The 115,343-nt window shown below is 66.7% G+C and carries 103 protein-coding genes and 1 riboswitch (1 of these 104 running past the window's edge); of the genes, 48 read left to right on the top strand and 55 right to left on the bottom strand.

What is annotated here, in order from left to right:
• Positions 1 to 133: 133 nt before the first annotated feature.
• The gene (locus ACZY08_RS22975; RefSeq protein WP_463747220.1) at positions 134 to 571 is read right to left on the bottom strand and encodes a rhodanese-like domain-containing protein; all 438 of its coding nucleotides are present in this window, start codon (positions 569 to 571) and stop codon (positions 134 to 136) included.
• Positions 572 to 676: 105 nt separating this feature from the next.
• Between ACZY08_RS22975 and ACZY08_RS22980 the strand changes: the two genes are divergently transcribed.
• On the top strand, positions 677 to 1,390 hold the full coding sequence (locus ACZY08_RS22980) for a DUF1326 domain-containing protein (RefSeq protein ID WP_463747219.1): 714 nt from the start codon (positions 677 to 679) through the stop codon (positions 1,388 to 1,390).
• A 64-nt stretch (positions 1,391 to 1,454) separates the two neighbouring features.
• Here the strand turns inward: ACZY08_RS22980 and ACZY08_RS22985 are convergent, their stop codons facing one another.
• Positions 1,455 to 2,273 carry a mycofactocin-coupled SDR family oxidoreductase gene (locus tag ACZY08_RS22985; RefSeq protein ID WP_463747218.1) on the bottom strand — a complete coding sequence of 273 codons (819 nt, stop codon included), beginning with the start codon at positions 2,271 to 2,273 and terminating at the stop codon, positions 1,455 to 1,457.
• A gap of 312 nt (positions 2,274 to 2,585) precedes the next feature.
• Here ACZY08_RS22985 and ACZY08_RS22990 point away from each other — a divergent pair, with 312 nt between their 5' ends.
• The 4 genes from ACZY08_RS22990 to ACZY08_RS23005 all read left to right on the top strand — a co-directional run bounded on the left by ACZY08_RS22990 (position 2,586) and on the right by ACZY08_RS23005 (position 6,505).
• Positions 2,586 to 2,819, top strand: a complete 234-nt coding sequence (locus ACZY08_RS22990; protein WP_463747217.1) for a hypothetical protein — start codon at positions 2,586 to 2,588, stop codon at positions 2,817 to 2,819.
• Between the two features lie 113 nt (positions 2,820 to 2,932).
• Positions 2,933 to 4,147: an acetyl-CoA acetyltransferase gene (locus ACZY08_RS22995; protein WP_463747216.1), complete on the top strand. Its 1,215-nt coding sequence runs from the start codon at positions 2,933 to 2,935 to the stop codon at positions 4,145 to 4,147.
• A complete protein-coding gene (locus tag ACZY08_RS23000) occupies positions 4,144 to 5,595 on the top strand; it encodes a carotenoid oxygenase family protein (protein ID WP_463747215.1) in 1,452 nt (483 codons plus the stop codon). The genes ACZY08_RS22995 and ACZY08_RS23000 overlap by 4 nt, the downstream gene beginning before the upstream one ends.
• A 40-nt stretch (positions 5,596 to 5,635) precedes the next feature.
• Positions 5,636 to 6,505, top strand: a complete 870-nt coding sequence (locus ACZY08_RS23005; protein WP_463747245.1) for a winged helix-turn-helix transcriptional regulator — start codon at positions 5,636 to 5,638, stop codon at positions 6,503 to 6,505.
• Here ACZY08_RS23005 and ACZY08_RS23010 read toward each other — a convergent pair.
• Positions 6,471 to 7,640: a Cmx/CmrA family chloramphenicol efflux MFS transporter gene (locus tag ACZY08_RS23010; protein WP_463747214.1), complete on the bottom strand. Its 1,170-nt coding sequence runs from the start codon at positions 7,638 to 7,640 to the stop codon at positions 6,471 to 6,473. The genes ACZY08_RS23005 and ACZY08_RS23010 overlap by 35 nt on opposite strands.
• Positions 7,641 to 8,178: 538 nt before the next feature.
• Here ACZY08_RS23010 and ACZY08_RS23015 point away from each other — a divergent pair.
• On the top strand, positions 8,179 to 8,628 hold the full coding sequence (locus ACZY08_RS23015; RefSeq protein WP_463747213.1) for an Hsp20/alpha crystallin family protein: 450 nt from the start codon (positions 8,179 to 8,181) through the stop codon (positions 8,626 to 8,628).
• On the opposite strand, the gene ACZY08_RS23020 is transcribed toward ACZY08_RS23015, so the two are convergent.
• Together ACZY08_RS23020 and ACZY08_RS23025 are read right to left on the bottom strand one after the other, a co-directional pair.
• Positions 8,625 to 9,230, bottom strand: a complete 606-nt coding sequence (locus ACZY08_RS23020) for a GNAT family N-acetyltransferase (RefSeq protein WP_463747212.1) — start codon at positions 9,228 to 9,230, stop codon at positions 8,625 to 8,627. The genes ACZY08_RS23015 and ACZY08_RS23020 overlap by 4 nt on opposite strands.
• Before the next feature lie 30 nt (positions 9,231 to 9,260).
• A complete protein-coding gene (locus ACZY08_RS23025) occupies positions 9,261 to 9,698 on the bottom strand; it encodes a hypothetical protein (RefSeq protein WP_463747211.1) in 438 nt (145 codons plus the stop codon).
• 19 nt (positions 9,699 to 9,717) lie between these two features.
• On the opposite strand from ACZY08_RS23025, the gene ACZY08_RS23030 reads away from it, so the two are divergent.
• On the top strand, positions 9,718 to 10,170 hold the full coding sequence (locus ACZY08_RS23030) for a cupin domain-containing protein (RefSeq protein WP_463747210.1): 453 nt from the start codon (positions 9,718 to 9,720) through the stop codon (positions 10,168 to 10,170).
• On the opposite strand, the gene ACZY08_RS23035 is transcribed toward ACZY08_RS23030, so the two are convergent.
• The 12 genes from ACZY08_RS23035 to ACZY08_RS23090 all read right to left on the bottom strand — a co-directional run bounded on the left by ACZY08_RS23035 (position 10,145) and on the right by ACZY08_RS23090 (position 23,485).
• Complete coding sequence (locus ACZY08_RS23035; RefSeq protein WP_463747209.1) at positions 10,145 to 10,918, bottom strand: VOC family protein; 774 nt, start codon at positions 10,916 to 10,918, stop codon at positions 10,145 to 10,147. The two genes, ACZY08_RS23030 and ACZY08_RS23035, sit on opposite strands and share 26 nt — an antisense overlap.
• Before the next feature lie 60 nt (positions 10,919 to 10,978).
• Complete coding sequence (locus ACZY08_RS23040; protein WP_463747208.1) at positions 10,979 to 12,016, bottom strand: acyl-CoA dehydrogenase family protein; 1,038 nt, start codon at positions 12,014 to 12,016, stop codon at positions 10,979 to 10,981.
• Positions 12,016 to 13,179: an acyl-CoA dehydrogenase family protein gene (locus ACZY08_RS23045; RefSeq protein ID WP_463747207.1), complete on the bottom strand. Its 1,164-nt coding sequence runs from the start codon at positions 13,177 to 13,179 to the stop codon at positions 12,016 to 12,018. Before ACZY08_RS23045 ends, ACZY08_RS23040 begins: the two co-directional genes overlap by 1 nt.
• Positions 13,176 to 14,099, bottom strand: a complete 924-nt coding sequence (locus ACZY08_RS23050; RefSeq protein ID WP_463747206.1) for an acyl-CoA dehydrogenase family protein — start codon at positions 14,097 to 14,099, stop codon at positions 13,176 to 13,178. The genes ACZY08_RS23045 and ACZY08_RS23050 overlap by 4 nt, the downstream gene beginning before the upstream one ends.
• Before the next feature lie 5 nt (positions 14,100 to 14,104).
• On the bottom strand, positions 14,105 to 15,283 hold the full coding sequence (locus ACZY08_RS23055) for an acyl-CoA dehydrogenase family protein (RefSeq protein ID WP_463747205.1): 1,179 nt from the start codon (positions 15,281 to 15,283) through the stop codon (positions 14,105 to 14,107).
• A 23-nt stretch (positions 15,284 to 15,306) separates the two neighbouring features.
• Entirely contained in the window at positions 15,307 to 16,458 is a 1,152-nt protein-coding gene (locus ACZY08_RS23060) for a CaiB/BaiF CoA transferase family protein (RefSeq protein WP_463747204.1), read from the bottom strand.
• Positions 16,455 to 17,375, bottom strand: a complete 921-nt coding sequence (locus ACZY08_RS23065) for an SDR family NAD(P)-dependent oxidoreductase (protein WP_463747203.1) — start codon at positions 17,373 to 17,375, stop codon at positions 16,455 to 16,457. The genes ACZY08_RS23060 and ACZY08_RS23065 overlap by 4 nt, the downstream gene beginning before the upstream one ends.
• Positions 17,372 to 18,214: a TauD/TfdA dioxygenase family protein gene (locus ACZY08_RS23070; protein WP_463747202.1), complete on the bottom strand. Its 843-nt coding sequence runs from the start codon at positions 18,212 to 18,214 to the stop codon at positions 17,372 to 17,374. Before ACZY08_RS23070 ends, ACZY08_RS23065 begins: the two co-directional genes overlap by 4 nt.
• Positions 18,211 to 20,061: a flavin-containing monooxygenase gene (locus tag ACZY08_RS23075; protein WP_463747201.1), complete on the bottom strand. Its 1,851-nt coding sequence runs from the start codon at positions 20,059 to 20,061 to the stop codon at positions 18,211 to 18,213. The genes ACZY08_RS23070 and ACZY08_RS23075 overlap by 4 nt, the downstream gene beginning before the upstream one ends.
• Complete coding sequence (locus ACZY08_RS23080; protein WP_463747200.1) at positions 20,058 to 21,230, bottom strand: LLM class flavin-dependent oxidoreductase; 1,173 nt, start codon at positions 21,228 to 21,230, stop codon at positions 20,058 to 20,060. The genes ACZY08_RS23075 and ACZY08_RS23080 overlap by 4 nt, the downstream gene beginning before the upstream one ends.
• 66 nt (positions 21,231 to 21,296) lie before the next feature.
• Positions 21,297 to 22,640, bottom strand: coding sequence for an aromatic ring-hydroxylating oxygenase subunit alpha (locus tag ACZY08_RS23085; RefSeq protein WP_463747199.1), 1,344 nt, complete (start codon positions 22,638 to 22,640; stop codon positions 21,297 to 21,299).
• Positions 22,640 to 23,485: an SDR family NAD(P)-dependent oxidoreductase gene (locus ACZY08_RS23090; RefSeq protein WP_463747198.1), complete on the bottom strand. Its 846-nt coding sequence runs from the start codon at positions 23,483 to 23,485 to the stop codon at positions 22,640 to 22,642. The genes ACZY08_RS23085 and ACZY08_RS23090 overlap by 1 nt, the downstream gene beginning before the upstream one ends.
• A 153-nt stretch (positions 23,486 to 23,638) precedes the next feature.
• Here ACZY08_RS23090 and ACZY08_RS23095 point away from each other — a divergent pair, with 153 nt between their 5' ends.
• The 5 genes from ACZY08_RS23095 to ACZY08_RS23115 are packed head-to-tail and all read left to right on the top strand — an operon-like array spanning position 23,639 to position 29,827.
• Complete coding sequence (locus ACZY08_RS23095) at positions 23,639 to 25,237, top strand: SMP-30/gluconolactonase/LRE family protein (protein WP_463747197.1); 1,599 nt, start codon at positions 23,639 to 23,641, stop codon at positions 25,235 to 25,237.
• A gap of 8 nt (positions 25,238 to 25,245) precedes the next feature.
• Entirely contained in the window at positions 25,246 to 25,983 is a 738-nt protein-coding gene (locus ACZY08_RS23100) for a GntR family transcriptional regulator (protein ID WP_463747196.1), read from the top strand.
• Between the two features lie 21 nt (positions 25,984 to 26,004).
• Positions 26,005 to 27,558 (top strand): AMP-binding protein, encoded by a 1,554-nt coding sequence (locus ACZY08_RS23105; RefSeq protein ID WP_463747195.1) that lies wholly within the window; start codon positions 26,005 to 26,007, stop codon positions 27,556 to 27,558.
• A gap of 5 nt (positions 27,559 to 27,563) precedes the next feature.
• Positions 27,564 to 28,337 carry an SDR family NAD(P)-dependent oxidoreductase gene (locus tag ACZY08_RS23110; RefSeq protein WP_463747194.1) on the top strand — a complete coding sequence of 258 codons (774 nt, stop codon included), beginning with the start codon at positions 27,564 to 27,566 and terminating at the stop codon, positions 28,335 to 28,337.
• On the top strand, positions 28,334 to 29,827 hold the full coding sequence (locus ACZY08_RS23115; protein WP_463747193.1) for an acyl-CoA synthetase: 1,494 nt from the start codon (positions 28,334 to 28,336) through the stop codon (positions 29,825 to 29,827). Before ACZY08_RS23110 ends, ACZY08_RS23115 begins: the two co-directional genes overlap by 4 nt.
• A gap of 21 nt (positions 29,828 to 29,848) precedes the next feature.
• Here the strand turns inward: ACZY08_RS23115 and ACZY08_RS23120 are convergent, their stop codons facing one another.
• Positions 29,849 to 30,922, bottom strand: coding sequence for an NAD(P)H-dependent amine dehydrogenase family protein (locus ACZY08_RS23120; RefSeq protein ID WP_463747192.1), 1,074 nt, complete (start codon positions 30,920 to 30,922; stop codon positions 29,849 to 29,851).
• A gap of 17 nt (positions 30,923 to 30,939) precedes the next feature.
• Positions 30,940 to 31,728, bottom strand: coding sequence for an SDR family NAD(P)-dependent oxidoreductase (locus tag ACZY08_RS23125; protein WP_463747191.1), 789 nt, complete (start codon positions 31,726 to 31,728; stop codon positions 30,940 to 30,942).
• 82 nt (positions 31,729 to 31,810) lie between these two features.
• Here ACZY08_RS23125 and ACZY08_RS23130 point away from each other — a divergent pair, with 82 nt between their 5' ends.
• From ACZY08_RS23130 to ACZY08_RS23185, 12 genes are all read left to right on the top strand, one after another.
• Positions 31,811 to 32,542 carry a hypothetical protein gene (locus ACZY08_RS23130; protein ID WP_463747190.1) on the top strand — a complete coding sequence of 244 codons (732 nt, stop codon included), beginning with the start codon at positions 31,811 to 31,813 and terminating at the stop codon, positions 32,540 to 32,542.
• A 54-nt stretch (positions 32,543 to 32,596) separates the two neighbouring features.
• Complete coding sequence (locus tag ACZY08_RS23135) at positions 32,597 to 33,199, top strand: TetR/AcrR family transcriptional regulator (protein WP_029110234.1); 603 nt, start codon at positions 32,597 to 32,599, stop codon at positions 33,197 to 33,199.
• Between the two features lie 151 nt (positions 33,200 to 33,350).
• On the top strand, positions 33,351 to 34,880 hold the full coding sequence (locus ACZY08_RS23140; protein WP_463747244.1) for a nitric oxide reductase activation protein NorD: 1,530 nt from the start codon (positions 33,351 to 33,353) through the stop codon (positions 34,878 to 34,880).
• Positions 34,877 to 35,671, top strand: a complete 795-nt coding sequence (locus ACZY08_RS23145) for an AAA family ATPase (RefSeq protein WP_463747189.1) — start codon at positions 34,877 to 34,879, stop codon at positions 35,669 to 35,671. Before ACZY08_RS23140 ends, ACZY08_RS23145 begins: the two co-directional genes overlap by 4 nt.
• Before the next feature lie 15 nt (positions 35,672 to 35,686).
• Complete coding sequence (locus tag ACZY08_RS23150; protein WP_463747188.1) at positions 35,687 to 35,818, top strand: hypothetical protein; 132 nt, start codon at positions 35,687 to 35,689, stop codon at positions 35,816 to 35,818.
• Positions 35,815 to 36,549: a hypothetical protein gene (locus ACZY08_RS23155; protein WP_463747187.1), complete on the top strand. Its 735-nt coding sequence runs from the start codon at positions 35,815 to 35,817 to the stop codon at positions 36,547 to 36,549. Before ACZY08_RS23150 ends, ACZY08_RS23155 begins: the two co-directional genes overlap by 4 nt.
• A gap of 9 nt (positions 36,550 to 36,558) precedes the next feature.
• Complete coding sequence (locus ACZY08_RS23160; RefSeq protein ID WP_463747186.1) at positions 36,559 to 36,981, top strand: hypothetical protein; 423 nt, start codon at positions 36,559 to 36,561, stop codon at positions 36,979 to 36,981.
• A gap of 10 nt (positions 36,982 to 36,991) precedes the next feature.
• Complete coding sequence (locus ACZY08_RS23165; RefSeq protein ID WP_463747185.1) at positions 36,992 to 38,212, top strand: cytochrome P450; 1,221 nt, start codon at positions 36,992 to 36,994, stop codon at positions 38,210 to 38,212.
• Complete coding sequence (locus tag ACZY08_RS23170) at positions 38,209 to 39,258, top strand: NAD(P)H-dependent amine dehydrogenase family protein (protein WP_463747184.1); 1,050 nt, start codon at positions 38,209 to 38,211, stop codon at positions 39,256 to 39,258. Before ACZY08_RS23165 ends, ACZY08_RS23170 begins: the two co-directional genes overlap by 4 nt.
• Entirely contained in the window at positions 39,251 to 40,309 is a 1,059-nt protein-coding gene (locus ACZY08_RS23175) for an NAD(P)H-dependent amine dehydrogenase family protein (protein WP_463747183.1), read from the top strand. Before ACZY08_RS23170 ends, ACZY08_RS23175 begins: the two co-directional genes overlap by 8 nt.
• Positions 40,306 to 40,719 (top strand): hypothetical protein, encoded by a 414-nt coding sequence (locus ACZY08_RS23180; protein ID WP_463747182.1) that lies wholly within the window; start codon positions 40,306 to 40,308, stop codon positions 40,717 to 40,719. The genes ACZY08_RS23175 and ACZY08_RS23180 overlap by 4 nt, the downstream gene beginning before the upstream one ends.
• A 19-nt stretch (positions 40,720 to 40,738) precedes the next feature.
• Positions 40,739 to 41,971 carry a cytochrome P450 gene (locus ACZY08_RS23185; protein WP_463747181.1) on the top strand — a complete coding sequence of 411 codons (1,233 nt, stop codon included), beginning with the start codon at positions 40,739 to 40,741 and terminating at the stop codon, positions 41,969 to 41,971.
• Positions 41,972 to 42,042: 71 nt separating this feature from the next.
• Here ACZY08_RS23185 and ACZY08_RS23190 read toward each other — a convergent pair whose 3' ends face one another.
• From ACZY08_RS23190 to ACZY08_RS23210, 5 genes are all read right to left on the bottom strand, one after another.
• Complete coding sequence (locus ACZY08_RS23190; protein ID WP_463747180.1) at positions 42,043 to 42,492, bottom strand: type II toxin-antitoxin system Rv0910 family toxin; 450 nt, start codon at positions 42,490 to 42,492, stop codon at positions 42,043 to 42,045.
• A 3-nt stretch (positions 42,493 to 42,495) separates the two neighbouring features.
• Positions 42,496 to 42,675 (bottom strand): antitoxin, encoded by a 180-nt coding sequence (locus ACZY08_RS23195; protein ID WP_029110248.1) that lies wholly within the window; start codon positions 42,673 to 42,675, stop codon positions 42,496 to 42,498.
• 69 nt (positions 42,676 to 42,744) lie between these two features.
• On the bottom strand, positions 42,745 to 45,129 hold the full coding sequence (locus ACZY08_RS23200) for a cation-translocating P-type ATPase (protein ID WP_463747179.1): 2,385 nt from the start codon (positions 45,127 to 45,129) through the stop codon (positions 42,745 to 42,747).
• Between the two features lie 65 nt (positions 45,130 to 45,194).
• Complete coding sequence (locus ACZY08_RS23205; RefSeq protein ID WP_463747178.1) at positions 45,195 to 46,301, bottom strand: MBL fold metallo-hydrolase; 1,107 nt, start codon at positions 46,299 to 46,301, stop codon at positions 45,195 to 45,197.
• Position 46,302: 1 nt separating this feature from the next.
• Entirely contained in the window at positions 46,303 to 47,037 is a 735-nt protein-coding gene (locus ACZY08_RS23210; RefSeq protein WP_463747177.1) for an enoyl-CoA hydratase, read from the bottom strand.
• A 27-nt stretch (positions 47,038 to 47,064) separates the two neighbouring features.
• On the opposite strand from ACZY08_RS23210, the gene ACZY08_RS23215 reads away from it, so the two are divergent.
• Positions 47,065 to 48,534, top strand: coding sequence for a carboxyl transferase domain-containing protein (locus ACZY08_RS23215; RefSeq protein ID WP_463747176.1), 1,470 nt, complete (start codon positions 47,065 to 47,067; stop codon positions 48,532 to 48,534).
• A 62-nt stretch (positions 48,535 to 48,596) separates the two neighbouring features.
• Here the strand turns inward: ACZY08_RS23215 and ACZY08_RS23220 are convergent, their stop codons facing one another.
• Together ACZY08_RS23220 and ACZY08_RS23225 are read right to left on the bottom strand one after the other, a co-directional pair.
• Positions 48,597 to 50,591, bottom strand: a complete 1,995-nt coding sequence (locus ACZY08_RS23220; RefSeq protein WP_463747243.1) for a YhgE/Pip family protein — start codon at positions 50,589 to 50,591, stop codon at positions 48,597 to 48,599.
• 14 nt (positions 50,592 to 50,605) lie between these two features.
• Positions 50,606 to 51,346, bottom strand: a complete 741-nt coding sequence (locus tag ACZY08_RS23225) for an ATP-binding cassette domain-containing protein (RefSeq protein ID WP_463747175.1) — start codon at positions 51,344 to 51,346, stop codon at positions 50,606 to 50,608.
• 223 nt (positions 51,347 to 51,569) lie between these two features.
• Positions 51,570 to 51,741, top strand: a riboswitch (M-box (ykoK) riboswitch).
• Positions 51,742 to 52,022: 281 nt separating this feature from the next.
• Here ACZY08_RS23225 and ACZY08_RS23230 point away from each other — a divergent pair.
• The 3 genes from ACZY08_RS23230 (at position 52,023) to ACZY08_RS23240 (ending at position 55,853) form a co-directional block, all read left to right on the top strand.
• Positions 52,023 to 52,196 (top strand): hypothetical protein, encoded by a 174-nt coding sequence (locus tag ACZY08_RS23230; RefSeq protein ID WP_463747174.1) that lies wholly within the window; start codon positions 52,023 to 52,025, stop codon positions 52,194 to 52,196.
• 164 nt (positions 52,197 to 52,360) lie between these two features.
• Complete coding sequence (gene mgtA, locus ACZY08_RS23235; RefSeq protein WP_463747173.1) at positions 52,361 to 54,994, top strand: magnesium-translocating P-type ATPase; 2,634 nt, start codon at positions 52,361 to 52,363, stop codon at positions 54,992 to 54,994.
• Positions 54,995 to 55,016: 22 nt separating this feature from the next.
• Positions 55,017 to 55,853, top strand: coding sequence for a VOC family protein (locus ACZY08_RS23240; RefSeq protein ID WP_463747172.1), 837 nt, complete (start codon positions 55,017 to 55,019; stop codon positions 55,851 to 55,853).
• Here the strand turns inward: ACZY08_RS23240 and ACZY08_RS23245 are convergent.
• Positions 55,834 to 56,175, bottom strand: coding sequence for a hypothetical protein (locus ACZY08_RS23245; protein WP_463747171.1), 342 nt, complete (start codon positions 56,173 to 56,175; stop codon positions 55,834 to 55,836). The genes ACZY08_RS23240 and ACZY08_RS23245 overlap by 20 nt on opposite strands.
• A 157-nt stretch (positions 56,176 to 56,332) precedes the next feature.
• Here ACZY08_RS23245 and ACZY08_RS23250 point away from each other — a divergent pair, with 157 nt between their 5' ends.
• On the top strand, positions 56,333 to 57,412 hold the full coding sequence (locus ACZY08_RS23250) for an asparaginase (protein ID WP_463747170.1): 1,080 nt from the start codon (positions 56,333 to 56,335) through the stop codon (positions 57,410 to 57,412).
• 1 nt (position 57,413) lies between these two features.
• On the opposite strand, the gene ACZY08_RS23255 is transcribed toward ACZY08_RS23250, so the two are convergent.
• Complete coding sequence (locus ACZY08_RS23255) at positions 57,414 to 59,030, bottom strand: AMP-binding protein (protein WP_463747169.1); 1,617 nt, start codon at positions 59,028 to 59,030, stop codon at positions 57,414 to 57,416.
• A complete protein-coding gene (locus ACZY08_RS23260; RefSeq protein ID WP_463747242.1) occupies positions 59,027 to 60,715 on the bottom strand; it encodes an AMP-binding protein in 1,689 nt (562 codons plus the stop codon). Before ACZY08_RS23260 ends, ACZY08_RS23255 begins: the two co-directional genes overlap by 4 nt.
• Before the next feature lie 61 nt (positions 60,716 to 60,776).
• Between ACZY08_RS23260 and ACZY08_RS23265 the strand changes: the two genes are divergently transcribed.
• From ACZY08_RS23265 to ACZY08_RS23275, 3 genes are all read left to right on the top strand, one after another.
• Positions 60,777 to 61,616, top strand: a complete 840-nt coding sequence (locus tag ACZY08_RS23265) for a LuxR C-terminal-related transcriptional regulator (RefSeq protein WP_463747168.1) — start codon at positions 60,777 to 60,779, stop codon at positions 61,614 to 61,616.
• A gap of 109 nt (positions 61,617 to 61,725) precedes the next feature.
• Positions 61,726 to 62,844 (top strand): epoxide hydrolase family protein, encoded by a 1,119-nt coding sequence (locus ACZY08_RS23270; RefSeq protein ID WP_463747167.1) that lies wholly within the window; start codon positions 61,726 to 61,728, stop codon positions 62,842 to 62,844.
• 17 nt (positions 62,845 to 62,861) lie between these two features.
• Positions 62,862 to 64,169, top strand: coding sequence for a DUF1254 domain-containing protein (locus ACZY08_RS23275; protein WP_463747166.1), 1,308 nt, complete (start codon positions 62,862 to 62,864; stop codon positions 64,167 to 64,169).
• A gap of 102 nt (positions 64,170 to 64,271) precedes the next feature.
• Here ACZY08_RS23275 and ACZY08_RS23280 read toward each other — a convergent pair whose 3' ends face one another.
• Genes ACZY08_RS23280 through ACZY08_RS23290 form a run of 3 tightly spaced genes read right to left on the bottom strand, consistent with a single transcriptional unit; the run spans position 64,272 to position 70,006 of the window.
• Complete coding sequence (locus ACZY08_RS23280; RefSeq protein ID WP_463747165.1) at positions 64,272 to 66,134, bottom strand: ABC transporter ATP-binding protein; 1,863 nt, start codon at positions 66,132 to 66,134, stop codon at positions 64,272 to 64,274.
• Positions 66,131 to 68,080 carry an ABC transporter ATP-binding protein gene (locus ACZY08_RS23285; RefSeq protein WP_463747164.1) on the bottom strand — a complete coding sequence of 650 codons (1,950 nt, stop codon included), beginning with the start codon at positions 68,078 to 68,080 and terminating at the stop codon, positions 66,131 to 66,133. The genes ACZY08_RS23280 and ACZY08_RS23285 overlap by 4 nt, the downstream gene beginning before the upstream one ends.
• Positions 68,081 to 68,116: 36 nt before the next feature.
• On the bottom strand, positions 68,117 to 70,006 hold the full coding sequence (locus ACZY08_RS23290; RefSeq protein ID WP_463747163.1) for an ABC transporter ATP-binding protein: 1,890 nt from the start codon (positions 70,004 to 70,006) through the stop codon (positions 68,117 to 68,119).
• A gap of 106 nt (positions 70,007 to 70,112) precedes the next feature.
• On the opposite strand from ACZY08_RS23290, the gene prrA reads away from it, so the two are divergent.
• Together prrA and ACZY08_RS23300 are read left to right on the top strand one after the other, a co-directional pair.
• A complete protein-coding gene (gene prrA, locus ACZY08_RS23295) occupies positions 70,113 to 70,823 on the top strand; it encodes a two-component system response regulator PrrA (protein WP_003884623.1) in 711 nt (236 codons plus the stop codon).
• A 4-nt stretch (positions 70,824 to 70,827) separates the two neighbouring features.
• Complete coding sequence (locus tag ACZY08_RS23300; protein WP_463747162.1) at positions 70,828 to 72,168, top strand: sensor histidine kinase; 1,341 nt, start codon at positions 70,828 to 70,830, stop codon at positions 72,166 to 72,168.
• Positions 72,169 to 72,248: 80 nt separating this feature from the next.
• Here the strand turns inward: ACZY08_RS23300 and arfC are convergent, their stop codons facing one another.
• From arfC to ACZY08_RS23320, 4 genes are all read right to left on the bottom strand, one after another.
• Positions 72,249 to 72,863 (bottom strand): channel accessory protein ArfC, sunset domain variant, encoded by a 615-nt coding sequence (gene arfC / locus ACZY08_RS23305; protein ID WP_463747161.1) that lies wholly within the window; start codon positions 72,861 to 72,863, stop codon positions 72,249 to 72,251.
• Positions 72,860 to 73,015, bottom strand: a complete 156-nt coding sequence (gene arfB / locus ACZY08_RS23310; RefSeq protein WP_029110268.1) for a channel accessory protein ArfB — start codon at positions 73,013 to 73,015, stop codon at positions 72,860 to 72,862. The genes arfC and arfB overlap by 4 nt, the downstream gene beginning before the upstream one ends.
• Before the next feature lie 11 nt (positions 73,016 to 73,026).
• Positions 73,027 to 74,070, bottom strand: a complete 1,044-nt coding sequence (arfA, locus tag ACZY08_RS23315) for a channel-forming protein ArfA/OmpATb (RefSeq protein WP_463747160.1) — start codon at positions 74,068 to 74,070, stop codon at positions 73,027 to 73,029.
• Positions 74,071 to 74,187: 117 nt separating this feature from the next.
• Positions 74,188 to 74,550, bottom strand: a complete 363-nt coding sequence (locus tag ACZY08_RS23320; RefSeq protein WP_463747159.1) for an FKBP-type peptidyl-prolyl cis-trans isomerase — start codon at positions 74,548 to 74,550, stop codon at positions 74,188 to 74,190.
• Positions 74,551 to 74,581: 31 nt separating this feature from the next.
• On the opposite strand from ACZY08_RS23320, the gene ACZY08_RS23325 reads away from it, so the two are divergent.
• A complete protein-coding gene (locus ACZY08_RS23325) occupies positions 74,582 to 74,830 on the top strand; it encodes a DUF2630 family protein (protein ID WP_463747158.1) in 249 nt (82 codons plus the stop codon).
• Between the two features lie 15 nt (positions 74,831 to 74,845).
• Complete coding sequence (locus ACZY08_RS23330) at positions 74,846 to 76,402, top strand: phytoene desaturase family protein (RefSeq protein WP_463747157.1); 1,557 nt, start codon at positions 74,846 to 74,848, stop codon at positions 76,400 to 76,402.
• A gap of 6 nt (positions 76,403 to 76,408) precedes the next feature.
• Here the strand turns inward: ACZY08_RS23330 and ACZY08_RS23335 are convergent, their stop codons facing one another.
• The gene (locus ACZY08_RS23335) at positions 76,409 to 76,846 is read right to left on the bottom strand and encodes a MarR family winged helix-turn-helix transcriptional regulator (RefSeq protein WP_463747156.1); all 438 of its coding nucleotides are present in this window, start codon (positions 76,844 to 76,846) and stop codon (positions 76,409 to 76,411) included.
• Positions 76,836 to 78,290: an MFS transporter gene (locus ACZY08_RS23340; RefSeq protein ID WP_463747155.1), complete on the bottom strand. Its 1,455-nt coding sequence runs from the start codon at positions 78,288 to 78,290 to the stop codon at positions 76,836 to 76,838. The genes ACZY08_RS23335 and ACZY08_RS23340 overlap by 11 nt, the downstream gene beginning before the upstream one ends.
• 83 nt (positions 78,291 to 78,373) lie before the next feature.
• On the opposite strand from ACZY08_RS23340, the gene ACZY08_RS23345 reads away from it, so the two are divergent.
• Positions 78,374 to 78,838 carry a YbaK/EbsC family protein gene (locus ACZY08_RS23345; protein ID WP_463747154.1) on the top strand — a complete coding sequence of 155 codons (465 nt, stop codon included), beginning with the start codon at positions 78,374 to 78,376 and terminating at the stop codon, positions 78,836 to 78,838.
• A gap of 79 nt (positions 78,839 to 78,917) precedes the next feature.
• Here ACZY08_RS23345 and ACZY08_RS23350 read toward each other — a convergent pair whose 3' ends face one another.
• On the bottom strand, positions 78,918 to 80,222 hold the full coding sequence (locus ACZY08_RS23350) for a citrate synthase (RefSeq protein WP_463747153.1): 1,305 nt from the start codon (positions 80,220 to 80,222) through the stop codon (positions 78,918 to 78,920).
• A 287-nt stretch (positions 80,223 to 80,509) separates the two neighbouring features.
• On the opposite strand from ACZY08_RS23350, the gene ACZY08_RS23355 reads away from it, so the two are divergent.
• Together ACZY08_RS23355 and ACZY08_RS23360 are read left to right on the top strand one after the other, a co-directional pair.
• Positions 80,510 to 81,628 carry a nuclear transport factor 2 family protein gene (locus tag ACZY08_RS23355; protein WP_463747152.1) on the top strand — a complete coding sequence of 373 codons (1,119 nt, stop codon included), beginning with the start codon at positions 80,510 to 80,512 and terminating at the stop codon, positions 81,626 to 81,628.
• Positions 81,629 to 81,654: 26 nt separating this feature from the next.
• Positions 81,655 to 82,641, top strand: coding sequence for a DUF8017 domain-containing protein (locus ACZY08_RS23360; RefSeq protein ID WP_463747151.1), 987 nt, complete (start codon positions 81,655 to 81,657; stop codon positions 82,639 to 82,641).
• A gap of 245 nt (positions 82,642 to 82,886) precedes the next feature.
• Here the strand turns inward: ACZY08_RS23360 and ACZY08_RS23365 are convergent, their stop codons facing one another.
• From ACZY08_RS23365 to pdxH, 14 genes are all read right to left on the bottom strand, one after another.
• Positions 82,887 to 83,855, bottom strand: a complete 969-nt coding sequence (locus tag ACZY08_RS23365; RefSeq protein ID WP_463747150.1) for a sensor domain-containing protein — start codon at positions 83,853 to 83,855, stop codon at positions 82,887 to 82,889.
• A 100-nt stretch (positions 83,856 to 83,955) separates the two neighbouring features.
• Entirely contained in the window at positions 83,956 to 84,861 is a 906-nt protein-coding gene (locus ACZY08_RS23370; RefSeq protein ID WP_463747149.1) for a sensor domain-containing protein, read from the bottom strand.
• Positions 84,862 to 84,973: 112 nt separating this feature from the next.
• Positions 84,974 to 85,948: a sensor domain-containing protein gene (locus ACZY08_RS23375; protein ID WP_463747148.1), complete on the bottom strand. Its 975-nt coding sequence runs from the start codon at positions 85,946 to 85,948 to the stop codon at positions 84,974 to 84,976.
• Entirely contained in the window at positions 85,949 to 87,106 is a 1,158-nt protein-coding gene (locus ACZY08_RS23380; protein ID WP_463747147.1) for a TRAFAC clade GTPase domain-containing protein, read from the bottom strand.
• On the bottom strand, positions 87,103 to 88,029 hold the full coding sequence (locus ACZY08_RS23385; protein WP_463747146.1) for a hypothetical protein: 927 nt from the start codon (positions 88,027 to 88,029) through the stop codon (positions 87,103 to 87,105). Before ACZY08_RS23385 ends, ACZY08_RS23380 begins: the two co-directional genes overlap by 4 nt.
• On the bottom strand, positions 88,029 to 90,515 hold the full coding sequence (locus tag ACZY08_RS23390; RefSeq protein ID WP_463747145.1) for a GAP1-N2 domain-containing protein: 2,487 nt from the start codon (positions 90,513 to 90,515) through the stop codon (positions 88,029 to 88,031). The genes ACZY08_RS23385 and ACZY08_RS23390 overlap by 1 nt, the downstream gene beginning before the upstream one ends.
• Positions 90,512 to 92,578, bottom strand: a complete 2,067-nt coding sequence (locus ACZY08_RS23395; protein ID WP_463747144.1) for a hypothetical protein — start codon at positions 92,576 to 92,578, stop codon at positions 90,512 to 90,514. Before ACZY08_RS23395 ends, ACZY08_RS23390 begins: the two co-directional genes overlap by 4 nt.
• 2 nt (positions 92,579 to 92,580) lie before the next feature.
• Positions 92,581 to 95,247 (bottom strand): hypothetical protein, encoded by a 2,667-nt coding sequence (locus ACZY08_RS23400; RefSeq protein WP_463747143.1) that lies wholly within the window; start codon positions 95,245 to 95,247, stop codon positions 92,581 to 92,583.
• Positions 95,248 to 95,249: 2 nt separating this feature from the next.
• A complete protein-coding gene (locus ACZY08_RS23405; protein WP_064958971.1) occupies positions 95,250 to 98,798 on the bottom strand; it encodes a tubulin-like doman-containing protein in 3,549 nt (1,182 codons plus the stop codon).
• Positions 98,798 to 101,623, bottom strand: coding sequence for a VWA domain-containing protein (locus ACZY08_RS23410; protein WP_463747142.1), 2,826 nt, complete (start codon positions 101,621 to 101,623; stop codon positions 98,798 to 98,800). The genes ACZY08_RS23405 and ACZY08_RS23410 overlap by 1 nt, the downstream gene beginning before the upstream one ends.
• 4 nt (positions 101,624 to 101,627) lie before the next feature.
• On the bottom strand, positions 101,628 to 102,206 hold the full coding sequence (locus tag ACZY08_RS23415; RefSeq protein WP_463747141.1) for a hypothetical protein: 579 nt from the start codon (positions 102,204 to 102,206) through the stop codon (positions 101,628 to 101,630).
• Between the two features lie 491 nt (positions 102,207 to 102,697).
• Complete coding sequence (locus ACZY08_RS23420) at positions 102,698 to 103,348, bottom strand: TetR family transcriptional regulator (RefSeq protein WP_463747140.1); 651 nt, start codon at positions 103,346 to 103,348, stop codon at positions 102,698 to 102,700.
• 81 nt (positions 103,349 to 103,429) lie between these two features.
• Positions 103,430 to 104,746, bottom strand: coding sequence for an MFS transporter (locus ACZY08_RS23425; RefSeq protein WP_463747139.1), 1,317 nt, complete (start codon positions 104,744 to 104,746; stop codon positions 103,430 to 103,432).
• Positions 104,746 to 105,381, bottom strand: coding sequence for a pyridoxamine 5'-phosphate oxidase (gene pdxH / locus ACZY08_RS23430; RefSeq protein ID WP_463747241.1), 636 nt, complete (start codon positions 105,379 to 105,381; stop codon positions 104,746 to 104,748). Before pdxH ends, ACZY08_RS23425 begins: the two co-directional genes overlap by 1 nt.
• A 92-nt stretch (positions 105,382 to 105,473) precedes the next feature.
• Here pdxH and ACZY08_RS23435 point away from each other — a divergent pair, with 92 nt between their 5' ends.
• The 9 genes from ACZY08_RS23435 (at position 105,474) to ACZY08_RS23475 (ending at position 113,021) form a co-directional block, all read left to right on the top strand.
• Entirely contained in the window at positions 105,474 to 106,592 is a 1,119-nt protein-coding gene (locus ACZY08_RS23435) for a citrate synthase 2 (RefSeq protein ID WP_463747138.1), read from the top strand.
• A complete protein-coding gene (locus tag ACZY08_RS23440; protein WP_463747137.1) occupies positions 106,589 to 107,203 on the top strand; it encodes a maleylpyruvate isomerase N-terminal domain-containing protein in 615 nt (204 codons plus the stop codon). Before ACZY08_RS23435 ends, ACZY08_RS23440 begins: the two co-directional genes overlap by 4 nt.
• Positions 107,204 to 107,379: 176 nt before the next feature.
• A complete protein-coding gene (locus ACZY08_RS23445) occupies positions 107,380 to 107,835 on the top strand; it encodes a VOC family protein (protein ID WP_463747136.1) in 456 nt (151 codons plus the stop codon).
• A gap of 57 nt (positions 107,836 to 107,892) precedes the next feature.
• Positions 107,893 to 108,510 (top strand): ECF transporter S component, encoded by a 618-nt coding sequence (locus tag ACZY08_RS23450; RefSeq protein ID WP_463747135.1) that lies wholly within the window; start codon positions 107,893 to 107,895, stop codon positions 108,508 to 108,510.
• Positions 108,507 to 109,991, top strand: coding sequence for an ABC transporter ATP-binding protein (locus tag ACZY08_RS23455; protein WP_463747134.1), 1,485 nt, complete (start codon positions 108,507 to 108,509; stop codon positions 109,989 to 109,991). Before ACZY08_RS23450 ends, ACZY08_RS23455 begins: the two co-directional genes overlap by 4 nt.
• Entirely contained in the window at positions 109,988 to 110,743 is a 756-nt protein-coding gene (locus ACZY08_RS23460; protein WP_463747133.1) for an energy-coupling factor transporter transmembrane component T family protein, read from the top strand. The genes ACZY08_RS23455 and ACZY08_RS23460 overlap by 4 nt, the downstream gene beginning before the upstream one ends.
• Positions 110,730 to 111,281: an AAA family ATPase gene (locus ACZY08_RS23465; protein WP_463747132.1), complete on the top strand. Its 552-nt coding sequence runs from the start codon at positions 110,730 to 110,732 to the stop codon at positions 111,279 to 111,281. Before ACZY08_RS23460 ends, ACZY08_RS23465 begins: the two co-directional genes overlap by 14 nt.
• 31 nt (positions 111,282 to 111,312) lie before the next feature.
• Positions 111,313 to 111,936 carry a nicotinamide riboside transporter PnuC gene (gene pnuC, locus ACZY08_RS23470; RefSeq protein WP_463747131.1) on the top strand — a complete coding sequence of 208 codons (624 nt, stop codon included), beginning with the start codon at positions 111,313 to 111,315 and terminating at the stop codon, positions 111,934 to 111,936.
• Positions 111,933 to 113,021, top strand: a complete 1,089-nt coding sequence (locus tag ACZY08_RS23475) for an AAA family ATPase (protein ID WP_463747130.1) — start codon at positions 111,933 to 111,935, stop codon at positions 113,019 to 113,021. Before pnuC ends, ACZY08_RS23475 begins: the two co-directional genes overlap by 4 nt.
• Positions 113,022 to 113,040: 19 nt before the next feature.
• Here the strand turns inward: ACZY08_RS23475 and ACZY08_RS23480 are convergent, their stop codons facing one another.
• Positions 113,041 to 114,705, bottom strand: coding sequence for a 4Fe-4S binding protein (locus ACZY08_RS23480; protein ID WP_463747129.1), 1,665 nt, complete (start codon positions 114,703 to 114,705; stop codon positions 113,041 to 113,043).
• Between the two features lie 40 nt (positions 114,706 to 114,745).
• Positions 114,746 to 115,343, bottom strand: partial view of an AurF N-oxygenase family protein gene (locus tag ACZY08_RS23485; protein WP_463747128.1) — the 3' portion only. Its footprint extends 419 nt past the window's final position; only the last 598 of its 1,017 coding nucleotides appear in the window; its start codon lies beyond the right edge, outside the window; the stop codon is at positions 114,746 to 114,748.

Below are 115,343 nucleotides of genomic sequence, written 5' to 3' on the forward strand. Positions count from 1 at the left end.
ACAGGCCTAAACCACAACACAAGAGTGTCAAGGATCAACCGACACAGATCCATCAAGCATCAGCCGAAGCCCGACAGGGGCACTCACGTTTTTGCAGGCCAAGAACCATTTCCGGGCGACCGCCAAACCAAGCTCAGTTTCCGACCAGTGGCCGACCGCTGGCCTGCCAGGCCTTCATCCCGCCCTTGAGTTCGACCACATCGGTGTAGCCCAGCGATTTCAACGCTTCGGCGGCCGTCGCGCTCATGGGGCCGGTTCGGCAGTAGATCGCAATCGGGGCACCGCGATCGGTGGGCAACCGATCCGCCTGTTCGGCCATCCGGCCGAACGGAATCGACAGGTCCGTACCGGAGATATCGCCTTCGAACGGTACGTGGACGTTGATCGTCATCCGGTCGGATTCCCCTATGGCAGAAGCGAATTCATCAGGATCGACCAGTCTATGGGGCACAACGCTCGCCACTGAGGCTCCAGCGGAGGCGGCCGGTGGCGCCTCGGCGGGTGAGCCACACGATGCCAGCGACACCGAGGCAACGACCGCCAGAGCACCGATGCACGTCCTTGTGAACATGCCCAGATGATACCCCTAGGGGGTACTTGCGCTCCAGTCTTCGGCGGTGCTACGTTCGCGGTGTCAGATACCCCTAGGGGGTATTAAACGGAAGGAGCGGAATCGATGACCACTTCGTCGACCCAGGTCGATTGGCATTTGCGCGGAGAATGGTTCGACGTGTGCAGCTGCAAGTTGCCTTGCCCATGCAGCTTCGCCCAGGAGCCCACGCACGGCGATTGCCTGTTCACCTTGGTGTGGCACGTCCGCGAAGGGCATTACGGTGACACCGATTTGGCGGGTCTCAGCGTGATCGCGCTCGGCGAGTTCGCCGGCAACATGTGGATCGGCGATCCGAACGCGACGATGAAGTTGATGTTCTACATCGACGAGAAGGGCGACGCCGCCCAGCGTGACGCGCTCGAGCGGATCTTCACCGGCACGGAGGGCGGTTGGCCGGCCGAGTTCGGCAGCCTGATCGAGGAGCTGCGCGGCATCGAATACGCCCCGATCAGTTTCGAGGCCGCCGACGACCTTGCTTACTGGCGCGCCGAGATTCCCGGCAAGGTCGATCTGTTGGTGGAGGCTCTCACCGGCCCGACGGCCGACCCGAACCGACGGGTGACCACGACCAATGCGCCGGGTGCCGAGGTCGGCCCGGGCCAGGTCGCAACCTGGGGCGTGGTCAAGCAAGACCACGCCGTGGGCTTCGAGTGGTCGCACGAGCACACCGGCGCCTCGAGCAAGCACTTCCCGTTCGACTGGCGTCCCGGATCTGAAGACGTGGACGCGGGTGAGGCCAACGCGGAAGCACAGGCCTCCTGCAGCTGCGGCTGCTGAGACTGGCATTGACGCCGGCGGGGCTCCGCAGCCCCGCCGGCGTCAGATCACCGCGTACCGCGCGCTAGTTCAATCCGTTCGACAGAATCATCGACTCGCCGGTCTGCAGCCGCCCTCGATCCGACACCAGGTACAGCACGGCATCGGCGACATCCTGCGGCTCCAGCAGGCCCGGCCGGGGCCGCCCCTGGCCAAACACTTCTTCGACGTCTTCGAGGCCCGGGTTCTCCAGGTCGGGCCGAATCATCTTGTAGGTCGCCAGGTTGTGGATCATCGGCGTGTTCACCCCGGACGGCAGCACGGCGTTGACCGTGATGCCGTATTCGGCGACCTCGAATGCCACCGATTTCACCAGCGCCACCACTCCGGCCTTCGCCGCGGCATAGTGCCCCGAGTTGGTGGCTCCGCTATTCGCCACGATCGACGACGTCGCGACGATCCGCCCGGCCCGGCGCTCGATCAGATGTGGCAGCACCGCGCGGAAGGTGTTGAACACCCCGGTGAGGTTGATGTCGATCATGGTCTGCCACCGCTGCTGCGACATGGTCGCGATCGGCCCACTACTGGCGATCCCGGCATTGGCCAGCACCACGTCGATACCGCCGAACCGAGAGACCGCGGCGTCCACGACCGATTGCATTGCCGCCAGGTCTCGGACATCGGCTGTCACCGCCAGGCAGCGCCGGCCGAGCGCGGACACCTCCTCGACTGTCCGTTCCAGGTCGGCCTGAGTCGGCAGCGGATAGTCGACAGATTCGACCTGTGCGGCGACGTCGCAGACCACGATGTCAGCGCCTTCACGCGCCAGAGTGAGGGCATGCGCGCGCCCCTGCCCGCGCGCTCCCCCGGTCACCAGAGCCGTCTTGCCGTCCAGCGCTCCCACGAATACCCCTCCTGTAGTTCGGCCTACAGATGGAGACCACGAGCGCCGGCAAAACTCGTCGCCTTCCCCGCTCACACCACCGGACTCACGTGTCACACCCGTCGGCTGGCAACACCCCGAGAAGCCATTCGCGAGCCTTATTTGATCTGGCAAATGAATTCAATGGCCTGACCGGGAAGAGCTGCCTGAGAGCAAATCCGCTGCACCACGCGGTGCCAGGCAGTTTTCAGGAATATCGTGAGATGCACTAATGTTATCTACAGACGGGGGTCTTGGGCTCACACACAGCTAACAACTCCGGAGGCGAGAAAGATGCGTTCGAAACTGATCAAAGCCGCTGCAGTCGGGCTGGGCACGTTGGCCGTGCCGGTCGGCGTGGCAGTCGCGGGTGCGGCCCCGGCATCGGCCGGTCCCGAGATCTGCGCGAGCGGACCGTACGGCTACGTACAGGCTTGCGTCGAAGGACCCGGCTGGGGCCGTTGGAACGGGTGGGACAACGGTTGGCATGGTCGCGGCCACGGCCACGGCCACGGTCACGACGACTGATTCGGCTTTAACCACGGGTAACGCCGTGGCGGGAATCCATCATGGATTTCTGCCACGGCGTTATTTGTTTCGACGTCTCGAGTCACTCTCTTAGTTGTAGTAGCGTCACCGCCATGGAGGACGTGTGGATTCTCGGCGGCTACCAGAGCGATTTCGCCCGCCATCTGACCCGTGAGCAGGTCGACTTCGCCGGGCTCACCCGCGAGGTCGTCGACCACACCCTGAACAGCGCCAGGATCGATGCGACCGGCATCGGCGTCGTGCACGTCGCAAACGCCTTCGGCGACCTGTTCGCCGGCCAGGCCCACCTCGGCGCCATGCCGGCCACCGTGCATCCCGACTTGTGGGAAACCCCGGCATCACGGCACGAGGCGGCGTGCGCGTCGGGCAGCGTTGCGACGCTCGCCGCAATCGCCGACCTGCGCTCCGGTGCCTACGACAGCGCCTTGGTCATCGGGGTGGAATTGGAGAAGACGGTGCCCGGCGATACCGCCGCCGCGCACCTGGGCGCCGCGGCCTGGACCGGTCACGAAGCCGACGATGCCCGGTTCGTGTGGCCATCTATGTTCTCCGACGTGGCCGACGCGTACGACCGGCGCTACGGACTGGACGCCGAGCACCTGCGCGCCATCGCGGCGCTGAACTTCCGCAATGCCAAGACCAATCCCAATGCCCAGACCCGCGACTGGATGGTGCCCGACCCGATCGGAGGCGACGACGTCACCAATCCGGTGGTGGAGGGGCGACTGCGCCGGTTCGACTGCAGCCAGATGACCGACGGCGGTGCCGGCCTGGTTCTCGTCAGCGACACGTATCTGCGCACTCACCCACACGCCCGGCCGATCGCCCGTATCGACGGCTGGGGCCACCGCACGGTCGGTCTGGGGCTGCGCCAAAAACTTGACCGCAGTGCGAAAGATCCGTACCTGCTGCCGCACGTGCGCAACGCTGTGCTGGACGCTTTCGGCCGGGCCGGCGTGACGCTCGACGATCTCGACGGGTTCGAGGTCCACGACTGCTTCACCCCCAGCGAGTACCTGGCCATCGATCACATCGGCCTCACCGGGCCCGGCGAGTCCTGGAAGGCCATCGAGAACGGCGAGATCGAGATCGGCGGGCGGCTTCCGATCAATCCCAGCGGCGGACTGATCGGCGGCGGTCACCCCGTCGGCGCGTCGGGGGTACGGATGCTGCTCGACGCCGCCAAGCAGGTCAGCGCCACTGCGGGGCCATACCAGGTCGACGGTGCAAAGACCTTCGGCACCTTGAACTTCGGCGGCAGCACCGCCACCACCGTCAGCTTCGTCGTGGGAGGAGCCCAGCAATGAACACCGAGGTTGTGGCCAAGTACCTGTCCACCCTGCCCGAGGACGACGACCATCCCTACCGCACCGGGGCGTGGCGTCCGCAGACCACCGAATGGGATTCCGACGATCTGCAGGTCATCGACGGCGAGATCCCAACCGACCTCGACGGTATCTACCTGCGCAACACCGAGAACCCACTGCATCCGGCGTTGCAGACCTACCACCCGTTCGACGGTGACGGAATGCTGCACATCGTCGGCTTCCGCGACGGAAAAGCGTTCTACCGCAACAGGTTCATCCGCACCGACGGCCTCCTGGCCGAAATCGAGGCCGGTGGACCGCTGTGGCCGGGTATCGCCGAACCGATCGAACTGGCCAAACGCGACTACGGCTGGGGCGCGCGGACTCTGATGAAGGACGCCTCCAGCACAGACGTGACCGTGCACCGCGGCGTCGCACTCACCAGCTTCTACCAGTGCGGCGACCTGTACCGCATCGACCCGTACACCGGCGATGCCCTGGGCAAGGAGGACTGGGGCGGAGCGCTTCCCGCCGAATGGGGTGTCTCGGCGCATCCCAAGGCCGACGACGCCACCGGTGAACTGCTGTTCTTCAATTACGGCAAGCAGACGCCGTACATGCACTACGGGGTGGTGGACGCCGACAACCGGCTGGTCCACTACGTCGATGTGGAACTGCCGGGGCCCCGGATGCCGCACGACATGGCATTCACCGAAAACTATGTGATACTCAACGACTTTCCGTTGTTCTGGGATGCGAAATTCCTCAAGAGCAACGTGCATCTGCCCAAGCTGCACCGCGACCTTCCCTCCCGATTCGCGGTGCTCCCCCGGCGCGGCGCGGCCGGCGACGTCAAGTGGTTCGAAGCCGACACCACCTACGTCCTGCACTTCACCAACGCCTACGAAGACGGCGACGAGATCGTGCTCGACGGGTTCTTCCAGGGGAACGCGACACCGGCCCTGGCACTCGACAAGATGCAGACCCGGCTGCACCGCTGGCGGTTCAACCTGGTCACCGGAGCGACCCGCGAAGAGCAATTGTCCGACAGCATCACCGAATTCGGCATGATCAACCCCGGTCACGCCGGGCGCAACTACCGCTACGCCTATGCCGCCACCGGGAAGCCGGGCTGGTTCCTGTTCGACGGATTGGTCCGCCACGACCTGCACACCGGATCCGAACAACGCTATGCCTTCGAGGACGGCGTGTACGGCAGCGAGACCGCGATGGCGCCGAGGGTCGGCAGCCTGAGCGAGGATGACGGCTATCTGGTCACCATCACCACCGACATGAATGACGACGCCTCCTACTGCCTGGTATTCGACGCGGCCCGCGTTTCCGACGGACCGGTGTGCAAACTTGCTCTGCCGGAACGGGTTTCCAGCGGAACCCACTCCACTTGGGCGCCCGGTGACGAGCTTCGCCGATGGCTGGTGCGTGACTGACACGGAGACGCCGACCGGCGGGACCAACGCTGTCGGGCAGATGTTGGCTCTGGTCGGAGATGAATGGACGCTGCTGGTGATGCAGCAGGCCCTGCTGGGCGCCACCCGTTACGGAGAGTTCCGGACCCGGCTGCCGATCTCCAACTCGGTGCTGACCCGCCGTCTCGGCTCTCTGACCGAAGACAGGTTGCTGCAACGCCATCGCTATCAGGAGCGGCCTCCGCGTGACGAATACCTGATCACGGAGCGAGGCTGGACGTTGTGGCCGGTGCTGGTGTCCATCTGGGAGTGGGAACGGCACTGGGTGACCGAGCACCGCGAGCCACTGCCGGCCATGCGACACGTGCCCTGCGGTGCCGACTTCACCCCGATACTGACGTGTGGGAGCTGCAGTGCCCCAACCCCTTCCGGCGAATTGACGGCCACGTGGGGGCCGAGCGGAGGCTGGCCGCGGTCCCTTCCCGTGGTGGCGACGCGGCGCCGCTCCGAGGACGATCGGCGCGATTCCCCGTCGGGCCTGTTCCCCCAGACCATGAGCGTGCTCGGGAACCGCTGGGCATTTGCGATCCTGGTCGCCGCCTTTACGGGAACCAGCAGGTTCTCCGAGTTTCAACGGGCGTTGGTCGCTCCGCCCGCATCACTGGCCGACCGCTTACAGACGTTCCGGGGCAACGGGATTCTCACCACCACCGACGAGGACCCGCAGTACCGGCTGACCCCGAAGGGCGCCGCATTCCTTCCTGTGCTCGTCACGGCGCTGGCCTGGGCGCAACGGTCGTTCCCGGCACCCGAAGGCCCGGCCGTGATCCTCACCCATAGCGGCTGCGGCCACACGTTTTCCCCGGTGCTGACGTGCGATCAGTGCGATGATCGGCTCACCGGAGCGTCGGTGTCCGCCGTCGAATTGTGATGGCCAGCGCCACCATCAGGGCGATACCGGTGAGCGCAACAGCGACCCACACCGGCCCGAGGTTTCCCGCTGGGCCTGCGAGCGAGGCAGCAGCCAGTGCCGGGCCGCAGGTGGCTCCGACATTCAGCGCCGCCGTCGCGTACGAGCCGCCCATTGTCGGAGCCCCGGATGTCTCGTAGAGGACGCGCGCAATGAAGGTGCTGCCCACGGCGAAAGCCGCGATTCCCTGGACGAAGACCAGAACCAGCAGCGTCACCGGATGAGCGGCCCAGGCCGCCAACGCAATCCAACCGAGCAGCAACAGCGGGCCCCCAGCCCAGATCACCAAGCGTGGATGACGGTCGGACAACCGGCCCGCCACGGTGACACCGATGAAAGACCCGAATCCGAAGAGCACCAACACCACGGGCAACCACAGCGGACGGAGACCGGCGGTGTCGGTCACGATGGGCGCCAAGAATGTGAACGCGGCGAACGTGCCGGCATTGACGAGGGCCGCGAGAAGCATCGCCAATCCCACCGCAGGCGATTTGAGTTGGGCGAGCTCATCACGCAGTGGCGTTCCATCGGCGGGGACCGAATTGCCTTCAGCCCGAGCGGGAATCCCCTTCAGAATGCCGAGCGCGGCGGGCAAGCACAACAAGGAAATCGCCCAGAACGCGGATCGCCACCCCAACAGCGCACCGAGCATCGCGCCTCCCGGCACGCCCGCGATGGTGGCCATCGTCGTCCCGCCGAGCAGGACCGACAACGCGCGTCCCTTCCGGTCGGCCGCTACCAGCGTGGCGGCCGTGCTGAGCGCCACCGCCAAGAATCCGGCGTTGGCCAGGGCGGCGATCACGCGGGTGCCGAGGAGGACCGGGAAGTTCGGTGTCAGCGCGCCGACAACATGGCAGAGCGCAAACACGACCACACATCCGAGCAGGCTGGTCCGGGCCGGCCACCGACGCGCGAGCGCGGCCATGACCGGGGCGCCGATGACCATTCCGATGGCAAATGCGGAGGTCAGTAGGCCGGCAGCGCCGACCGTGACGCCGAGACCGGCGGCGATATCCGGAACAAGCCCGGCGAGCATGAATTCCGAAGTGCCCATGGCGAAAACCGCCAGGGCCAGAAGATAGAGAGCAAAAGGCATCGAGAACTCCGGGGCAAGAGAATGAACAGGAGACGTCTCGTCACCACGGCCAGCACCCGATCGGTGCGGAAAACTGAAGAGTCAGTGATTCAGGGGGCTGACGGCGTGACCGAAAGCCCCCATCTTGTGTGCTTCCGGGCTCGACATCCCGCCACCCTACTAAACACCCGGCGCAGGAACGCAACCGATTTCGTCCGCACCTGGGCCGGCCGACCTCCGACGAGACGGTTGCTGTTGGTTGCGCCGGGCCTCCCCAGGTCGGTGAGGCAGACGCTGGGACCGTCGTCCTGTTGGCCCTCCCCAACACGCGGCCGCATCCCGGTCGAGCCCACGCCGACGCCATCACGATTTCGCCCCAGCCCCCACCGCACGGGAACCTTCACACCCCGGCAAACGTCTCTGACATGCAGGAACCATCGGAAAATCGCACTGAAAATTTCTGGCACTCTCCGGTGTCGAGTGCTAATATCGGCGGTGCACAGTGATTGGCTGTCCGCCAGGGTGGCGGGCTCTGAGATCGCACGGGAGGTGAATTACTGTGCTTCGTTTTGATCCGTTCAGCGACCTTGATGTGTTGACCAGAAGTTTGCTGTCAAATGATTCAGGGTCAACACGTACGCCCCGGTTCATGCCGATGGACCTCTGCAAGATTGGCGACCACTACGTCCTGACCGCCGACCTTCCCGGTGTCGATCCGGGCTCGGTCGACGTGAACGTCGACAACGGCACACTCACCGTCTCGGCACATCGAACCGCCCGCTCGGAAGAATCTGCGCAGTGGCTCACCAATGAGCGGTTCTTCGGTAACTTCCGACGCCAGTTGTCGCTCGGCGACGGGATCGATACGTCGGCGATCTCCGCCACGTACGAGAACGGTGTCCTCACCGTCACCATCCCGATGGCCGAACGTGCCAGGCCCCGCAAGATCGAAGTGGCCCACGGCGCCGACCGCAAGTCGATCGAGACCACCACTGTCGATGCGGACTAGTTGATCCCGCCGCGGCGGTCCAGCCTGAACTTCAGGTTGGACCGCACCGCGGGCCATTCGATGTCCAGGATCGAGTACACGACGGTGTCACGGCGGGAGCCGTCGGACAGCAGCTGGTGGCTGCGCAGCACTCCGTCCAGCTTGGCGCCGAGCCGCTCGATGGCCGCACGGCTGGCGAAGTTGAAGAAGTGTGTGCGGAATTCCACTGCCACACAGTTCAACTCATCGAAGGCATGGCCGAGCATCAACAGCTTGGTCTCGGCGTTGATGCCGGTACGCCGCGCTGCGGCGGTGTACCAGGTGTGCCCGATCTCCAGCCGGCGGTTCGGGCCGTCGACATGCAAATAGCTCGACGATCCCACCAGGCTGCCGTCGAGATCGCGCACCACGAAGGTCACGCCGTGATCGGCCGCGCGCAGTTCGAAAATGCGCTGCACCCACTCGGCGGCACCGCCCGGCCGCGGCGTCATCGTGTACCAGAGGGAGCCCAACTCTCCGTCCGCGGCCACCGCGTCGATCTCGGGGATGTGCTCGGCCGTCAACGGTTCCAGCGTCACCCAACGCTGCCCAGCCAACTCCACGGGCGTCACGAATTCGCTCATCGCTTCACCTCTTGCTCTTCGCGCAAGCGCTCATCGGGACCCAAACGTCGACAGGAAGGACCACACCGAACACAACCCGGCCAGCACCGCCATGGCGCCGCCCACATACATCCCGTAACCCGCGTCCACGGGTCCTTTGACATTGAGCGTGTAGTACCACACCGTCAACGCCACGAGGGCCAGCGAAATCAGCAGGCCCACAGCCGAAGCCCACCGCTGCGACAGCCCGCGCCCTGCCATCGCACCGGCCACGATCAATCCGGCGCCCAGCAGGACGATCAGCTGCCCGGCGCCGAAACCACGCGGCAGCACGATGCTTCCCACGGCCCCGCCGATCGCATTGGCCCGGCCGCCCCCCTCGGCGCTGGTGGTCAGCCACGGCAGCCAGGCGACCACCACCAGGACTGCAGCGCACAGGGCTATCAACCACCCCGAGGCCACGCGCCACCCTGGACGCAGACTAACCATGACGACGAGACTATCGGTTGTGACCGAACTTCCCGACTGGGCCAGACGGCTCGACCTCACCCCGCATCCCGAGGGCGTGTGGTACAGAGAAACGTGGCGCAGCGACCTGACAGTGAGCCAGTCTTCGCTGCCGCCGGGCTACTCCGGACCGCGCAGCGCAGGCACGGCGATCCTGTTCCTGCTGATGCCCGGCCAACAGTCGGCCTGGCACACCGTCCGCAGTGCCGAACTGTGGTTCCACCATCGGGGTAGCCCGCTGGTCCTGGAGATCGGGGCGGACCGGAACACGGCGGACACGCAGCTGCTGGGCCCGGACATCGAAGCCGGGCAGCACCCGCAACTGCTGGTGCCGCCCGGCCATTGGCAGCGCGCCAAGCCGCGCGACGACGAACCCACCCTGGTCAGTTGTGTGGTGGTGCCCGGCTTCGATTTCGCCGACTTCGCGCTCAGCCCTGCAGCGACGTCAGATTGAACCCGGCACCGGTCGGATCCGTCACCGCGGCCAACCGGCCGTAGGGCGTGTCCTCGGCCGGCCGCACCACCGAACCGCCGTTGGCCACGATCACCTCGATCGTCTTGTCCACATCCTCGGCACCGAAGAACGTGGTCCATGCTCCTGGCGCACCCTCGGGGATGAAGGCCGAACCGTCCATCACACCGACCAGCGCCTCCCCGTCGAAACTCGCCGTGCTGTAACGGAACTCATCGGTATCCGACACGACCTCGGTGCTCCAGCCGAACACCTTGCGGTAGAAGTCCAACGCCCCGGCGTAGTCGCGCGTGGTCAGCTGGTGGTACGCCGGTGCGCCGGCCTCATTGAACAACGCGAAGCCCTCATGTCCGGCAGGCTGCCAGATGCCATAGAAGTCGCCGGCCGGATCGGTCATCATCGCCATCCGCCCCTTCGCCGGGATATCCATCACCCCACCGCAATTACCGCCACCGGCAGCCGTGGCCGCCGCCACCGTGGCTTCGGCGTCCGCGGTGTGCAGATAGGTGGTCCAGGCGTCGGGGGCGTTCCACTGCGGGTCGTTGCGCATCAGCCCCGCCACCACATTGCCGTCGACGGCTGCGGTTACGTAGCCGCCGTACTCGGGGCCGCCGGTTTCGAATGTCCAGCCGAATACCGCGCCGTAAAACTGCTGGGCACGCTCCGGGTCGGAGGTGGTCAGGTCGATCCAATTGGGAGCGCCCAGCGGCAAGCTCTGACGGGTAACCACGATATGTCTCCTTCACGGGATGGGTCGGTCGCTAAGTTTGACCATCGCCGCGCGGAAAACTCATCGGTAGCGGGCAGAAATCCTCGCGCGGTGTTCGGTCGGTGAGCCGTACAGCGATCGATTGAGCGCGGCCCGCTTGAGGTAGACGTGCACGCCGCTCTCCCAGGTGTAGCCGATACCGCCGTGCAACTGCATGGCCTTGCCGGCCACGTCCACCGCGGCCTCGGTGGCGTAGGCCTTCGCCATTGAAATTGACACCGCGTCGCTGTCGGCCGCGAGGGCGGCATTCACCAGTTGCCGGGCCACCGAGATCGCGACGAGCATGTCGGCACACGCGTGCTTGACGGCCTGGAACGAGCCGATCGGCCGGCCGAACTGCTGACGGACCCCGGTGTAGGACACTGTGGCGTCGAGCATGGCCTGCGCAACGCCCAGGCTGTCGCAGGCCACCGCGAGCGCGGCACGCTCGGTGAGTGCGCGCAAGCCGGCCTCGGCATCACCGTCGAAGCGCCACACCGCGTCCTCGTCGACCTCGACGCCCTCGGCCGTCACGATTGCCAGGCGGCGGGTTTCGTCGAGCACCGGTTGCTCGGTGATCGTCAGCCCTGGGGCGTCGGCGGCCACCTCCACCAGAACTGCCACCCGGTCGGCGTCACGTGCGGGCAGCAGCAGTCGCTGGGCTCCCGCCGCGTCGGACACGAAAGCTGCCCGGCCGTGAACGCGCCAGCCCAGACGAGTGGTGGCCAATTCGAAGGGTGCCGATTCGCCTGTCCCCGGTAGGGCGAGAGCGGCCCGAGAGCTTCCGGCGACGATGTCCTGCAGCAGCGCGTCGCGTGAGGCGTTGGGCTGCATCGCATTCAGAGCACCGATGGCCAGCACGGCACCGCCCAGGTAGCCGGTGGCCGCAACCGCCCGGCCCAACTCCTCACAGATCACGGCGACCTCGGCGAAGGTGGCGCCGGCACCACCGGCCGCTTCGGGGGCATCCAGCCCCACCCAGCCGGCCGAGACCAGCAGTGGCCAGTCGACGGCGTCCTTGGCCAGCAGATCAGCGGCTACCGAACGTAGTTCGTCGTGGATCTCTGAGAATTCGCTCATCACACCGCACTCGGTTCTCTCGGCAGGCCCAGACCGCGCTCACCGATGATCGTGCGCTGGATCTCGCTGGCGCCACCGGGAATGGTCCATTCCCACGATCCGATGAAATCGAGCATCCAGGCGCCCGACTCCCAGCCGCTGGATGCCGGTTTGGCCAGCACAGTATGGGCATTCAGCCCGCCGATCTCCGCGCCGAAACCCGTCATCCGCTGCAGTAATTCGCTGTAGTAGAGCTTGACGATCGACGCGTCGGCCGGCCCGGCCTCGCCCGCCTCGGTGCGCTCCACCAGATCCCGGCAGAGCCCGCGCAGGCCGGTCAGCTCGATCTCGAACTGCGCCAGCCGGTCTGCCGTCACCGGATCGTCTGTGGGGGCCGCGTCCAGCAACCACTTGAAGCCCGCGTTGCCCAGCCGTTCGGACAACTCCAGCATGGTCATGCCACGCTCGGCGCCGAGCGTGGCCTGTGCGACCTGCCATCCCTTGTTCAACGGACCGACCAGATTGGCCGCCGGTACGGCGACGTCGTTGAGGAAGATCTCACAGAAATGCGAATCCCCCACCGCGTTCCGGATGGGCCGCACGTCGATACCGGGCGTGGCCATGTCCATCAAGAAGTACGAAATACCGTGCCGCTTGGGCGCTTCCGGATCCGTACGGGCCAACAGCAGACACCAGTCGGCATGCATCGCACCGCTGGCCCACAGCTTCTGACCGTTGACGATGAAGTTGTCACCCTCAGCGCGGGCTGTCGTGCGCAGAGCAGCCAGATCGGAACCGGCCTCCGGCTCGGAGAACCCCTGCACCCAGATCTCGCCGTCGAGTATGGCCGGTAGATGCCTTCTGCGTTGCTCGTCGGTGCCCGCGGCGATCAGGGTGGAGGCGGCGTGATGGATGCCGACGAAAGCGAGCACCAGCCTGGGCGCATCGTGCGCGGCCAGTTCCTGGTACAGCACGATCTGTTCGGGCACGCCCATGCCGCCGCCCCATTCGGCCGGCCAGTGTGGCACCGCGTATCCGGCAGTGTGCAGCTCGGCGAACCAGGCCTTCTGGAAGGACGCGAACTCATCGTCGCTGACACCGGTCTGGTTGGAACGCCAGTCTTTCGGGACATGAGCTGCGCACCAGTCCCGCACAGTGACGCGGAACTCGTCTAGGTCGGTCATGACGAAAACAATCCGGTCAGCCCACGCCGGCCGAGCCGGTCCGTCAGAGTCTCACGGGTCTGCGACACACCGAAGGGCAAGCGACGCAACGGCTGACTGTAGCGCGAGAGCCACGAGAGCACGGTCTCGTCGCAGAATCCCACAGCCCCGTGCAGCTGGTGGCAGACCCGGAACACCACCTCGGCGGCCTCGATCGCGGCCAGGCGCAGTGCCAGCGCATCGTTGATCGCCTCGTCGGCCGGGTTCGTGCCCACACTCCACAGCGTGTACTTGGCCAGCATGTCGACGCCGCTGCGCTCCACCTCCGCATCGGTCAGCTGGAACTGCACCCCCTGGAACGACGACAACGTCTGCCCGAACTGCTTACGCAGGCTCACGTGCGCGGTGGTCAGATCGATGGCCCTGTCCAGCATTCCGAGCAGGGTCCAGGACGGCAGGGTCAGGGCCAGAGCCACATCATTGTGGCCGGCGCCGTCGACCGCCGAAAGTTCGAGGGCGGTGGCGAACGACGGTCCAGTGGCGACTGTCTTGGTCACGGTGAGGCGGCGGCCGTCCAAAGTGACGGTGGCCCAACGGTTGTCCAGCCCCTGCAACGCAGCCTCGGGCACGGCCGCGTCGACGACCATCAAGCCGTCGACATCAAGGTCTTGCGGGCGCGACAATCGCTCGGCGACCGGATAGGGCAACGCCCAATAGCCGGCGCTGCGGCACACCGCGGCCGCCGCCTCCAATGAATCGGCATCGGAGCGGGGTTCGAGTTCGAAGGCACCGAGGCTCTCCAGCACGGGCGTCACCAGCGCGGCCCGGGTGTCGGGCTTCGCGTCGGCCTGGACCAACAGTTGATCGCCGCCGGCAGCCTCGAACGCCTTCACCGCCTGGCGACCGAACTCTTTGGCGTCGTCGCTGAGATCGAGAATCATCGCCGTCACGCCTTTCCGGCCAGCATGGTCCGCGACAACAGGATGCGCTGCATCTCAATGCTGCCCGAGGACACAGTCGACGCCTGCGAGTACCGCCAGTGGTCTTCGACCTCCGCCCGGAAGTACTCGGCTTGGCTGTCACCACCGCGCGGCACCGCCGCGGGGTTGATGCGCGGCACCGCCGCGGCGATCTCCATGAGCACCTCCGCGCTCTCCTGATCCAGGCGCGTCACCGCGATCCGATATGCCGCCGAGTCACCGGGATTCACCCGGCCGGTCGCCTGCATCGACACCACCCGGTAGGCCATCAACCGAGCCCTGCGGCAGTGGGTGAGCATCCGGGTCCACCGGCCCCGCAGCTCGGCCGGCAGCTCTTCCCACTTGTCGCCGAGTACCCCGGGGGCAGCCTGCAGCAGCCGCTCGCAGCGCGCATAGCGGGCGATGCCGACGCGCTCGAAGGACACCACGTCCTGCACGATCGACCAGCCCTGATCCACGGTCCCGAGCACATCCGCCTCGGTGACCAAGAGGTCGTCGAAGAACACCTCGTTGAGATGATGCGGACCCATCATGGTGCGGATAGGACGCACCTGGATACCCGGTGAATCCATCGGCACCAAGAAGATCGTCATGCCCTGCTGCTTTTTCTCACCTTTTGAGGTGCGGGCCAACAGGAAGATCCACTGGGCCATGGTGGCGTACGAGGTCCAGATCTTCTGGCCGTTGACCCGCCAGCCGTCGCCGTCCCGGCGGGCGAAGGTGCGCAGCGAAGCCAGGTCCGAACCCGACTCCGGCTCGGAAAACCCTTGGCACCAGATCACTTCGCCGTTCGCGATCGGGGGCAGGTGCTTGCGCTGCTGCTCCTCGGTGCCGTGCCGCATGATGATCGGACCCACCCAGTTGACACCCATGTACTGCGCGCCACGCGGTTCGTGGTGTGCCCACATCTCCTCGCGCACCACCGTCTGTTCCCAGACCGACGCGTCACCACCGCCGAACTCCTTCGGCCACGACATACACAGCAGATGCTGCTGCGCCAATGTCCGGCAGAACTGCTGGGCCACCGCCAGATCGGCGGGGTCATCGGTGAACGCGCCGAGAAAGTCGGCGGGCACCTGGTCGGCGATCAGCGCACGCAGCTCACCGCGCAGCGTGTCGGCCGCCTCACCAAAATCGAAATCCACTCCTGGCCTTTCTGTTCCGACCGTCAGCCGGCGATATTTCGCGCGTCCAGCTCGGCGAGCACTGCGGCGGTGTCCGCGCCCAGTTCCGGTGCGTACCCCGCGATCCGGCCCGGTGTCCTGGAGAACCAGGTGGGCACGCCGGGCATGCGCACCCGACCGTGCTGGGTGTCGACGCTCTCGAACAACCCGACGGCGTTGAGGTGCTCGTTCTCGAACAGCTCATCGGGTGTGAGCATCGGCGCCGCCGGAATCTCCAACTCCGCGAACAGATCCAGCCACTCCGCGGTGGTGCGCTCCTTGAGCGTCTGGGCCACCAAGCCGTATACCGTGTCGATCTGGCGGGCCCGCTGCTCCAAGGTGGCGAACTCGGGGCCATTCCAGCTCGGCTGCACCCGGTCGATGAAGGTGTTCCAATGCTTGTCGTTGTAGATCAGCGCCGCGATGTGACCGTCCTTGGTCTCATACGGCCTGCGGTTCGGGGTGACCGCCCGGGGATAGATCGCAGGCCCCAGCGGAGGGTCGAACATGGCGCCGTTGGCATGTTCGACCAGCATGAAGGAGGCCATGGTCTCGAACATGCTGACCTCGACCTCCTGCCCCTCGCCGGTGCGCTCACGGTGGAACAACGCCATGGTGGTGGCGTAGAGCGCGGTCAGGCCGGCCACCTTGTCGGCCATGATGGTGCCGACATAGGAGGCCTCACCGGTCAATTGCTGTTGCACCGCAGGCAATCCGCACTCGGCCTGGATGGTGTCGTCGTACGCCGGGCGGTCGGCATCCGGGCCGCGCCGGCCGTAGCCATAGCAGTTTGTGTACACGATTCCCGGGTTGATCGCGGCCACATCGTCATATCCGAAGCCGAGCTTGGCGACGGCCTTGGCCCGCATCGAGTGGATGAACACATCGGCATCGGCGATCAGCGCCCGCAGGTCGGCCTTGCCCTGCTCCGATCGCAGATCCAGCACCACGCTGCGCTTGCCGCGGTTGACGTTGACGAACACCCCGCTCATGCCCGGCGCGGGTCCGACCGAGATGTAGCGGGTGTTGTCCCCCGCCGGTGTCTCCACCTTGATGACGTCGGCGCCCATGTCGGCCATGATCTGCGTGCAGTACGGACCCATCACCATGGCCGTGAGGTCGATGACCCGAACCCCTTGCAGTGGACCGGTTGTCATGATCGCACCCCCTCCACCGCTCGACCGAAGCTGTAGCGGATGTGCTCGGAATGCCCGTGGGGGACGACCGGGAAGATCACGGGTTCGCTGACGTCGCGGATGCGGTCGATCTGCTCGCCGACCTCCTCCACGGTCCACGATGGCCGATACACGCCTGGCGACTCAGCGATGACGGCGCGGGCCAGCCTTCCGGCGATCGCCACGAAGAATTCACCGGTCACCGAGCAGGAGTCATGCGCCAGCCAGCCCACGGCCGGTGCCACCAGGTCCGCACCCATCGGCGGGTACGCCGAGGTGTCAAGCCCCTCGGCCATCCTGGTCACCGCGCCCGGCACTATCGCATTGCACACGACGCCCTCGGCAGCACCCTCCAGTGCCACCACATTGCACAGCCCGAGGATCCCGGCCTTGGCCGCGGCGTAGTTGGCCACCTCATGGTTGCCGTACAGCCCGCCGATCGACGAGGTCAGCACCATCCGGCCGTAGCCGGCCTCGCACATCAGTGGAAATGCCGGGCGCACAACGTGGAACGCACCGCGCAGATGCACGTCGAGCACCGCATCGAAGTCGTCGTACGTCATCTCCTTCAACGAGCCACGGCGCACCGTGCCCGCGTTGTGGATGAGGATGTCGACGCGGCCGAAGTGCTCGACTGCCTTGCCGATGATCGCCTGACCGCCTTCGGCGGTGGCCACCGAATCAGTGACGGCGACGGCTTCTCCACCGGCCGAAACAATTTCGTCGACCACCTGCTGCGCCGGCGCCGTGTCGGCGCCGTCCCCGGCGAGACTGCCACCTGGGTCGTTGACGACGACCTTCGCTCCCTTCGAGGCCAGCAGCAGCGCATACTCACGGCCCAGGCCCCGGCCTGCACCGGTGATGACGGCGACGCGCTCGTCGAATCTGAGTGTGCTCAAGCGAACGGTTCCTCGCCTTCGAGCTTGGTGCGCTGCAACAACCGACCGGACATCGGGTCGTATGGGGTGGCCCGGTGCATGGTCCCGGTGTTGTCCCAGATCACCAGATCTCCGACGGTCCAGTGGTGCCGGTAGGTGAAATCGGGCTGGGTGGCCCAATCCCGCAGGCGCACCAGCAGTTCGATGCTTCTCCGGAAGTCGATCGGGCCGTCGGCGTCCACGATGTGGCGCGCGGTCGCGCCGAGCAACAGCGACTTGCGGCCGGACTGATGCGTCCACACCAACGGCAGCTCGCGGTCACCGATCGCCATCATGCGGCGCAATGACTTCGCACTCGGTTCAGGGTCGTAGTAGAACAGCGTGTTCCACGCCGAGTGCATCACCCGCATCCCCTCGATGTCGGCCTTGTCCTCGTCGGACAGGTCGTCATAGGCGGCATAGGTGTTGCAGAACTCGGTGTCGCCTTCCTCGGGGTTACCCAGTGCCACGCTCTGCAGCAGCGAGGCCAGGATCGGCACCTCGTTCATGGTGCCGTCGATGTGCCAGTACAGGGAGCCCTTGAGGTAGTCGGCCTGCTTGTTCACCTCGGTGTCGAGGCTGACCTTGTACAGCTTTTCACCCTGGTGCTCGGCGGCGAAGGTGCCGAGGGTCTCGGTGAAGGCGATCTGCTCGTCGTCGGTGAACCCGATCTGCGGGAACACCAGCACCCCGCGCTGCTCCAGTAGCTCGCGGATGCGCCCGGCATGGTCCCCGGAGAGCAGCGTGGCCTTGTCGGCGCGTATCTCGGTTCCGATGCGCGGCTTGATGTCCCGGGTTTGCAGCGCTGTGGTTGTCGTCATGTGGTGAGCTCTAATCCGTCCAGATCACCCTTCGCGCGCCATTCCGCGATCAGATCGTCGAACGCGTAGAACCCCGGCGAATAGAAATCGCCCAGGAAAGCGCCGTTACGTTCGGCGCCACCGCGTCCCTCATTGTTGTAATAGCCGGGCGTGCACGACAGCTCGAACGCCGAGTTGTCGATCGACAGTTCGCGGACCGTCGAGACCCAGGCGTCCTGGCCTTCCTGGCTCGGTTCGACCGTGGTGGCACCGCGGTTCTGCGCCTCGGCGATGATGTAGGCGATGTGCTGGGCCTGCTGCTCGAACATCGCCGTGGTGTTGGCCGACACGCCACCCTGGATGAAGCCCATGAAGAACTGGTTGGGGAAGCCGCGGCTGGTCATCCCGTGCAAGGTCTTGTAGTCGTTCTGCCAATAGTCGAAAAGCGACAGTCCGTCGCGGCCCACGATGCGGTCGATCGCGAACCGCCGGCTGATCTCGGTGGAGATCTCGAAGCCGCTCGCGAAGATCACGCAGTCGACCTCGTATTCGACACCGTCGGCAACGATGCCCTTCTCCGTCAGCCGTTCCACACCCTTGGATGCCGACACGTCGACGAGTTTCACGTTGGGTCGGTTGAAGGTGGCCAGATACTGCTCGCTGGAAGTCGGCCGCTTGCACATGAATCGGTAGTACGGCTTCAGCGCCTCGGCGGTCGCGGGATCCTCGACGATCTCACCGACGAGTCGGCGCAGCCGCTCCATGATCTTGAAGTCTTCCTCTTCACGGAAGGCCATGATCTGCTCGATGGTCACTTCCGCGGGGTTCGGTGTGGCTGCGATCCGTGCGGTCAGGTTGCGCCCGAGCTCGGTCCAGAAGTCGCACACCAGGTCAGGCTCACCGAACACCACCCCGACGAACGGCGACCAGTTGTGGAAGTTGCGCTTTCGTTCTTCCTGCCAACCCGGTTGCAGCGACGCAGCCCATGCCGGATCGGTGGCTGGGTTGGACCGCGCATCAACTGAGGACGGTGTGCGCTGGAAGACGAACAGTTGCTGGGCATCGCGGCCGAGGTGCGGTACCAACTGGATTCCCGTTGCACCGGTGCCGACGAGAGCGACGCGCTTGTCGGCCAACTTGTGCAGGCCGCCGTCAGCGTCGCCGCCCGTGTAGTTGTAATCCCAACGCGCGGAATGGAACACATGACCCGAAAAGTCCTTGATCCCGGGGATACCCGGCAGCTTCGGACGGTTGTAGGAGCCTTGCGCCATGACCACGAACCGGGCCCGGATTTCGTCGCCCCGGTCGGTGCTGATCTGCCAGCGCTGCGTCGCGTCGTCCCAGCGCAGTTCACGCACCTGGGTGGAGAAAAGCGCACCGTCGTACAGCCCGAAGTGCTTGCCGATGTTGCGGCAGTGCTGGAGGATCTCGGCGCCGTCGGCGAATTTCTTGCTCGGCATGAAGTCGAGCTCTTCGAGCAGCGGGATGTAGCAGTAGGCATCGTTGTCGCACTGGATTCCGGGAAAGCGGTTCCAGTACCAAACCCCACCGAAGTCGCCGGCCATCTCGATGACACGGATCCCCTCGACACCGGCCTTCTTCAAATACGCCCCGGCCAGCAGGCCGGCGAAGCCGCCGCCCAGGATTACGACGTCGGCCTCCTCGACGATCGGATCACGTTCGGTCACCGTGGTGTAGGGGTCGACCTCGTAGAACTCGGCGAATTCGCCTTCCAGCTCCAGGTACTGGTCGGCACCTTCGGTCCGCAGCCGCTTGGCCCGCTCGGCGGCGTACTTCTCCCGGATCGCGTCGATGTCGATGTCGGTGGGGGTTTCGGTGGGCCCGCAACCTTTCTGAGTTTGGCTCATACGTTGGCCTTTTCGGGCAGCGCCGCGGCATGCAGCGGCGCGGGCATGTCGTGCACCGCGGGCAGCACCTCGGCGGCGAACAGCTTGGTGGACTCCATGGCCTTCTCGTACGGCATCGTGCCGAACTGCGGGACGATGGTGACCTCGGCAAACGAGCAGGCTTCCTGCGCGGCCTTGAGCTTGGTGAACACCGTCTCGGGCGTGCCGATCAGCAGGTTGGAGGCGTGGTATCCGGGCGGGCCGCCCTTCTTCTGGTTGCCGACCTCCGAGGCCAGCACGGCCGTCGCGCTGGCTTCGCGGGCGGCGTAGGCCTCGTATCCCTTGACACCCTTGAAGTTCGACGCGTCGGCGAAACCGTAGTGCACATTGACGTCCCGGTTGGCAGTCCAGATCCACTCTTCCGTTTGAGCGACCTCATCCTCGGAACCCACGCAGTACATGAACATCACGTTCTTGGGCTGACAGGGCCCCAGCCCCTCCTCGGCACGGAAGGTGTTGACCTTGCGCACTTCCTCACCCGCGTCGGTGATGGGCTTGTTGCCCACGAACAGCGGAACCATGCCGCGCCGGGACAGGATCTCCAGCGACTCGGCGGTCGAGGACGAGCTGTAGATGCGATCGAACAAGTCGGTGCTGATCGGCTCGGGGCGCAGCGACATCTCCGGGAAGCTGAAGATCTTGCCCTCATAGGAGAATCGTTCGCCGGAGAAGGCCAGCTTGAGGATGTCCAGCGTCTCGTTGAAGCGGTCGCGGCTCTCTTCGCGGGGCACGCCGACCGCGGCGAACTCACCCTTGGACACCCCACGCCCCAGGCCGATCGTGGTGTAGCGGCCATTGGAGACGATGTCGAGATAGGCGATCTGAGTGGCCAGCCGGATCGGGTTCCACCACGGCACCACCGCCACGAAGGTGCCCAGGCTGACCCGCTCGGTGCGTCCGGCGAAATAGGTCAGGGCCTGAATCGGGTTGGGCGTCATGCCATATGGCGTCCCATGGTGCTCGGGGAACCAGATCCCGTCGAAGCCCAGCGGTTCGGCGAGGTCGCCGAGTGCCAGCGCGGCCTGCACGCACTTGTAGTCCGGTGTGGCGGGCGGGGTGCTGAAGTCGCCGGCGAGCACGCGCTCCCAGTCGTGGGAGTTCTGCGCCCCGGTACCCAGATTGACCTTCATGTTTCGCTCCTTATTGGGCGATTTGTGTGCGTTTAGCGGCGCTGACCGCCGGTGAATGCACACAAATCACTGGATCTCGGTGGGCTCTCCGGTGCCCATGTACTTGGAAAGTTGGTGATGCAGGTTGACGGTGCTGCGTTCGCGGTACGGATTGGGCTTGGTGCCCGGAAATCCTGCCGACTTCATGCCCTGCTGCACAGCGGCCATGTTCGAGAAGTCCTGAGGCAGCACCGAGCGCCAGTTCGGGCTGTCGGCCGGGGTGTACTCCCATTCGGTCTGCGGCTCTTCCCCTTTGGGGTAGAGCTCGAACACGCTCACCTCGAAGATGCACTTGTCCGGGTCGTAGCTCGGATCAGGGCGGGCGCTGTAGCACAGCGCACTGGTCAGGCCCTGGCCGATCTGGAAGTTCGGGAAGATCTGCCAGGCGGTGCCGCTCTGCCCGAGGATGTCGGGCGGGATGGTCGGCCAGACCACGCCGCGGGCCTCGTCATCGCGACGAGCCGAGGACAGCCAATGCTCGAGCACCTTGTCGGCGGGCGTGCCTTCGGGCAGTTCGTCGACGAGTCGTTTGGCGGCGTTGACCAGTGTCTGCGTGGTGGTCGCGTTGGTCTCTTCCATGGTGTAGACCTGCATCTCAGCTGTGGAGATGCGGGGATCACCGGTGCCGAGCCGGATCTTGGACTTGGTCTCCTCCATGTCCTTCGGCGCGTCATAGCCGATGTTGGAGTGTTTGCCCTGCGCCTTGGCCCAGCCCTTGAACTCACCGAACTTGTTGAACTCGGGGTGGGTGGTGAACACGTGGTAGGTCTCGTTGAAAGCCTCCATCGCGACTTTCCAGTTGCAGTCGAACTTCAGCCATTTGCGCCACTTGTAGCGCATGTTCTCCAGACCGAACGGGTCGAGGATCTTGGCCGCCGGAAACAGGAAGTCCGCCAGCGGTTCACAGTCGGGGTCCATGTTGATGAACAGCCAGCCACCCCAGGTGTCGACCCGGATCGAGGCCAGGTGGGTGTTCTCCGGGGTCAGGGTGCCCTGCCAGTCGTCCTGCTCACGGATATGGGTGCAGGCGCCCTCGAGGTCGTACGTCCAGCCGTGGAACCCGCACATGAACGACTTGCGAGTGCGGGCGCAGGCGTTCTTGGCGCCGGCAGGCGTGTCGATCAGACGCCGTCCACGGTGCATGCAGACGTTGTGGTGCGCGGCGAAGGTGTCCACGCCCGTTCGTACGATGAGAATTGAATCGTCGAGAATGTCGTAGGTGAGGTAGCTGCCTACCTCCGGCAGGTCCTCGACGCGGCCGACCTGCTGCCACACCTTGCGCCACAACCGATCCCGCTCGTTACGCGCGTATTCCGGTGAGATGTAGGCATCGACCCCGATGGTCACGGGGCTGGAAAGCTCTTCGGTCACTAATGCCTCCTTATGGCCGCGCGGAAGTCGTCGTCCTTGAGGAACAGCGAGGTGTTGTCGGCGCCGAGATGGGTCCAGCGCAGGTTGAGCCCACCGTCGACCAGGATGGTCTGGCCGGTGATGTAGCTCGACAGATCGGAGAGCAGAAACAGGATGGCCCCGGCCTGCTCCTCGGGGGTTCCGCGCCGGCCCATCGCGATGGCCCGTTGGTCACGGTCCGGGTCAGCGTCGACATAGGTTGCCGATGCCGCGGTTTCGGTGACGCCGGGGGCGACGGCGTTGACCCGGATCCCTTCTGCGGCAAGCTCGGCCGCCATAGTGCGGGTCGCCGCGACGATCGCGGCCTTCGCGGTGCCGTAGGCGACGTGATACGGCGCAGTGTTCATCCCGCTGATCGAGGACACCGACACGATCGAGCCGGGAGTGCCCTGCGACCGAATCTCCGCGGCCACCCCCTGGCTCATGAAGAACATGGTTTCCAGGTTCGCGGTGAACAGTTCACGCCAGTCGGCCCGTGACACCCGCGTGGCCGGCATCCAGGTCGACGGGGCTGCGCCGCCGGCGACGTTGACCAACCCGTACAGCGTGCCGTCCGCCCGTCGTGCGGTGTCGAGGACCATCGCGATGCCGTCGTCCGTCGACGCATCGGCCGCCACCGTCACCACGTTCAGGCCCTTGTCGGCCAGCGGTGCAATGTGCGTGTCGAGGTTGTCCTGCGATCGACTCACCGCCACGACCGTGGCCCCGGCCTCGGCCGCCATTCGCGTGACCGTGGTGCCGATGCCGCCACCGCCGGCACCCGACACCACCACGACCCGGCCGTCCAGGCTCAGGGAGCTCTCCATACGTGACCCTTATCGACCTATTTGTCCGGACAACATATTGCGATCTTCATATTGGAGAACACTATTCCCCAGCACTTATGCACCGTCAAGGGCCGATATGAACATATGGAACGCTATTGTCTGGACTACGTGGAGTTGCTAACGTCCGAGGTCATGAGCGCGCTATCGGTATCTGATGCCAGGTACACCGCAAACCCCACGGTCGCCGGGAATTGGACGCTGGAGCAGGTCACCGCACCCAGCAGGCTTTTCGGCGCGAACGGCCTGCGCACCGGCGCCGACGGACGGATCTACATCGCCCAGGTGACCGGCAGTCAGATCAGCGCCCTCGACCCGGCGACCGGGCGATTGGAAACCGTCAGCGCCAAGGGCGGCGACATCATCGCTCCCGACGACGTCGCGTTCGATGCCGACGGCAACCTTTATGCCACCGAGGTGATGGACGGCCGGGTCAGCGTGCGCGAGGCCGGAGGTCGTACCCGTGTGCTGCGCGACAACATCCCGTCGGCCAACGGCATCACGTTCCACCAGGGACGGTTGCTCGTCGGCGAGTGCCGCGAGGGCGGCCGGCTCATGGAGTTCGACCTGGCCGGTGGCACCCCGCGCATCCTGCTGGAGGACGTGCCCTCGCCCAACGCCATGGAGGTCGGCCCCGACGGGCTGCTCTATTTCCCCGTGATGGGCGCCAACGAGATCTGGCGGTTGGACCCTGATGGAGGTGAGCCCCAGGTGGTGGCAGGCGGGCTCGGGGTTCCGGACTCGGTCAAGTTCGACGCCGACGGCCAGATCGTCTCCACCCAGGTTGCCAGCGGCCAGGTGCTGCGCATCGACCCGCGCAACGGCGAGCAGACACTGCTGGCGCAGTTGAACCCCGGCCTGGACAACTGCACCTTCGTCGGGGACCGGTTGTTCGTCTCCAACTTCACCGGTGAGATCACCGAGATCTCGTCCAGCGGCGCCAAAGCACTGCTTCCTGGCGGGTTGAACTGGCCGCTGGATCTGACCGTGGGCACCGACGGCTCGTTGTACATCGCCGACGGCACCTACTTCTACCGGGTCGGCCCAGACGGGGCACTGCAGACCGTCGCCATGCTGTTCTCACCCGGCTACCCAGGGTTCCTCCGCGGCGTGACCGCCTCGGGTCCAGGCGAATTCATCGTCACCACCGCCGCCGACACCGTGGCTCGTTTCCGCCCCGAAGGCGCCCAGGAGGAGGTCAGCGAGGTACTCGCCGGCGGTATCGACCAGCCCTACGGCGTGACGCCGGCCCCCGACGGCTCGGTGTTGGTGGTCGAACAGGGCGCGGGACGGCTGCTTTCGGTACGCGACGGATCCGTCACGGTCCTGGCCTCGGGACTCGACACTCCTGTCGGGGTCGCGATCGGACCCGATGGTGCGCCGCTGGTGTCGGTGGCCGGCGCCGTCGTGAGCGTGAATGGTGGCGAGGTCAGGCCACTCGTCGATGGATTGCACACACCGCACGGCATTCTGGTGCGCGACGGTGCGCTGTACATCGTCGACTCCGGCGCCAAAGAGGTTGTCGAGTACGACCTGGACAACGCTGCCCGCACCGTCATCGCCGCCGGGCTGCCGGTCGGGCCGCCACCGGGGGTAACGCCAAAACCCCTGAAGGGCATGCCGCCGTTCTCCGGCCCGCAGGGCCCGTTTGCCGGGATCACCGCGGGAGCCGATGGGACGCTCTACATCTCAGGTGACGGCGACGGCAGCGTGCTGGCGCTGCGCCGGGACTGAACAAGAACATGACAGTCACACCGGCCGACCACCGATACCTTCAGGTGGCACGCACCCTGCGCAAGGAGATCGTCGACGGGGTCTACCCGGTGGGCTCACAACTGCCCACCGAACACGAGCTCTGCGAGCGCTTCGAGGTCAGCCGCTACACCGTACGCGAAGCACTGCGGCGGTTGCGCGACGACAACCTGGTCACCTCGCGACCACGGGCCGGAACCACCGTGGCGCCCCGGGCCGCAGCGAATACCTATGCCCAGGACGTGGTCTCGATCAATGACCTGCTGGCGTTCGCCACCGGCGCCCAGTTCACCATCGAGTCCAACGCCATGGTCACGATCGACGGCGAGTTGGCCGAGCGCACCGGGCTCCCCCTCGGCGAGCAGTGGCTGGCTGTGCGGGGCTACCGCCAGGCCGACGACGGTGCGGCACCGGTATGCCGTACCGAGTACTACATCAACCGCGGCTTCGCCGGGGTCGGCCGGCTGCTGCAACGGCACTCCGGGCCGATCTTCCCACTGATCGAGGATCTGTTCGGGGTCAGCATCATCGAAGTGCACCAGGTAATTTCAGCGATCTCAGCGACCGATGAACTCGCCGCCGCCCTCAAGGTCGCCCCCGGTTCGGCGGCCCTGCAGATGCAACGGACGTACACCACCTCCGACGGGGAGGTCGCCCAGGTCACCGTCAACACCCACCCCTCGGACCGGTTCCGGCATGCTATGACGATGCGCCGGGTCAAGGGCTGAGGCGCGGTGCGAAGGAACGCTGTGGGCCACAGAGACCAAGCCCGCGCGGCCGACGCCTACGCCCGCGGGCTGTGGGTGTCCACCACCCTGGCCGACGCGCTCGCCGACGCGGCGCGTGACAGCCCCGGTCGGGTTCTGGTGATCGACGCGGACATCACGCTGACCGCCCACGAATTACACACCCGGGCACAGGCTCTGGCCCTGCAACTGACCGGGTGGATGCCCCAGGGCAGCGTGGTCTCCTTCATGCTGCCCAACTGGCACGAGGCCGCGATCATCTATCTGGGCGCCACGCTGGCCGGCATGGTGGTCAACCCGATCCTGCCCTCACTGCGGGACCGGGAACTGTGCTTCATCCTGGATGACGCACGCAGCCGAGCAATCTTCATCCCCGCCCAGTTCGGCAACCACGACTACGCGGCAATGCTCACCCGGGTCTGCACACAGCTGGACGCACCTCCGGAAGTCATGGTGCTGCGGGGCGATCCGGGACCACACCGGGCATTCACCGCCCTGCACGATGTGCCGGATCGGGATCTCCCGACGCTCGACCCGGACGACATCCGGATGATCATGTACACCTCCGGCACCACCGGGCGCCCCAAAGGCGTACTGCACAGCCACAACTCGATCAACGCTCTGATCCGCCAGTTGGGCGAACACTGGATGATCGACCCCGGTGACACCTTCCTGGTGCCCTCCCCCATCGCGCACATCGGCGGCTCGATCTACGCCTTCGAATGCCCGCTGCTGCTGGGCAGCACGGCGGTGCTGATGCAGCGCTGGAACGCCGACGGCGGCGTGGCACTGATGTCCGAACACGGGTGTACCCACATGGCCGGGGCGACACCGTTTCTGGAACAACTGCTCGTTGCCGCCGAACGGGCCGGCACCCGACTGCCTGCTCTCAAGGTGTTCATCTGTGGTGGCGCGTCGGTACCGCCATCGCTCATCCGGCGGGCGTCTGACTACTTCGACCGGGCTGTCGTCAGCCGCGTGTACGGCTCCACCGAGGTTCCGGTCACCACCGTCGGCTCACTGGACCCGGGCGCGGTCGAGTACGCCGCCGAGACCGACGGCCGGCCCGGGATCGCCGAGGTGCGGCTCGTCTCCGGCGAGATCCGGGCCCGCGGTCCACAGATGCTGCAGGGTTATCTGCACTCCGAGGACGAGATCGAATCCTTCGACGAGGACGGCTTTTTCCGCACCGGGGACCTCGGCCACTGGGTGGACGGCGAATACCTGCAGGTGACGGGACGGGCCAAAGACCTCATCATCCGCAACGGTGAGAACATCTCACCCAAGGAAGTCGAAGACATCCTGGTCGGTCAACTCGGCATCGTCGAGGCGGCCGTGGTCGGTCTGCCCGATGAACGTACCGGGGAACGGGCCTGCGCCGTACTGGTGACGGCCGATGGCCGGCACCCCGGCGTGGCCGACGTGGGCCGGGTGCTGGCCGAGCACGGGCTGGCCCGGTTCAAATCGCCCGAGCGGGTGGAGGTCTGGGATGCCCTGCCGAAGAACGATGCGGGCAAGGTGCTCAAGCACCACATTCGAGCGACGCTGAAGGGTTGACCACAATGCAGGTTGCGATCGTCACCGGAGCCAGCAGCGGCATCGGGTTCGGCTGTGCCACCACGCTTGCCGAGGCCGGAATAGCCGTGCTCGGCACCGGACGCGATGAGGAGCGGCTCGGCGAACTGGCCAAGGCTGTCCGCGATCCGGACCTGATCGCCACGCTGTCCGTCGACCTCACCGCCGACGATGCCCCACAACGCATCGTCGAGGCTGCGCTGACCCGCTGGGGCCGCATCGACTTTCTCATCAACAATGCCGGTGTGGGCAGCCCCAAGCCCCTGCACGAGACCGATGACGCAACCCTGGACTACTTCCTCGGGATCATGCTGCGCGCACCATTTCGGTTGGCCCGCGACGTGATACCGCACATGGCGCCCGGTTCGGCAATCATCAACATCACCTCGACATTCGCGGTCGTCGGCGGATTGCGCGGCGGGGCCTACTCGGCGGCCAAGGGCGGGTTGACGGCGCTGACCACTCACATCGCCTGCCAGTACGGCGCCCAGGGCATCCGCTGCAACGCGGTCGCCCCGGGCGTCACCGTCACGCCGATGGTCGAAAAGCGCCTCGACGACCCTGGCTTCCGCAAGATGCAGACCGAGATGACCCCGCACACCCGACTGGGCCGGGTCGAGGACATCGCGTCCACCGTGGCATTCCTGTGCTCCGAGGGCGGCAGCTTCATCAACGGACAGACCATCGTCGTCGACGGCGGTTGGAGCTCGACGAAGTACCTGTCCGATTTCGCGCTGAACGCAAAGTGGACCGCCCAATGAATGTCTTCGCCGTACTCGATCAGGCCGCGGCGAGATTCGGCGACAGCGGCGCGGTTTTCCTCGGCGAACGTCAATTACTGACGTGGGCACAGTTACGTGATCGCGTGCTACGGCTGGCCACCACGCTGAAGACCCTCGGCGATCGCGGCACCCGCATCGCCGTCGCGAGCGAGAACCGGCCCGAGATCGTCGAGCTGATGTTCGCCATCTGGGCGGCTGAATGCGTATTCGTGCCGATCAACTACAAGCTGCATCCCCGCGAGATGGCCGACATCGTGGCGGATTCCGGTGCGGCGCAGGTGTTTGCCTCGGCCAAGATCACCGACGGCTTGTCTGCCGGCATCGAGGCCCCCGTCGAAACGATTGGTAGCCAGTCCTACTCGGACCTGTTCAACGCCGAGCCGGCGACCCCGCCGGCGACCGATCCGGATACCCTGGCGTGGCTGTTCTACACCAGCGGTACCACCGGAAAGTCCAAGGGCGCCATGCTGTCCCACCGCAATCTGATGGCGATGACAGTGGCGCACCTGGCCGATTTCGACGATCCGGACGAGAACTGCAGCCTGATCCACGGCGCCCCGATGTCGCATGGTTCGGGCCTTTACATCCCGCCGTACGTGCTACGCGGTGCCCGTCAGGTAGTGCCCGAATCTGCCGCGTTCGAACCCGACGAGTTCCTGGACCTGTGCGGCCATCATCCGGGCAGCAGCGCATTTCTGGCGCCGACCATGGTGCAGCGCCTGATCCAGACCGGCAGGCCCCGCCCGGAGAACCTGAAAACCGTGGTCTACGGGGGCGGGCCGATGTACGTCGACAGCCTCAAAAAGGCGCTGGCCGCCTACGGGCCGATTTTCGTGCAGCTCTATGGGCAGGGCGAGGCACCGATGACGATCACGGGGCTGCGCCGGGCAGATCACGTCGTAGCCATCGACACAGCCGACGACGCGATCCTCGGCTCGGTGGGCTATCCGCGCTCCGGCGTGGAGGTCGCCGTGCTGACCGAGACGGGCGAGCCCGCAGCCATGGACGTGATCGGTGAGATCGTCTGCCGCGGCGACGTCGTCATGTCCGGCTACTGGAACAACCCGGCCGCCACCACCGCCACGCTCAAAGGCGGCTGGCTGCACACCGGCGACATGGGTTCCTTCGATGCCCGTGGCTATCTCACCCTGCGTGACCGGTCCAAGGACGTGGTGATCAGCGGGGGCAGCAACATCTATCCGCGCGAGGTGGAAGAGGCTCTGCTGGAACATCCCGATGTGGTCGAGGCCGGCGTCGTCGGCGCGCCGGACGCCGATTGGGGCGAGGTGGTGGTCGCGTTCGTGGTGTGCTCCGAAACGAACAGCGTCGACGCCGCTGCGCTCGACGCGCATCTGCTGGAACGGATCGCCCGGTTCAAGCGACCCAAGCGCTACGAGTTCATCGACGCCCTACCCAAGAACAGCTACGGCAAGGTGCTCAAGCGCGAACTGCGCGCGCGCCTGGTTTGATTGCGCCGGCGGAGAAAGTCCTCACCACATCAGGCCGCGGATCAGCTCGGTCGGCGGGATGTCCTCGGCCGCAACCAACCCCGATGGTGCGCGGCATACCCAGTCGATCGCGTTGACCACCCGGGCGGCCGTGGAGACGCACCCGGCGTCGGTCACGTCGAGCACCGGATGGGACAGCTCAGTGCTCACCTCGATGCGCGGCTCGCCCTCCACGATCACCTTGTGCACCCCGGACTGACCTTCCGGCGGATACTCCCAATCCGGCGCGGCCGCCGGGGTCAGCCGTGTGGTGTGCTCGATCGTGATGACCGGGACGCCGCCGCGCACGCCTTCGGCGGCGAACCGCACTCCGGCGAGTTGCCCTGGCTCGACGGTCATCATCGTGCACTCGATGCGCTCGGGGCTGTACCACGGCTCGAATCGCTGGCCGACCTCGTCGAGTTCCACCCCGAGCCGGTCGGCGAGGTTGCGCACCAGGCCGCCGAACATCGAGGTGACCACCCCGGGCTGGAACGCCATCGGCAGGTCGTCGTCAGGCGTGGTGCCGAAACCCATGGCGGTGCCGGTGTATTCGTAGTCATCGTAATTGCCGTAGTCGAAGATCTCCTTGACCGTCACCGACTCGGCCCGAGTGACCAGGCTGAGCGCGGCATACACCGCGGTATCTCCCGAGTAGCCGGGGTCGATGCCGTTGACATACAGCGTGGAATTCCCAGCGGTGCAGGCCTTCTCGAGTGGCACCCGCAGCCAGTCGTCGGCCTGGCGCGGTGTCACCAGCCACACCATCGATGTCCCGACCACGTTGATGCCGGCCGCCAGGAACCGGGACATCTGTTCGATGGCCTCCATCGGCCGGGTCTCGCCCAATGCCGTGTACACCACACAATCGGGCTCGAGCGCGATGAGCGCGTCGATGTCGTCGGTGGCGACCACGCCTGTCGGCGCACTGCGCCCACACAATTCGGCAGCGTCGCGGCCGATCTTCTCGGGGCCCGCGGCATGGACACCGACCAACGACAGATCGGGCCTGCCGATGATCGCGGCCAGCGAATGCCTACCGACATTGCCCGTCGAGAATTGAACCACTCTGCGCACGCGCGCTCCGTTCTTGCTCAGTAGTCGGGAATCGGCAGTGGCGAGTTGTTCGAGTCGATGCCGCCGTCGACGTGGAAGATGGCGTTGGTCGCGTAGCAGTCCCGGGTGGACAGGTAGACGCACAATCTCCCGAGATCCTCCACGTCACCAAGGCGATGCAACGGCGTCGCCTCTTTCATCTTCTCCAACGACCCGGGTAACAAGTCAAGGCTCCCTTGTAGACCCTCGGTCGCAAAAGACCCCAGGGCGATCGCGTTCACCCGGATCTTGGGCGCCAGCTCCTGCGCCATGGCCCGCGTCAGCGCTTCCAGCCCGCCCTTGGCGACGCAGTACGCCGTCAACGCACGAATGCCGAAACGCGCTGAGCCCGAAGATATGTTGACGATCGATCCGCGGCCGGCATCGATCATGTGGGGTGCCACGAGCTGACTCATGATGAACGCCGACGTGACGCACCAATCGAACGTGTGCCTGAAGTCCTCGTCGGTGATGTCGAGGAACCGTGCGTAGGTCGAACCACCGACGTTGTTGATCAGGATGTCGACGCGACCGAACCGCTCCATCGCTGTGCCGACCACGCGTTCACCGTCAGACCGGTTCGTCGCGTCGGCGACCACCGCCACGCCCTTACCTCCCGCCTCTTCGATACCGGTGATGGTCCCGACGATGTCGGATTCCGTTCTGGCCGTGCCGACGATGGTGGCACCGGCCTCGGCCAGCACTCGCGCAATCCCCTGCCCGACACCTTTTCCGGCGCCGGTCACGATCGCGACCTGGCCGTCCAGGCTGAACTGCTCCAGTGCCATGGCATCCCTCCCTGTTGCGGCTGCTGCCATGCGTGTGCGTAGCCGATTGACTACCCCAGTTCGTTGACTATAGTCAGCGTGCATGAACTTGCCAACGTTCAATTTGAACCGTGGCGACAGCCGGGAAACGACATCACGCCCGTCAACGAGCGGGCTGGACGAACACCTGGAAGCCTCGCAGCGGGCGCAACGGCAGGCCGACAAATGGCTCATCTCCGGCAGCCTGCTCATCGGCACCGCGGCGCTCGGCATCTTCGGTCTGCCGCTCTTCCTGCGCGGGGTCTGGCTGCTACGCAAGGCGCAGCGCGACGGGCTGTCCGTCCGCCCGATGCTGGTCACGCTGATCGGTTATCTGGTCATCATCGACGCCGCGATCAACACCGTCGGGTGGGCGCTGGACCTGGCCGCCAACCACACCATCTTGGCCCGAATTCTGTTGAACGGCTGGGGTGCAATGTTCGATGCGGGCTACTTCTGGCACTACAACGAGCTCTGGCTCGGCGGGGCCGCCGGCCCCGGCGAGAAGGCCATGGAAGTCGGCATGATCCTCACCGTCTTCACCATGCGGATCGCCGCGGGCATCGGATTCCTCCAGATGAAGCGATGGGGCCACCAGTGGATGATCATCACCTGCTGGATGGGGATCGTCATCTGGTGTCTGTACGTGTTCAACATGACGATGTTCGCCGATGTCCGGTTCGCCGGCGTCGTGCTGCCGGTCGTCGGCTGGTGGCTCTACGACATCTTCTACATCACCCCGTTCCTCGCGATCCCGTACCTGCATTCGGTCAACCGCGAGATCTTCTCCGACTAGTCAATGACTTCACTCATTGACTGCAATCAGTAATTGCACTAGAAAGAGCGGACCATGACGCCACAGGTCAAGCAGTCGGCGCGAGAGCTGCGCCGGCTGCAGACGCGGGAGCGGATACTCGGTGCGGCCATAGCCGAGTTCCGCGCCTCGGGCATGGCCGGAGCCGACGTCGGCGCCATCGTCAGCGCCGCGGGCGTGGCGCACGGAACCTTCTTCTTCCACTTCCCCAGCAAGGAGCACGTCCTGCTGGAGCTGGAGAGTCGCGAAGAAACACGCATGGCAACCGAATTCGCCCACTTCCTCGAAGCCGCCCATGACCTCGCGACGGCGCTCACCGAACTCGTCCACCTAGTGGGTCGCCTGGAACAGCGCTTCGGCCCGATACTGTTCAAAGAGCTTCTCGCGCTGCACTTCTCACCGTCGCGTCCCACCAAAGACGAATGGACCGATCATCCGGTGATCGTGCTGCTCGTCGGCGAGATCGAGCGCGCCCGCGGCGACGGCGAGGTGCATCCCGAGGTCGACGCCTTCTACAGCGCCGCATTCTTCCTACTGGGTATCTACGGCGTGCTGAGCACCACCACCAACAGCGAACACCGCGACGCCATGCTGGCCAACCTGGTCATCACCGCGCGGCGAGGACTGGAGATCCGATGAACCATCCCTTCTGTGAGGAGAACTGACGTGGCCGGCTGGATTTGGGAGATACTCCGCTATGTGGCCGCCTGGGGCGGTACGGGCCTGATCATCTGGTTCTGGTACTGGATGTTCTCCAATATCGGCACCTTCTGACGGCATGACGCAGCAGATGCCGGAACTCAGCGAAGCCCACGCCATGGCGACCGAGCGCAGTTGCGCCGTCACCGCCGTGGCCTTGAGCAACCAGCGCCGTATCGGGGCGCGCCTCGTCAGCGGTCAGAATCGCGGTTTCGGCCTGAGTTCTCTGCTCGACGTCGTGCACGTGCCCTATCCGCCACGACGCGACTGGTCCCGGCGAATGCTGACATGCGGTGTGGCACTGCAATGCTCGCCGTCCAAGGAACGCATCGTCGACTACCGGCTCAACGAGCTGTCGACCCGTGAGCTGGCCGCACTCACGCTCGTCGAGTCCGGCGTCGCGTTGGGCTGGGTCGCCGCGAACTGGCCCGGACTGCTGGCAGATCTCCGCGCGGCACTGCCGCACCTGGAACCCGCCAGTGCCGACATGGACGCCAAGGAGATGCTGAACCGGGCCATCGCCCTGGCGCGCACCTCTCAGCGGTTCCCCATCGATCCACTGCTCGGCAGTCTGCCGCGGGCCTACACGCTGCCACAGGGCCTGTCCGACAAGCTGCGCCGCACGTTCGGGCGGCTGCCGTGGACCACGAACCAGAAGCGTTCACCGGCCCCGCACTCCGTCCCCGCGGGCGGCGACGGTGGGGTCCGCAATTCCAACCTTCCCCCGCCGAGCCGGCCCCAGGACAACGACCTCGACATCACCCCCGACCACCGGCCGGGCATCCCCTATCCGGAGTGGAACGCGTGGACGCAGAGCTTCATGCCGAACCACGTCGCGGTTCTCGAACAACCGCGTACCGGCCGTGACCGGCAGCCTGGCGCGGTCGCCGTCGATGTCCGGAAGTGGTTCGAGGAGAACACTCATCGGGCGATGAAGAACCGGCTGGAAGACGGGTCCGACCTGGACGTCGACCAGTACGTCAACCACTACATCGACGTGACGACGGGTGAGGCGGTCGAACCGCGCCTGTTCCGTGAACTGCTGCCGGCCAGCCGCGACGTCACCACCGCGCTGCTGCTGGACGGCAGCTCCTCGCTCGGGGTGCACGGCGGCAAGATCTTCAAACTCGAGCTGGCCTGCGCCGACGCGCTGTCGCGCGCGATGACGTCGGCCCGGGAACGGCACGGCATCTTCACGTTCACCGGGAACACCCGCCATCGCGTGGAAGTCAGCTGCCTCAAGGACTTCGCGGAGCGGCGTTTCGTCCCGCCCGGCAGCCTGGGCCTGTCCACCGGCGGCTACACCAGACTCGGTGCGCCACTGCGGCACATGACCAGCCGCCTGCTCGCACAGCCCTCGGAGCGCAGGTTGCTGATCGTCATCGGTGACGGGCTGATCTCCGACGAAGGCTACGAAGGCCGTTATGCCTGGGCCGATGCCGCCCACGCTGTCGAAGAAGCCAACGACGCCGGCGTCTCCATGTACTACGTCGGAGTCGGGCCCACCCGCGTGGACCCCCTGCCGGAAGTGTTCGGACCCAAACGGTCCCAACGCATCCGCCGCATCGAAGAACTTCCCCGCGTCCTCGCTCACGTCCACAGGGAGCTGGTCACCTCATGACAGATACGTACTACGCCAACCGCAACGAGGTTCAGCTGTTCGAGCAGGCCTGCCGGCAGCGGTTGCCGGTGATGCTCACCGGCCCGACAGGCTGCGGGAAAACCCGCCTCGTCGAGCACATGGGCACCCTGCTGGAAAGACCCGTCGTCACCATCAGCTGCCACGACGACCTGACCAGCTCGGACCTCGTCGGCCGGTTCATGGTGACGGGCGGCGACGTGGTCTGGACCGATGGGCCCCTCACGCGAGCGGTCAAGGCCGGGGCGATCTGCTACCTCGACGAGGTCGTCGAGGCACGCCACGATTCGCTGGCCGTCCTGCACTCGCTCACCGACCACCGGCGCACGCTCTACCTGGACCGTGCGGACGAAGTCGTCCATGCGCCAGAGACTTTCATGCTGGTGTGCTCGTACAACCCCGCCTATCGCAGCTCACTCAAGGAGCTCAAGCCGTCGTTCCGGCAGCGGTTCGTCACACTGCCGATGCACTACCTACCGCCCGACCGCGAGGCCGAGGTGATCGTCGCCGAAGCGGGCGTCGGACTGCCCACCGCGCAGCGGCTGGTCCGGTGCGCAACCGCGATCCGGACCGCTGACGAGGCCTTCCACTTCGAACCGCCCTCCACCCGGGTGCTGGTCACCGCGGGCCACCTGATCGCGGCCGGCGCAACGGAACTCGAAGCAGCCGAGGCATGTGTGCTCGCCCCGCTGTCGAGCGAGGGCGCCATCACCGAAGGACTGCGGGAAGTGGCTGCGGCCAGTCTCGCCGACGTCAACAGCACAAGTACCTAGGAAGGAATCGCCGCCATGGTGGATCAGAAGGAACGCAACCGCAAGAAGGCGCTGATCGTGTTGCAGATCGTCATCTACGGATATCTGCTGACCATGTTTCTCATCCAGCTGTACATGTCCTTCGCCCGAGGCTGGTGGGATCTGTGAACATTCCTCTGCTGAACCGGAAATCGGGCGCCAAGGTCACCCCGACCGTTCCGCTGGAGGGTTCCGGCAACCTCGAAGAGCACCATGAGGCGTCCCGGCTGGCGCAGCGGCGGGCCGACAAGTGGATGATCGTCGGCGCGGGCCTGATGGGCATGTGGGCGCCCGGGGTGATCGGGTTACCCATCTTCATGCGCGGCGTGTGGTTACAGCGCCAGGCGCTGCGCGCAGGGTATTCCGTCCGGCCGATGATCGTGACGCTGATCGGCTATCTCGTGCTGATCGACGGCATGCTCAACAGCCTCGGTTGGGCGCTGGACCTGGTCGCCAACCACACCCTCATCAACCGCGTGCTGATGGTCGGTTGGGGCGCCATGTTCGACGCCGGATACTTCTGGCACTACAACGAATTGTGGGTAGGCGGAGCCGCCGGACCGGGCGAGAAGTCCATGGTGTTCGGCATGATCCTCACCGTCTTCGCCATGCGGTGCGCTGCGGCGATCGGCTTCTTGCAGATGAAACGCTGGGGCCACCAATGGATGATCATCACCTGCTGGATGGGTGTGCTCATCTGGTGTCTCTACGTGTTCAACATGACGATGTTCGCCGATGTGCGCTTCGCAGGCGTCGTGTTCCCGGTCGTCGGCTGGTGGCTCTACGACATCTTCTACATCACCCCGTTCCTCGCGATCCCGTACCTGCACACGGTGAACCGCGAAATCTTCTCGGACTAAGGAGCAACTGTGACAACGACACCTGAAGCCACTGAGGAGAAGGCCGAGGACCTCCCCCCGGGCACCACGCCCTACTACGCGCGCATGCACAAGTGGATCAAACGCGCCGTCCTGGTGTGCCTGATCGCCCTCGTCATCGAAGGCGCGTTCACGCTGCCGTTCATGGCGGTCTACTACGGGTATCCCACCTTGAGCCTCACCGAGATCTGCAGTGAACTGCTCAAGGTTCGCTATTCCGACGACACACTCGAATGCAAGGTCCCGTACCCGGCGTTCGGGCCGCCCGAAGGCGCCGAAGGCAAAGACACGGCCAAGGACGAGTGGGGAATCCAGCCGGTGCCCAAGTACAACCGGATCGGGTTCCGTGAGCTGGTCCAGATCCACCAGGAACGTGAAGCACGTCAAGCCGCAGGACAGCAGCAGAACCCCTAGGAGCCCGACTGTGCCGGAATCGCTCGAACGTCACGCCGAGAACTGGGACCTGCGCCACCAGGACTTCGACGACAACGACTTTCTCTACGACGTCTACTCGGTGATGCGGCAGCAGTCACCGTTCGCCCGCACCGACAAACCGTTCCTCAGCGCGACACCGGCGGGTGCGTGGGTGGCGGTGCGCTACGCGGAGTGTGTCCAGATCCTGCAGGACTGGGAGCACTTCTCCAGCAATCCGACGCCGGAGGGAGCTGAGCAACTCGCCGGTGATCTGGTGATCACCCTCGACCCGCCGCGGCAGCAGAAATTCCGCAAAGTCCTCAACCCCTACTTCTCGCCGGGCCGGATGAAGGCACTGCGGCCCGAGATCGGCGCCGAAACCGACCGGCTCATCGACGATTTCATCGAGAGCGGATCCGGCGACCTCGCCCAGATCGCCTGGCGCCAACCCGGCGTCGTGTTCTTCAAGTACCTGCTCGGCATGCCGGTCGACGACGTCCCGCTGTGCGTCGAGCTCACCGACACCGCACTCAACGGCGCGACCGAGCAGGGCCGGATGAGCGCCTGGGGCGCGCTGTATCAGCACCTGCACGACGCCGTGACCGTGCGCATGGACCAGCCGCCCCGTGACGACATGATCGACGTCCTGCTCTCGGCCGAAATCGACGGGGAGAAGCTGTCATTCGGCGACGTCGTATCCAACGCCATGCTCCTGGTCCAGGCCGGACTCGAGACAACCGCCAGCGCAATGTCTTTCGCCTACCACTACCTCGCCACCGATCCGGCCGAGCGCGACCGCCTCACCGGCGATCCCGAACTCCTCGCCCGCGCGGTGGAGGAATTCATCCGGTTCGCCGGATCGATCCACGGCATTCCCCGCACCGTCGCCAAAGAAGTCGAACTGAGCGGCTGCACCTTTTCGCCGGGCGAGTCGGTGATCGTCAACTACGCCTCCGCCAACCGCGACGAACAGGAGTTCCCCGACGCGGGCCGCTGCATCCTCGACCGCCGCGAGAACCGGCACCTCGGCTTCGGCGCCGGGGTGCACCGCTGCCTCGGGTCCAACCTGGCCCGCCTGGAGTTCCAGGTGGGCCTGGAGCGGGTGTTGTCCCGGATGCCCGACTTCACGCTCGCAGGAGACGAAGTCGCACGGTTTCATGGCAACTCCGTCACGCGCGGATTCCGCTCGGTGCCCGTGGTATTCACACCTGGTGAGCGGTCCACGGTATGACCTACCGGGTCGTGCAGTGGACGACGGGCAACGTCGGCCGCAAGTCGGTCCATGCCATCGCCGCCAACTCGGATCTGGAACTCGTCGGGTGCTACGCCTGGGCGCCCGACAAAGTCGGCAAGGACGTCGGCGAACTCTGCGGTATCGAACCGCTGGGTGTGACAGCCACGGACGATGTCGACACGCTGCTCGCGCTGAAGCCGGACTGCGTCGTCTACAACCCGATGTTCGCCGACGTGGACGTCCTGGTCCGCATTCTCGGCGCGGGTGTCAACGTCGTCACCACCTCCGAGTTCATCAACGGCCACAGCCTGGGCGAGGGCCGTGCACGCGTCGTCGACGCGTGCGAGCGGGGCGGCTCGACCATCTTCGGCAGCGGCATCAACCCGGGCTTCATCCAACTCTTCGCCGTTGTCACCGCAGGCATCTCGGACCGCGTCGACCGGATTTCGATCGTGGAGTCGTTCGACACCACCATCTACAACTCACCGGCCACCGAGATCCCCATGGGCTTCGGCTATCCCATCGACCAACCCGATCTGCATGCGATCACCGAGAACGGGTCCGGCATCTTCCGGGAAGCGGTGCAATTGGTGGCCGGCGCCCTGGGTGTGCGGCTCGACGCCGTGCGCTGTGAAGCCGAGTACGCCCAGACCACCGAAGAACTCCAGCTGCCCGGCGACTGGACCATCAAAGCCGGCTGCGTCGCGGGTATCGACGTCAGATGGAAGGGATTCGTCGGCGACCGCGACGTGATCGAGATCCGTGGAGTATGGACCAAAGGCCAGTCGCTGGAACCGGTCTGGCCCACCAGTTTCGGGTACACCGTCACCGTCGAGGGCCGGCCCACCATCACGAGCACGCTGAGCTTCGAACCCCCACCGGACTTTGTGGCCGAAACTCTGGACGATTTCATCATGCTCGGACTTACCATCACCGCGATGCCCGCAATCACCGCGATCCCGGCGGTCGTCGCCGCGCCCGCAGGCATCGCCACCTACAACGACCTGCCGCTTCTACTGCCCCGAGGTGTCCTGAATGTCTGAGAGAACCTATCGCATCATCCAATGGATGACCGGAGACGTCGGTCGGGTCGGTGTCCGGCATTTCGCCGACAGCCCGGTATTCGAACTGGTCGGTGTTCTGGTGCACAGCAAGGAAAAAGTCGGCAAGGACGCCGGTGAGATCGTCGGTGTCGCGCCCACCGGCGTCATCGCCACCGACGACATCGACGCGATCATGGCGCTCGACGCCGACTGCGTGTTCTACACGCCGATCATCATGGACGTCGACACCGTCTGCCGGCTCCTGCGCTCGGGCAAAAACGTGGTGACCACAAGCGGCTTCTTCCATCCGTCACCGGATTTCCGCGAGCCCGCCGAACAGATCCGGGCCGCCTGCGCCGACGGTGGCACCTCGTTCCACGGCGGCGGCATCCATCCGGGCTATGCCGGCGACATCCTTCCGCTCACGCTTGCCCGCGTGATGAACAGGATCGACACCATCCACGTGTACGAGGTCGTCGACGTCTTGAAGGACGCGCCGATGGACCACATCGACTGGATGGGATTCGGCAAGGACAAAGACACATTCCTCACCGAGCCAACGATTCTGGGACTCGGCCTGCCGTTCTTCGCGCAATCGATGCACATGATCGCCGACGGCCTCGGCGTGACGATCGACGAGGTGACCGCCGCCGAGGTCGACATCGCGACGGCTGCCGAGGACATCCCGCACGACGAGGGCGCGATCGCGAAGGGCACCGTCGCCGCCCAGCGGCACGAATGGACCGCGTGGGTCGGCGGGCAACCACTGATCGTCTTCCACGCGATCTACGTGACCGCGGGCCCCGAAAAGCTTGAACCGGCCTGGGATTGGGGCGAAACGCGGTACGAGATCGTGATCGACGGCGACCCGCCCACCGAGCTGACCCTCAAAGGTGTCAGGCAGAAGGACGGCACCATGGCCCATCCCGGCTACGACTGGACGGCCATGGGCGCCATCAACGCGATCCCGGACGTCTGCGATGCCCCGCCGGGCTGGCTCAACCACCTCGACCTCGGGCTCGTCCGGCCCCGCGGCCTGGTCCGGAAATGAGCACAGAATCGTCACTGCACCACGTCGTGTTCGCCGTCGCCGCGGACCGGCAAGCCGGCATGGTCCAGTTGTTCACCGACCTGGGATTCACCTTCAACGCTGCGGAACTCACCGACCTCGGCGTGCACGTACAGCTGGATTGGGACCGTGGCGTCGAGTTGATCAGCCCGGTGCCCGGCTCGACCGCGTCGGTGGCGGCGTCGGTGAACGACTTCCTCGACCGCCACGGCGACGGTGTGTACACCGTGGTACTCCGAGTGCCCGACGCCGCGGCGGCCGAGACCGTGGCCGAGCGCTACGGGTCGGCGACGCGGTTCAAGCAGGAATTCTCCGGCGAGGGGTCCTATCTCGACGAGATCGACCTGTCCGTCCTGGGTCTGCCGCTGACGTTCCTTTCCACCAACGTCTGACGAAAGCGCGGGGATTGCCATGACTGTCGACACCACGAAGCCCAGCGTCTTCGACGCCGGACTGCCGACCCTCGACTACTCCGTCACCGACACCCCGCAGCAGATCTATCCGCAGTTCCGGGCGGCTCAGGAAGTCGCGCCGATCGCACTCGGTCCGATCGGGCCCGAAGTGCTGTCCTACGAGATGGCCCGCGCCGTACTACGCGATCCGCGGTTCGGGATCCCTCAGGGCATTCACCTGTCCGCCCACGGCATCACGTCGGGTCCGTTGTGGGACAGGGTGACCCGCAGCATCCTGAACATGGAAGGTGAGGAACACCGCCGGTTGCGCAGCCTGGTCGCCCGGGCTTTCACGCCACGTGCCACCGCGCGCATGCACGACGCGATCCACAGTGTCGTCAACGAACTGCTCGACAGTATTCAAGACGCCGGCCGGTGCGAGTTCGTGGCAGACGTCGCGCGGCCGTATCCGATTCCGATCATCTGCGCCCTTTTCGGCGCACCGCGCGAGGACTGGCAGCAGTTCTCCCGCTGGGCCGAGGACATCTTCAAAATCGTCAGCTTCGACTGCGACCTCGCCCAGGAGGAGCCGGTCGTACTGAAGGCGTGGGGCGAGTTCGACGACTACATCGATGACATGATCGCCAGCCGGCGCCGGCACCTGACCGACGATCTGTTATCGGACCTGATCCGGATCGAAGACGGCGGCGATCGGCTGGACGCCGCCGAGCTACGGATGCTGGCGTTCTCCATCCTGGTCGCCGGAACCGACACCACCCGCAGTCAGCTGGCAGCCTCGATGCAGGTGCTCTGCGACCACCCCGACCAATGGGCCCTGCTCCGGGAGCAGCCGGAGCAGGCGATGCGCGCCGTCGAAGAGACCATGCGCCATTCACCGTCGATGTGCAGCACCGTGCGCAGCGTCGCCGATGACGCCGAGATCGGCGAGTACACGTTTCCCGCAGGGACTTTCATCATCGTGAACACCTACGCGGCCAACCGGGATCAGTCCGTCTACGACGACCCGACCCGCTTCGACATCACCCGCGAGGACCCGCCGCCGATCCTGACCTTCGGTGGCGGCGTGCATTACTGCCTGGGCGCCAACCTGGCGCGGCTCGAGCTCGCGGAGGCACTCACAATCCTGTCTCGACGGCTCGGAAACCCCCGGGTGGCCGGGCCGGTGCCCTGGAAGCCACTGCTGGGCCTCAGCGGCCCCACCAGCCTGCCGCTGGAGTTCGACCGCCCATAGCGCGCGAGCAGACACAAACCTGCCTGTTTTCGCTTGAGAAAGGGCAGGTTTGTGTCTGTTCGCGAGAGAAACTACGACGACGCGTAGAGCGCCTTGAACTTGTTGAGCGACTGCTGAATATCGCCCTTGAGCGCAGCGGCCACCACCATGCCGATCGGCCCGAACAGCGCCGGCCCACCGAGGTGGACATCGAAGGAGACTTTCGCGCCCTCTCCCCCATCCACCGAAGCCGGCGTGATCTTTCCGATCAGCTTGACCTTTACCCCACCCCGCCCCTCACCGTTGAGAGTCAGGGACTGCGGCGGCTTGTAGTTCACCAGCGTCCACTTCACGCGGTTCAGCATGCCCTTGACTTCGACGATCGAGTCGATGACCGTGCCCTTTTCCAGGGTCTCGGGCAACTGCGACCGCCAGGCGCGGTGGATGCTCAGCCACTCGTCGTAGCGGGACAGATCAGAGGCGTACTCCCACGCCTTCTCCGGCGGCAACGGAACATCGACGGAGACAGACAATTTAGCCATAGTTTACTGCTGCGGTTCGTCCTTGTTGATTGCGTTCTTGGCCGCTTCCTGCGCCTTGTCCACATGCTGGCTGTACTTGCCCTGCGTCTTGTCGTCGACGATGTCGCCGGCCTTGTCGATGGCCTGCTCGACCTTGTCAGCGTTCTGCGACAACAGTTGCTTCGCCTTGTCCAGGAATCCCATGAGCCCACCCTATCGTTTCGACATCTTCTCGGTATTCAACCGAACCTCGCACATTCTCCCCGCTGCCAGCTATCTCCACAACCGGCGCTTCTCCCCCAGCACCCGGCCCTGGACCCACCACAGCGCTTCGATCAGCGAGGCCCCGACCAGGCCGATACCCAGTGCGATCGCGGTGACCTTGAGGTTCGACGGATCCAGCATGAACAGTCGTTGAGCCAGCGGCAAACAGAAGATCAGCACATACGCCAGTCCCGACGTCGCGACCAGCGCCACCCGCCACCACTCGTACGGCCGGGCCACCACCGACAGCACCCACAGCGAGGACACCAACAGCGTGATCAGCGCCGCCGTCGACGCCTGGGTCTGTTCCACCGGACTGGCCGCACGGCCCTGATAGGCCACGAGGTAGGAGACGAACGTGGCGGTGCCGACCACCAGGCCCGAGGGCAGTGCCGCCGTCATCACCCGGCGCACGAAACCGGAGTGGGCCCGTTCGGTGTTCGGCGCCAGCGACAAGATGAACGCCGGGATGCCGATGGTGAACCACGCCGCGATGGTGACGTGGATGGGTTGGAACGGGAACAACAGCGGATCGGTGCCGAACCACTTGGACGACAATCCGGCGAACCCCACCAAGATCGCCAGCAGCACCGAGTACACGGTCTTGGTGAGAAACAGATTCGAGACCCGCTCGATGTTGCCGATCACCCGGCGGCCCTCGCCGACCACGTAGGGCAGCGTGGCGAACTTGTTGTCCAGCAACACGATCTGAGCCACCGCACGCGAAGCCGAACTACCCGAACCCATCGCGACGCCGATATCGGCATCCTTGAGGGCCAGCACGTCGTTGACACCGTCCCCGGTCATGGCAACGGTATGACCGCGCGACTGCAGGGCATGCACCATGGCCCGCTTCTGATCCGGGCGCACCCGGCCGAACGTCGTGTACTGATCCAGGGCCTCGGCCAGCTGATCCGGTTCGTGGGGCAGCTGCCTGGCATCCATCGTCTCGCCGTGCAGGCCCAGCTTGCCCGCCACCGCACCCACCGAAACCGCGTTGTCTCCGGAGATCACCTTGACCGAAACATGCTGGGAAGCAAAGTAATCGAGCGTGTCACCGGCGTCGGGACGGATGCGCTGCTCCAGCACCACCAGCGCAACCGGCGTGACGGCGCCGGGAGCCTGCGGCGCGTCGACCGACAGATCGGAAGAACCCACCAGCAGCACCCGCAGGCCCTGGGCGCCGATCTGCTCGGCCTGCTCGGCCACCGGTGAGCCGGGATCCAGCAGTACATCCGGGGCGCCGATCACCCAGTTGCCGTGCTCGCCGTAGGACGCGCCGCTCCACTTGGTGGCCGATTTAAACGGAGCCGTCGCGGTGGCCTGCCATCCCGGTGGCGTGGCGAAAGCTTCGGCGATGGCCACCATGCTGGCGTTGGGCCGGGCGTCATCGGCGGCGAGCTGCGCCAGCGCGGAGGCGACCTCGGTGGTCGGGTTTGCGTCGCAGGCCTTGAGATCGCTTACCCGCATGCCGTTTTCGGTCAGCGTTCCGGTCTTGTCCGCACACACCACGTCAACCCGGGCCAGACCCTCGATCGCGGGAAGCTCATTGACCAGGCACTGGCGCCGACCCAGCCGCACCACGCCCACCGCGAACGCGATCGAGGTCATCAGCACCAGGCCTTCGGGGACCATCGGCACCAAGGCGCCCACCATCCGCAGCACCGCGTCCTGCCAGTCGGCCTGGGTGGTGAACAGCTGGGTGTAGATGGTGAGCAGGCCGGCCGGCACCAGCAGGTAGGTGATGAACTGCAGAATCTTGTTGATGCCGTTGCGCAGCTCGGATTTCACCAGGGTGAACTTCGAGGCCTCCTCGGCGAGCTTGGCGGCATACGCCTCGCGCCCCACCTTGGTGGCGCGATAGGCACCCGAGCCGGCCACCACGAAACTGCCCGACATCACCGCGTCGCCCATATCCTTGGCGATCGGATCCGCCTCACCGGTCAGCAGCGACTCGTCGACCTCGAGATTGGATTCCTCGATGACCTCGCCGTCCACCACGATCTGATCGCCAGGACCGAGTTCGATGATGTCGTCGAGCACGACCTCACTTGGGAGCACGTCGCGACGCCCCGACGCGCGGCGCACCGTGGGCCGGGCCTGCCCGACGATGGCCAGCTTGTCCAACGTCTGCTTGGCGCGGATCTCCTGGATGATGCCGATCGCACTGTTGGCGATGATCAGCAGGCCGAACGCACCGTTGATCACCGATCCGGTGGACATCACGATGAGGAACAGGACGCCGAGAATCGCGTTGATCCGGGTGAAGACGTTGCCGCGAACGATGTCCGAGACGCTGCGGGCGGCCCGCGTCGGGACATCGTTGCTCTTACCCTCGGAAACCCGCTGAGCCACCTCGGCTTCGGTGAGACCAGAGACATTGATCGTCGTCATGCGCGCGAAGTCCTCGTCCCGTCGGAGTCGTGATGATCAGACGTCAGTTTGCCACCCGAGGGCCCTCAGAACTCCCACCACGGATCGAGCGCCGCGGAATCGGCATCAACTCGTTGCCCGGGACGAGGCACCGCGATCTGCACACCGGCCGGGTCCGCCGCCGTCAGCAACCGCCGCACCGGATCGGCCCAGGGGTGCGGGGCCAACCGGAACGTCGCCCAGTGGACCGGCACCAGCAAGCCCGAATCGGTGACGTCCAGATGTGCGCGCACCGCCTCCTCGGGGTTCATGTGGATGTCGGGCCAGCTCGGGTGATACGCCCCGACCGGCAGCAGAGTCAGATCGAAAGGTCCGTGTTCCGAACCGATTTCGGAAAAACTCTTGGTGTAACCGGTATCCCCGCCGAAGAACGCCCGATGTTGCGGCCCGATGACCGCCCACGAGGCCCAGAGCGTGGTGTTGCGCTGGAACAGCCGCCCCGAGAAATGCCGGGCCGGCGTGCACACCAGGGTCAGCTCGCCGATCCGGTGACTCTCGTTCCAGTCCAACTCGATGATCCGGTCTTCAGGGATCCGCCACTTGCGCAGATGCGCCCCGATGCCCAGCGGCACCACGAACGGCGCGCGTTGCGTGCGGGCCAATCCCAGGATGGTGTCGATGTCGAGATGGTCGTAGTGATCGTGGCTGATCAGCACGGCGTCGACGGCAGGCAGCGCCTCCAGCGGCAGCGGTGGTTCGTGCAGCCGCTGGGGGCCCACCACCCGCGACGGCGAACACCGACTGCTCCAGACCGGATCGGTCAGCACGCGGAAACCGTCGATCTCGATCAGCGCAGTGGAATGCCCGTACCAGGACACCGCACACACCGCGGCGTCCCCGTCGACCGGTTCGGCCAGCGGGATCGGTCCAGCCGGCCGGCTGTCCGAGCGCGAGCTCATCATCTCCGAGATCAGCATGCGCCACTCTTCGCCGCTCATGCTGACGCCGGGCGAGGCCGGCTCGATATTGACGAACACACCGTCGGCGTACTGGGTGGACCGCTGCGCCGCCGGGCGGATATCGCGAGGCAAGGCCCCCACCGAGGCATAGGTTCCGTTCAGCGCACGCACCAACCACCCACCGGCCAGCAGTGACGCCGTCCGGGCGCCCAACCGCAGTGCAGCGCGCAGCATGTCAGGCCCCGATGAAATTGGGCGGCCGCTTCTCGATCCGCGCCACCTGCGCCTCGATGACGTCCTTGGACGCCCACGCCTTGTCGAACAGCTCCTGGTGGACCGGCCAGGACTCCTCGTAGGCACCGTCGTCGTTGAGAACGCGTTTCGCGTGCTGCAACGCCAGCGGTGCGAATCCGGCCAGCTCTGCGGCCCACTTCTGGGCGTCGGCCAGGGAACCGATGCGGTTGGCCATTCCGGTCTGCAGCGCGGTTTCGGCGGACAGCTTCTCGGCACCGAGCAGCATGCCCCGTGCGCGGCCGTAGCCGACCAACGAGGTCAGCCGCCTGATGCTCCAGTTGTCCAAGGCCAGGCCGTATCGCGCCACCGGGAACTGGAAGTAGGCGTTCGGGGCAACGACCCGAAGATCGCAGATCATCGACAGGATCACACCCGCACCGATCGCCGGGCCGTTGATCGCGCCGATGACCGGAACCGGGGTCGCGTCGATCGCCAGGTTCAGTGCCTTGGCCTTGTCGGGAAGCTTCTCGGCCATACCGGCGGCATCGGTGAGGTCAGCCCCGGAGCTGAACACCGGACCAGCGCCGGTCAGCACGATGGCCCGGACATCCTCGGTCACGGCGCTCTCCACCGCTTCCCGCAGGCTGTCGACAAGCTCGCAGTTCAGCGCGTTGCGCCGCTCTTCGCGTTGCAATTCCAGGGTCAGGACATTGCCGTCTCTGGTGACACCAATCATGCCGCCAGCCTAACTACGCTCAATGCCGTGAGTCGGATCGGCGCCCGTGCGCTTCGTGATGCAGTGCTCGATGAGGGTTCGTTCATCAGCTGGGATTCCCCGCCTCTGGAGGTCGCCCGTTCCGAGGACTACCAGCGCGAACTGGCCGAAGCGTCCTCGAAGACCGGGCTCGACGAGTCCGTGCTAACCGGGGAGGGCACCATCTTCGGCCGCCGCGTGGCGGTGGTGGTCTGCGAGTTCGACTTCCTGGCCGGCTCGATCGGGGTGGCCGCCGCCGAGCGGATCACCGCCGCAGTGACACGCGCGACAGCCGAAGGTCTGCCGTTGCTGGCCTCACCGAGCTCGGGTGGCACCCGCATGCAGGAAGGAACCGTGGCGTTCCTGCAGATGGTCAAGATCGCCGCGGCCGTCGAACTGCACAAGCAGGCCCACCTGCCCTACCTGGTGTACCTCCGTCACCCCACCACCGGCGGCGTGTTCGCCTCCTGGGGGTCGCTGGGGCACGTCACTGCCGCCGAACCGGGCGCACTGATCGGCTTCCTCGGCCCCCGGGTGTACGAGCACCTGTACGGCGAGCCGTTCCCGCCCGGGGTGCAGACCGCCGAGAACCTGCATGCCCACGGCGTCATCGACGGGGTGGTGCCGCTCGCACTGCTGCGCGACACCCTCGACCGCACCCTGCGGGTGGTCTTGGACTCTCCTGTCCCGCCCCCGGCCGCCGCGCCCCCTGAACCGCTGCCCGACGTGCCGGCCTGGGAATCGGTCAAGGCCTCGCGGCGGCCGGACCGGCCCGGGGTCGGTTATCTGCTGCGCCACGGCGCCACCGACCGGGTGCTGCTGTCGGGCACCGAGCGGGGCGAGGCCGCGACGATGCTGCTGGCCCTGGCCCGCTTCGGCGGACAACCCGCGGTGGTCCTGGGTCAACGCCGCAGCGAGGGCGGACTCGTCGGGCCCGCCGCGTTGCGCGAGGCCCGGCGCGGCATGGCCTTGGCGGCCGGACTGCAGCTGCCGCTGGTCCTCGTCATCGACACCCCCGGCCCGGCCCTGTCGATCGAGGCCGAGCAGGGCGGGCTGGCCGGTGAGATCGCCCGCTGTCTGGCCGAACTGGTCACGCTGGACACTCCCACGGTGTCGGTGCTGATGGGTCAGGGCAGTGGCGGGCCCGCCCTGGCGATGGTGCCCGCCGACCGGGTGCTGGCCGCCGCGAACGGCTGGCTGGCCCCACTGCCGCCCGAGGGAGCCAGCGCCATCGTCTACCGCGACACCGCGCATGCCCCGGAACTGGCTGCCGCCCAAGGGGTTCGCTCTGTCGACCTGTTACGCAACGGCATCGCCGACGTGATCGTGCCCGAACATCCCGATGCCGCCGACGAACCACGGGCGTTCACCGAGCGGTTGTCCGCCGCGATCGCCGGCGAGCTGTCTTCGCTTCGTGTGGTGCCCGGCGAGCAGCGGCTGCAGACCCGGCTGGACCGCTACCGGCGCATCGGGCTCTGACTCCCGGCGATTTCGGTGCGTTTGGTAACGCTGACCGTTACCGGACGCACCCAAATCGCTCGTCAGACTTCGATCGGCGGGTTCAGCCGGTCCATCGTGTACTGCCGGTCTCGCCGCGCGGCCCACGAACTGCCGGCCAGCGAGGCCGCCAGCACACCGACCAGCACCGCGATCGCGATCCACAACCGCGAATCGATCCCGCCCACGATCAATTGGCGAAGACCGTTGACCGCGTATGTCATCGGATCGACCGGGTGCAGTATCTGGAACGGCTTGGCGGTGGTCTCCACCGGATAGATGCCGCCGGCCGAGACCAGTTGCAGCATCAGGAAGGCCAGCGTCACGACCCGGCCCACCGACACCCCGAACAGGGCGTTGAATGCCTGGATCAGGGCCAGGAACGTGCCCGCGACCAACAACAGGAATGCCACGGTGGCCAGCGGGTATTTCGCCTGCAGGCCGACCCCGAAATGCACCACCACGTACATGACCACGACCTGGCAGAACACGATCAGCAGGGCGGGCCAGTAGGACGCCAGCACCACGCGCAGCGCACCCAACCCGTTGACCACCGGGCGGGACTGCAACGGCTTCAACAACATCCAGATGATGAGCGCGCCGATGAACAAGGCCAGCGGCAGGAAGAACGGCGCGAAACCGGTGCCGAACGTGGCGGCCGGATTGTGGGTCTGGATGTCCAATGCCACAGGGGCGGCCAGGGTCCGCGCCACCTCGGTGCGCTGCTTCGGGGTCCAGGACGGGACCTGCGTCGAGCCCTCCTTGAGCGCGGTGGCCAGCTGCTGATTGCCGGCCTGGAGTTTTTCCGTACCGGCGGCGAGTTCGCCTGCACCACTGGATAATTGGCGACCACCGTTGGCCAGCTGCACCAGACCGGTGTTGAGCTGCTTGGCCCCGCTGTTCAGCTGGTGCGCGCCGTCACGCAGTTTGACGACGTCGGAGCGTAATCCGCCGGTGAGCGCCTTGTTGATGAACACCCGCAGCTTGCTGTTCGGATCACCGAGTTCGTTCTCCAGCTGGGTGGCATTGTCACGCAACCGGATCAGACCCTCGTCGGTGGTGGGGTCGAGACCGCGGGAGACCAGCAGGCGCTGGGCGCCGGCCAGGAACTCCCCGGTGTCGCGCACCGTGGGGTCGGGGCTGTTGCGCAGCATGCCGACCGCCTGGTCGACGATGGCCGCGGCCTGGGCCTGGTCGATGTTCAGCGCCGCGATCCGGTCAGTGGTCGAGCGCACCGCACCCGACAACCGCTGCGCGGCCATGCCGACCTCGTTGGGATCCAGACCGAGTCCGCTGACCCGGTCCAGCACCGCCAGCAGCGGATCGGTGGCGGTATCGACCGCAGTCGACAGTTGCCTGGTACCAGCGGCCAACTGAGCAGACCCGTCGCGGGCGGTGACCAGCCCGGTGGTGAGGGCGTCGGCCCCGGCCGACAACCGGTGTGCGCCGTCATTGGCGGCCGTGCTCCCGGTGGCCAACTGCTGCGCGCCGTCGGCCGCCTTGACCAACCCGGTGCCGGCATCGGTCAACCCGGTCAGCACGGTGCCGAGCGTGCGTTCACCGATCTTCGCGTTGATCTGATTGATCACCTCACGCGCCGCGTTCTGGCCGATGATCGACCCCAGGTAGTTGTTGGCGTCGTTGAAGGTGAAGCGCACGTTGGCCTGGTGCGGGGAACCACCCGACGGTGACGAGATGCTGGTGCTGAAATCCTGCGGCAGCGTGATCGAGAAGTAGTACTTGCCGCTGGAGACGCCCTCGGCGGCTTCGGCAGCCGAAACCCGGTGCAGCTGAAGCTGACCCGAATCCACCAGCGCGTCGGCCACCTCGTCCCCGGCCTTGATCTGCTGGCCCTCCGCCACGGTGCCCTGGTCCTCGTTGACCAGCGCCACCGGAACTTTGTCCACCTCACCGAACGGATTCCAGAACGCCCACAGGTACATCGCGCCGTACAACAGCGGCAGCAAGATGACCGTCACGAGCGCGATCCGCGGCATCGTGCCACGCGAGAAACGTTTGAGGTCAGTACCCAACGACATTCCGGCTAGCACGGTTACTCGCCACCTTTCTGCGAACTGGCCGGCTCGGCCAGCGTCGTGTTGGGCACTGTCAGTTGAGCGCGCACGGCCGCGGCCAGATGGCCGGGCACCCCGTTGACGGTCGCGGTGATCACGGTCTGCTTCTCCCCCAGCGCGATCAGACGGCCCAGCACGATGTCGCGGTTGCGGTCGTCGGTCAGGTGGTCCAGGTTGCCGACCACCAGCAGCGGCGGGGCCGAGGTGTTGGCCAGCGCGATGCGCAACAGGATCTGATCGAGCTCGGTGAGCCCGTCGAAGTACGCCGTCAGCGAGGGCAACGGCAACTCACCGAAGACCGGCGCGCACATGACGGCCAGTGCGTCTTCGTCAGCCCGGCCCACCAGGGTGTACCAGGGCGCGTCCCAGCGGCGTTGTTCGGTCACCAGGTCGCGCACGGTCACGGACTCGGACACCGTGTCGAGTTCATCGATCCCGGCCAGAGCCGCGGAACGGAAGATATCGGTGGCGCGGGTGCGACCGAACACGGTCAGCTGACCGCGCGCGGTTTTCATCCGCCCGGCCAGGGTCATCAGCAGTGCGGTGCGACCGGTACCCGCCGGCGCGACCAGCACCGTGACGCCCCCTTCCTCGATGTCGAGGTCGACGGGCCCGTACACCGGGCCCCATGGGCCGTGCATGGCGATCGCGCGCGCGGTGATTGCCGGTGGCTTTTGCTCGTCCTCACCGGTGTCAGGCTCGAGACTTTGCTCAGGCATAGGCACATCACAACACATCCGGCGGGTGCGCACAGGCAACCGGAAACCCGCGGCGGCCTGTCGATTCCTGGGTGAAGCGTGCGGGGACGCTTGGAGGCTTCTGGTGACGGCGGTCACGCCCAAGGCTCGCGGCGGCATTGCCGAACTGACACAACCGTTTTGGAGTCACAGATCCGACAGTGAACCGTGTTGACAATTTCGCGGTGTAGGGTTTCTAATGAAACCCGCGCTTCGTTAGGTGAGGCTCCTACACGAACACAGGCCACTGATCCGACGACGTCGAGAGACGCCCAGGATCAGGACAGGTCTTCCCGGCCCAAGGGATGACTCCAAGTGGCTTCCCATCCTGGTGGGACACGTCGTGTAGTGCCAAAGCTCTGATGAGGGAGTGCTCGCGCCAACCAGCGCGTTTGGCTATGTGCCCAACTTCCTCTTCAGCGCGTTTGCATCTGACGATTGCGTCAATGAAACGGCGTTGCGTGCGCCCGACAGCAAGGAGGTGACCACGACATGGCATCGAACGACGATCCGTATCCCAGTCCGATTCGAAAACGTCTGTCCACAAGCACCTTTCCGCTGTCGATGACCGCCTAGGTCCGCCACCCCACACGCCCGTGGTGGCGCACTGCCGCACGCTGTCGACGCGGAGAGCTCCGATTCAACTGGAGATGATCCGATGCAGCGCAATACCTTTCTTCGTCGTGCCCACAGCGTGGTAACGCGGCCGATCGGGTGGATCCACACCCGCGCGTCGCTGACGCCGCAGGAGCGGCACAACCTGCGGATGAACAACACCCCGGTGGCGGTCTTGACCGCGTCCCTGGGTGGCGGCTCGCACACCGCCCCGTAGCCACCTCATCCAGATTCCGTCAATTCGAACATCTTTCACGTCACCACCGACGTGAACTGACCTCCCATTCTGCGCACCACACTCGGGTCACACCGAATCTCGGCTTGCCACAGCCGATTCGGTGTGACTTGTGTTGCGCGCTGACGACCGACAGGAACAACCAGATGAACAGCGCTGTCGAACAAACCGCCGTGACACCCACCAAGAACCTCGACGGCCTGACCATCGCGGATGCCGCCGAACGCCTCATTCAAGACGGCCCCAACGAGGTCGCCCACGACAAGGCGCCGCCCGCGATCCTCCAGTTCCTGGACGCCTTCAAGAATCCGTTCATCGCGGTACTCCTGGTGCTGGCCGCCATCAGCTCGGTCACCGACGTCTACCTTCCGATACGCGACGGGCAACAGGCGGATTACGCCGGCGTGCTGATCATCGTGACCATGGTCGCGTTCAGCGCCCTGCTGCGGTTCTGGCAGGAATACCGCTCGGGCAAGGCGGCCGAGACGCTCAAGGCCATGGTGCGGACCACCGCGACAGTCCGTCGCCGGGCCGCCCCGGGTGCCACACCCGAACTCATGGAGATCCCGATGGCGCAGGTTGTCACCGGTGACATCGTGCAACTGTCCGCCGGCGACATGATTCCCGCCGACATCCGCCTGCTCGATTCACGCGATCTGTTCGTCAGCCAGGCGGCACTGACCGGCGAGGCCCTGCCGGTGGAGAAGTACGACACGCTCGGCGCAGCGGGCCAGAAATCCATGACCGGCGTTGCCGACGACGAGGCCGGCCCGCTCCACCTGCCCGGCATCTGTTTCATGGGTACCAACGTGGTGAGCGGGACAGCCACCGCGATCGTCGTTTCAACCGGTGTACACACCTATTTCGGCTCGCTGGCCAAGGCGATCGTCGGCTCCCGCGCAGAGACGGCCTTCGACCGCGGGGTCAACAGCGTCAGCTGGCTGCTGATCCGGTTCATGTCGGTGATGGTGCCGATCGTGTTGTTCATCAACGGTTTCACCAAGGGCGACTGGCCCGAGGCGTTCCTGTTCGCGCTTGCCGTCGCGGTAGGGCTCACCCCCGAAATGCTGCCGATGATCGTGTCGTCCAACCTGGCCAAAGGTGCGGTCGCGTTGTCACGTCGCAAGGTGGTTGTCAAGCGGCTCAACGCCATCCAGAACTTCGGCGCGATGGACGTGTTGTGCACCGACAAGACCGGCACGCTCACCCAGGACCGCATCATCCTCGAGCATCACGCGGACATCCGCGGCGACCGGGACGACAACGTGCTCGCCCTGGCCTGGCTCAACAGCTTTCACCAGAGTGGCGTCAGGAATCTGATGGACCGTGCCGTCCTGCACTTCGCCGACGGGACACCCGAAGCGCTCCTTGCTGCCTCGGCCTACCGCAAGGTCGACGAGCTTCCGTTCGACTTCGAACGACGCCGGCTGTCCGTTGTCGTCCAGGATGTCGAGCGGAATCACTTGCTGGTCTGTAAGGGAGCCGTGGAGGAAATGCTCGAGGTGTCGACGCAGGTGTCCGACGGCACGGCCTGCCGGCCACTCGACGAGGCCGACCGCGAGGCGCTGGCCGAAACAGCCCGCGCCTACGGCTGCGACGGGTTCCGGGTGCTTTTGGTGGCCACCCGTGAGATCCCCCGTGTTCAGCGCACCCACCGCTACCGCATCGAGGATGAGCAAGATCTCGTCGTCCACGGCTTTCTCACATTCCTCGATCCACCGAAAGAGACGGCCGCCCCGGCCATCGCGGCACTCGCCGAACACGGCGTCACCGTGAAGGTCCTCACCGGCGACAACGAGGTCGTCAGCGCCAAGATCTGTCATGAGGTGGGACTCGATCCCGGACAGCCGGTTCTCGGGTCTCAGATCGACAGCCTCGACGACGACGGGCTCCGGCGAGTCGTCGACACGGCAACCGTTTTCGCGAAGCTGACGCCGCTGCAGAAGTCGCGGGTACTGCGGGCCCTGCAGGCCAACGGGCACACGGTCGGTTTCCTCGGCGACGGCATCAACGACGCACCCGCACTGCGCGATGCGGATGTGGGTATCTCGGTCGACAGTGGCACCGATATCGCCAAGGAATCGGCGGACATCATCCTCCTCGAAAAGAGCCTCATGGTGCTCGAAGAGGGCGTGGTCAAGGGCCGCGAAACATTCGGCAACATCATCAAATACCTGAACATGACCGCAAGTTCGAACTTCGGCAACGTGCTTTCAGTACTGGTGGCGAGCGCCTTCATCCCGTTCCTACCCATGCTGGCGATCCACCTGCTGATCCAGAACCTGCTGTACGACATTTCCCAACTGGCCCTGCCGTGGGACCGCATGGACAAGGAGTTTCTGCTCAAGCCACGCAAGTGGGATGCCAGGAATATCGGCCGTTTCATGATCTGGATGGGTCCGACGTCCTCGATTTTCGACATCACCACCTTCGCGGTGATGTGGTACGTCTTCGCCGCCAACTCACCCGAGATGCAATCGCTGTTCCAATCGGGTTGGTTCATCGAAAGCCTGCTCTCGCAGACACTGGTCGTCCACATGCTGCGAACCCGGAAGATTCCGTTCATCCAGAGCACCGCGGCGTTGCCGGTGCTGCTGGCGACGGGGGCGGTCTGCGTGCTCGGGATCCTCATCCCGTTCTCACCTCTGGGAGCGGCGATCGGATTACAGCCGCTGCCGTGGCAGTACTTCGGATGGCTGGTAGCGACGCTGGCGTCCTACTGCGTCCTCGCCCAGACCGTCAAGACCATCTATATCCGCAGGTTCGGTCAATGGTTCTGAACATCTGAGGGACGATGGTCCGATGACCGGGCCAAGGATCTACCCACCCGGCGTCCCCTGCTGGGTGGACACCGACCAGCAGGATGTAGCCGCCGCTCAAGACTTCTACGGTCGACTCTTCGGCTGGACGTTCGAGAACGTCCTGCCCGAGGACGCCGAGCAGTCCTATCTGATCGCCACACTCGACGGTCACGATGTCGCGGCGATCGCCTCCGCGCAGACCGGCGACGAGATCACCTGGAACACCTACATCGCGGTGGCCGACGCCGACGCCACGGCCACCGCGGTGACGGCCGCCGGCGGGACCGTGACGAGCGGTCCCATCGACGCGGGACCCGGTGGGCGGCAGGCCGGTTGTGTCGATCCGCGCGGCGCGCACTTCAAGCTGTGGCAACCGCGGCGACGCCTCGGTGCCCAGCTGGTCAACGTTCCCGGCACCTGGAATTTCAGTAACCTGCAGACCACCGATCCGCAGGCCGCAGCGACCTTCTACGGGCCACTTCTCGGCTGGGAGTTCGACAATGCCGGCTTCGCCACCATGATCCGCCGTCCGGGATACGCCGACCACCTTGGCGCCACCGTCGACCCCGGCATCAAGGAGCGTCACGCCGCTGCTGGTACCCCGTCCGGATTCTCCGACGCGGTCGGCTGGACCGGGCAGCTGCCCGACGACCAGCAGCCGGAGCACTGGGAGGTGGTGTTCGCCGTGGCGAACCGGGACACGTCTGCGGCACTGTCCGAAAAGCTCGGTGCGGCAGTAGTTTCCAGCTCAGAAACCGAGTGGGCCAACACCGCCCTGATCCAGGACCCGCAAGGCGCGCGACTGGTCCTGAGCCAGTTCATCCCACCGACGGAGTGATCACCGAGCGGTGCCTGGTGGTGTAGGTCAGCACCGCCGCGGCGATGATCACCTCGAGCAGAGCCAACAGCGTCGCCGTCGTCATCAACGTCGAGGTCTGGACGGGCGCCATCACGCCATGGTGATCCATGGGCATCGGCGTGTGCAGAGCGATCATCGCCAGGCTCATCAGCGCGATGGCGCACCAGACACCGGAGGTGCCGCGCCGCCACAGATGACCGGCGCAGTACAGACACCCCACGGTCATCGCCGCGAGCACCACAGCTGCCGCCGGATTGGCGATCGCGCCGAGCATCGCCATGTGCAGCCCTGCCGAACTCACGGCCAAAAGCGCACACGTCCGCCGCCCGACAACACTGCAGACCTGAGCAGCCGACATGACCCCCATCGTCGCAGCAATCGCATGTCAGCGCTGCCGGAACATGGATGCGCTGCCAAAACCCAGGTGTGTGGTTCCCTGTCGCCGTAGCGTCTGCCAGATGACAAACTTCGCAGCCCGCCCAGCCCGGTCGAGACTGGCGATCGGCACATTCCTTTTCGCCATCACGCTGGTGGCCGCATGTTCGACCAACACGAACTCGACTGACACGACGACAAACCCGGACAGCGCCAAGGCCGAAGCGGCGGCGGGCCGAGTAGTGGTGATCACCACCGGAGGGACCATCGCGACGAGCACCGACGCCAACGGTGTCCGCCGCCCGACGGTCAGCGGCGCCGATCTGGCTGCGGGCCTCGACGTCCAGGTGATGGACGTGATGAAGAAGGACAGTTCACAGCTCACGCCGGCCGACTGGGACGTGATCGGAGCGGCCGCGAAGAAGGCGGTGGCCGACGGGGCCTCCGGAGTGGTCATCACCCACGGCACCGACACCATGGAAGACACCGCGATGTGGCTGGACGTCACCTACAACGGGCCCGCTCCGATAGTGCTGACCGGGGCACAGCGCAGTTCCGACGCCCCGGATGCCGACGGGCCGACCAACCTGCGGGATGCGCTGACCGTGGCGTCCAGTCCTGCCGCGCGCGACCAGGGCGTGATGATCATGTTCGCCGGCGACGTCTTCCAGGCCTTGGGCACCCACAAGGTGAACACCCAGGATCTCCACGCATTCGGCGGCACGCCACCGATCGGTTCCGTCGCCGACAACACCTTCAAACTGGACCACCCCGCCCAGCGCCCCTTCATCGGCGACGTGCCGGCGGCCGGTGCACCGCGGGTCAACGTTGTCGCGGCCTATCCCGGCGACGGCGCCGGACCCATCGATGCCGCCGTGGCCGGCGGAGCACGCGGAATCATCGTCGAGGCACTTGGATCCGGCAATGCCGGCGACGGCGTGGTGGACGCGGTGCGCCGCCACGCGCCTGCCGGCGTGGCGTTCGGAATATCCAGTCGTGTCCCCGACGGTGAGGTCATCGCCGAATACGGTCCCGGTGACGACATGGTCAAGGCCGGCGCGGTGATGGTTCCCCATCTGCGGCCGAGCCAGGCCCGGGTGCTGATGATGGCCGCGCTGGCCACCAAACAGCCGGTGGCCGAGGTGATCAAACGCTGGGGCTGAGTTATCCGGGGTCGAGCCCCAGCAGCTTGACGCTTTCGCTCCGCATGTCGACCTTGCGGATCTTGCCGGTGACGGTCATCGGGAACTCGTCCACGACAAGCACATAACGCGGAATCTTGTAGTGGGCCAGCTTTCCGGTGGCGAAGGCCCGCACCGCCGCGGCATCCAACGGGGTGCGGCCCGGTTTCATCCGGATCCAGGCGCAGATCTCTTCCCCGTACTTGGCGTCGGGAACCCCGATCACCTGCGCATCGTCGATGTCGGGGTGGGTGTAGAGGAACTCCTCGACCTCCCGCGGGTACACGTTCTCCCCGCCGCGGATCACCAAGTCTTTGATCCGACCGACCACTGTGCAGTAGCCGTCCTCACGCATCACCGCCAGATCCCCGGTGTGCATCCAGCCTTCGGCATCGACGGCCTCGCGAGTCTTGGCGTCGTCGTTCCAATAGCCCAGCATGACCGAGTAACCGCGGGTACAGAACTCGCCGGACTGCCCACGCTCGACCGTCTCGCCGGTGTCCGGGTCCACGATCTTGACCTCGATGTGCGGATGAGCCCGCCCGATGGTGGCGGTGCGACGCTCCAGATCGTCGTCGACCAACGTCTGGCACGAGACCGGTGACGTCTCGGTCATGCCGTAACAGATCGCCACCTCGGCCATGTGCATCTCGGCCACCACATGTTTCATCACCTCGACCGGGCACACCGATCCGGCCATGATCCCGGTGCGCAGCGAGGACAGGTCGAACCCGGCGAAGTCAGGATGACCGAGCATCGCGATGAACATCGTCGGCACCCCGTACAGCGCGGTGCACCGCTCTGCCTCGACGGCGGCCAGGGTGAGGCCGGGATCGAATCCCGGGGCGGGGATCACGATCGCCGCACCGTGGGTCAGGGCGCCGAGGTTGCCCATCACCATGCCGAAGCAGTGGTAGAACGGCACCGGGACGCACACCCGGTCGCAGACGTCGAAGTCGATCAGCCCACCGACGAAGAATCCGTTGTTGAGGATATTGCGATGGCTGAGCGTGGCCCCCTTGGGGAATCCGGTTGTCCCCGAGGTGTATTGGATGTTGATCGGATCGGTGTTGGACAACTCGGCGGTCCGGGCACGCAACTGGTCTGCACCGACCTGCTCGGTACACAGCTGGTCCCAGTCCAGGGTGCCCAGGAAGATGATGTCCTTGAGCGCCGGGCAGTCCGCCGTCACCTCGGCGACCATCGTCACATAGTCCGAGGACTTGAACGCGGTGGCCGACACCAGGGTTCGTATCCCGGACTGCTTGAGCACATACGCCAGTTCATGGGTGCGGTAGGCCGGGTTGATGTTGACCAGGATCGCGCCGATCTTGGCTGTCGCGAGCTGCAAGATCACCCACTCGGCGCAGTTGGGCGCCCAGATACCGACACGGTCCCCCTTGCCCACACCCAGGGCCATGAGTCCCCGGGCCACCGTGTCGACCTCGCCGTTGAGTTCGGCGTAGGTCCAGCGTCGCCCGGTCGCCACCTCGACCAGCGCGTCGGCATCCGGCCCGGTCGCCACCATGCGCTCGAAGTTCGCGCCGATCGTCTCTTCGAGCACGGGCACATCGGTGGGGCCGGCGTCGTAGGACTTCATCCGAGTAGATCCTCGTATCGGTATTCGGTGGAAATCGGTTCGCCCGCTTCATGAGCCGCGTCCTCCCGCTTACGCAACTCGACGCGGCGGATCTTGCCCGAGATGGTCTTTGGCAGATCGAGGAACTCGACCCGGCGCACCTTGAGATACGGCGCGAGATGATCGCGGGCGTAGGCCATGACATCTTTTGCCGTGTCCGCGTTGGCTTCCCAGCCATCGGCCAGCGCGACGTACGCCTTGGGCACCGCCAGCCGAGTGTCGTCGGGTTGTGGCACCACCGCGGCCTCGACCACGGCGGGATGCTCGATCAACACGCTCTCCAACTCGAACGGCGACACCTTGTAGTCGCTGGACTTGAACACATCGTCGGTGCGGCCGATGTAGATGATGTAGCCGTCCTCGTCGCGGGAGGCCACGTCGCCGGTGTGGTAGTAACCACCGGCCATCACGGCCTCATTGCGTTGCGGGTCACCGAGATAACCGGTCATCAGGTTGCGCGGGCGCTTGCGCAGATCCAGGCAGATCTCGCCCTCGTCGGCAAGCTCCCCGGTGATCGGGTCCACCAGCGCCACCGGAACCCCCGGCATCGGCCGTCCCATCGAGCCGGGCTTCACCGGCTGCCCCGGGGTATTGCCGACCAGCAAGGAGGACTCGGTCTGGCCGAACCCGTCGCGGATCGTCAACCCCCAGGCCTTCTCCACCTGCGCGATGACATCGGGGTTCAACGGCTCACCGGCGCCCAGGATCTCCCGCAGACCCTCGGGCCGCTCACCCAGGTCGGCCTGGATCAGCATGCGCCACACCGTCGGTGGGGCACAGAACGTGTTGACCTTGGCCCGCCGCAGCTGGGCCAGCAGCGCGGCGGCGTCGAAGCGCGCGTAGTTGTAGACGAAGATCGTCGCCTCCGCGATCCACGGGGCGAAGAAACAGCTCCAGGCATGCTTGGCCCAGCCGGGCGAACTGATGGCCAGATGCACGTCGCCGGGGGTGAGCCCGATCCAGGCCATCGTGGTCAGATGCCCGACGGGGTAGCTGACCTGGGAATGCTCCACCAGCTTGGGCTTGCTCGTGGTACCGGAGGTGAAGTAGATGAGCATCGGGTCATCGACGGTGGTGCACGCCTCGAAACTCCGCGGCGCCGCGTCCTGTGCGTCGGCGTAGCGGTGCCAACCCGCGGGCACCTCGCCGACCGCGATGCGCACGTAGTCACCCGGCACCTCGGCGAACTTCACCGCGTCGGCGGAGTTGGCGATGACGAACCGCGCACCTCCGCGCGCGATGCGGTCGGACAGATCCGCGGGCCCCAGCGCGCCTGTGGTCGGCATGATCACCGCACCCAGCTTGGCGATGGCCAACATGGCCTCCCACAACTCGACCTGGTTGCCGAGCATCAGCAGGACCCGGTCGCCCTTGCCCACCCCCAGGCCCCGCAGCCAGGCCGCGACGCGATCGGACCGCTGCGCCATCTCGGCAAACGTGACCTGCTGCTCGGAACCGTCCTCCTCGACGATCCACAGCGCAGGGCGGTCGTTATCCCTGGCGATGGCGTCGAACCAGTCGACAGCCCAGTTGAAGGTGCCGGTGATCTGCGGCCAGGCGAACTCCTCGACAGCCTTTTCGTAGTCCGCGATGGTGGCGACCAGCTGGTCACGGGCACCGCGGTAGCGATCTGTATTGCTGTTCACCATGTAGCTATGCTCTACGTCACACTCGCCTGCCCGCTACCCCCGAAAGTGGGTACCTACGATGCGCCCCTGGTTGTTGCGGCCGCGCGACGCCGACGCGGTACGCGCCGAGCTGCGCCGGATGGCCGCCGATACCGGGCTTCCGCTGGCCTTCGGCGGGCAGGTGCACGACGACACCCTGCTGCTGAGCGAGTTCTTCGGCACCCGCACCGGCGCCATGCGCGGGCTCGCGGTGCTGCCCCGCGCCGGACTGGGCGGGGCCAGCGTGGTGTCGCGGCGCCCCATCTCGGTGCCCGACTACCGGCGCGCCTCGACCATCAGCCATGACTACGACGAGCCCGTGCTGTCCGAGGGAATCCGCTCGATCCTGGCGGTGCCGGTGGTCGTCGACGGCACCGCCCGGGCGGTGCTGTACGGCGCCCACCGCACCAGTGCGCCGATCGGCGATCGCACCGCGGCCGCGATGGTGGCCTCGGCGCAGCGGTTGAGCGCCGAACTACGGGTACGCGACGAGGTGGACCGCCGCATGCGGATGCGCGAGTCCGCCCTGACCAACTTCACCGACGCACCGGCCGACACCGAGCAGATCCGTGAAGTGCACGCCGACCTACGCCGGTTGGCCGCTGACACTCCGGACCTGGCCGGGCCGTTGCGCGAACTTGCCGACCGGTTGGCGGTGGCGTTGCGCGGCGACCCGCCGGCCAGCGCACCGTTGACTGTCCGCGAGGTCGATGTGCTGGCGCAGGTCGCCCTGGGTTGCACCAATTCTGAAGCGGCCCAGCGGCTTTCACTCAAGCCCGAAACGGTGAAGAGTTACCTGCGCAGTGCGGCGGCCAAACTCGGGGCCCGCAACCGCCACGAAGCGGTGTCCAAGGCCCGACGGCTGCGACAGATCCCTTGACCGTGGGACGTCAGAGACACTTGCGCTGAAGATTGCGGTCACCGGGTGGCAGTAATCTTCAGCGCAATGCTCGCCACCGCATACCACCTCGCACTGGGAGGATCTCCATATGACCTCGAGCCGCCAGTCAATCCGCCCGTTCCGCATCGCCGTCCCCGATTCCGATCTCGACGACCTCAAGCAGCGGCTGAACCGCACCCGATGGCCCGAGGCCGAGTGCGTCGACGACTGGACCCAGGGCATCCCACTCACCTACACGAAGGAGCTGGCCGCCTACTGGGCCAACGAGTACGACTGGCGCGCCCGCGAAGCCGCACTCAACCGGTTCGACCACTTCACCACCGAGATCGACGGGCTGGACATCCATTTCATCCATCAGCGATCCGGACGTGACGACGCGTTCCCACTGCTGATCACACACGGTTGGCCCGGATCCATCGTCGAGTTCCACAAGGTGATCGAGCCGCTGACCGAGGCCGGGTTCGATGTGGTGTGTCCGTCGCTGCCCGGCTACGGGTTCTCCGGCAAGCCGAGCGCGACGGGCTGGGGCATCGCAAAGATCGCGCAGGCCTGGGACACCCTGATGACGCGGTTGGGCTACGCCCGCTACGGCGCACAGGGCGGCGACTGGGGCGCCGCGGTGACGACGCAGATCGGCCGCAACGTCGGCTCGTGCGTGGGCATTCACGTGAACATGCCGATCGCGCAGCCGCCCGCCGAGGGCATCGGCGAGATGACCGAGGACCTCCAGAAGGCCCTGGCCCGCATCGATTACTACCGCAAATGGGATTCGGGCTACATGAAGCAGCAGTCCACCCGGCCACAGACCGTCGGTTACGGCCTGGTCGACTCCCCCGTCGGTCAGCTGGCCTGGATCGTGGAGAAATTCTGGTCCTGGATGGACTGCGACGGACACCCCGAGAACGTGGTGCACCGCGACGAGATACTCGACAACGTCATGCTCTACTGGCTCACCGCGTCGGCCGCATCGTCGGCCCGGCTGTACTGGGAGAGCCACAGCACTTGGGGCGGTGGCGAATACGTCAGCCTGCCCACCGGGATCGCGTCGTTCCCACTGGAGATCCTGCGCGCCCCACGCAGCTGGTGCGAGACCGGCTACAACGTCACGCACTACACGACGATGCCCCGCGGCGGACACTTCGCGGCCTTCGAGCAACCGGAGCTGTTCGTGGAAGATGTGAAGACATTCTTCGACACCGTGCGCTGAGGTACTAGCGTCATGGCATGGACCCTCTGATGCGTTCCCGTGCGATCCAGGCGGTCATCTGGGGTATGCCCGCCGTGAACTTCGAGCTGTTGCGTGAGGCGGCCGCGGGACTCGGTGCCACCGACAACCAGGTGGTGTTCTGGTCGAAGTTACCGGACTGGAAGAACCAGACCCTGACGCCCAACCCGGACACGTTGTATTTCTTCCCGTTCTACAACACCCAGGCCGGCCCGGTCGTGCTGGAAATCCCACCCGCGCAGGGTGGTTCGATCACCGGGTCGGTGGACAACAGCTGGCAGGAAGCGCTCGAAGACGTCGGACCCGCCGGCGTCGACAAGGGCGCGGGCGGTAAGTACCTGATCCTGCCGCCGGGGTTCGACGGTGAGGTTCCCGACGGCTACATCCCGATGCCGTCGGCAACGTATGCCGGGTTCGGGGCGTTGCGGTCCAACATCGCATCGAGCGGCGACGCCGATGTTGCCACGGCAGCCGAATACGGCAAACGCATCAAGGTCTATCCGCTGTCAGGTCCGGCACCGACGGCCTTTGTCGACGCATCGGGCACGTTGTACGACAGCACGATTCCCTACGATGTCCGGTTCTTCGAATTGCTGCACCAGTTCGTCCAACGTGAGCCCTGGCTGCAGCGCGATCGCGTGATGATCTCGATCCTGCAGTCCATCGGCATCGAGCAGGGAAAGCCTTTCGACCCCGATGCCGAACTGAAATCGGTGCTCGACGACGCTGCCACCGAAGCGCACGACTGGCTCGACGCCGCCTATCCGAAATTCTTCACCTCGCCGTACTTCGACGGGACCCACTGGGCCGTACCCGCCTCGCCCGAAGTGGTGCAAGGCATGCAGAACGGTTTTGCCAACCCGGACAGCTACCCTGTCGACGATCGTGGCCTGCTGTACTCGTTCGTCTACTTCAGCGCCAAACACCTTGGGCAGGGCCAGTTCTACGTGATGACCATCGTGGACCGCGACGGCGAGTCCCTCGACGGCGCCGCCACCTATCGACTGCGGGTGCCTGCCGACCCGCCCGTCTCGTTGTACTGGTCGGCGACGGTGTACGACCGGGCAACCCACGCGATGATCCGTGACCTGCCGTACGCCAGCCGATCGTCGCACCGGCCCGACCTCGAGACGAACTCCGACGGATCCGTCGACATCTACTTCGGCCCGACAGCTCCAGAAGGCAAGCAGTCCAACTGGATCCCGACTTCACCCGACGGCCGGTTCGAGGTGCTGTTCCGGCTCTACGGTCCGAAACCCGCACTGTTCGACAAGACCTGGACACTGTCCGACATCGAAAAGCTGTGATCGCGCGTCCGTTTCTGCACCTGGGCTGTGGATTTGGCCCGGCAGCAGCCAAGGGGTAGAAATCGGCGAAGGCGGGCACGCCACACCCCGCCCCGCCCCGGCTCAGGCCAGAGAATCCACCCAGGCCCGGTGCAACGCCGCATAGGCACCGTCGGTCCGGCCGATCAGATCCGCCGGCGCACCGTCCTCGATGATGCGGCCGTGCTCGAGCACCAGCACCCGGTCGGCGATCTGCACTGTGGAGAGCCGGTGCGCGATCACCACGGCGGTGCGGTCGGCCAGAACAGTTTCCAACGCGCGCTGCACCAGTCGCTCGCTCGGAATGTCCAGGGACGACGTCGCCTCGTCCAGGATCAGCACCACCGGGTCGGCCAGGAACGCCCGGGCGAACGCCACCAGCTGTCGCTGGCCCGCCGAGAGCCGGCCGCCGCGCTTGGCCACATCGGTGGCATACCCGTCGGGCAACGTCTCGATGAAGCGGTCCGCGCCGACCGCCGCAGCCGCGGCCCGCACCTGCGCGTCGGTGGCATCGGGCCGCCCGAACCGGATGTTGTCGGCGACCGTCCCGGAGAACATGAAGTTCTCCTGGGTGACCATCACGACGTGCCGGCGCAGTTCGGACTGCGCAAGCTCACGCAGATCCACGCCGTCCAGCGTCACCGACCCGGCCGTGGGGTCGTAGAAGCGGGTGATCAGCTTGGCGATGGTCGTTTTGCCCGCACCGGTGGTACCCACCAGGGCCACGGTCTGACCCGACGGCACCGCCAGCTCAAGGCCCGGCAACACCGGCCTGCCGGGCGAATACTCGAACCGCACATCGTGAAACTCGATGTCGCCCCTGGGCTCCGGCAGTGATTGAGGCTGCGCCGGATCCGCGATGGCGGGCTGCTGCGCCAGCACCCCGGCCAGCTTCTCCAACGCCGAGGACGCCGACTGAAAGGTGTTGAAGAACTGTGAGATCTCCTGCATCGGCTCGAAGAACATCCGCAGGTAGAGCAGGAACGCGGCCAGCGTGCCGATCGTCATCTCGCCGTTCAGCACCCGGTACCCGCCGTACAGCAGCACCACGCCCGTGGTGAGGTTGCCGACCAGCTTGACCCCGGGCATGAAGACGGCCAGCAACTTGAAGGTCTTCTCGTTGATCGCCCGGTACCCATCGGCGACATCGTCGAAGATCTCCTGGTTGCGGGGTTCACGGCGATAGGCCTGCACGGCCTTGATGCCCGTCATGGTCTCGACGAACTGCACGATCACCAGGGCCGCACTCTCGCGCACCAGTCGATAGGTCTTGCCCGACTCGCTGCGGAACCACCACACCAGGGCCACCAGGATCGGGAACGCCGCCAGGCACATCAGGCCGAGACGCCAATCGAGAGCCACCAACAGCACCGCCGTGCCGAACAACGTCAACACCGCGGTGATCAAGCTGTCGAAACCGGTTTCCAGCATGTCCTGGATGGCCTCGACGTCGTTGGTCGATCGGCTGACCACCCGGCCGGAGGTATACCGATCGTGGAACGCCACATCGAGTCGCTCGAAATGCCGGAACACCCGGCGCCGCAGCTCCAGGAGCACCCGCTGCCCGATCCGCCCGGAGCGCCGCAGGAAGTACATCCGGCTGATCGCCTGCACGATCACCACGACGCACAACGTCGCGACGATCAGCATCAGCTCACGGGCCGGACCGCCCGCCAGGATCGGCGGGATGCCATGGTCGATACCACGCTGCACCAGGATCGGAACCGACAGCCGGGCAGCGTTTTCCACGACGACCACCAGCGCCAGCACCGCGACCGTCCACCGGTAGGGGCGCAGCAATGACATGAGCAGCGCCCGGGCCTCCCGGCGTAGCGGCACGCTCTCGTCGATCGGGAGGGCCGAGGCGCCGCTGCCGCCGGCGGCGCCGTCCCGGTCGTCCGGGTTGTCCTCGTCGGTGACCCGCCCCCGCCACTGTGTGGTGGTCATCGGCGCTGCACCTCCGCACTGAGATGCGGGGGCCCGCCCACCTCGTCAATGGCCGCGCGTTCGGCATGCCCGCGCTGCAACCGGCCCAACTCTTCGTCGTCCTCCCAGTCGCAACTGCGTTCGCTCGCATCGTCGAGTTGATCGTCGGCGGCCAGCAGGTAGCGGTATTGCGGTACCTGCGCCAGCAATTCGGTGTGTGTCCCGATGTGGGTGATGGTTCCGTCCTGCAGGAGCGCGACCTTGTCGGCCAACAGCACGGTCGACGCGCGGTGCGCGACGATGATGCCCGTGACTCCGCGCAGAACGCGCCGCAGGGCCTCGGTCACCAGGGCCTCGGTATGCACGTCCAGCGCCGACAACGTGTCATCGAGCACCAGGATCTTGGGTGCTGCCAGGATCGCGCGGGCCAGCGAAAGACGTTGGCGCTGGCCGCCGGACAGGCTCATGCCCTGCTCCCCGATCCGGGTGTCCAGGCCGAACGGCAGGTCGTAGACGAACTGTGCCGCCGCGATCTCGATGGCCTGGCCCAGCTGCTCATCAGTGGCGTCTGCACGACCCAGCCGCAGATTCTCGGCCACCGACATCGAGAACAGCGTCGGATCCTCGAATGCCGTGGCGACGGCCTGCCGCAGTACCGGCAGGCTCAGCTCTCGGATATCACGGCCGTCGATCAGAATCTGACCTTCGGTGACGTCGTACAACCGCGAGAACAACGCGGCGAGAACCGATTTGCCCGACCCGGTCGCGCCGACCAGAGCGAGCGTCTGGCCCGGTTCCACCACCGCGTCGACGTGCCGCAGTGCCCATTGATCCGGCGAGCCGGACGGCGCCATTTGGTCCGGCGAGCCGGACGGCGCCACTTGGTCCGCATCGGGGAACCTGAAGCCCACATCCCGCAGCTCCAGCCGACCGCCGTGCGGCGGCTGCGACACCGGGCCGTCGGCGATATCGATCGGCGCATCGAAGATCTCGGCGATCCGGTCGGCCGCGGTGAACGACTCCTGCGTCATCGACAGCAGAAAGCCGAGCGAGGCGATGGGCCACACCAGCGACAGCATCATCGTGATGAACGCGACCAGCGTCCCCATCGTGACGTGGCCGTGGCCCGCCGCATACGCACCGAAACCGAGCACCACGATCAGCGTGAGGTTGGGGATGACCTCCAGCACGGTCCAGAACTTCGCCGACACCGTCACCCGGGCGACCTGGGTGTCATACAACTGCGTGGCCTGCTCGTCGAACCGGTCGAAGACGTAGTCCTCCCGGCCGAAGGCCTTGACCACCCGCAGCCCGAGCGCGGCCTCCTCGACATGGGTTGCGACATGGCCGGTCTGGTCCTGCGCCAGCCTCGACAGCCGCGTGTACTCACGCTCGAAATGCAGCACGGTCGCCGCGATCGGCACGATCGACACCAACACCACCACGCCCAGCGGCCAGTACATGGCCAGCAGGATCGAGGTCACCACCACGATCTGCAGCGTGTTGAGGATCAGGAACACCAGCCCGAAGGACAGGAACCGGCGGATGGTGGACAGATCGTTCATCACCCGCGATAGCAGCTGCCCCGACTGCCAGCGGCTGTGGAAACTCATCGGCAGGATCTGCAGCCGCGCGTAGAGATCCTTGCGGATGTCGGCCTCGACGCCCATGGTGGCGCGGGCCACCAGCCAGCGCCGGATGAACCACAGCACTGCCTCGGAGATGCCGACCGCGACGGCGGCTGAACCCAGCACCCACAGCCCGTGCGGATCCTGGTGGCGCACGGGGCCGTCGATCACGGCCTTGGTCATCAGCGGAATCGCCACCGTGGCGGCCAGGCTGATCACCGCGACCACGACCATCACGATCCAGCGCGTCCGGTACGGCAACAGATAGGGCAACAGCCGCCACAGATCTGAACTGGTCCGGACCCGCTTCGGAGATGGGGCGATCGCGGCTTGACTCACTGAATCAATCCTCCCATCAAAAGCAAGCGATTAACCTCACGCGGCCGGCGCCTCCTCGGCGAACTGCGTGTCGTACAGCTCGGCGTACCTACCGGCACGGGCCAGCAGTTCGCGGTGGGTGCCGCGCTCGACGATGCGCCCGTCCTCGACGACCAGGATGAGATCGGCGGCGCGGACCGTGGACAACCGGTGGGCGATGACGATCGAGGTGCGCCCGTCCAGTGCCTCGGCCAGGGCCTGCTGCACGGCCGCCTCCGAGGCCGAGTCCAGCGACGCCGTCGCCTCATCGAGCACCACCACCCGCGATCGTCCCAACAGCAGGCGCGCGATGGTCAACCGCTGCCGCTGCCCTCCGGACAGACGGTATCCGCGCTCACCGACAACCGTGTCCAGACCGTCGGGCATCGCCGCCACCACGTCTTCGAGCCGGGCCCGGCGCAGCGCGTCCCACAACTGCTCCTCGCCCACACCCGGGGCGGCCAACTGCAGGTTCGACCGGATCGTTTCGTGGAACAGGTGGCCGTCCTGGGTCACCATGCCCACGGTGTCCTTGAGCGAGTCGAACGTCAGGTCACGCACGTCGACGCCGTTCAACCGCACCGCACCGCCGTCGACGTCGTAGAGCCGCGCCAGCAGCGACGCGATGGTCGACTTGCCCGCGCCCGACGATCCGACCAGCGCCACCATCTGACCGGGACGGGCGGTGAACGAAATACCGTGCAGCACCTCGTCCCCACCGCGCTCGTCCAACACCGCCACCTCTTCGAGCGAGGCGAGCGACACCTTGTCCGCCGACGGGTAGGCGAACCGGACGTTGTCGAATTCAACGGCGCATGAGATGCCTTCTCCCTCGGGAACTTCCACGGCGTCGCGGTTCTCGGCGATGAGCGGTTCGAGGTCGAGCACCTCGAAGACCCGCTCGAAGCTCACCAGCGCGCTGGCGATCTCGACCCGTGCGTTGGCCAGTGCGGTCAGCGGCGCATACAGCCGGGTCAGCAGCAGCGCCAGCGACACCACCGCACCGGCCTGCAACTGACCGCCGATCGCCAGCACGCCGCCCAGCCCGTAGACCAGCGCCAGGGCGAGCGCCGACATCAGGGTCAGCGAGTTCATGAACGTCGACTGCAGCATGGCCGTGCGAACCCCGATGTCACGCACCCGGTCGGCCCGCACCGCGAACTCGTCCGACTCCCGTTGCGGGCTGCCGAACAGCTTGACCAGGGTGGCGCCCGGGGCGGAGAACCGCTCGGTCATCTGAGTGTTCATCGTGGCGTTGTGGGTGGCCGCCTCCCGTGACAGCCCGGCCATCCGGGTGCCGATGCGACGCGCGGGCAGCACGAACAACGGCAGCAGCGCCAACGACAGCAGGGTGATCTGCCAGGAGATGCTGAGCATCACCACGAGCGTCAAAGTCAGGGTCACCAGGTTCGCGACGATTCCCGAGAGCGTGTCGGAGAACGCCCGCTGCGCGCCGATCACGTCGTTGCCCAGGCGGCTCACCAATGCGCCGGTCCTCGTGCGCGTGAAGAAGGCCACCGGCATGCGTTGCACATGGTCGAACACCGCGGTGCGCAGATCCAGGATCAGACCCTCACCGATGTTGGACGACAACCACCTGGTCAACAGCGCCACCGCGGCCTCAGCGACGGCCACCGCGGCGATCACGGCAGCCAGCAGCACCACCGCAGACGCCGGGCCGCCCTGCGTGATCGCATCGACCACACGGCCCGCCAGCACCGGCGTCGTCACCGTCAACAGCGCGCTGACCACGCTGATCGCGACAAACCAGCCGAGCCTGCGATGGTGGCGCGCGGAAAACCGCCAGATCCGGGACAACAGCCGCCGGTCGGCCAGGGCGCGCAGGTCACCGTCACGGGCGTGGGCCTGCCGATACAGCGCCTGTCTGGCCACCGTTTCCATACTCATGAGCATCACCGTAAAACCTGAACAAATATTGAGGTCAATAACATCCCCGGGGACTTCCCTGGGAGCCTGCGCGATTCGTCGCAGTTCATCGGGCAAGATGGCGGTCATGGATAGCGCTACCGGTGGCATGGCCTCGCCCCGGGTCCTCGTCGTAGACGACGACCCTGACGTGCTCGCCTCGCTGGAACGCGGGCTGCGGCTGTCCGGGTTCACCGTATCGACCGCCGTGGACGGCGCCGAGGCGCTGCGCAGCGCCACCGAGACCCGACCCGACGCGATCGTGCTCGACATCAACATGCCCGTACTCGACGGCGTGAGCGTGGTGACCGCCCTGCGCGCGATGGACAACGACGTGCCCGTCTGCGTGCTCTCGGCCCGCAGCAGCGTCGACGACCGCGTCGCCGGCCTGGAGGCGGGCGCAGACGACTACCTGGTCAAACCGTTCGTGCTGCAGGAGCTGGTGGCCCGGGTCAAGGCATTGCTGCGCCGGCGCGGTGCGTCGGCCACCTTCTCGTCCGAGACGATCCAGGTCGGCCCGCTCGAGGTCGACATCCCGGGCCGCCGTGCCCGGGTCAACGGCGTGGACGTGGACCTGACCAAACGCGAGTTCGACCTGCTGGCCGTCCTGGCCGAGCACAAGACCGCGGTGCTCTCCCGGGCACAGTTGCTGGAACTGGTCTGGGGCTACGACTTCGCCGCCGACACCAACGTCGTCGACGTGTTCATCGGGTACCTCCGCCGCAAACTCGAAGCGGGCGGCGCGCCGCGGCTACTGCACACCGTCCGCGGGGTCGGATTCGTCCTCAGGACGCAGTAGCGACATGAGACCGCTGACCCGGATCTTCCGCCGCACCCCCTCGCTGCGGACCCGGGTCGCGTTCGCCACCGCCATCGGCGCGGCGATCGTCGTCGTCATCGTCGGCACCATCGTCTGGGTCGGCATCACCAACGACCGCAAGGAACGGCTGGACCGCCGCCTCGACGAGGCCGCCGGATTCGCCATCCCATTCCTGCCGCGCGGCCTCGGCGAGATCCCCCGCTCCCCCAGCGATCAGGACGCGGTGATCACCGTCCGCCAGGCCGGTGACATCTCGTCCAATTCGAACGTGGTCCTGCCCGAACTGCCCGACGGCTACGCCGACACCTACATCGACGGCGTGCGCTGGCGGGTGCGCACCGTACAGATCCCCGCCCCGGGGCCCATGTGGGTGGCAGTCGGCGCGACCTATGACGCCACCATCGCCGACACCAACAACCTGCACCGCCGCGTGCTCATCATCTGTGTGCTCGCCGTCGGCGCGGCCACCGTGCTGGGGTGGGTACTGGCCGCATTCGCGGTCCGCCCACTCAAACGGCTGGCCGAGCAGACCCGGGAGATCGAGGCGAGCGACGAGGCGCCCGACGTCGAGGTACGCGGCGCCAGCGAGGCCGTCGAGATCGCCGACGCCGTCAACGGCATGCTGCAACGCATCTGGTCCGAACAGGGCCGCACCAAGGCCGCGTTGACCTCGGCCCGCGACTTCGCCTCGGTGTCGGCCCACGAACTTCGCACCCCGCTCACCGCCATGCGGACCAACCTCGAGGTCCTGTCCACGCTCGACCTGCCCGACGATCAACGCAAGGAAGTGGTCGGCGACGTCATCCGCACCCAGTCGCGTATCGAGGCCACCCTCGGAGCCCTGGAGCGCCTCGCCCAAGGCGAGTTGACCACCACCGACGACCACGTCACCGTCGACATCACCGAACTGCTGGACCGCGCCGCCCACGACGCCATGCGCGTCTACCCCGACCTCGAGGTCTCGCTGGCGCCGTCACCGACCGTGATCATCATCGGACTGCCGACCGGGCTGCGGCTGGCCGTGGACAACGCCATCGCCAATGCGGTGAAGCACGGTGGCGCCACCCGGGTGCAGTTGTCGGCGGTGAGCTCCCGCGAGGGTGTCGACATCGCGATCGACGACGACGGGGTGGGCGTGCCCGAGGAAGAACGCGAGATGGTGTTCGACCGCTTCTCCCGTGGATCGACCGCGTCACGGCTGGGCTCCGGACTGGGGCTTGCGCTTGTGGCCCAGCAGGCCGAATTGCACGGCGGCACCGCAACTCTGGAATCAAGCCCACTGGGCGGGGCGCGACTGCTGTTACGCCTGCCCGGCCCGCACTAGTTTCGGTGCGAGCAGTAAACCCAGTCAAGCCGCCACAATCAGTGGCGGCTTGACATAGGAGCTACTGCTCGGCGAGTGGGTTACTTCTTCTCGCGCTGGGACTTACCGCTGTCCCACCGGTTGAACCCGGCCTTCTCCGCGGATTCGACGTCGGCGAACCAGATCTCGGCGACGGTCACCGAGTAGGACGGGCTCTCCGGCGAGTGGTAGAGCATCGAATCCTCGTTGCCCTTGATCAGATAACCCGTCGGCGTGCCCGCACCCGAGACCCGCACCGATCCGGCGCCGTAGGGCGTCTCCTCGACGACCTTGACGTCATCGGCTCCGTCGTCAGCAGCCTCATGGGCACCTCCGCCGGACGCGAACTTGGCTGCACCCGCCGCACCCGCGGCAGCCGCACCCGCCGCCGCGGCACCGGCGCTGGTGACCTTGGGCAGCTTCGTGGTGGGCTCGTCGCCCGAGCCGACCTTCGGCAGCCGTGTCGTGGCGTCATCGGTGACAGCCGTTGCGGTGGCGGCAGTCCCGCCGCCTGCGGCCTTGGCCGCAGCTGCGCCCTTGGCAGCACCGTCGGGACGACGGCCGAGGGCACCGTACACCGGCACCTCCCGCTTCACCCGGCGCAAGGTCAGCGCCAGCGTCAGCACCAGCCCCAGCACGAAAGCCAGGGCCATCAACCACCAGTTGACATCGCTCATCGTCGTGCTCCAATCTCACGCGAGCCGGGCAGTTCGGCGAACGCCTCTTCCTCACTGGTGGGCTTGACGGTCACCACCGAAATCAGCCAGGCCACCAGTGACCCCACCACGAACGCGAGCAGATACCACAACCATTGGATTACGAAGTCCATGTCGAATCTCCCTAGTTGACCGTGATCTCGACACGGCGGTTCTGCGCCTTGCCTTCTGGGGTGTCATTACTGGCGATCGGATTCGCCGAACCCGCGCCCGACGACGTCACGTGATCGGCCGCCAGACCCTGTGAAACCAGATAATCGGCAACGGCTTTCGCGCGATTGCCGCTCAACGGGACATTGATCGCGTCATTGCCCGAGCTGTCGGTGTAACCGGTGACAGCCACCTGCGCGCCCGCGCAGGACTTCAGCTTGTCGGCGACCTGCGACAGCAATTGCTGCGATGCCGGGGCCACGACGAACCCGTCGGTACTGAAGTTGATCGGTGTGCGCAGCAGTGCACTCACATCGTTCTGCAGCACGGCGCAGGGTCCGGGTGTACCCGGTGCACCAGGAGCCGCAGCGGGCGGAGGCCCAGGGGCAGCCGGCGCTGCGGCGATCTGAATGTTGTTGACGAGCTTGATGTTCGGCCATGCCGCCTTCGCGGCCGCCTCGACCGCGTCGCGCACCTGTGCCGACGGCGCGGTACCGGTCAACGTCAGCGTGTCACCGTCGATGCTGAAACTGAAATCCGGAATGCCCTCAGCTGCGGCGTCGAATACCTTGCCCAGAGCCGAAACATCGGGGGTGCTCACGCCCGGACGCAGATTCAGATTGTCGACCAGATTGACGTCTCCACCGAACTTTCCGCGCAGCCAGTCCAGCAGCGAGGTCTTGGCGGCCGCGTCGGGCAGATCGCCGGTGAGGGTGAAATCGTTGCCGTTACGTGTGATCGACAACGGCGCGAACGAGAGGTTCGGCATATTGACGTTGGGTGCGTTGACGTCCGGGGCATTCACGTCCGGAGCGGTCAACGTCGCAGTGGGATTGACATTGGGAAGTGTGAGATCGGAGTTCTTGCCGGAGCGGTCGAGCCCACCCCATCCGATCAGCCCCAGCAACAAGGGAACTGCCGCCAGCGCCAACAACCAACCCAAACCAGGTGGTCGTCGATATAACTTGGAGGCTGTTTGCCAGCCTGTGATTGTCCGAGATTCGTCCGAACCCGACATTTTGGGCACTCCTGAAGTCGACGAACAGTTATCTACAGCAGCGAAACAGGTTGACGGTAGCAGTAAATGGAATTTGACGGTTAGGTTCGGCTAATACTCTCCGAATCCACGGCGACATCAACGAGTGGCGAGCAGATCTATCACGAAGATCAGCGTCTTACCGGAAAGCCGGTGCCCCGAACCCGCCGGACCGTAGGCTTGGGCCGGCGGAATGACGAGCTGGCGACGACCACCCACCCGCATCCCGGGAATTCCGTCCTGCCAGCCCTGAATTAGGCCCCGCAACGGAAACTCAATGGATTCTCCGCGATTCCACGAGCTGTCGAACTCCTCACCGGAGTCGTATTCGACGCCCACATAGTGCACCTCGACAGTGCCACCGGGCACTGCCTCGGAGCCATCGCCGACCACCAGATCCTTGATCACCAATTCGGTGGGGGCGGGTTCGTCCGGAAACTCGATCTCAGGTTTTGTACTCACCAGATCAACGGTAGTCGGGCAGACTGGTTGTGTGGCCAAAGATCAGGACATCCTCGGCGAAGTTAACCGGCTCGTTGCCGAAGAGCAGGAGCTCCGGTCGAAACTGCAGCGCCGGGAAATAGACGAATCCGACGAGCAACAACGCCTGAGATCGCTGGAAGTCGCCCTCGACCAGTGTTGGGACCTGTTGCGGCAGCGCCGGGCGCTCCGCGAAACCGGGCAGGACCCCGGACTGGCCCACCCCCGCGGGGCCGACGAAGTCGAAGGTTACAAGGGCTGACCGGACGGGTATGACGTGACCGAAGGCTCGTTGGACGCCGTCATCATCGGCGGCGGACACAACGGCTTGGTGGCTGCTGCGTACCTGGCTCGCGCGGGCCGCCGGGTGCAGGTACTCGAACGCCTCGACCACGTAGGCGGTGCGGCGGTTTCGGCACACCCCTTCGACGGTGTGGATGCGCGGCTGTCACGGTACTCGTATCTGGTCAGCCTGCTCCCCCAGCGCATCATCACCGATCTCGGTGCCCGAATCCGGCTGTCGCGGCGCCGATACTCCTCCTACACACCGGATCCGGTCACGGGCGGGGCCACTGGCCTGCTGATCGGTCCGCATCCGACATTCGACGCGATCAGCGCCGGCAAAGACGTGGCCGGGTTCCACGAGTTCTACCGCCGCTGTGGGCTGGTCACCGGCCGAATCTGGCCGACGCTGCTGCAGCCGCTGCGCACCCGATCCGAGATGCGCCGGGAGGTGCTGGGCGGACAGGACACCGAAAGCGCCGCCACCTGGGATGCACTGATCGAGCAGCCCATCGGCGAGGCGATCGCCGCAGCGGTGTCACACGATCTGGTGCGCGGCGTGATGGCCACTGACGCCCTGATCGGCACCTTTGCCGGCATGCACGATCCCTCACTGATCCAGAACGTGTGTTTTCTCTACCACCTGATCGGCGGCGGTACCGGCGACTGGGACGTCCCGATCGGCGGGATGGGCGCGGTCACCGGAGCCCTGGCGGCCGCCGCGGCGGGCCATGGAGCCGAAATCATCACCGGTGCAGACGTTTACGCCGTCAGCGCGGAGGGTGAGGTGCGCTATCGACTGGGCGGGTCCGCGCGACGGGTACGCGCCGACCGGGTCCTGGCCAACGTCACGCCCGCCGTGCTGGCCGAACTACTCGGCGAACCGGCACCTCCGACCGCCACCGGGGCGCAGGTGAAGGTCAACCTGATGTTGCGTCGGCTCCCCCGGCTACGCGACGAGCGCGTCACGGCTGAGCAGGCTTTCGGTGGAACGTTCCACATCAACGAGACCTTCAGCCAGCTGGCCGGGGCCTACGACACTGCCGCCGCCGGGCGCGTACCGGACCCGCTGCCTTGCGAAATCTATTGCCACTCCTTGACCGATCCGAGCATCCTGTCCGAGGACCTGCGCGCTTCGGGGGCGCAGACCCTCACTGTCTTCGGCTTGCACACCCCGCACTCACTGACATTGAAGAACCCCGACCGGATGCGGGACCGGCTGACCTCGGCGGTACTGAACTCGCTCAATTCGGTTCTGGCCGAACCGATCCAGGACGTCCTGATGGAGGACGCTGCAGGCCGGCTGTGTATCGAGACCAAGACCACCGCCGATCTGGAACAGGCCCTCGGGATGACCGCGGGCAACATCTTCCACGGCGCGCTGCGCTGGCCGTTCGTCGAGGACGACACGCCCCGGGAAACCCCGGCCCAGCGGTGGGGCGTGTCCACCGGCCATGACCGGATCCTGTTGTGCGGCTCAGGATCGGTGCGCGGCGGCGCGGTCTCCGGAATCGGCGGCCACAACGCCGCGATGGCAGTCCTCGAAGGCTAGCGAGCCTCAGGATTCGGCCGGCTCGCCGGCCCGAGAGAGAATGGCGCGCAGGGTTTCGAGATCGGCGGCACTGAGCGCGGCCAACACATCGGGCGCCGGATCGTCGACCCGGTCGATACGGGCCAGCAGCGCACGGCCGGTTCCGGTGAGCGACACGAGCTTGCTGCGCCGGTTGGTCGGGTCGATCTCACGCACCACCAATCCGCGTTCCTCAAGGTCGTTGACCGCCACCGTGGCGGCCGGGGCGTCGACTGTCGCCGCATGCGCCAGCTGCTTGACTGTCAGCGGGGCCCGCTCGAGGCGGCGCAGGATGCGGATCCGGCTGAACGGCAGGCCGCTCTCCTCGATCACCGCGCGCTTCCAACTGTCGCGGTGATCGAATACCAACCGGGTCAGCGCCCGCCACACCTCGTCGGCCAGTTCGGACTGACTCTTACCCGACATTTCTCACCTCCCGCGCATCGTGCTCACCGATCAGCGGCGCCAACTTCTGCGCCGAGCGCAGCGCCCACGGCGTGGTGGAAACCACGCCCAACGCGAAGATCACCAAACCCAGTGCGGCGCAGACGAACCACAGCGGCCGGGCGGCGACGGCGAAGTCGGCGCCCGTCCCGGCCAGAGCTGCACCGGCGACCGAACCACACAGAGCCACACCGACACTCACCCCGACCTGACGACTGGTCGAGGCCACCGCCGAGGCCGCACCCGCCCGGTCCAGTGGCATACCGCTGACGGCCGTGGTGGTGATCGGCGCATTGACCATCGAGAAGCCGATGCCGAACACCGCGAACATGACCAGCAGCTGCCACACCGGAGTGTCAGCGGTCAGCCGGGTCAACAAGAGCGTCGCGACGGTGATCGTGGCTCCGGCCACCAACAGCGAGGGCCGGCTACCGTACCGGCCGACCAGCCGGCCCGACAGCGGCGAGAAGATCAAGGCCCCGATGGCCACCGGCAGGTAGATCAGACCGGTGTGCATCGCCGAATAGCCCCGTTCGGTCTGCAGGTACAGCGACATCATGAACAGGAATGCCCCGTAGGCGGCGAACGCACAGACCGCGATCAGGGTCGCCGAGGCGAACGGCACGCTGCGGAAGAACCTCAGATCGATAAAGGGGTCGTTGCGACGCGATTCGTACCGCAGAAACGCCGCCAGGGCCACGAAAGCCACAGCGGCGACGGCCAGCGTGCGCGGGTCGGCCCAGCCGTATCCGGGACCCTCGATGAGCACGAACGCGGCGCCGAACAGGAACGCCACCCCGAGCGCCTGGCCCACCGGGTCGAGGTCCCGCATGGTCGCCGACTTCGATTCGGGCACGAAGATCGCGGTGAGTACGACGGCCAGTGCGCAGATCGGCAGGTTGATCCAGAACACCGCGCGCCAATCGACATACTGGATCAGCGCGCCGCCCACGATCGGGCCCAGGGCCATCGAGATACCGACCACGCCGCCCCAGACGCCGATCGCGCGGGCGCGCTCGACGCGGCCGGTGAAAACCTGCGTGATGATCGACATGGCCACCGGGTTGAGCATCGAACCGCCGATGGCCTGCAGCAACCGGGCGGCGATGAGGGTTTCGATGTTGGGTGCGAGACTGCACAGCAGCGAGGCCACCGCGAAGATCGTCAAGCCCAGTTGGAATGTCCGCCTACGGCCGAACCGGTCGCCGGTGGCGCCGGACAGCAGCAGCAGCGAGGCCAGCACCAAGGTGTAGACGTCGACGATCCACTGCAGCTGCGACGGCGAAGCACCCAGATCGTCGCGGATGCTCGGGAGCGCGACGTTGACGATGGTGGCGTCCATCGACACGATCAGCAGGCTGAGACAGCACGAGACGAGGATGATCGCCTTGCGCCGCGCGCTGAGGGTGCCAATGGTTGTATTCACACAACTATTGTGAAACCACAACTGTCGTTCGGGCAAATCGAGTCGCCCGGTCCACCGAATGGCGTTGGGAGACAATCGTCACCGTGAACGAACGGAACGCCCGCGTCGCGGCCGCGGTAACCGCAGCCGGAATCGAACCGGCCATCAGGATCCTCGACGCCGACGCCAAGACCGCCGCTGCGGCAGCCGAACAACTGGGCTGCGAAGTCGGCGCGATCGCCAACAGCCTGGTGTTCGAGTGCGACGGCGAGCCGCTGCTGGTGATGGCCAGCGGCGCCGCCCGGGTCGACACCGGCGTCGTCGCGAATCATCTCGGCGCCACCGACATCCGCAAGGCCGACCCGAAACTCGTCCGCGACGCGACCGGACAGATCATCGGCGGGGTGGCGCCCGTCGGGCACCCCGAACCGTTGCGCACCGTCGTCGACCCGACGCTCGCGTCCTACCCGGTCATCTGGACGGCGGCCGGCACCGCCGATTCGGTAATGCCGCTGACCTACGAGCAGCTATTGACACTCACCGGCGGACTCGCCCTGCCGGTGCGGTGACCCACTGCCGGTGAGCAGACATGAAACTGCCCTAAAACCGGAGTTTTAGGGCAGTTTCATGTCTGCTCGCGAGGGAGACTCAGCGCTTGTTGATGTCCAGGTAATTGCGCTCGGTGTAGCCGGTGTAGATCTGGCGCGGACGGCCGATCTTGTTGGGCTCCGAATGCATCTCACGCCAGTGCGCAATCCAGCCGGGCAGCCGGCCCAGCGCGAACAGCACGGTGAACATGCGGGTCGGGAAACCCATCGCCCGGTAGATCACGCCGGTGTAGTAATCGACGTTCGGGTAGAGCTTGCGCTCGATGAAGAAGTCGTCGGTCAACGCGATCTCTTCGAGCTGCTTGGCGATGTCGAGCAGTTCGTCGTCGCCGCCGAGCTTGCCCAGGATCTTGTCGGCCTGCTCCTTGACGATGCGGGCGCGCGGATCGTAGTTCTTGTACACCCGGTGACCGAAGCCCATCAGCTTCACGCCGTCTTCGCGGTTCTTGACCTTCTTGACGAACGTCTGCACATCGTCGTCGCCGGTGCGGATCTTCTCCAGCATCTCCAGCACGGCCTGGTTGGCGCCACCGTGCAACGGGCCCCACAACGCGTTGATGCCACCGGAGATCGAGGTGAACAGATTGGCCTGCGACGAACCCACCAGACGCACCGTCGAGGTCGAACAGTTCTGCTCGTGATCGGCATGCAGGATCAGCAGCATGTCCAGAGCACGGACGATCTCGGGATCCACCTCGTAGGGCTCAGCCGGGAAGCCGAACGTCATCCGCAGGAAGTTCTCCACCAGCGTCAGCGAGTTGTCCGGGTACAGGAAAGGCTGCCCCTCGGACTTCTTGTACGCATAGGCGGCGATGGTCGGCAGCTTGGCCAGCAAGCGGATGGTCGACAACTCCACCTGCTTGTTGTCCAGCGGATCCAGCGAATCCTGGTAGTAGGCGCTCAGCGCGTTGACCGCACTGGACAGCACCGGCATCGGATGCGCATTACGCGGGAAGCCGTCGAAGAACCGCTTGAGATCCTCGTGCAGCAGGGTGTGCCGCTGGATCTGGGTGGTGAATGCCTCCAGCTGCTCGGCCGTCGGCAGCTCACCGTAAATCAGCAAATAGCTGACCTCGATGAACGTGGAGTTCTCGGCGAGCTGCTCGATCGGGATACCGCGGTACCGCAGGATGCCGGCATCACCATCGATATAGGTGATCGCGGACTTGGTGGAAGCGGTGTTGACGAAGCCACCATCGAACGTGGTGTAGCCGGTCTTGGCCAGCAACGGACCGAGCGCGATGCCGTCACTGCCCTCGGTGGCATGGACGATATCGAGATCAATCTCGCCACCGGGGTACTTGAGAGTGGCAAGGTCCTGCCCACTCGACGGGTTTTCGGCCACGGGAATCCCTTCATCCTCGTTGGGAAGTCGTTGGGAACCGACTAACTGCTCTACAAAAGGTAGTCGCAATCGATCAGCGCTGCCCGCGGGGGGTTACCAACGGGTCACCACGCACCGCTCTCCGCTTGGTGACGGGCCTGCCTCACAGTGCCCCGATGTGCCTGAGATCCCAGCTCAGCGACAGTTCCAAATTGGCGCGCAGACGCCTGCGGCCCCCCACTTATACTGCTCACGGCAACCCCGTGCGCGATACCGACGTGGTGCCGCACACAGTCAAGGAGGGGGCCGTGGCCGATTGGTCCGGGGGCCAGTTCGGCGTCGGTGGGCAGCCGCCCACACCAGGTTGGCCGACGACGAATCCAAACTTTTCGTCCGCGCCGCCGCCCCGCTTTCCCGACTACCCACTGTCCACACCGCCGCCGGTCTTCGGCGCACCGCCGGGAGCGCCGCCGCCCAAGCGCCGCAAAGGCATGGTCATCGGACTGGTGGCGGCCGCGGTGGTGACGGTGCTCGCCGTACTGACGGCGCTGACCGTCGTGATCACGCGCTCGGACTCGGCCGACGGCAGCGGCACGGGCAGCGAAAGCCCGCAAGCCGCGGTGGTGGCGTATCTGGAAGCGCTGGCCCGCGGTGATGCCGCCACCGCCCTGTCCTACGGCAAGTCCCAGCCTGTCTCCACCGAACTGCTGACCGACGAGATCCTCGGCCGCCAGATCGCGAAGTCGCCGATCACCGACATCCGCGTGCTCGATACCACCGGCAACAGCGCCGTATCCCAGGTGCACGTCACGGCCAAGTTCGGCGACGAGGTCTCCGAGGCCAAGCTGCTCGTGGAGAAGCACGACGGGTGGAAGATCTCGAACGCGTCCATCAAGATCGACAAGACTCAGATCGGGCAGAAGGACGCGGAAACCCTCACCGTGTTCGGCAAACCCGTCGACCAGCCCCGCTATGTGTTTCCCGGTTTTGTCGACGTCGGCAGCAGCAGCCCGTACCTCAGCGTCACGCCCAAACCGATGATGCTTCAGGAATTGGCCACCGGAGCGTCGGTGATGTCGATGAGTTTCAAGCTCAGCGACTCCGGCGAGCAGGCGATCCGCGCCGCGATAACGGACTCGTTCGCACTGTGCACCAATTCCAACCTGATCAGGCCGCCGGGCTGCCCGGTGCGGATCGAGGCGCCGAATTACGTTGACGGCACAGCCGAATGGGGCCCCATCGAAGGCGCCGACACGTTCAAGATCATCCCGCTGACCAGTGCGATGACGGCCTCGCTGATCGGCACGCTCACCACGACGATCACCGCGCAGCACAGCGGCGGCGCCGTCCCGACGAACACCGTGACAGTGCCGGTGTCCGGGACCGCGGACCTGTCGACAAGCCCACCCAAGCTGACCTGGAACTGAGACCTGAACGAGCGGGGAGAACGCCGATGACATACCCACCACAGCCACCGCCGGGGTGGAACCAACCCTCTGGCAGTCCATTTGGCTCCAACGATCCGTTCGGGCAGACCCCTCAGTGGCCGAATTACGGCCAGCAGCCGCCGACGTGGTCGGGGTACGGCGAGGCACCGCCTTCCGACGCTCCGCCGCCCAATCGGAACAACACCGGGTGGATCCTGGGCACGGTCGCCGGAGTGCTCATTGTCGCGCTCCTCCTCGGCGGTCTGCTCTGGAAGCTGAACTACGGGAACAAGAACGACACCAAGCACACCGCCGACTCCACCACGACCTCGTCGGTGACCAAGGCCGCGCCGAGCACCACCAAGACGACTCCCTCCTCGACGGCCCCGGCCGCCCCGGCCGCCCCGGCCGCCCCGGCCGGCTGTGAGGGCCGCACCGCCGGTCCGGGTCCCCAGACACCGGCCGGATGGTTGACGGTGACCACTGCTCGGGGACTCGCCTACGACGTCCCCGGGGACTGGACGGTCGAGGAATGCAGCACCGGTGTCGGCTGGGAAAAGCCTTGCCCCGACGGACCGTTCGGCTACTGCCCAGTGCGGCTCCTCAAGGGCGCGGCCAGCATGCCCAACAAGCTGTGCCCGAAGGGCAGCAGTGCCGTCACCGGAGTGGCGTCGATCACGGACGTCACGGATGTGAACGAGTCCGCCACGCTGGACGCCAAGCTCGCGACCAAGATCTTCACCTCGGACAAGGGCGCGGTGCCGTCGGTCTCGCTCGGAGCACCACGCAGCCTCACCGTCTCCGGAGCGCCCGCAGCCCAAGTGGTGGCGACCGTCACCGGCATTCAAGACGACTGCACCGGTAGCTCGGCGCTCTATTCGGTGGTGTCCACCACCGTGCCGGGTCAGTCCGGCACCGTGAACTTCATCATCGATCTGGAGCAGGGCTTTCCCGGCGCGGCCGATCCGAGTGTGGTCGACCAGATCGTGGGGACACTGCGCCGGATCGACTAGGGCGCGTCTGACAACTGGGGCAGCCAGACGGTGATGATGCGTATCGCGAATCAAGCCCCGCGTGAGTAACACTGTGGCGATTTTCGGCGTGGATTTCCGCCACAGCGTTACTGACGCGACCACCAATGGGCCAGTGCCGCACCGAGATTGCGCTGAGGGACAGAAATGGTGCTGATGTTGTCCCTGGCCTCAGTTTCGATGCGGACCGGGGCGCTTCGCGCGTACGACGGCGGCGCGGTCGACGATTATCCCGGTATCCGCGAGAGGATCTCAGCGGCGGCCGCTTCCGCGCGGCCGCCCGGGTCCGGGCTCATGAACACCACGTCGATTACGACGTTCGACTTGGCCACCACAGCACGCGTAGGACGCTGACCTCGCAACTGCCCTTCCACCACAGTGCTGCTCAGCAGCATGATCGACGAGTTCGTCGCCGAGCGGGTCACCGTACCGACGTCGTAGACGACCGGCCCGGCTGGGGTTGTGTGCGTGACAGTCCCGAGGCATCCCTGCCATACCTTCTCGATCGCGTCGACCTGTTGGCTCGCGGCGGATGCATCGGCGTACAGCGTCGCTCGTTCATCGAGGATGCCCAGTGCAAACATCGTCTTCACATCTACGCTGGCGAAAGATCGATCTTGGGTCGCGGTGTAGCCGCTGTTCGCGTAAATGCCGGGGCTTCCGGTGGCTATGACCGGGGGACATTCCGTTGGTGTGGTTGTCAATTCGGCAGCGTTTCTCAATACGGTCAAGTCGAACGTGCTGTATCCGTCGTTCAAGCCGACGAGTCGGACGGCGTCATCGAGGTTGAGCAGCAAGCCGGGCAGCTGTGCTTCGGTGACCAACGGTAACGGCGGGGGTTGCGGCGTCGTTGTGGTCGTTGCCGTGGTGGTCACCGGGCTGTGCGTTGCGGGCACGGTCGTCTTGGCCTCGGTTGTCATGGTGTTCGACGAACTCGGGATCACCGCCCAGATCACCAGCGCCGCAACGGCAACCACGATCAACGTATACGAGAGACTCAGCCCCACCAGGGCACGATCCCGACCCCGCTGCCCGGTGCGCTTGATCTGCGACAGACCCAGATGGCCCAACACCGCACCCACCGGAGCGAACAGGAACGCGAACACCACCGACAACGTCGCGAAGGTATTGGCCTCATCGCGCGGCGCCGGCGACAGCGGTGGCGGCGGACCTGCCGGAACAACCGGCGGCGCCATGTACGGCGCCTGCCCCGACGGATATTGCCCAAACGGTGCGTCACCAAACGGAGAACCGCCGAACGGATCCTGCGGACCCCCAAAACCACCCTGCGTCATATCAACCCGGAATTCTGTCGAAGATTCGTTTGACCACGGTGACCGCCTCGTCGGTCACTCCGACGCCGAGAACGTGCACGTCGACCAGGACATTGGCCTTGGCGCCGATCGCGCGCAGCATCCACGATTGCGATCCCTGATTGCTGCTGCGCAACGCGATAATTCCGTCTTCCTGTTCCTCCGGCCCGCCGAGGACGAAGTGCGTCGATCGGCCGTCTGGGATGGTCCACGTGAATGTCTTACCGGCACACCCGCGCCACAGTTCGAGGTTGCGGGCGAGTGCCCGCTGCGCCGTCGCGGCGTCAGCGAACGTCGCCACGCCTTCGTAGGCCTGCAGGTCGGCATTGGGGCTCTCGTACTGCGAGATTCCCGCGGTCTTGAGGTAGCCGCTGTTCTCGTACGGCAGTGGCATGAACATGCTGAACGAACTGGCACATTCGACCGGGCTGTACGTGTGACCTTCCGGTAGGCCGATGTCCTGCGGCTTCCCGTCGGTGATCAGCTGCGGTTTCTTCGTGATCTCTTGCATCTCGGCCAGGCTCGGGAGCAGGCCCGCCATCTGAGGCTCGGTGACGAGCGGTGGCGGCGCGACGGTCGTCGTCGTTGTAGTGGCAGGAGCCGTATTCTTCGTCGTCGCTTCAGTTGTCGTGGTGGTCGACGAACTCGGCACCACCGCCCAAATCACCAGCGCCGCAACGGCCACCACGATCAGCGCGTACGACAGACTCAGCCCCACCAGGGCACGATCCCGACCCCGCTGCCCGGTGCGCTTGATCTGCGACAGACCCAGATGCCCCAACACTGCCCCCGCCGGGGCGAACACGAAGGCGAACACCACCGACAACGTCGCCAACGTATTGGCCTCGTCATTCGGCGGCGCCGGCGGCTGCGGTGGACCCGGAACCATCGGCGGCCCACCGTATGGCGGCTGACCTGACGAATACTGCCCGAAAGGCGCACTGCCAAACGGAGAACCACCAAAGGGATCCTGTGGACCCCCGAAACCACCTTGCGTCATGTCAACCCGGAATCTTGTCGAGAATGTGATTGGCGATCACGACGTGCTCGCGGCCGTGCCGCTGCGCAAAGACCTGCGTATCCACCAACACGTTCGCCTTGACCGCAATCGCGCGGCTCATCACCACTTCCGGGGAACCCGGACTGACGCTGACCAACGAGGTCACATCGCCATCAACCTCGGGTGCGCCGAGATTGAAATCCATAACCCCACCAGACCCCGAGGTGACCTTCAGGACCCGGCCCGCACAGCGGTGCCAGACGTCCTGATAGCCCACCAGCGCCTGTCTGGCCGCCGCGGCACTGGGGAACCGGACGACAGCCTCACCGGTGACGACGTTGTCGGCAGCCACATGGGACGGCCCGTACACCTCACGGTAGTCACTACCCGCATACCCCTGAGGCGTAAGAGCCACGAACGAGCCGGCGCATTCGGCCGGGTCGAACGTGAACACGTCGGGCGGCTGATCCTGGACCCGGGTCTGGGTTTGTGAGCTGGTCACTGTGTCGTCGTTGAGAAGGTCACGCATCTCGGCCAGGTTGGGCACCAGGCTGGGTAGGTCCTTGGCTGCCACGGTCGGCTCCGCCGGCGGCGAACTGGTGCTCGTTGGCGATGCGGACGGTGAACTCGTCTGCGATGTAACCGGTTTCGAGTCGACGCCCTTGGTATCGATGACGGCCCACACCACCAGCCCCACCACAGCCAGCAGGATGACCGCATACGACAGGGTCAACCCCACCAGCGCACGGTCACGACCTCGCTGCCCGGTGCGCTTGATCTGTGACAGTCCCAGATGGCCCAACACCGCACCCACCGGGGCGAACACGAACGCGAACACCACCGACAACGTCGCCAACGAGTTGACCTCGTCATGCGGCGGCGGCCCCGCAGGGGCCATCGGCGGACCCGCGTACGGCGGCTGCCCGAACGGATTCTGTCCGAACGGGTTGCCCCCGAACGGATCTTGAGTGGTCACCTACAACACCCCGAAGCTCGAGGTGACCCACCGGATCGGGTCGGCGCACCGGAACGGGGCGATCCCCCGGGAATGCAGCTTGTTGCCGCTGGGCGGCTGCCCGAGCGCAGACACCACAAAATAGCGATGCGGCAACACGATTCCCGTCGACGGGTTCTCCACCGCGGCCACGATCGCGCCGCCGTGCAGACGAGTCAGCAGACTTCGCACTTCCTCGTGCAACAGTTGCCCACCGAGTTCGTCATAACGCGGGGCATCGGAGGTATCCCGCAGATAGGCCGCGCCGGTGTTGGACATGATCATGCTCCACTCGGAGCCCTCGACATTCCGCAACGTCCGAAGCGCATCGAACTTCGACAGGATCACCGCGAGCTTCGGCTGCCCCTGCCCCACAGCCATCAGCAGGTTGTTCAGCACCGAGCGAGGATCGCCGCCGCTGAACTGCTGGGCCGGCAACAGATCGCGCAACTGATCGCGGATCGTCTGCACCCGCAGGGGATCGAACATGAAGAACACCGCGTCGGCGTTGGCGAAGAACCGGAACGGTGGCGTGTGCAGATCGCCGGATTCCATGTCCTCACCGGCCACATCGCGCAGGACCAGGAACCGCCGCACCCCGTGCCAACCACCGATCGAGAACACCAGCGGCTCCCGCTGGCTGGACGCCTGGGTGTGCATCGTGGGCGTGGGAGGGATCAGCCCGCGCTGCACGTAGAGCGGAGTTTCGTAGTTCGCCTCATAGGCCTGCGCGGTGGCTCGGGTGACGGGTTCCATTGACACACCGAGCCGTTCGCACAGTAGCTCCAGCTGTTTGACCAGAACCGCGATGTAGAGACTCTTACCGGTAGCCCGGGCACCGGCCATCGCGATGCAGATCGCATGCCCGTGCCGCCAGCCCTCGGGCAGCGTGTAGTGGCACACCGTGCAGATCTCGACTGCGGGTCCCTGCAGGGCGTGGCTCGCATCCGCCGTCGACGGCGGTGGACCGTTGTGGCCGGGCGTGCGGGTCCAGGTGTAGAGCGGACCACACTCGGCCGGCGCACCGAGGTAGGCCGAGGCGACGTCGTCGCGGTAGCGGGCCGCGCCCGGCTGGGGAATCAACGTCCACAGGAAGTGGTTCGGATTCAGCAGCGAGAAGCAGCGTGGGCACTTCGTCACGTCAACGCCCGCACCAACGCCGCCGTGATGCGATCCAGCACCGGCGGATGGGCCAGCAGTTCGGCCCCGGCCTCGTTACCCGGACGGGGTGACGGCAGCCGCGCACCGTCCGCGTCGAGGCGCCGGTCGTTGGACAGCGCCAATACCGGAAACTGCTGCCGCACCGCCAAAGTGGGAAAGTCGGAACAGACGACGGTACGCGCCGGGCCGGCGGGCAAGCGTGACCACCGGGCCCCTGCCGACCACCGCGGTTCGGCCTGGCGGAGCGCGTCCACCAGCGCAGCGGCGTCGCCTGCCGGCACCGGCGTCACCTCGGCACCGACCAACACCGCCGATACGGCCCGTACGCCGATCGCATCGGCCACCCCGACCACGATGTCGGCTGCCGCGAACGTGCTGCCGTCGGCGAACCACCGCCGCATCGACGCCGACGTGTCGACGGCCAGCACCACCGAGCCCTCGGAATTCCCCGGGCCCCGTCCGGTGACCTTGCGCGCGGACGTGCGGGCCGCGGATGCCAAGGGGCTCATCGGCGTATCGGCCACCGCACTGACGGCCACCTCGATCTGCGTGCCGTTCGGGGTGAGCGCGGCGAAAGTGACGACGGTGTCGCCGCCGACGTCGACAGGATCGAACATCACCTGGACCGGGTCGACGTCACCGGGGTTGTCGTGCGCGATCGCCAAATGGATGAGCGTGCCCGAACCGAACCGGTCGGCACCGACGGGCCGCACGACGATCGTCACCGGCCCGGTCAGGCTCGGCAGCACCGCCTGGTGTGCCGTGGAGCGCACCACCGGTTGGTCCGGACCACCCTGCACTTCCAACGCGGCGCCACCGACGGCGCCGGTGATCGACACGGTCAGAGCCTGATTCGGAATCTGCACACGCTGATTGCGTGCACCCATCACGTAGATCGGCATCAGCGGCTCCCCCGCAGTCGGGCTGCCAGCGTCGGTTGTACATCAGCGCGGCGCGTCAACAGCCTGCTCACCACTTTTCGGTATCGGCGCAGCGCGCCGTCGGACATGTCTCCGGACATCTGCGCCATCAACATCGCCGCCCCCTCGACCTCGTGATCGTCATTCTGTAAGGGTGCTGCCACGTGCTCGGCCAGCTGCGCCAGGACCGCCTCGACACCGCTCAGCGGGGTCTCGTTATCCTCGGCTGCCACCGTATGCAGCAGGCTGACCGCGAGCACCACGTGCGGGGAAATCTCGCATCCGTCCACCAGTGGGAGCACCCGGCGGACCGCCTCCGCGGCCAGGTCAGGATCCGCCGCAAGCATGTGACAGCCATCCGGGAAGGGTTGTCCGGCAATGGTTCCCAGCAGCGCGAAGGTCAGCAGCCCCGCCGAGAAATCGCGGTGGACGTCGCCTTGCCGAGCCGTGGCAAGCGCCTGCTCCCAGAACGGGAGGTAAGCCCGCTGATGGGTATCCACATAACGCTGCTGCATCCACTGCAGCGGGGTGATGTGCCGTACCGCCGCGTGGGCAACAGCAGCACTGTCGTCATTGCCGTCGATCACCTTGGCGGCCAACCGGTCCAACTCGGGCGAATCGGGTGCGCCCAGAAGTGTGCGGACAGCGGCCGCGCCGGGCAGTGCACCGTCGCCGACGACAGCCAGCAGATCAGCCGGATCCCACACGGAATCACCCGCCACCTGGACGAACCTCGGCGAGCCCGACACCCCCAGCCACCAGAGCTCGGCCACCCGGTCTCCCCGGGCAGACGGACCCCGCCGCGCGGCTCTTACCCCACGTACCGCTGCCCGGGTCCAGCCGGAATCCCACGGCCGCGACCGGGAAAGCTCTGCAGCGGCAGGAAAGTCGACCCCGTCGGCCAGCCAGTCCAGCAAGCCGTCACCGATGACCCCGGCCGCCACGTCGCCGGGCGACGTGCGGAACAGTGCGGCAGCCAATGTCAGCTTGCCCTGGGAGCCGAGTCGTCGACTCAATTCTGCGGCGTGCGACGGGTCTTCGATCTGCGCCACCAGGTCGCTACGCAATGCTGCCACCAGCCGGTCGTCCCGCACACCCGCCCGCTGCAGAAGGTCCACCACGGCCAGCACCCGCTCGGGTCCGGTATCGCGGGCCCGCTGCAGCGCCGGTCCGATCGCCGCCTGCACCTCGGGCGGCGTCGATCTACCATGAAACACCCTCGGCCCCAACGGTGTCGGACCAGGCCGTGCCAGCCAGGCGTCGTCGGTAAGCGCTCGGCACAGGTAGCTGACATCGGCGAAATCAGCAGCGGCGCCACCTGCCAGGCTCTGCACCGCCTGCCAGGCCTCGGCGGTGGTCGTTCCCACCACCTCCCCCATGACACCTGAAATAGTCTGGGCTGCAGCAGATCCCGTAGCCACCCCCGGTGGAGAATACGTGGTGATGACGTCGTGCGCCTCATCGATCGCGTCGGCGAACTCCGCGTTGGCCGCCACTGCCATCGCCATCGGCCATGCCGGATGCAATCCGGCATCGGACACCTCCCCGGCGAACCGGTCGATATCGTCGAGCACAGTCCGCGCCGATGCCGGGTCCAGCAACACCACCTGCGCCATGGCCGACCATGCGGTGACCTCGATGGCCTGCCCGGCCGCGGTGCGGTGGGGTTCCCCGCCCAGTTCACCGAGAGAGATCAGGTCGGCCTCGCCGATGCCGACCACTCCCGCCGGTACCGCGTCCAGGTCCCCGATCGGCACCGCGGTCAGGTGCTGGCCGCTCTGCAGAGCCAGGGCCAGCTGATCGGCGCGGTCAAACGTCGAAAAACTCAGATCTGTCGCGGTTCCGGACGACATCAGGAAGCTGACCAGCCCGATCCAGTGCGCGGCCGATTCGGCCGATTCAGCCCCCAGCACCACCGGCGGACCACCGGCGAGGGCGGCGAGAACCGCGTCCAAAAGCCCGAACAGGGTGGTCAGGCGCCACGTGGTGGAATCGAGTGCGAACGCGATCACACTGTCCTTCGTCACCACCACACCCGGCTCCGGGGCGCGCGGCGGCAGGGCCGCACGGGCGACGGCCGCCGGTCCGTACGGGCGCAGCCACTGCGCCGACCGCCACCATTCGATCGGCCGGCGCGCGGCATCGGGTTGACGGTCCAGCAACACGTGGGCGAACACGTTACCCGGACGGCCGGTGCTGTCGGACCCGGCCGGGATCGAATGCCAGTAGCCGGCCGCACCGCTGTCGAGCGGGCGGTACGCGAACCGGCGCGGGCCCCGCTCCAACTCTTCAGGTGTCGGATAGGCAGGCAACGGCTCGACCGGATGGAACACCGTACGCACGCCGGCGATCAGCTGTTGTGTCTCGTCGGCAGTCAACCCTCCGGTGGACTCCTTGACCTGCCAGCCGCCGGCAGACCCGACCTTGTCGAACGAGGTGTAGGCCAACTGGCCGTAGCGCGTGGTCATCGCGCCGGCGGGCTGAGTCGCAGGGTCTCCACCGGCGGGTCGAGCAAAGCGATGACCCGAAGCCGCGCGGGCGTGGGAGTGTTCACGAACAACCTGATCCATCCTTGCAAGCCGCGCACATCGGCGGCCCACAGCTCGCCCGCGCCCGTCGTGGTGAGGGCCGTCCAGCGCAACTCCTTCGACGGCCGGTCGCCGATCTGACCCTGCTCGGTGAGCGGAGCGACGTCGACGGCCTGACCGTCATGTACGCCGAGCGGAATCCGCTGCGGATTGTTGACCAACACGAACGCCGGAGACCCCGGCAGGTCGTGTTCGGAGCGCATCGCGATAGTGGCGGAAACCGGAAAACCGTTGGGGTCACGGACAATCTGCACGGCGTACTGCAGCCGGAGCAGACCGGCGTATTCAGTGCTCGTGACCGCACCGGTCACACGCCGTCCACCGGAGAACGCCACCGGCGCCAGGTGCAGCGAGCAGCCGCCGACCGGCAGCTGCCCCGTCAACTGCATGCCGCCGTACTTCTCGTACTCCTGAAGAGAGATCTCGAAGGACTTGCCGGTGAGCCCGTCACGCGGATCGTGGCCCTTGGGAGCCAGGTACATCACGACACCTGCCGCGCCGTCGGGCCAGTCGAATGTCAGCACCTGCTTGTTGCAGTACTCGGCCAGCTCGACGTCGCTGATGGTCCCGGTGCGCACCGAGGACAGCGTCTTGCCCAGCAGTGCACGCCCGCCCAGCAGGGTCACCGGAGTCAGGTACGCACGGCTCCAATCGGCCGGCCACGACACCGCGACCAACACCGACTCCGGCCGGCCGTCCGGTGTGTGCCGCGTGACCACCGGCTGGGTCAGCTGCAGTTCGGGAGTGAGCCCTACCTGTTCGAGGGCGTCCTCGGCCAGTTCGGCGGAATCGGCGCCGGCGTTGGGCCCGTTCTCGCTGCGGTAGATCACCACACGTCCGGCGGGCGGAGGCGTCCAGGTCAGGTCGAACACCGAGCCGTCACCACCGGCCACCACAGCCAGGTCTGTGACCGGCTCCAAGACCGCCGACACCGCGACGTCGGCCTGGACCGCTTCGGACAGCCGCAGCACGCCGTCCACGGTGGCCGCGCAACGGGCCCGGTACAGATAGCGCTGTCCGCGAACGGTGTCGGTGTCGATGAACCCGGAAAGGTTGGCACTGTCGGCCAGGATCCGATACTGAGGGCCGTCACGTCCGGCGTCTTCGGCCGGGATGCGGTAGACGAACACCGCGCTCACCCCGGGCGGGACCGCCCACTGACCGATGACCCGTCCGGAATCCTCGCGGATGTCGAATGCGGTGAGCGGGCTGACCAGCACCCCGGCCGCGTACAGCACCGGTTGGGCGGCGAGCGCGTCGGCACGCGACGGCCCGACGTTCACCCATACCTGGAAGTGCCTGGCCGCCGACGTGGCGGGCCGGGCGTCTGCGGCGTACGGGGTGTCGGTGGCGGCCACCAGATCCGCACGGTCCGGCGCGTACGGTGCGTCGCCCTCGGCGCTGACCAGTCGGTAGAGCACCACCGCCGCAGCCGGCTCGTAGGGCGGCCAGCTCAGGTCCAGCGCGGCCCCGTCCGGGCGTCGCCGGAGCGCGATGTTGTGGCTCGGCGGCTGCTGGGCGCCGAACGTGAACGGCGCGAAATCAGCTGCGCTCAACGCTGTTTCGGCCGGTGGCGGTAGGGGCGGCGGGGCCGGTGGCGGTGGCGGTGGAGACAGCTCAGGCGACGCCGGCGGTGTCACGGATTCGGTTGCGGACGCGGCAGTCCGGTGCCGCCCCGAGGCATCCTCTGCCGCCGGACTCACACCGCCCAACTCGGCCAGCACCCGAGCCATGTCCTCGGCATGCTCGGCCACCGACCCCGGCAGCATGGCCCGGATCCTTTCGACGTCGGTGCAACCCGACCGCAACACCAGGCGCACATGGGCTTCCTTGAAGCTGCGGGCAGCGACCGCCCCGGAGTCGAGCAGCTGCTGCCGCCAGGCCAGCAGCGGCGCCAACCGTGGATCGTCGTCGTTGTCGGGGGCGGGACGTGGATCATTCATCGCTAGAACACCATGTCCTCCCCGGGCGGCACGTCAAAGTCGGCCCGGCTGATCATTGTGGTCGGCTCATCCTCGACTCCGGGCATGACCGACACCGGCGTCTCGAACAACGCGAAGTCATACGGCGGCAGACCATCGCTGGCCTGCACCACGACCGCCCGGTAGCCCAGCCCGCGGCGGTTGACGGCCACCTTGTCGACGGCGACCGCCGAACGGCCCGCCGTCACAGCGGCATGCGTGAACAGCGACGCGTCGAACGGGGCCGCATGACCGGGCCGGTGATCGGTGATGCCGGCGCTGAACTGCTGGGCGGGCACCTGCCGACCGATGGTGGGCACCAGGACGTTTCGGGTCAGCGTGTCGCTCACCCCAGTCCCGCTGTCGTTGAACATGTGCTCCACCCGGGCCCACAGCGCGTCGGCGCCAGTGGGTTTCACCCGGCCGCCGATCACCGCCTGAGACCACTGGTCGAGACCCGAGGACGAGCCGACACCTGGCTGCTTGAACAACGCCGTAGGCTCCTCACGCAGCCGCGCCGCCGCCTCGCCCACCATGTCCTCCCACGGTTTGCTCAGCCAGCCCAACGCATAGAGCCGGCTCTGGATGCCGTGAATGGCGTTGTCGGCCTGCTCCGTTGACGCCATCGCCACCCCGACCTGGGTGGACCGCGGCAGCCCCGCGACGAGTTGACCGACCGGCGGGCGTGCCGGCGGTGGCGCACCGAAGGGCGCCCGCAGGACCGTGCCCAAGGTCCTGCACCAGGCCAGCAGCTGGCCGTAAGCCGTCGACAACCGGCCCACGTCCTGCAGGGCGGTACGTAGGTTCGCCTGCAGGGCGTCCAGTTCGGCCGCCTGTGATTTGCGCATGTTCATCTCGGCGAACAGATCTCTCTGACCGAGCAGGAACAACGCCATCGACACGACGATGTACAGGCCGATCAGGGCTCCGCCGGTGGCCAGGGCGAACTTCCAACGCACCCAGTCCATGGCGGCCACACCGATCAGGATCACCAGCACGGCCAGCAGCGCCCAGGTGAACGTCTTGAGGATGGTGCTGATGGCCTGCTGCCGCGCCTTCAGCCGCTCGTCGACCGCACCGCGGTTCGCCAGTGTCTGAATCTGGGACACCAGATCCGCCACCTCGGCACGGCCCCGGTGCATGAAATCGGCCAGGATCGAGCTGACCTGCCAGGCATAGCTTTTCGTGACGGACGCCTGCCAGCGATCGAGCTCGGTGCCGGTGTTCCGGGCTTCCACGCCGGCAGCCGGGTCGGAGTACGCGCGCTGCAGCCGATCCCGAAGGTTGGCCGCACCGAGCACGTCGGCGCCCTCCACCGAGCTGACGCCGATCACCGCCGCCAGCGACGTCGGAATGCCCTGGAAACGCTCGGCCGCACTCGGCACCACGTCGGCGGCGTTGTAGACCACCCCGATGGCCGCGCCGACCTGGACAGGCTCCAGCCCGCCGGCGCGGCGGCCTCCATCGGCCAAAGTCAGTGCGCCGTTGACGAAGTCGGTCCACAACCCGCTCATGTCCTGCTGGGCGAAATGTTCCGGCTGCCCGCCCAGGGCGTTGCTCAGGGTTTCCGCGCTGCGCCCCAGGTCCTGCCAGTCTGATTGGGTGGTGTCGGCGACCACGGCGAACGCAGAGTCGGTGCGGCCGAAGACGGTGCTCTGCACCGTGGTGACCACCGCCGAGGTGACCGTCCCCATCACGGCCGACCACCACGCCGCGGGCGCACTGCGCACGGCCGCTCCCATGAACTTGAGGAACATCTTCATCGCGGCCCAGATCGAGATGGCCTGCTCCGGGCCTGCGGTCGCCGCGATCCTCGGACCGCGCAGCACGTCACGGTGTTTCGTCCACAACGCGCGCGCCATCGACTGGGCGGCGGTCGGGACATCCTCGACGTAGACCACCGGCACCTGGCCGCCGCGGGGCAGCGGCAGCCGGCCCGTCGGGTCGAACAGGTGCGCCCGCAGGCCTTCCTCCACGCCATCGGTGTCGAGCCACCGGTAGAACGCCCGCACCGCGCGTACCGTCTGCCCGGGCAGGATCTCCAACGTGTCGAAGGGACCCTGGTCCACGCCGGCCCACAACCCCGTCACGCCGGCCACCACCGGAGCGGCGAACTGCGCCACATCCAGCGGATCGGTGAGCCGGCCCCAGGCCACCGCACCCAGACCGGGCGCCGCCGAATCTTCCGGCGCGATCAACAGGTTGTGCCAGCCTTCGAGCACCAATGCCAGATCGGGAGTGGTGGGGATGGCGTCACCGCGGGTGAACAACAGCCGCAGCAGGTTGATCGGGGCACCCATCGAACTGCTGCGGACGGTCTGCTCCACCGCCTGCTCGACCGCCAGCGGGACTCGATCGGTCGCCGGCACGTCGACCGGGACGAGCACTGCGATCCGGATCCGGTCATAGCGCTCACCGGTCAGCATCTGCTGCAACACCACCGGCTCGCCCTGTCCGTCGCGAACCAGCGTTCCGTGCGTGGAGCTGTCGCCGACCTCGGCGGCGTCGACCCACACGAACGGCCCAATCAGACCGACCGCGGAGTAATCCACCAGGACGGACAGGATCTCCTCGGTCTGTGGGCGGGGTGCCAGCAGCACCGTCAACGCCCGCTGCGGCGCGGCGGTCGGAGTTGTCCCGGGCAGCGACATCGTCAGAACGTCCCCCCGTCGGGGATGACGACCGAGCCGCCGTCATCGAAGAACGCGCCCGCACCGGCCGTCTCCCCCTGAGCCAACGCCGCACCCTCGCGCTGCAACAGCTTGATCAGCGACTCGGTCGCCCAGAAGACATCGGGCGCCAGGTCACGGAAGATCGGCGTCTTGGCCGCCTTGGACCGGGTGGCGACGGTCGTGAACGCACCATCGGGAGTGGCCCCGGGGGTGTCGGCCGGCAGGTACTGGGCCGCGACGTCGCGGACGTTGCCCAACCACGTTTCGGCGGCTGCCTGCCGATCCTCGGCGGTCTGCGCGGCCGCGATCGGCCCGACCCGGGAAGTGATCCCCGGACCGGACGTTCCGGACTTGAGGAACTCCCGCACCAGTGCCGCCGCCGACAGTTCGACGATGCCGCTGGCCGGGTCCTGGCTGTGCGAGTCATAGAGCGCACGCAGCACCGTGTACGGCCGCAGCGATCGCATCACCGGCGGTTCATGTGAAGTGGCGATGGCCAGCAGGCTCGACTCCAGCACGGCGGGCAGCCAGTCGTAGGACGCGGTGAACGCCGACGGTGGAGTCAGCAGCGGGTTCGGGAAGCTCAGCCACTGGTTGTCGTCGCCGTCGTAGATGCGAACCGGATCGGTGAACGGAGACGCCGGGATCTGGATCCGTCCGAGCATCTGCCCGAGGAACCACCCCGCGGTCATGGTGCGCCGTTCGGCGTCGGTCATCGGCAGCGACGCCGACAACGGCCGCGAACGGCGGTACCGCCAGAACGCCCCCCGGCCCGGACCGGCGGTCTGCGCCCATTGCTGCGCGGCCGGCTTGAGCACCGAATCGAACACCAGCGGCGAGTAGTTCGGGTAGGACCCGAAGATGTCGATGCGGGTGACGCTGTCCTCGTCGGACAGGGACCGGCCGTAGTTGTCCTTGGTGGCCTGGTCGATGCGCGGGTTGGCGCGCAGCACCTCGGCCAACGTTTCGGCCACGGGCTGGCCGGCGAACGGGATCTCGGAGAACTTGTACCGGTACTCGACCTGCTGGCCGGGGTGCACCCGCTGCAACGCCTGATCGTTGACACTGGCCAGCGGCCGCGCCAGCGACAGGGCCTCCGCGAACTTGGTGTCGATGTCGCGACGCCGATTGACCAGCTCCGATTCCGAGGCGCCCGCTCCCTGCACGTAGTCGCGCAACGAGACCTTGCAGAACTCCTCGAACGACTCGCCGGGCCGCCCCACGTAGAGCCGGGCCCGCGCGAGCAGTTCGGCGGGCCGGGTGTGCACGTCGAACTGCGCCATCGACGGCACCCGCGGCCGCCCGTTCTCCGGATCGGTCCCCAGTGCCCGGGTCACCCACGTCGCGGTGCGTTCGATGAGCCCGCCCGGCGCTGCCGTGCCGCCGGTGGTCTGCCACAGCCCGAGGATCACCCGGGTGGTGGCGTCGTCGACGGCGGTGCGCAGCGGAATCATCGCGTTCGAACCGCCCACCGCCTTGGGCAGATCGGTTTCGTAGCGCTGCTTGAACGCCGAGGAGCTGATCAGCAGCACCTCGTTGTTGGCTTCGGCGAACCGTGAGGGCACGAGCTCATCGGCGTCGGACGGCCACGCCACGTACTGGTCGGTGGACAGGCGGGCCAGGCCGACGTCTGACGGCGGCTCGGACCGGGCCTTCTCCAGCAGGATCATCGCCTCGCCCAGCGCATCGCGCAGCGGCGCCAGCAATTCGGCGCCCATCACCCGCAGCACGTCGGCCATCCGGGCCGCGGCGTCGGCGTAGAGCTGTCGTCGCACCGTCGACCGGAAACCGTCCAGTGCGATGCCCAGCACCTGGTCGGCGTTGGTCATCACGCCGCGCAGCGACCGCAGGGCCGCGTCGACCTGCGGAGGGATCGCGACGATATCGGGCGGGCCCATGGCGCCGAGTTGCGCGATGCCGGGCGCCAGCACGCTGTCGAGGTGCAGGCGCAGCCGGTCGATCAGCTCGCGGGCGTAGGGCAGGCCGAGCGAGGCAGCCGCGGTACCGACCATCTGCTCGACCTGGTCGGCGAACTCCCGGTGCCAGGAGAACACCATCGCGTACGCGGTCTCGGAGCAGGCCCGGGCCAGGTCGGCGCGTCGGTTCATCACGGCCTGACGGAACACCGGCACCCACTGCTCGGCGGACATCCCCTGGGGGTTGGGCAGGTAGCCGCGCAGTTGCCGCTCGATCAGCCCGTTGACGGTGGAGGACACCGCCTCGGGCGGGAAGGCGCCGTTGGCGATCCAGTTGCCCAGGATGCCGACGCGTGCCTGCTCGTCGCCGGCCGCGGCCGGCATCCGCAGCTCGTTGCAGTGCGCCTGCCACTGGCTGCTCAGCAGCGTGTCCAGCTGTTCGTTGCTGGACGCCGGATTGCCTGCCTGCAGGTGCCCGAACGACAGCTTGTCGGCACAGCTGCGGGCGAGTCGCTGCGCGGCGTACTCGGCGTAGCGGTCCCGTCCCATGCTCAGGCTGGAGAAACCGTATGTGCCCCACGGCAACACATCCCACGACGAGATACCCCAACCGAGCACGTCGCGGTCCCCGGTCGGGGACGCGGTGTTGCCGAGGTCGTAGGACACGAACTGGTCGCTGGCCTTACCGCTCATCATCAGGCCGGCCAACCCGCGGGCCAGACCGCGGTACACCGCGTACTGGGAGCCGTCGCCGAACAGCGTGCGGTCGGCGCCGATGTAGCGGCCCACCGGGAAGACGCGGGCGAACGGGATCGGCTCGCCGTCACCGTGATGCTGGCCCAACGCCCGCAGGATGCGCACGTCGTGTTCACGGGCCGCGCCGGTCTGGCTGGCGACGATCTCGCCCAGCATGGCCAACGCGTTGGCCCGGACACCGATCCGCGCGCTCTCCGGCAGCGACTCGAAGATGTCGGGGGTCACCATGAAGACGCCCATCAGCTTCGGGTCCAGGCCGGTGACGAGGGTCAGCAGTCGGCAGATGTCCAGCGCCATCGACGCGCCCGCACCGCCGGCCATCGACGACACCACGAGCACCAGCGGCGGCTCGTTGGGGTCGAACCGGCCCATGCCGGGCACGCTGACCGTCGACATCTCCGAGATGGTCTCGACCCGGAACAAGGCGTCCCAGGCCGCCTGCAGCCGGGCATGGATCTCACTGGCCTTGCTCAGCGTGATCATCCGGCCGATGGCGCGGTACTGCCCCGCGCCTGCCGAGATCGGGTTGGTCACCTCTTGCGGATTGCGCGGCGCCCAGGTGGCGATGGCGTCCAGCGCACCGTCGGCGGCCAGCCGCTGCGACAGTGCGCCGTCGAGGATCGCGTAACTACTGCCCTGCGGACCACAACCGATGTAGCTGCCGCCCTGCGCGGGCACGTTGGCGAGACCCTCAGGCCCCGATTCGGCGGCGCTGGGCACGTCGATGTGCACGAACTGCCAACCCGACAGCACCTTGTCGACGCCGGCTGCGTGCAGCTCGGAGCGAAGCTGGTCCATCATGAACGCCAACGTGGCGCCACCCGAACCGCCGCATCCCACTACCAGGAATCGTCGCATCAGGCTCCTTCTCCAAACGGATTGAACGGATCGCTGTCATACCGCTGTGGTTGAGCCGGCCCGGGCTGCCCGGGGCCGGGCTGCCCCGGTCCGGGTCCGGGTCCCGGTCGCATCGGCGGGGGCGCCATCGGCGGGGATGCCATCGGCTGCGCACAGTCGGCGAAGGGGTCGTAGCCCACCGGCGCACCCACAGCTGTCTCACCGAACGGGGATGCGCCAGGCCCGGCGTCGTCGTGCGGGGAGGCCAGCCCGGCCTGGACGGCGCGCAGCCGCAGACCGTTGAGGACCTCGGGCAGCCGTCGCGCCACCTCTTCGTAGAGCTGTTCCCGCGCCGCGATGTCGGTGTTGCCACTGACCAGCAACAACACCTCGGCGTCGGTCGACGGCCCACGCGGATCGTGCAGCACCACCCAGGTGTTGTGCACTGCCAGCGGCAGCACCGCGTGTAGGCCGGTGTCGTCGGTGGCGGGCAGTTCGGAGCCAGTGCTGACCAGGTGCCCGGCGTCGACACCGACATGGCCGGCGCCGAACGGGCTGCGGCCCATCACCACGGTCAGCGTGGTCCCCAGCACCGACAGCCGGCGCGCACCGCCGGCCAGCCCGGGCACCGGATTGACCAGATCGGTGTCGACCATCGCGAACGGCTCACCGTCACGCAGCGCGATGTCCGAGCGCACCTCGGCCCGGATCCGTTCGGCCAACAGCGGGATGTCGGGGATCTTGCTCACCCACCACTTCGACAGGTACAGCAAGCCCAGCGGGATGCCCGGACCGAGCAGCAGCGCGGCGATGAGCACCAGCACGAAGTTGACGGTGCTCAACGGCTTGATCAACGACGCCGTGAACGGCACCTGGACCGTCTGCGAATCATCGGGATTGTCCAGTGCGGCAACGTGGAGCGGCATCGTGCCGCTGAGACCACCGTGGCCGTCCTGCTCGGTGCGCAGGGTGACCTCCAGCTTCCCGGTCTGGCCGTCCTGCACCTTGAGGCAGTTCCCCGGCGAGTTGGCCGCTGAGCTCAACTTCGGTGTGCCGATGCCTTCGGGGCCGGCCTCCACCGTGACGGCGTCGGAGTCGGCGATCCACACGCAGCCCGGGCCGGTGATGTTCAGCGACGTCGTCGCTCCCTCTTTGGCCTGGACGCTGCCGAAGTCGATCCGCTCGCCCGGCGACGGCAGGCCGAGCTTCGGCAGGATCTGCAGGTTGACGTCGACGTTCTGCGGCGACAACTGGGTACCGGGCGCGACCTGCACACCCACCAGGTCCACTGCTGGTGCGGTGGTGACGACCAATGACATCTTCAACGTGGCCGGGCCGGGTTCGACCTGGCTCAGATCGACCTTCACCGGTTTGCCGATGTCCTCCTTCTGGACATTGGCGAGCAGTTCGATGGGTGCCGCCCCGGCCGGCACCAGTTGCGCTGACAGCGTGGCCGAACCGACCAGGTCGGTGGGCGTCACCGGCTTGTTCTGCCCGTCGACGAGGCCGAAGGTCAGCCCGTCCAGGGTCTGGCCGCTGTGCCACGTGACGTCAGGCCCTTGCTTACCGTCACTGCCGATCAGGGCCGGGAAGATGTCGGTGGAGATGTGGATGCTGACCTTCGACACCGCCTCGGGGTGCTGACCGGCAGTGTCCACGTAGACGATGCCCCACTGGCCGATCCATTCGCCGCCGCCGGTGTTCTGCATGACGATGTTCTGCCCGGTCTCGGACAACCACTCGTAAGTCACTTTGACGCCCGCGACATCGACATCGACGGATCCGTCTTTGCGCGGCAACTCGACCGTCTGCCCCGACGGCGACACCAGATAGGGCACCACGCCGGGCACGTCGCCGGAGCCGAGGATGGTCACCGACTTGATCGAGCGGTCCAGCACGAAGTTGTGCTTGGCCTCCGGGCACACCTGCAGCTGGCACACCGCGCCCTGGCTCTCGATACCCGGGTCCGGGTTGAGCGCGTCGAACGCGAACAGCATGTCGTCGATGTCGGCCACCGAATAGAAGTCACCCGGCACCGGATCGGTCTTGTCCCCACAGGTCTTCCCGGCGAGACCCTTCCCTGTGCTGATCGCGCTCATCACGTCGAAGTCCGCCGGGGCGGTCGTGGCGCCCAGGCCGACGCCGAGCATCACGATCCCCGACGACCGGACCTGGTCGGCCACCCCACCGGAGCGGCAGATCGACTCGACCGCGCGCTGCCGCGCCTGCTCCACCCCCTCCGGGGAACTCAGGTCGACGCCCTCGGCGTACGGCTTGGCCACCTCGCGTGCGGTGAAGTCGATCTTGCCGTCGGAGAACCACGCGATCGCCTGGCAGCGCTGACCGCCCTCGGCGTTCTTCGCGCGGGCCGCCAACGCCTGGCGGGCCCCGTCCAGGGCCACCCAGTAATCGGTGTCGATGCCGGTGTTCTTGGACTCCAGGCTTCCCAGGAGCTGCGCCGTGGCGTCGGCGTTGGCGTCAGTGAGGCGAGTCCAGTCGTGCTCAGCGATATAAGTGTCGGAGAACCCGGCCGACGCGACTTCCAGATCTGCATCCACGCGTCCGGCGTAGCGGCCGAGGGTCTGCAGCAAGTAGCGGGCGGCCTGCACCCGCGCACCTTGCGGATCGCTTTGCTGCAAGCTGCTCGACTCGTCGAACAACAACAGCAGGTCGCCGGTCTTCTGTGCGGCCAGACACGCACCGAAGCGCTGCGCCCCGCCGGCGGATTCCTGTGCCGACGCGGTCGGGAGGGTCAAACCCACCAGCACGGTCGCCAGCCCGGTCAACACGACCAGCACCATCATGGCGACGACGCGCACAAATCCCCTACGCAATCCCCTCGTCATCGCTCTAGAGCCTGCCCGCCCACAGTGCGATCTGCCAGGCCCCGACGGCGATGCCCACCAGGCACACCGCAAGCACCGCCCAGTACAGCGTGGACGTCCAACTCGGCGCCGAGTAGATCGCATCGGTGCGACGCCGGGTGTCCACCCGCGTGTACACCGCCAGCGCGCCGATGGCGATCGGCCCGGCCAACAGCCAGCCCGCCACCGCCATGGCCGGCATCGGCCCCAGGACCGCGCCGATCACCGCGACGATCACTCCGGCCAGCGCCAATGCGAGCGCCACCGCAAACCACACCAACGGAGGTCCGGTGGTCCGCAGTGCCGCCGCGCCGGGCCCCACCGTGATGGGCTGACCGAACGCATCCTGCGCCCCCATGGGATGGCCGGCCGGCTGCCCCCCGAAGACCTCGTGGGGCGCGCGCTGGGGCTGGGCCGGGGGTTGCCCGGCCCACGGATCGAATCCCGACGAGGGCCCACCCGGACCTGGTGCCGGATGCCCACCCGGGCCGGCGCCAGGGCCGGTTGGGCCGGGCCGCGCGGGGGGACCGAAGTCGCTGAAATCGAATGGACTCGGGGTGCTCAAACGCCACCAATCCTTCCGTCTTCAGTTCTCGGTCGGGCGAAGTCGATGCGGAGTCGTGTGGCCACCGCTGACAGCGAACCCAGACCCCCGAACCGCACCACGTGATGCTATCGAAGCGGGCGGTGCGGCGACCCGATGCTTCGCCGAAGCGATCGCCCGTCGTGTTCGGCCGAATGGGTTGTTGCCGAATGGATCAGCCGGGCCGCCCCCGTGCCCGCCGCATGTCATCTGCTTTTCCCCACCCATAGCTCGTTGACCCCGTCGAAAAGCGGCCGCCCGCCGACAGCCATCCGAAGATTCGATGGTAATCGGGACGGGTGTCGCCGTGCGCGGCAGCGTTCGCTGTAGCGCGCCACCGGACTCTGCCAGATACTTCGCATTCATATGCGGCCGATTGAGCCTAACCGCATCTGCGGGGTCGGCCACGCGCCAATCCGATGCTCCCGCGACCGCCCACCGGTTCAACAGATTTGCCGGATGGGCCGCCGTGATCAGGCCCCGGCCGAACCCACGCCTTCGACGACCGACCGGAAATCGGCATACGTCGCCTCGACCCGTCCGACGATGTCGTCGACGCTCACCGAAGCCCAATCTGCCTGAGAACCCAGCTCACCGATGGCAGTCATGATGATCGAACCCCACACGACGGCCGTCAGCTTGAGCCGACGATCGTCGCCGGGCACGCCCATCCGCCGGGCCAGCGCCACGTTGACCGCATCCGCCCGGAACTGCGACGCCGTATGCATCAACGCCGGCGACGAGGTGACGATGCGCGCCGAGGCCAACAGCCGGGCGGCCGTGAGTTGGGTCGGCGGCGCGGTCTTGGTCTTGACGAACGCCTGCACGTGAGCGCGGTACAACGCCTCGAGGTGGCCGATTTCGGCCGGTTGCGTCGCCAACTCGATCGCCACGCTCTCGATCACCTCATCGACGAACGCCAGAACGACCGCGTCCTTGGTCGCGAAGTAGCGGCTGAAGGTGCGCGGGGAGACATCCGCGACCGCCGCGATCTGCTCGACGGTGGTCTGCTCGAACCCCTGGCGGTCGCACAGCTCGATCGCGGCCTCGATCAATGTCGCCCGGGTACGTTGCTTCTTGCGTTCACGCAAACCGGCCTCGGCCTGCCGCATCACGTCACCCACGAGATCGGATGTTATCGCCCGTGCACCGCTCTTTCGGACCGATTCGGCAACTATGTGGCGTCGGTTGCCATTCGCCGGTGGTCATACTTTGTCAGGCTCGGACCGTTCCTGCGGGCCGCTGATGCTCGCTCCGTTCGAACTCACCCGGTAGCGAACGAATGCCGGCACCGCGAGCGCGGCGATCACCACGCCGACGACCACCAGCGCGCCGCCGCCCGCGGCGGCGACCGTCGTGCCCACGGCCGCCGCTGCCGCGCCGTGCAACGTGTCGGCCAGCCGCGGGCCACCGGCCACCACGACCGTGAACACGCCCTGCAACCGGCCGCGCAGCTCGTCGGAGGCCGCCTGCTGCAGGATCGTCGACCGGAAAGCGGCCGACACCATGTCCGCGGCACCGCCAACAGCCAAGAACGCCAGGGCAATCCACAACACCAGGCCGGTGGCGCCGCCGGCTGCCCCACCTGCGATCCCGAAACCGACCATCGCCACGCCCCACACCACGATGGCCAGCACGACGGCCAGACCCTGCCTACGGATCCGCGGCAGCCAGCCCGAGAACACCCCGCCGGCCACCGCCCCCACCGACATCGCCGCCGCCAGCAACGCCATGGCCGTCCCACCCCCGACCGGGCCGCCGAAACTCTCGTGCGCCATCTGGGGGAACAAGGCGCGCGGCATGCCGAAGATCATCGCCACCAGATCGACGACGAACGACATCAACACCACCCGATTGCCGGCCAGGTAGCGGAAGCCGTCCAGCACCGCCGTCAGGCCCCAGCGCGAGGCTCCCTCCTCGGTGCTCGCCGGCGGCATCGGAGCAAGCCGGAAGGTCGCCCAGATCGGCGCCAGACAGGTCACGGCGTCGATCAGGTACAACGTCGACAGGTCCACCCAGGTGAGCAGGAACCCGGCCATCAGCGGGCCGACGATCGCGCCGAACTGCATGACCGTCATGTTCAGCGAGTTCGCCGCGGGCAACTGCTCGCCCGGCAGCATCCGCGGTATGGCAGCCGACCGCGTCGGGCTGTTGATCGCGTAGAACGCTTGCTGCACACCGAGCAGGCACAAGACCACCCACACGTTGTTCAGTGCCAGCGCGGCCTGCAGCCACAGCAGCACGGAGGCTCCGGCCAGTCCGATCGAGGCGATGATCAGCAGCAGCCTGCGGTCCATCGCGTCGGCCCACGCGCCACCCCACAGGCCGAAAACCACCAGCGGAACAAGCGCGAACAGACCGGACAATCCGACGTAGGCCGAGTTCTCGGTGAGCACGTACAGCTGCACCGGCACCGCGAAGATGGTCAGGTTGGCGCCGATGACCGTGGGGATTCCGGCCACCCACAACCGCCGGAAATCCGGGGTGCGCAGCGGTGTGGTGTCGGCGAAAAACCTGCCCACTAGGGCTGGAGACGTTCGGCGCGGGCGCCGGTCACGCGAATTCGGTTGTGTACCCGGTCCTCCCGGCCCTGCCAGAACTCCACGCTCTCCGGCGTGATCAGATACCCACCCCAGTTCGGCGGCACCGGAATCGCTTCGAGATCGGCGAATCGCGCGGTCACCTCGGCGAGCCGGTCCAGCAGGGCCGGGCGCGACGCGATCGGGCTCGACTGCTGCGACGCCCAGGCCCCCAGCTGAGAACCCCTGGGGCGCTTGGACCAGTACTCCTCGGTGGCCTCACGGCTGACCTTGGTCACCGGACCGCGCACATGGACCTGGCGGCCCAGCCGGTACCAGGGGAAGGTCGCCGACGCGTACGGGTGCGCGGCCAGCTGCACCCCCTTGGCGGAGTCATAGTTGGTGTAGAACGTGATGCCCGGCTCGTCCATGCTCTTGCACAACACCGTCCGGGTGACGGGCCTTCCCTCGTCGTCGGTGGTGGCGACCACCATGGCGTTGGGCTCGGCCACCCCGGCGCGGTACGCATCGGCCAGCCAGGTGCGCAACAACGTCAACCAACCGGTGGCCGGATCCTCGCCGAGCCAGTCGACGTCCAGGTCGCCGCGGCCGTCCTTCTCCACGTAATCCGCGCGCATGGCGGCCAGGTCATGCTGGTTTTCGGAGGGATGCTCGGAGGGTCTTGCCACCGCGGTAACGCTACGCCTGAGCGTGGTGCAAGAATCTGCCCATGCCAGCTGTACCGGAAGACTTCGTTGCCGGCCTCGAAGGCGTCGTTGCCTTCACCACCGAAATCGCCGAACCGGACAAGGACGGCGGCGCGCTGCGCTACCGGGGCGTGGACATCGAGGAACTGGTCAGCCGCCGGGTCACCTTCGGCGATGTGTGGGGACTGCTGGTCGACGGCGGTTTCGGCACGGGCCTGCCCCCGGCCGAGCCGTTCCCACTGCCCATTCACAGCGGCGATGTCCGCGTCGACGTCCAGGCCGGGCTGGCGATGCTGGCACCGATCTGGGGCTACGCACCGCTGCTGGACATCGAGGACACCACCGCGCGGGACCAGTTGGCGCGGGCCTCCGTGATGGCGCTGTCCTACGTGGCCCAGTCCGCCCGCGGCATCTACCAACCTGCGGTACCGCAACGCCGGATCGACGAATGCGACACGGTCACAGCGCGTTTCATGACCCGCTGGCAGGGCGACCCGGATCCCAAGCACGTCGAGGCCATCGACGCATACTGGGTCACCGCCGCCGAGCACGGGATGAATGCCTCGACCCTCACCGCCCGGGTGATCGCCTCCACCGGTGCCGATGTCGCGGCCTCCCTGTCTGGCGCGGTGGGCGCGATGAGCGGACCGCTGCACGGCGGCGCCCCGGCCCGGGTGCTGCCGATGATCGAAGAGGTCGAGAAGTCCGGCGACGCCCGCGCAGTGGTGAAATCCATCTTGGATCGCGGCGACAAGCTGATGGGCTTCGGGCACCGCGTGTACCGGGCCGAGGATCCGCGGGCCCGGGTGTTGCGGGCCACCGCGAAACGTCTTGGGGCGCCCCGCTACGAGGTGGCCGCGGCCCTGGAGCAGGCCGCGCTGGCCGAGCTTCGGGAGCGCCGCCCGGACCGGGCCATCGAGACCAACGTCGAGTTCTGGGCGGCGGTGATGCTGGACTTCGCCCAGGTCCCTGCCTCGATGATGCCCGCGATGTTCACCTGCGGCCGCACCGCGGGCTGGTGCGCGCACATCATGGAACAGAAACGGCTGGGCAAGTTGGTGCGCCCGGCCGCCATTTACGTCGGCCCCGAACCGCGCAGTGTCGAGTCGGTCGCCGGATGGGACAAGATCGCCACGTCATGATTGACGCTCGCGACGAATTCGCTTCGGCAGCACATGCTTTCGCCCGTTTGGTGCGGACGCTGCCGGCGGATTCGTTCGACGGACCCGGCCTGGGCGAGTGGGATCTGCGGGCACTGGTGGGCCACGCGTCGCGCTCGCTGATCACCGTCAGCACCTATCTGCAGGACCCGGCGCCGACGGCCGATCTGGCCGGTCCGGTCGAGTACTACGCCGCCATGCGGGGGTTCATGTCCGACGCCGGCGCCGAGGCCATCGTCGAACGCGGCAGGCAGGCCGGGCGGGACCTGGGCTCCGATCCGGCCGCCGCGGTGGATGCGCTGGTCAGCCGGGCCCTGGCCGATGTGGACGAGGCAGGCGATCCGTTGATCACCGTGATCGGCGGGTTCGGGATCCGGTTGAGCGACTACCTGCCGACCCGGATCTTCGAGCTCGCCGTACACAGCCTGGACATCGCCCGGGCCACCGGCTGTTCGGCGGATCTGCCGGCCGAGGTGCTGGAGGCGGCCAACGTCCTGGCCGCGCGGAGCGCGGTGGAGCTGGGCAAGGGCGAGGCCCTGCTGATGGCCCTGACCGGACGGGCCGAGCTGCCGCGGGGATTCTCCGTCACCTGACTTTGCGCACCGAGATCACGGTTTCTGACGAGATCAGGGCCATTTCCGTCACAAAGCGTAGTTTCGCGGCCGGGCTCTTGTCAGAGGGCGGTGGTTGCATGGGTGGTGTCCGCCGATGAGATCCGCCCGCCGGCCGGGTCTGCATTGCATCCGCTCACCAACCCCAGGAGAAGATCATGGCGATCGAAGTAACACCCGCAGTCCTGCCGCACCTGGTTGTCGACGACGCCGCCGCGGCAATTGACTTCTACGTCAAGGCATTCGGTGCCACCGAGCTGGGCCGCGTGCCCGGGCCCGACGGCCGCAGACTCATTCACGCCGCGCTCGGCATCAACGGGTCCACGGTCATGCTCAATGACGACTTTCCCGAGTACAACGACGGCAAGTCGACAACTCCCAAGGCCCTTGGCGGCACCCCGGTGACCATCCACCTCACCGTCACCGATGTCGAGGCCAGTTTCGCCAAGGCGGTCGACGCCGGCGCAGAGGTCGTGATGCCGCTGGAAGACCAGTTCTGGGGCGACCGCTACGGCATGGTGCGCGATCCGTTCGGTCACCAGTGGTCGCTCGGGCAGCCGGTGCGCGAGGTCAGCCCGGAGGAGATCGCGCAGGCCATGCAGTCCGGGCAGTAGCCCGCTCCCCCGCCGTCACCCAGAGTCCATACTGATCTCCTGCCACGAAGGAGATCGATGAACACCCAGCCCACCGACACCACGCCGGCCACCCGCGCGATGCGCTGGCGGGTCGTGGACATCGTGGTCGCCAGCGTCCTCGCTACGGCGGCCGGGCTGGTGTTCGTCGTGTGGAACATCGCGTCCAACCCGATCAGCGCACCGTTGACGGCGGTGCTTCCCGGGCTGCAGGCGCTGCTCGCCGGCGGATGGTTGTTCGCCGGCGTGCTCACCGCCCTGGTGATCCGCAAGCCGGGTGCGGCCCTGTACGGCGAGCTCGTCGCGGCCACGGTGTCGGCGCTGGTCGGCAACCAGTGGGGCGTGCTCACGCTCGAATCCGGACTGGTGCAGGGCCTCGGCGCAGAACTGGTCTTCGCGGTGTTCCTCTACCGTCGCTGGGGATTGCCGGTCGCCTTGATCGCCGGCGGCGTCGCCGGACTGGCCCTGGCGATCAACGACCTCATCCTCTGGTATCCCGGTTCGGCCAACGCGTTCGCCGCGATCTACACGGTTTCGGCGATCGTCTCCGGCGCGCTGGTCGCCGGGCTCCTGTCTTGGTTCGCGGTCAGAGGTCTGGCGAAAACCGGGGCGCTGAGCCGGTTCGCCTCAGGGCGGATCGGCCCCGACGCTCGATGAGCTCACCGCACGGCGCCGGTGCCACCGTCACCGCGCACACCTGGGGTTGGTGTCATGCCGGTCGCGCCGCCTGGGCCGTGCGGGACCTCGATCTGCGAATCGAACCCGGCGAGCGGGTCATGCTGCTGGGGCCATCCGGAGCCGGGAAATCGACTCTGCTGCACGGCATTGCGGGATTGCTCGGTGGCGCCGAAGAGGGCAGCGAGGCCGGCGTTATCCAGGTCGACGGCGCCGCGCCGGGCGAACAACGCCACCGGATCGGCATGGTCCTGCAGGATCCCGACGCCCAGGTGATTCTGTCCCGGGTCGGTGATGACGTCGCCTTCGGCATGGAGAACCTCGGCGTACCGCGCGAACAGATCTGGCCCCGGGTCCGCTCGGCCCTCGACGCCGTCGGACTGAATCTGAGTCTGTCCCAGGCCACCTCGGAGCTGTCCGGCGGCCAGAAGCAGCGTCTCGCGCTGGCCGGGGTGATCGCCATGGACCCCGGGCTCATTCTGCTCGACGAACCGACGGCCAACCTCGACCCCGCCGGTGTCCTCGAAGTGCGGGACGCGGTTGCCGCTTCGGCCGCCCGGACCGGCGCGACGCTCATCGTCATCGAGCACCGCACCGAGGTGTGGATGCCCGTCATCGACCGCGTCGTCGTACTGGGCGCCGACGGTCAGGTGATCTCCGACGGATCACCGGATACGACCATCCGGCGCAACCACGATTACCTGGTCCGATCGGGTGTCTGGGTACCCGACACCCCGCTGCCCGACCTCACCCGCCACCGGTCGCGAACACGCGAAACATTGCTGCATGCTGCCGATCTCGCGCTGGCCCACCCGGGTGATCCCCCCATGCACGTCGGGTTGAATTTCGAGATCGACGCCGGCCAGACCACGGTGATCACGGGCCCGAACGGAGCCGGCAAGTCGACGCTGGCGCTCACCCTCGGCGGCCTGTTACCCGTGCCTGCCGGACGTCTCGAGGCGCGCCCCGGCTTCGCGCCGTCCCCGTCGCGCCGCAATCCGGTCAAATGGCGGTCCAAAGAACTGCTCACCCGCATCGGCAGCGTGTTCCAGGATCCCGAGCATCAATTCCTCACCGCCACGGTTCGCGACGAACTCTTGTTGGGCCCCAAGGCGATCAAGCTTCCCACTGCCGAAATCACCACCCGCACCGACGAACTCCTCGAACGCCTGCACCTGGCACATCTCGCCGCGGTGAACCCCTACACCCTCTCCGGTGGAGAGAAGCGCCGACTGTCGGTGGCCACGATGCTGGCGACCGCGCCCAGGGTGATCATCCTCGACGAGCCGACCTTCGGGCAGGACCGGCGCACGTGGGAGGAACTGACGAGGTTGCTGGCCGAAATCGCCGATGGCGGTACGGCCGTCGTCGCAGCCACCCACGACCTCGACTTCGCCGGCCTGCTCGCCGACGCAAGGATCGTGTTGCCCGACTGGGAACCCACCGCGGAGACGCGCCCATGACCGCGCGCACGATCAACCCGGTCGCGAGGCTGCTCACCGCCCTGATCATCGCCGGTGCCCTGGTGCTGTCGGTCGACTGGGTGTCGGCGCTGACCGCGCTGGTCGGTGAGATCGTGCTGTTCGCCCTGATCGGTGTGAAACTGCGTGCGGCGCTGACCCGGGGCGCAGTGGTCATCCTGGCGGCCACGCTCACCGCGATCACCATCCTGCTCTACGGGCAGGCGAGCGGAACGGTGTACTGGCACTTCGTCCTGGTCACGATCAGTGACGGATCCATCGCCCTGGCGGCGGCCACATTCCTGCGGGTCCTGGCGATTGCGCTGCCGTCGGTCATTCTGTTCATCGGCGTCGAATCGACCGAATTGGCAGATGGTTTGGGTCAGGTGCTGCGACTGCCGGCCCGGTTCGTGATCGGCGCGCTGGCCGGCCTGCGTCTGGTCGGGCTGCTCGGACAGGACTGGCAGTACCTCGGCTACGCCCGGCGCGCCCGCGGGGTGGCCGACCACGCCAGGATGCGCCGCATCGCCGGGCAGACGTTCGCCCTGCTGGTATTCGCGGTGCGGCGCGGGTCGAAGCTTGCCACCGCGATGGAGGCCCGCGGGTTCGGCGCCTACCCCACCCGCACCTGGGCCCGGCCGTCGCCGTTCGGCCCACGCGAATTCGCCTTGATCGCAGCCGGGTTCGTGATCGCAGCAGCCGCCATCTCCGTGTCGGTGGCCTCCGGAACCTGGAACTTCATTGGCACTCGATGACATCCTGGGCCGCCTCGGCCCCACGGCGGCGACCGTACTGATCGACGGCCGTTCCGGGTCGGGCAAGTCGACGCTGGCGGTTCAGCTGCACGACACCTGGACCGACAGCGCGGTGGTACGTCTCGACGACATCTACCCCGGGTGGGACGGATTATCCTGGGCCGCAGAACATGTGCGGCGGTCACTGCTCGAGCCGCGGGCGGCCGGACATACCGGACGCTGGCGACAATGGGACTGGACAACGGCTGCGCCCAGCGGCTGGCACACGGTCGAACCCGGACAACGGCTCATCGTCGAGGGCATCGGCGCGCTCACCCCGGCCACCCGGGCGCTGGCCGATCTGGGCATCTGGGTCGACGCCGACGACACCGAGCGCAGGCGTCGCGCACTGGAACGCGACGGCGAGACCTACCGGCCGCACTGGGACCGGTGGGCCGCTCAAGAGAACGCGTTCATCGCACGATTTGAGCCCAGGGCGAGCGCCGATCTGATCGCGGTGCTGACCGCACGCGGATTCGAGTTCACCGCTCCCGGTTAGGGTCGACGCGAAACGATCGGAGGGAGGGCCGATGCTGGACTGGATGGCGCAGCTCGTGCAGCCGCTCACCACCACACTGTTCATCCTGGGCGGCGACGCGGTGAGTTGGGCCGAGCTGCTGGGCTTCGTCACCGGCGGGCTGTGCGTGGCACTGACCGTGCGCCGGCACATCGCGAACTTCCCGGTGGGCATCGCCAACTGCCTGTTCTTCCTGGTGCTGTTCGCCTCGGCGCGGCTGTGGGCCGACGCCGGCCTGCAGGTTCTCTACATCGCATTGGGTTTCGCCGGTTGGTGGCAGTGGCGGTACGGCAACGCCGGCCGCACCCCGCTGGTGGTCACCCGGGCGCGCCCGGACCAAATCGGTTGGTGTGTAGCCATTGTCGTGGCGGGGACTGCACTTCTGACAGTCGTCCTGCGCGCCGCGCACGACGCGGCCCCGTTTCTCGATGCGCTCACCACGAGTTTGTCGTTGGTCGCGCAGTGGCTGCTGAACGGCAAGTACCTTCAGACCTGGTACTTCTGGATCGCGGCCGACTGCGTCTACATCCCGCTCTACCTGAGCCGCGATCTGAACCTGACCGCGGCGATCTACGTGGTGTTCCTGGCGCTGTGTCTGTCGGGGCTGCAGTCCTGGCGGAAGGTGCGGGTGCCATGAGCGAGTTCGGTCACGGCCTGTTCATCGGCAAGTTCTATCCGCCCCATCGCGGACATCACGCCGCGATCACCGCCGCCGCGCAACGCTGCGACCGGGTGAGCGTGCTGGTGATGGCGGCGGCCCCGGAGACCGTACCGCTGGCGGACCGGGTGGCCTGGCTGCGTGATACCCACACCGCCCACACCAATGTCACCGTCGCCGGAATCCCTTGCGATGCACCACTGGACGTCACCGATCAACGGGTGTGGGCAGCGCAGGTGGCCGCCATGCGCGCTGGGCTACGCGCGGCCGACTGCCCGGCCACCGTCGACGCCGTGTTCTGTGGCGACGACTACGGTGACGAGCTGGCCCGCTGGTTCGATGCCACGAGTGTGCGGATCACCCGGAGCGCGGTCAGCGCCTCGGCCGTCCGGCGCGACCTGGCCGGCCGGTGGCCCGAACTGGCCCCGGCCACCCGCGCCGGGCTCACCACCCGGGTCGTCGTGTTGGGCGCGGAGTCGACGGGGACGACGACGGTAACCGCGCGCCTGCAGCAGCACTACGCGGCGCGGGGTGGAGTCTGGGCCGCGACCCGCAACGTCGAGGAATACGGCCGCGAACACACGGCCCGCCTCTGGGAACGCCAACCCGACCGCGCGATCGACGAATTAGTTTGGGAACACGCTGATTTCGATGCCATCGGGGCCGAGCAGAACCGCCGGGAGGAGGTTGCGGCCCGCGACGGTTCACCGATCCTGGTGTGTGACACCGACGCGTTCGCCACGGCGGTGTGGGAGCGACGTTATCTCGGCACGGCTGCGCGCAGCGGTCAGCCGTGGACCCGGGTGGCGCACCGAGCGGTGTATCTACTCACCGATCACGCCGACGTGCCGTGGCACGACGACGGCATGCGGGAGGGCGATCTGGACATGCGGGCGGCGATGACCGGCTGGTTCGCCGACGCGCTGACGGCCGCCGGGCACTCATGGGTGCTGTTGACGGGTTCCCTGTCCGACCGCGTCGAGGTGGCCCTACGCACCGTCGACCCGCTGTTGGATCTTTCGATGCGCTTCGGGGAGCCGTTGCACGGGCCCGGCTTCGAATAACCAGCCGGGCCCCGGCAGCTCAACGCGTCTGCAGGCTCGCGGCAAGACGCTGTCGCACAGTCGGTTTCGGTGCGGTCGCGGCGACCGCGATCATCTCGTCCACCGAGGTGAACTTGTCGCGCGGCCGGTCTTCGCCACCGCGCGCGATCTCGGTTGCGTCGATGGCCTGCCACCCGGCGGCGTCGACCACGGCGGGCTGCCGCGTGCGCACCAGCTTCTTCAGGGCAGCCGGCTTGTGCGCCGGATCAGTCAGCACACCGGCGTTGTAATCGTCGACCAGCTGGTGCACGGTCTGCGCCGCACACGACTTGTTGGTGCCGATGAAGCCGGTGGGCCCGCGCTTGATCCAGCCGGCCACGTAAGCCCCGACCGCGTCGCGGACGCGTCCACCGTCGTTGGGCACGACAGCAGCGTCGTCATCGAACGGCAGATCGGCAATCGCCTTGCCACGGTAGCCGATTGAGGTCAGCACCAGGCCGGCGTCGAGCGTACGCAGCTGATCGGTTCCGGTGACACCGAATTCGATGCCGGTCACCCGGTCCTCGCCGAGCACGCGCTGTGGGGTGAGTCGGTAGGCCAGCCGGATCCGCGGCCGGGTGAGCGGTGCGGACGCATTGCCCAATTTGGCCAGGATCTCCAGCTTGTTGCGGGTCAGCGGATCCGTCTCACGCGCCAGGTCCGCGACCACCAACTGATGATCGGCCTCGTCGAGCACGACATCGCAGCTCGCGGTCAGACCGATCAACTCGGGCAGCGTGAAGGCCGACTCGGCCGGGCCGCGGCGGGCCGCGACCACCACCTCGGAAATCTTCGAGGAACGCAGGGCCGCCAGAGCATGATCGGAGATGTCGGTGCGGGCCAGTACATCCGGATCGGTGGTGAGCACGCGGGCCACGTCGAATGCCACGTTGCCGTTGCCGACGATGACCACCCGCTCGTGGCTGAGGTCCACCGGCAGATCGGTGAACTCGGGATGCCCGTTGATCCAGGCCACCATCTCGGTCGCCGTCCCTGTGCCGGGGAGGTCCATGCCGTCGATGTCGAGCCGGCGGTCGTTGGGCGCACCCACCGCGTACAGCACGGCGTGGTGGTGCTCCAGTAGGTCGGCGTGGGACAGGTGCTTGCCGACCTCGACGTTGAGGAAGAATCTAAATCCGGGCAGCCCGGCGATAACGTCGAACAGGCGCGTCACCCGCTTGGTGCCCTGGTGGTCCGGTGCCACACCGGCCCGCACCAGCCCGTAGGGCGTCGGCAGCTTCTCGAAGACATTGACCCGCACACCGCGCTGCGTCAGCAGCTCGTCGGCCGCGTACATGGCGGCCGGACCCGAGCCCACGATCGCCACCGTCAACGGTCTCCCCGAATGTGCTGCCACCTTGGGCGCCGCGATCACCGGCGCCAGCTTGGATGTCGGCGGCAGCTTGCCTTCCCGCTTCGGGTAGAAGGCCGCGTTGAGCTCGATGAACGGCAGCTGCTTCTCGGTCAGCCGGGTATCGGCCGCGATCGCGCCGACCGGGCAGGCGCTCACGCACGCGCCGCAGTCCACGCACGCCTCGGGATCGATGTAGAGCATCTCGGCCGTCGCGAAGCCCGGCTCATCCGGTGAGGGATGGATGCAGTTCACCGGGCACGCATAGACACAGGACCCGTCGCTACAACACGACTGGGTGATCACGTGGGGCATCTAGAACCTCTGCAGACCTTGCGACTTTCCGGGGCGAGCTTCAGGCGACCGAGACCAGGTGCTCGCGCTGAGGCTCGCTACGGTAGCGGCTCGGCGGCCCGTCGATCTTGCAGATCCGCCAGATCAGCTTGGCGATCGGGTTCATCAGGCCGGTGTCGTGGCACAGCATACGGACATCGCCGAACATGTCCCGCAGCATCTTGCGCGACTCGGGCGAGGAGAAGAACAAGTCCTTGCGGACGGAGCGCGGGATGTCGAATTCCTTCCAGAACGCGCGCGGCGGCACGATGATCGCCGAACACAGGATGCGCATGGTCAGCGGCACGAAGAGCGACAGGATCCAGCGTTGACGCCGGCGCAGGTTCGGCACCCGCTTGTGCAGGTACTGGTGTGCGAAGGAGATGTGCCGGGCTTCCTCGGCGACATGGATCGCCATGACCCGTTCCATGATCGGGTGCAGGGCCTTGCCCTCGCGCAGCACGTTCTTCTGCGTGTGGTCGATCGGCTCCTCGCCGGCGAGGACGCCGAAGAAGAACGGGATCGGCAGCGGCCCGGCGGCCAGCGGGATGAGCGGCTGCAGCCACTTGAGCAGGCGCGGCATGCCCGGCACATCCATGCCGATGCGGTTGACCATCTCC

The organism is Mycobacterium sp. IDUB_9 (assembly GCF_055419505.1).

Bases quoted from the DNA above. Each gene is read 5' to 3' on its own strand.
- ACZY08_RS22975 (WP_463747220.1), bottom strand. From the start codon at position 571: ATGTTCACAAGGACGTGCATCGGTGCTCTGGCGGTCGTTGCCTCGGTG.
- ACZY08_RS22980 (WP_463747219.1), top strand. From the start codon at position 677: ATGACCACTTCGTCGACCCAGGTCGATTGGCATTTGCGCGGAGAATGG.
- ACZY08_RS22990 (WP_463747217.1), top strand. From the start codon at position 2,586: ATGCGTTCGAAACTGATCAAAGCCGCTGCAGTCGGGCTGGGCACGTTG.
- ACZY08_RS22995 (WP_463747216.1), top strand. From the start codon at position 2,933: ATGGAGGACGTGTGGATTCTCGGCGGCTACCAGAGCGATTTCGCCCGC.
- ACZY08_RS23000 (WP_463747215.1), top strand. From the start codon at position 4,144: ATGAACACCGAGGTTGTGGCCAAGTACCTGTCCACCCTGCCCGAGGAC.
- ACZY08_RS23005 (WP_463747245.1), top strand. From the start codon at position 5,636: ATGTTGGCTCTGGTCGGAGATGAATGGACGCTGCTGGTGATGCAGCAG.
- ACZY08_RS23010 (WP_463747214.1), bottom strand. From the start codon at position 7,640: ATGCCTTTTGCTCTCTATCTTCTGGCCCTGGCGGTTTTCGCCATGGGC.
- ACZY08_RS23020 (WP_463747212.1), bottom strand. From the start codon at position 9,230: ATGAGCGAATTCGTGACGCCCGTGGAGTTGGCTGGGCAGCGTTGGGTG.
- ACZY08_RS23025 (WP_463747211.1), bottom strand. From the start codon at position 9,698: ATGGTTAGTCTGCGTCCAGGGTGGCGCGTGGCCTCGGGGTGGTTGATA.
- ACZY08_RS23040 (WP_463747208.1), bottom strand. From the start codon at position 12,016: ATGAGCGAATTCTCAGAGATCCACGACGAACTACGTTCGGTAGCCGCT.
- ACZY08_RS23045 (WP_463747207.1), bottom strand. From the start codon at position 13,179: ATGACCGACCTAGACGAGTTCCGCGTCACTGTGCGGGACTGGTGCGCA.
- ACZY08_RS23050 (WP_463747206.1), bottom strand. From the start codon at position 14,099: ATGATTCTCGATCTCAGCGACGACGCCAAAGAGTTCGGTCGCCAGGCG.
- ACZY08_RS23060 (WP_463747204.1), bottom strand. From the start codon at position 16,458: ATGACAACCGGTCCACTGCAAGGGGTTCGGGTCATCGACCTCACGGCC.
- ACZY08_RS23070 (WP_463747202.1), bottom strand. From the start codon at position 18,214: ATGACGACAACCACAGCGCTGCAAACCCGGGACATCAAGCCGCGCATC.
- ACZY08_RS23075 (WP_463747201.1), bottom strand. From the start codon at position 20,061: ATGAGCCAAACTCAGAAAGGTTGCGGGCCCACCGAAACCCCCACCGAC.
- ACZY08_RS23080 (WP_463747200.1), bottom strand. From the start codon at position 21,230: ATGAAGGTCAATCTGGGTACCGGGGCGCAGAACTCCCACGACTGGGAG.
- ACZY08_RS23090 (WP_463747198.1), bottom strand. From the start codon at position 23,485: ATGGAGAGCTCCCTGAGCCTGGACGGCCGGGTCGTGGTGGTGTCGGGT.
- ACZY08_RS23095 (WP_463747197.1), top strand. From the start codon at position 23,639: ATGAGCGCGCTATCGGTATCTGATGCCAGGTACACCGCAAACCCCACG.
- ACZY08_RS23100 (WP_463747196.1), top strand. From the start codon at position 25,246: ATGACAGTCACACCGGCCGACCACCGATACCTTCAGGTGGCACGCACC.
- ACZY08_RS23110 (WP_463747194.1), top strand. From the start codon at position 27,564: ATGCAGGTTGCGATCGTCACCGGAGCCAGCAGCGGCATCGGGTTCGGC.
- ACZY08_RS23115 (WP_463747193.1), top strand. From the start codon at position 28,334: ATGAATGTCTTCGCCGTACTCGATCAGGCCGCGGCGAGATTCGGCGAC.
- ACZY08_RS23125 (WP_463747191.1), bottom strand. From the start codon at position 31,728: ATGGCACTGGAGCAGTTCAGCCTGGACGGCCAGGTCGCGATCGTGACC.
- ACZY08_RS23130 (WP_463747190.1), top strand. From the start codon at position 31,811: ATGAACTTGCCAACGTTCAATTTGAACCGTGGCGACAGCCGGGAAACG.
- ACZY08_RS23135 (WP_029110234.1), top strand. From the start codon at position 32,597: ATGACGCCACAGGTCAAGCAGTCGGCGCGAGAGCTGCGCCGGCTGCAG.
- ACZY08_RS23140 (WP_463747244.1), top strand. From the start codon at position 33,351: ATGCCGGAACTCAGCGAAGCCCACGCCATGGCGACCGAGCGCAGTTGC.
- ACZY08_RS23145 (WP_463747189.1), top strand. From the start codon at position 34,877: ATGACAGATACGTACTACGCCAACCGCAACGAGGTTCAGCTGTTCGAG.
- ACZY08_RS23150 (WP_463747188.1), top strand. From the start codon at position 35,687: ATGGTGGATCAGAAGGAACGCAACCGCAAGAAGGCGCTGATCGTGTTG.
- ACZY08_RS23170 (WP_463747184.1), top strand. From the start codon at position 38,209: ATGACCTACCGGGTCGTGCAGTGGACGACGGGCAACGTCGGCCGCAAG.
- ACZY08_RS23175 (WP_463747183.1), top strand. From the start codon at position 39,251: ATGTCTGAGAGAACCTATCGCATCATCCAATGGATGACCGGAGACGTC.
- ACZY08_RS23180 (WP_463747182.1), top strand. From the start codon at position 40,306: ATGAGCACAGAATCGTCACTGCACCACGTCGTGTTCGCCGTCGCCGCG.
- ACZY08_RS23185 (WP_463747181.1), top strand. From the start codon at position 40,739: ATGACTGTCGACACCACGAAGCCCAGCGTCTTCGACGCCGGACTGCCG.
- ACZY08_RS23190 (WP_463747180.1), bottom strand. From the start codon at position 42,492: ATGGCTAAATTGTCTGTCTCCGTCGATGTTCCGTTGCCGCCGGAGAAG.
- ACZY08_RS23195 (WP_029110248.1), bottom strand. From the start codon at position 42,675: ATGGGATTCCTGGACAAGGCGAAGCAACTGTTGTCGCAGAACGCTGAC.
- ACZY08_RS23200 (WP_463747179.1), bottom strand. From the start codon at position 45,129: ATGACGACGATCAATGTCTCTGGTCTCACCGAAGCCGAGGTGGCTCAG.
- ACZY08_RS23205 (WP_463747178.1), bottom strand. From the start codon at position 46,301: ATGCTGCGCGCTGCACTGCGGTTGGGCGCCCGGACGGCGTCACTGCTG.
- ACZY08_RS23210 (WP_463747177.1), bottom strand. From the start codon at position 47,037: ATGATTGGTGTCACCAGAGACGGCAATGTCCTGACCCTGGAATTGCAA.
- ACZY08_RS23220 (WP_463747243.1), bottom strand. From the start codon at position 50,591: ATGTCGTTGGGTACTGACCTCAAACGTTTCTCGCGTGGCACGATGCCG.
- ACZY08_RS23225 (WP_463747175.1), bottom strand. From the start codon at position 51,346: ATGCCTGAGCAAAGTCTCGAGCCTGACACCGGTGAGGACGAGCAAAAG.
- ACZY08_RS23230 (WP_463747174.1), top strand. From the start codon at position 52,023: ATGCAGCGCAATACCTTTCTTCGTCGTGCCCACAGCGTGGTAACGCGG.
- mgtA (WP_463747173.1), top strand. From the start codon at position 52,361: ATGAACAGCGCTGTCGAACAAACCGCCGTGACACCCACCAAGAACCTC.
- ACZY08_RS23240 (WP_463747172.1), top strand. From the start codon at position 55,017: ATGACCGGGCCAAGGATCTACCCACCCGGCGTCCCCTGCTGGGTGGAC.
- ACZY08_RS23250 (WP_463747170.1), top strand. From the start codon at position 56,333: ATGACAAACTTCGCAGCCCGCCCAGCCCGGTCGAGACTGGCGATCGGC.
- ACZY08_RS23255 (WP_463747169.1), bottom strand. From the start codon at position 59,030: ATGAAGTCCTACGACGCCGGCCCCACCGATGTGCCCGTGCTCGAAGAG.
- ACZY08_RS23265 (WP_463747168.1), top strand. From the start codon at position 60,777: ATGCGCCCCTGGTTGTTGCGGCCGCGCGACGCCGACGCGGTACGCGCC.
- ACZY08_RS23270 (WP_463747167.1), top strand. From the start codon at position 61,726: ATGACCTCGAGCCGCCAGTCAATCCGCCCGTTCCGCATCGCCGTCCCC.
- ACZY08_RS23275 (WP_463747166.1), top strand. From the start codon at position 62,862: ATGGACCCTCTGATGCGTTCCCGTGCGATCCAGGCGGTCATCTGGGGT.
- ACZY08_RS23280 (WP_463747165.1), bottom strand. From the start codon at position 66,134: ATGACCACCACACAGTGGCGGGGGCGGGTCACCGACGAGGACAACCCG.
- ACZY08_RS23290 (WP_463747163.1), bottom strand. From the start codon at position 70,006: ATGAGTATGGAAACGGTGGCCAGACAGGCGCTGTATCGGCAGGCCCAC.
- prrA (WP_003884623.1), top strand. From the start codon at position 70,113: ATGGATAGCGCTACCGGTGGCATGGCCTCGCCCCGGGTCCTCGTCGTA.
- ACZY08_RS23300 (WP_463747162.1), top strand. From the start codon at position 70,828: ATGAGACCGCTGACCCGGATCTTCCGCCGCACCCCCTCGCTGCGGACC.
- arfC (WP_463747161.1), bottom strand. From the start codon at position 72,863: ATGAGCGATGTCAACTGGTGGTTGATGGCCCTGGCTTTCGTGCTGGGG.
- arfB (WP_029110268.1), bottom strand. From the start codon at position 73,015: ATGGACTTCGTAATCCAATGGTTGTGGTATCTGCTCGCGTTCGTGGTG.
- arfA (WP_463747160.1), bottom strand. From the start codon at position 74,070: ATGTCGGGTTCGGACGAATCTCGGACAATCACAGGCTGGCAAACAGCC.
- ACZY08_RS23335 (WP_463747156.1), bottom strand. From the start codon at position 76,846: ATGTCGGGTAAGAGTCAGTCCGAACTGGCCGACGAGGTGTGGCGGGCG.
- ACZY08_RS23360 (WP_463747151.1), top strand. From the start codon at position 81,655: ATGACATACCCACCACAGCCACCGCCGGGGTGGAACCAACCCTCTGGC.
- ACZY08_RS23365 (WP_463747150.1), bottom strand. From the start codon at position 83,855: ATGGCGCCGCCGGTTGTTCCGGCAGGTCCGCCGCCACCGCTGTCGCCG.
- ACZY08_RS23370 (WP_463747149.1), bottom strand. From the start codon at position 84,861: ATGGTTCCGGGTCCACCGCAGCCGCCGGCGCCGCCGAATGACGAGGCC.
- ACZY08_RS23385 (WP_463747146.1), bottom strand. From the start codon at position 88,029: ATGCCGATCTACGTGATGGGTGCACGCAATCAGCGTGTGCAGATTCCG.
- ACZY08_RS23390 (WP_463747145.1), bottom strand. From the start codon at position 90,515: ATGACCACGCGCTACGGCCAGTTGGCCTACACCTCGTTCGACAAGGTC.
- ACZY08_RS23395 (WP_463747144.1), bottom strand. From the start codon at position 92,578: ATGAATGATCCACGTCCCGCCCCCGACAACGACGACGATCCACGGTTG.
- ACZY08_RS23400 (WP_463747143.1), bottom strand. From the start codon at position 95,247: ATGTCGCTGCCCGGGACAACTCCGACCGCCGCGCCGCAGCGGGCGTTG.
- ACZY08_RS23405 (WP_064958971.1), bottom strand. From the start codon at position 98,798: ATGCGACGATTCCTGGTAGTGGGATGCGGCGGTTCGGGTGGCGCCACG.
- ACZY08_RS23410 (WP_463747142.1), bottom strand. From the start codon at position 101,623: ATGACGAGGGGATTGCGTAGGGGATTTGTGCGCGTCGTCGCCATGATG.
- pdxH (WP_463747241.1), bottom strand. From the start codon at position 105,381: ATGCGCGCGGATTACGTGGAGAAGGACGGCCGCGGCGACCTGGACGTC.
- ACZY08_RS23435 (WP_463747138.1), top strand. From the start codon at position 105,474: ATGCCAGCTGTACCGGAAGACTTCGTTGCCGGCCTCGAAGGCGTCGTT.
- ACZY08_RS23440 (WP_463747137.1), top strand. From the start codon at position 106,589: ATGATTGACGCTCGCGACGAATTCGCTTCGGCAGCACATGCTTTCGCC.
- ACZY08_RS23445 (WP_463747136.1), top strand. From the start codon at position 107,380: ATGGCGATCGAAGTAACACCCGCAGTCCTGCCGCACCTGGTTGTCGAC.
- ACZY08_RS23450 (WP_463747135.1), top strand. From the start codon at position 107,893: ATGAACACCCAGCCCACCGACACCACGCCGGCCACCCGCGCGATGCGC.
- ACZY08_RS23455 (WP_463747134.1), top strand. From the start codon at position 108,507: ATGAGCTCACCGCACGGCGCCGGTGCCACCGTCACCGCGCACACCTGG.
- ACZY08_RS23460 (WP_463747133.1), top strand. From the start codon at position 109,988: ATGACCGCGCGCACGATCAACCCGGTCGCGAGGCTGCTCACCGCCCTG.
- pnuC (WP_463747131.1), top strand. From the start codon at position 111,313: ATGCTGGACTGGATGGCGCAGCTCGTGCAGCCGCTCACCACCACACTG.
- ACZY08_RS23475 (WP_463747130.1), top strand. From the start codon at position 111,933: ATGAGCGAGTTCGGTCACGGCCTGTTCATCGGCAAGTTCTATCCGCCC.
- ACZY08_RS23480 (WP_463747129.1), bottom strand. From the start codon at position 114,705: ATGCCCCACGTGATCACCCAGTCGTGTTGTAGCGACGGGTCCTGTGTC.